The 111,415-nt window shown below is 66.8% G+C and carries 114 protein-coding genes and 3 pseudogenes (1 of these 117 running past the window's edge); 40 read left to right on the forward strand and 77 right to left on the reverse strand.

Annotated elements, in window-relative coordinates:
• Both ACZYW1_RS09980 and ACZYW1_RS09985 read right to left on the reverse strand, forming a co-directional pair.
• Positions 1–116 (reverse strand): annotated as a pseudogene (locus ACZYW1_RS09980) (hypothetical protein); the annotation flags it as partial.
• A 59-nt stretch (positions 117–175) separates the two neighbouring features.
• On the reverse strand, positions 176–1,015 hold the full coding sequence (locus ACZYW1_RS09985) for an alpha/beta hydrolase (protein ID WP_463785379.1): 840 nt from the start codon (positions 1,013–1,015) through the stop codon (positions 176–178).
• A 59-nt stretch (positions 1,016–1,074) separates the two neighbouring features.
• On the opposite strand from ACZYW1_RS09985, the gene ACZYW1_RS09990 reads away from it, so the two are divergent.
• From ACZYW1_RS09990 to ACZYW1_RS10010, 5 genes are all read left to right on the forward strand, one after another.
• Entirely contained in the window at positions 1,075–2,052 is a 978-nt protein-coding gene (locus tag ACZYW1_RS09990) for a sigma-70 family RNA polymerase sigma factor (protein ID WP_463785382.1), read from the forward strand.
• A 73-nt stretch (positions 2,053–2,125) separates the two neighbouring features.
• Positions 2,126–2,707: a dihydrofolate reductase family protein gene (locus ACZYW1_RS09995; protein ID WP_463785383.1), complete on the forward strand. Its 582-nt coding sequence runs from the start codon at positions 2,126–2,128 to the stop codon at positions 2,705–2,707.
• 55 nt (positions 2,708–2,762) lie between these two features.
• Positions 2,763–3,485, forward strand: a complete 723-nt coding sequence (locus tag ACZYW1_RS10000) for a pirin family protein (protein ID WP_463785385.1) — start codon at positions 2,763–2,765, stop codon at positions 3,483–3,485.
• 140 nt (positions 3,486–3,625) lie between these two features.
• Complete coding sequence (locus ACZYW1_RS10005) at positions 3,626–4,837, forward strand: YhgE/Pip domain-containing protein (RefSeq protein WP_463785387.1); 1,212 nt, start codon at positions 3,626–3,628, stop codon at positions 4,835–4,837.
• Between the two features lie 74 nt (positions 4,838–4,911).
• On the forward strand, positions 4,912–6,033 hold the full coding sequence (locus tag ACZYW1_RS10010) for a phosphodiester glycosidase family protein (protein ID WP_463787775.1): 1,122 nt from the start codon (positions 4,912–4,914) through the stop codon (positions 6,031–6,033).
• On the opposite strand, the gene ACZYW1_RS10015 is transcribed toward ACZYW1_RS10010, so the two are convergent.
• The 13 genes and pseudogenes from ACZYW1_RS10015 to fadD5 all read right to left on the reverse strand — a co-directional run bounded on the left by ACZYW1_RS10015 (position 6,030) and on the right by fadD5 (position 21,066).
• Complete coding sequence (locus ACZYW1_RS10015) at positions 6,030–6,863, reverse strand: mammalian cell entry protein (protein WP_463785389.1); 834 nt, start codon at positions 6,861–6,863, stop codon at positions 6,030–6,032. The genes ACZYW1_RS10010 and ACZYW1_RS10015 overlap by 4 nt on opposite strands.
• Complete coding sequence (locus ACZYW1_RS10020) at positions 6,830–7,435, reverse strand: mammalian cell entry protein (RefSeq protein WP_463785391.1); 606 nt, start codon at positions 7,433–7,435, stop codon at positions 6,830–6,832. The genes ACZYW1_RS10015 and ACZYW1_RS10020 overlap by 34 nt, the downstream gene beginning before the upstream one ends.
• Positions 7,432–8,496, reverse strand: coding sequence for an RDD family protein (locus tag ACZYW1_RS10025; protein WP_463785393.1), 1,065 nt, complete (start codon positions 8,494–8,496; stop codon positions 7,432–7,434). Before ACZYW1_RS10025 ends, ACZYW1_RS10020 begins: the two co-directional genes overlap by 4 nt.
• On the reverse strand, positions 8,493–9,203 hold the full coding sequence (locus tag ACZYW1_RS10030; protein ID WP_463785395.1) for a hypothetical protein: 711 nt from the start codon (positions 9,201–9,203) through the stop codon (positions 8,493–8,495). Before ACZYW1_RS10030 ends, ACZYW1_RS10025 begins: the two co-directional genes overlap by 4 nt.
• Positions 9,173–10,738, reverse strand: a complete 1,566-nt coding sequence (locus ACZYW1_RS10035; RefSeq protein ID WP_463785396.1) for an MCE family protein — start codon at positions 10,736–10,738, stop codon at positions 9,173–9,175. Before ACZYW1_RS10035 ends, ACZYW1_RS10030 begins: the two co-directional genes overlap by 31 nt.
• Positions 10,732–11,937: a virulence factor Mce family protein gene (locus ACZYW1_RS10040; protein ID WP_463785397.1), complete on the reverse strand. Its 1,206-nt coding sequence runs from the start codon at positions 11,935–11,937 to the stop codon at positions 10,732–10,734. Before ACZYW1_RS10040 ends, ACZYW1_RS10035 begins: the two co-directional genes overlap by 7 nt.
• Positions 11,938–11,939: 2 nt before the next feature.
• Positions 11,940–13,589: a virulence factor Mce family protein gene (locus ACZYW1_RS10045; RefSeq protein ID WP_463785398.1), complete on the reverse strand. Its 1,650-nt coding sequence runs from the start codon at positions 13,587–13,589 to the stop codon at positions 11,940–11,942.
• Positions 13,586–15,169 (reverse strand): virulence factor Mce family protein, encoded by a 1,584-nt coding sequence (locus ACZYW1_RS10050; RefSeq protein ID WP_463785399.1) that lies wholly within the window; start codon positions 15,167–15,169, stop codon positions 13,586–13,588. Before ACZYW1_RS10050 ends, ACZYW1_RS10045 begins: the two co-directional genes overlap by 4 nt.
• Positions 15,166–16,206, reverse strand: a complete 1,041-nt coding sequence (locus ACZYW1_RS10055; protein ID WP_463785401.1) for a virulence factor Mce family protein — start codon at positions 16,204–16,206, stop codon at positions 15,166–15,168. The genes ACZYW1_RS10050 and ACZYW1_RS10055 overlap by 4 nt, the downstream gene beginning before the upstream one ends.
• Complete coding sequence (locus ACZYW1_RS10060; protein ID WP_463785404.1) at positions 16,203–17,504, reverse strand: MCE family protein; 1,302 nt, start codon at positions 17,502–17,504, stop codon at positions 16,203–16,205. Before ACZYW1_RS10060 ends, ACZYW1_RS10055 begins: the two co-directional genes overlap by 4 nt.
• 7 nt (positions 17,505–17,511) lie before the next feature.
• Positions 17,512–18,381, reverse strand: coding sequence for an ABC transporter permease (locus ACZYW1_RS10065; RefSeq protein ID WP_463785405.1), 870 nt, complete (start codon positions 18,379–18,381; stop codon positions 17,512–17,514).
• A 1-nt stretch (position 18,382) separates the two neighbouring features.
• Entirely contained in the window at positions 18,383–19,099 is a 717-nt protein-coding gene (locus ACZYW1_RS10070) for an MlaE family ABC transporter permease (protein ID WP_463787776.1), read from the reverse strand.
• A 294-nt stretch (positions 19,100–19,393) separates the two neighbouring features.
• A pseudogene (gene fadD5, locus ACZYW1_RS10075) lies at positions 19,394–21,066 on the reverse strand (fatty-acid--CoA ligase FadD5).
• Between the two features lie 106 nt (positions 21,067–21,172).
• On the opposite strand from fadD5, the gene ACZYW1_RS10080 reads away from it, so the two are divergent.
• Positions 21,173–21,865, forward strand: a complete 693-nt coding sequence (locus ACZYW1_RS10080) for a GntR family transcriptional regulator (RefSeq protein WP_463787777.1) — start codon at positions 21,173–21,175, stop codon at positions 21,863–21,865.
• Positions 21,866–21,916: 51 nt separating this feature from the next.
• On the opposite strand, the gene ACZYW1_RS10085 is transcribed toward ACZYW1_RS10080, so the two are convergent.
• Both ACZYW1_RS10085 and ACZYW1_RS10090 read right to left on the reverse strand, forming a co-directional pair.
• Positions 21,917–22,357, reverse strand: a complete 441-nt coding sequence (locus ACZYW1_RS10085) for an SRPBCC family protein (RefSeq protein WP_463785407.1) — start codon at positions 22,355–22,357, stop codon at positions 21,917–21,919.
• A gap of 42 nt (positions 22,358–22,399) precedes the next feature.
• Complete coding sequence (locus ACZYW1_RS10090; RefSeq protein WP_463785408.1) at positions 22,400–22,876, reverse strand: acyl-CoA thioesterase; 477 nt, start codon at positions 22,874–22,876, stop codon at positions 22,400–22,402.
• 14 nt (positions 22,877–22,890) lie between these two features.
• Here ACZYW1_RS10090 and ACZYW1_RS10095 point away from each other — a divergent pair, with 14 nt between their 5' ends.
• The gene (locus ACZYW1_RS10095) at positions 22,891–24,000 is read left to right on the forward strand and encodes an alcohol dehydrogenase catalytic domain-containing protein (protein WP_463785410.1); all 1,110 of its coding nucleotides are present in this window, start codon (positions 22,891–22,893) and stop codon (positions 23,998–24,000) included.
• 23 nt (positions 24,001–24,023) lie between these two features.
• Here ACZYW1_RS10095 and ACZYW1_RS10100 read toward each other — a convergent pair whose 3' ends face one another.
• From ACZYW1_RS10100 to ACZYW1_RS10140, 9 genes are all read right to left on the reverse strand, one after another.
• Complete coding sequence (locus tag ACZYW1_RS10100; RefSeq protein ID WP_463785411.1) at positions 24,024–24,917, reverse strand: alpha/beta hydrolase; 894 nt, start codon at positions 24,915–24,917, stop codon at positions 24,024–24,026.
• Complete coding sequence (locus tag ACZYW1_RS10105) at positions 24,914–26,362, reverse strand: flavin-containing monooxygenase (RefSeq protein WP_463787778.1); 1,449 nt, start codon at positions 26,360–26,362, stop codon at positions 24,914–24,916. Before ACZYW1_RS10105 ends, ACZYW1_RS10100 begins: the two co-directional genes overlap by 4 nt.
• Positions 26,359–27,087, reverse strand: a complete 729-nt coding sequence (locus ACZYW1_RS10110) for an SDR family NAD(P)-dependent oxidoreductase (RefSeq protein ID WP_463785413.1) — start codon at positions 27,085–27,087, stop codon at positions 26,359–26,361. Before ACZYW1_RS10110 ends, ACZYW1_RS10105 begins: the two co-directional genes overlap by 4 nt.
• A complete protein-coding gene (locus tag ACZYW1_RS10115) occupies positions 27,084–27,833 on the reverse strand; it encodes an HpcH/HpaI aldolase family protein (RefSeq protein WP_463785415.1) in 750 nt (249 codons plus the stop codon). Before ACZYW1_RS10115 ends, ACZYW1_RS10110 begins: the two co-directional genes overlap by 4 nt.
• Positions 27,830–28,801, reverse strand: coding sequence for a zinc-binding dehydrogenase (locus ACZYW1_RS10120; RefSeq protein WP_463785417.1), 972 nt, complete (start codon positions 28,799–28,801; stop codon positions 27,830–27,832). The genes ACZYW1_RS10115 and ACZYW1_RS10120 overlap by 4 nt, the downstream gene beginning before the upstream one ends.
• A gap of 1 nt (position 28,802) precedes the next feature.
• Positions 28,803–30,017 carry a cytochrome P450 gene (locus ACZYW1_RS10125; RefSeq protein WP_463785419.1) on the reverse strand — a complete coding sequence of 405 codons (1,215 nt, stop codon included), beginning with the start codon at positions 30,015–30,017 and terminating at the stop codon, positions 28,803–28,805.
• Positions 30,014–30,718 (reverse strand): NIPSNAP family protein, encoded by a 705-nt coding sequence (locus ACZYW1_RS10130; protein ID WP_463785421.1) that lies wholly within the window; start codon positions 30,716–30,718, stop codon positions 30,014–30,016. The genes ACZYW1_RS10125 and ACZYW1_RS10130 overlap by 4 nt, the downstream gene beginning before the upstream one ends.
• A complete protein-coding gene (locus ACZYW1_RS10135; protein ID WP_463785423.1) occupies positions 30,718–31,275 on the reverse strand; it encodes a hypothetical protein in 558 nt (185 codons plus the stop codon). Before ACZYW1_RS10135 ends, ACZYW1_RS10130 begins: the two co-directional genes overlap by 1 nt.
• Positions 31,276–31,374: 99 nt before the next feature.
• On the reverse strand, positions 31,375–32,556 hold the full coding sequence (locus ACZYW1_RS10140) for a CaiB/BaiF CoA transferase family protein (protein WP_463787779.1): 1,182 nt from the start codon (positions 32,554–32,556) through the stop codon (positions 31,375–31,377).
• Positions 32,557–32,602: 46 nt separating this feature from the next.
• Between ACZYW1_RS10140 and ACZYW1_RS10145 the strand changes: the two genes are divergently transcribed.
• Positions 32,603–33,289: a DUF427 domain-containing protein gene (locus ACZYW1_RS10145; protein ID WP_463785425.1), complete on the forward strand. Its 687-nt coding sequence runs from the start codon at positions 32,603–32,605 to the stop codon at positions 33,287–33,289.
• Here the strand turns inward: ACZYW1_RS10145 and ACZYW1_RS10150 are convergent.
• The 3 genes from ACZYW1_RS10150 to ACZYW1_RS10160 are packed head-to-tail and all read right to left on the reverse strand — an operon-like array spanning position 33,268 to position 36,313.
• Positions 33,268–34,458 (reverse strand): acyl-CoA dehydrogenase family protein, encoded by a 1,191-nt coding sequence (locus tag ACZYW1_RS10150; protein ID WP_463785428.1) that lies wholly within the window; start codon positions 34,456–34,458, stop codon positions 33,268–33,270. The two genes, ACZYW1_RS10145 and ACZYW1_RS10150, sit on opposite strands and share 22 nt — an antisense overlap.
• A 5-nt stretch (positions 34,459–34,463) precedes the next feature.
• On the reverse strand, positions 34,464–35,345 hold the full coding sequence (locus ACZYW1_RS10155) for an acyl-CoA thioesterase (protein ID WP_463785429.1): 882 nt from the start codon (positions 35,343–35,345) through the stop codon (positions 34,464–34,466).
• A 47-nt stretch (positions 35,346–35,392) separates the two neighbouring features.
• On the reverse strand, positions 35,393–36,313 hold the full coding sequence (locus ACZYW1_RS10160) for an LLM class F420-dependent oxidoreductase (protein ID WP_463785431.1): 921 nt from the start codon (positions 36,311–36,313) through the stop codon (positions 35,393–35,395).
• A gap of 125 nt (positions 36,314–36,438) precedes the next feature.
• Between ACZYW1_RS10160 and ACZYW1_RS10165 the strand changes: the two genes are divergently transcribed.
• Genes ACZYW1_RS10165 through ACZYW1_RS10175 form a run of 3 tightly spaced genes read left to right on the forward strand, consistent with a single transcriptional unit; the run spans position 36,439 to position 38,562 of the window.
• Positions 36,439–36,927: an SRPBCC family protein gene (locus tag ACZYW1_RS10165; protein ID WP_463785433.1), complete on the forward strand. Its 489-nt coding sequence runs from the start codon at positions 36,439–36,441 to the stop codon at positions 36,925–36,927.
• Positions 36,911–37,750, forward strand: a complete 840-nt coding sequence (locus ACZYW1_RS10170) for an SMP-30/gluconolactonase/LRE family protein (RefSeq protein ID WP_463785435.1) — start codon at positions 36,911–36,913, stop codon at positions 37,748–37,750. The genes ACZYW1_RS10165 and ACZYW1_RS10170 overlap by 17 nt, the downstream gene beginning before the upstream one ends.
• Positions 37,747–38,562, forward strand: a complete 816-nt coding sequence (locus ACZYW1_RS10175; RefSeq protein WP_463785437.1) for a thioesterase family protein — start codon at positions 37,747–37,749, stop codon at positions 38,560–38,562. The genes ACZYW1_RS10170 and ACZYW1_RS10175 overlap by 4 nt, the downstream gene beginning before the upstream one ends.
• Before the next feature lie 14 nt (positions 38,563–38,576).
• On the opposite strand, the gene ACZYW1_RS10180 is transcribed toward ACZYW1_RS10175, so the two are convergent.
• Entirely contained in the window at positions 38,577–39,203 is a 627-nt protein-coding gene (locus tag ACZYW1_RS10180; RefSeq protein ID WP_463785439.1) for an SDR family NAD(P)-dependent oxidoreductase, read from the reverse strand.
• A gap of 145 nt (positions 39,204–39,348) precedes the next feature.
• Here ACZYW1_RS10180 and ACZYW1_RS10185 point away from each other — a divergent pair, with 145 nt between their 5' ends.
• Positions 39,349–39,885, forward strand: a complete 537-nt coding sequence (locus ACZYW1_RS10185) for a TetR/AcrR family transcriptional regulator (RefSeq protein ID WP_463785440.1) — start codon at positions 39,349–39,351, stop codon at positions 39,883–39,885.
• A gap of 10 nt (positions 39,886–39,895) precedes the next feature.
• Here ACZYW1_RS10185 and ACZYW1_RS10190 read toward each other — a convergent pair whose 3' ends face one another.
• Complete coding sequence (locus ACZYW1_RS10190) at positions 39,896–41,236, reverse strand: FAD-binding oxidoreductase (RefSeq protein ID WP_463787780.1); 1,341 nt, start codon at positions 41,234–41,236, stop codon at positions 39,896–39,898.
• Positions 41,237–41,348: 112 nt separating this feature from the next.
• On the opposite strand from ACZYW1_RS10190, the gene ACZYW1_RS10195 reads away from it, so the two are divergent.
• Positions 41,349–42,263 (forward strand): alpha/beta hydrolase, encoded by a 915-nt coding sequence (locus ACZYW1_RS10195; RefSeq protein WP_463785442.1) that lies wholly within the window; start codon positions 41,349–41,351, stop codon positions 42,261–42,263.
• A gap of 21 nt (positions 42,264–42,284) precedes the next feature.
• On the opposite strand, the gene ACZYW1_RS10200 is transcribed toward ACZYW1_RS10195, so the two are convergent.
• On the reverse strand, positions 42,285–43,058 hold the full coding sequence (locus tag ACZYW1_RS10200) for an SDR family oxidoreductase (RefSeq protein ID WP_463785444.1): 774 nt from the start codon (positions 43,056–43,058) through the stop codon (positions 42,285–42,287).
• Entirely contained in the window at positions 43,055–43,702 is a 648-nt protein-coding gene (locus ACZYW1_RS10205) for a TetR/AcrR family transcriptional regulator (RefSeq protein WP_463785445.1), read from the reverse strand. Before ACZYW1_RS10205 ends, ACZYW1_RS10200 begins: the two co-directional genes overlap by 4 nt.
• A gap of 140 nt (positions 43,703–43,842) precedes the next feature.
• On the opposite strand from ACZYW1_RS10205, the gene ACZYW1_RS10210 reads away from it, so the two are divergent.
• On the forward strand, positions 43,843–43,974 hold the full coding sequence (locus ACZYW1_RS10210; protein ID WP_156751530.1) for a hypothetical protein: 132 nt from the start codon (positions 43,843–43,845) through the stop codon (positions 43,972–43,974).
• A 79-nt stretch (positions 43,975–44,053) separates the two neighbouring features.
• Here the strand turns inward: ACZYW1_RS10210 and ACZYW1_RS10215 are convergent, their stop codons facing one another.
• The 4 genes from ACZYW1_RS10215 to ACZYW1_RS10230 form a co-directional block, all read right to left on the reverse strand.
• Positions 44,054–45,496, reverse strand: coding sequence for an NAD(P)(+) transhydrogenase (Re/Si-specific) subunit beta (locus ACZYW1_RS10215; RefSeq protein ID WP_463785447.1), 1,443 nt, complete (start codon positions 45,494–45,496; stop codon positions 44,054–44,056).
• Positions 45,493–45,828: an NAD(P) transhydrogenase subunit alpha part 2 gene (locus ACZYW1_RS10220; RefSeq protein WP_463785448.1), complete on the reverse strand. Its 336-nt coding sequence runs from the start codon at positions 45,826–45,828 to the stop codon at positions 45,493–45,495. The genes ACZYW1_RS10215 and ACZYW1_RS10220 overlap by 4 nt, the downstream gene beginning before the upstream one ends.
• The gene (locus ACZYW1_RS10225) at positions 45,829–46,953 is read right to left on the reverse strand and encodes a Re/Si-specific NAD(P)(+) transhydrogenase subunit alpha (protein WP_463785449.1); all 1,125 of its coding nucleotides are present in this window, start codon (positions 46,951–46,953) and stop codon (positions 45,829–45,831) included.
• 119 nt (positions 46,954–47,072) lie between these two features.
• A complete protein-coding gene (locus ACZYW1_RS10230; protein ID WP_463785451.1) occupies positions 47,073–47,534 on the reverse strand; it encodes a DUF1348 family protein in 462 nt (153 codons plus the stop codon).
• A 67-nt stretch (positions 47,535–47,601) separates the two neighbouring features.
• On the opposite strand from ACZYW1_RS10230, the gene ACZYW1_RS10235 reads away from it, so the two are divergent.
• From ACZYW1_RS10235 to ACZYW1_RS10245, 3 genes are all read left to right on the forward strand, one after another.
• Positions 47,602–48,813, forward strand: a complete 1,212-nt coding sequence (locus tag ACZYW1_RS10235) for an acyl-CoA dehydrogenase family protein (RefSeq protein WP_463787781.1) — start codon at positions 47,602–47,604, stop codon at positions 48,811–48,813.
• A gap of 1 nt (position 48,814) precedes the next feature.
• Complete coding sequence (locus tag ACZYW1_RS10240; RefSeq protein WP_463785453.1) at positions 48,815–49,636, forward strand: tyrosine-protein phosphatase; 822 nt, start codon at positions 48,815–48,817, stop codon at positions 49,634–49,636.
• A 228-nt stretch (positions 49,637–49,864) separates the two neighbouring features.
• Positions 49,865–51,412 (forward strand): PE-PPE domain-containing protein, encoded by a 1,548-nt coding sequence (locus tag ACZYW1_RS10245; RefSeq protein ID WP_463785455.1) that lies wholly within the window; start codon positions 49,865–49,867, stop codon positions 51,410–51,412.
• Between the two features lie 66 nt (positions 51,413–51,478).
• On the opposite strand, the gene ACZYW1_RS10250 is transcribed toward ACZYW1_RS10245, so the two are convergent.
• The 8 genes from ACZYW1_RS10250 to ACZYW1_RS10285 all read right to left on the reverse strand — a co-directional run bounded on the left by ACZYW1_RS10250 (position 51,479) and on the right by ACZYW1_RS10285 (position 59,133).
• Complete coding sequence (locus ACZYW1_RS10250) at positions 51,479–52,342, reverse strand: SDR family oxidoreductase (protein ID WP_292989017.1); 864 nt, start codon at positions 52,340–52,342, stop codon at positions 51,479–51,481.
• A gap of 37 nt (positions 52,343–52,379) precedes the next feature.
• Positions 52,380–53,798, reverse strand: coding sequence for an aldehyde dehydrogenase family protein (locus tag ACZYW1_RS10255; RefSeq protein ID WP_463785457.1), 1,419 nt, complete (start codon positions 53,796–53,798; stop codon positions 52,380–52,382).
• Between the two features lie 100 nt (positions 53,799–53,898).
• Positions 53,899–54,837 (reverse strand): class I SAM-dependent methyltransferase, encoded by a 939-nt coding sequence (locus ACZYW1_RS10260; RefSeq protein ID WP_463785459.1) that lies wholly within the window; start codon positions 54,835–54,837, stop codon positions 53,899–53,901.
• 34 nt (positions 54,838–54,871) lie between these two features.
• On the reverse strand, positions 54,872–55,819 hold the full coding sequence (locus ACZYW1_RS10265) for a class I SAM-dependent methyltransferase (RefSeq protein WP_463785460.1): 948 nt from the start codon (positions 55,817–55,819) through the stop codon (positions 54,872–54,874).
• 55 nt (positions 55,820–55,874) lie between these two features.
• The gene (locus tag ACZYW1_RS10270) at positions 55,875–56,519 is read right to left on the reverse strand and encodes a TetR/AcrR family transcriptional regulator (protein ID WP_463785462.1); all 645 of its coding nucleotides are present in this window, start codon (positions 56,517–56,519) and stop codon (positions 55,875–55,877) included.
• A gap of 66 nt (positions 56,520–56,585) precedes the next feature.
• Positions 56,586–57,557, reverse strand: a complete 972-nt coding sequence (locus ACZYW1_RS10275; RefSeq protein WP_463785463.1) for a pirin family protein — start codon at positions 57,555–57,557, stop codon at positions 56,586–56,588.
• Between the two features lie 78 nt (positions 57,558–57,635).
• A complete protein-coding gene (locus ACZYW1_RS10280) occupies positions 57,636–58,175 on the reverse strand; it encodes a Dps family protein (RefSeq protein ID WP_463785464.1) in 540 nt (179 codons plus the stop codon).
• A gap of 43 nt (positions 58,176–58,218) precedes the next feature.
• The gene (locus tag ACZYW1_RS10285; protein WP_463785467.1) at positions 58,219–59,133 is read right to left on the reverse strand and encodes a DNA-3-methyladenine glycosylase family protein; all 915 of its coding nucleotides are present in this window, start codon (positions 59,131–59,133) and stop codon (positions 58,219–58,221) included.
• A gap of 160 nt (positions 59,134–59,293) precedes the next feature.
• On the opposite strand from ACZYW1_RS10285, the gene ACZYW1_RS10290 reads away from it, so the two are divergent.
• Positions 59,294–59,650 (forward strand): nuclear transport factor 2 family protein, encoded by a 357-nt coding sequence (locus tag ACZYW1_RS10290; protein ID WP_463787782.1) that lies wholly within the window; start codon positions 59,294–59,296, stop codon positions 59,648–59,650.
• Here the strand turns inward: ACZYW1_RS10290 and ACZYW1_RS10295 are convergent.
• The 11 genes from ACZYW1_RS10295 to ACZYW1_RS10345 form a co-directional block, all read right to left on the reverse strand.
• Positions 59,647–60,021, reverse strand: coding sequence for a DUF427 domain-containing protein (locus tag ACZYW1_RS10295; protein WP_463785469.1), 375 nt, complete (start codon positions 60,019–60,021; stop codon positions 59,647–59,649). The genes ACZYW1_RS10290 and ACZYW1_RS10295 overlap by 4 nt on opposite strands.
• 67 nt (positions 60,022–60,088) lie before the next feature.
• Positions 60,089–61,636, reverse strand: a complete 1,548-nt coding sequence (locus ACZYW1_RS10300) for an MCE family protein (protein WP_463785470.1) — start codon at positions 61,634–61,636, stop codon at positions 60,089–60,091.
• A 4-nt stretch (positions 61,637–61,640) separates the two neighbouring features.
• Complete coding sequence (locus ACZYW1_RS10305) at positions 61,641–62,804, reverse strand: virulence factor Mce family protein (protein ID WP_463785471.1); 1,164 nt, start codon at positions 62,802–62,804, stop codon at positions 61,641–61,643.
• A gap of 50 nt (positions 62,805–62,854) precedes the next feature.
• On the reverse strand, positions 62,855–64,399 hold the full coding sequence (locus tag ACZYW1_RS10310; RefSeq protein ID WP_463785473.1) for a virulence factor Mce family protein: 1,545 nt from the start codon (positions 64,397–64,399) through the stop codon (positions 62,855–62,857).
• A 6-nt stretch (positions 64,400–64,405) separates the two neighbouring features.
• Positions 64,406–65,950, reverse strand: a complete 1,545-nt coding sequence (locus ACZYW1_RS10315; RefSeq protein WP_463785474.1) for an MCE family protein — start codon at positions 65,948–65,950, stop codon at positions 64,406–64,408.
• Positions 65,947–66,987, reverse strand: a complete 1,041-nt coding sequence (locus ACZYW1_RS10320) for a virulence factor Mce family protein (protein WP_463785476.1) — start codon at positions 66,985–66,987, stop codon at positions 65,947–65,949. The genes ACZYW1_RS10315 and ACZYW1_RS10320 overlap by 4 nt, the downstream gene beginning before the upstream one ends.
• The gene (locus tag ACZYW1_RS10325; RefSeq protein WP_463785477.1) at positions 66,984–68,213 is read right to left on the reverse strand and encodes an MCE family protein; all 1,230 of its coding nucleotides are present in this window, start codon (positions 68,211–68,213) and stop codon (positions 66,984–66,986) included. The genes ACZYW1_RS10320 and ACZYW1_RS10325 overlap by 4 nt, the downstream gene beginning before the upstream one ends.
• A gap of 3 nt (positions 68,214–68,216) precedes the next feature.
• Positions 68,217–69,086, reverse strand: a complete 870-nt coding sequence (locus ACZYW1_RS10330) for an ABC transporter permease (protein WP_463785478.1) — start codon at positions 69,084–69,086, stop codon at positions 68,217–68,219.
• Between the two features lies 1 nt (position 69,087).
• Positions 69,088–69,891, reverse strand: a complete 804-nt coding sequence (locus ACZYW1_RS10335) for an MlaE family ABC transporter permease (RefSeq protein WP_463787784.1) — start codon at positions 69,889–69,891, stop codon at positions 69,088–69,090.
• 248 nt (positions 69,892–70,139) lie between these two features.
• The gene (locus ACZYW1_RS10340; protein WP_463785479.1) at positions 70,140–71,171 is read right to left on the reverse strand and encodes an NAD-dependent epimerase/dehydratase family protein; all 1,032 of its coding nucleotides are present in this window, start codon (positions 71,169–71,171) and stop codon (positions 70,140–70,142) included.
• Complete coding sequence (locus ACZYW1_RS10345; RefSeq protein ID WP_463785480.1) at positions 71,168–71,683, reverse strand: nuclear transport factor 2 family protein; 516 nt, start codon at positions 71,681–71,683, stop codon at positions 71,168–71,170. The genes ACZYW1_RS10340 and ACZYW1_RS10345 overlap by 4 nt, the downstream gene beginning before the upstream one ends.
• Before the next feature lie 108 nt (positions 71,684–71,791).
• Between ACZYW1_RS10345 and msrA the strand changes: the two genes are divergently transcribed.
• Positions 71,792–72,310 (forward strand): peptide-methionine (S)-S-oxide reductase MsrA, encoded by a 519-nt coding sequence (gene msrA, locus ACZYW1_RS10350; RefSeq protein WP_463785482.1) that lies wholly within the window; start codon positions 71,792–71,794, stop codon positions 72,308–72,310.
• On the opposite strand, the gene ACZYW1_RS10355 is transcribed toward msrA, so the two are convergent.
• Both ACZYW1_RS10355 and ACZYW1_RS10360 read right to left on the reverse strand, forming a co-directional pair.
• Complete coding sequence (locus ACZYW1_RS10355; protein WP_463785484.1) at positions 72,307–72,759, reverse strand: PaaI family thioesterase; 453 nt, start codon at positions 72,757–72,759, stop codon at positions 72,307–72,309. The genes msrA and ACZYW1_RS10355 overlap by 4 nt on opposite strands.
• A gap of 11 nt (positions 72,760–72,770) precedes the next feature.
• Entirely contained in the window at positions 72,771–74,099 is a 1,329-nt protein-coding gene (locus ACZYW1_RS10360; protein WP_463785486.1) for a cytochrome P450, read from the reverse strand.
• 112 nt (positions 74,100–74,211) lie between these two features.
• Between ACZYW1_RS10360 and ACZYW1_RS10365 the strand changes: the two genes are divergently transcribed.
• Positions 74,212–74,829, forward strand: coding sequence for a TetR/AcrR family transcriptional regulator (locus ACZYW1_RS10365; RefSeq protein ID WP_463785487.1), 618 nt, complete (start codon positions 74,212–74,214; stop codon positions 74,827–74,829).
• Position 74,830: 1 nt separating this feature from the next.
• Here the strand turns inward: ACZYW1_RS10365 and ACZYW1_RS10370 are convergent, their stop codons facing one another.
• The 3 genes from ACZYW1_RS10370 to ACZYW1_RS10380 form a co-directional block, all read right to left on the reverse strand.
• Positions 74,831–75,715, reverse strand: coding sequence for an alpha/beta fold hydrolase (locus ACZYW1_RS10370; RefSeq protein WP_463785488.1), 885 nt, complete (start codon positions 75,713–75,715; stop codon positions 74,831–74,833).
• A gap of 78 nt (positions 75,716–75,793) precedes the next feature.
• Entirely contained in the window at positions 75,794–76,900 is a 1,107-nt protein-coding gene (locus ACZYW1_RS10375; RefSeq protein WP_463785489.1) for a fatty acid desaturase family protein, read from the reverse strand.
• Positions 76,901–76,927: 27 nt separating this feature from the next.
• Positions 76,928–77,983: a ferredoxin reductase gene (locus ACZYW1_RS10380; RefSeq protein WP_463785490.1), complete on the reverse strand. Its 1,056-nt coding sequence runs from the start codon at positions 77,981–77,983 to the stop codon at positions 76,928–76,930.
• Between the two features lie 69 nt (positions 77,984–78,052).
• Here ACZYW1_RS10380 and ACZYW1_RS10385 point away from each other — a divergent pair, with 69 nt between their 5' ends.
• Positions 78,053–78,727 (forward strand): TetR family transcriptional regulator, encoded by a 675-nt coding sequence (locus ACZYW1_RS10385; RefSeq protein WP_463785491.1) that lies wholly within the window; start codon positions 78,053–78,055, stop codon positions 78,725–78,727.
• Here ACZYW1_RS10385 and ACZYW1_RS10390 read toward each other — a convergent pair.
• Positions 78,724–79,158, reverse strand: a complete 435-nt coding sequence (locus ACZYW1_RS10390) for a MarR family winged helix-turn-helix transcriptional regulator (RefSeq protein WP_463785492.1) — start codon at positions 79,156–79,158, stop codon at positions 78,724–78,726. The two genes, ACZYW1_RS10385 and ACZYW1_RS10390, sit on opposite strands and share 4 nt — an antisense overlap.
• Before the next feature lie 54 nt (positions 79,159–79,212).
• On the opposite strand from ACZYW1_RS10390, the gene ACZYW1_RS10395 reads away from it, so the two are divergent.
• Genes ACZYW1_RS10395 through ACZYW1_RS10405 form a run of 3 tightly spaced genes read left to right on the forward strand, consistent with a single transcriptional unit; the run spans position 79,213 to position 81,443 of the window.
• Complete coding sequence (locus tag ACZYW1_RS10395; RefSeq protein ID WP_463785493.1) at positions 79,213–79,536, forward strand: antibiotic biosynthesis monooxygenase family protein; 324 nt, start codon at positions 79,213–79,215, stop codon at positions 79,534–79,536.
• 21 nt (positions 79,537–79,557) lie between these two features.
• Positions 79,558–80,352, forward strand: coding sequence for a DUF427 domain-containing protein (locus tag ACZYW1_RS10400; RefSeq protein WP_463785494.1), 795 nt, complete (start codon positions 79,558–79,560; stop codon positions 80,350–80,352).
• A gap of 5 nt (positions 80,353–80,357) precedes the next feature.
• A complete protein-coding gene (locus ACZYW1_RS10405; protein ID WP_463785497.1) occupies positions 80,358–81,443 on the forward strand; it encodes a DUF4185 domain-containing protein in 1,086 nt (361 codons plus the stop codon).
• Here the strand turns inward: ACZYW1_RS10405 and ACZYW1_RS10410 are convergent.
• Positions 81,398–81,679 carry a hypothetical protein gene (locus ACZYW1_RS10410; RefSeq protein ID WP_463785499.1) on the reverse strand — a complete coding sequence of 94 codons (282 nt, stop codon included), beginning with the start codon at positions 81,677–81,679 and terminating at the stop codon, positions 81,398–81,400. The genes ACZYW1_RS10405 and ACZYW1_RS10410 overlap by 46 nt on opposite strands.
• A 127-nt stretch (positions 81,680–81,806) precedes the next feature.
• Positions 81,807–82,421, reverse strand: a complete 615-nt coding sequence (locus ACZYW1_RS10415) for a GNAT family N-acetyltransferase (protein WP_463785501.1) — start codon at positions 82,419–82,421, stop codon at positions 81,807–81,809.
• Between the two features lie 29 nt (positions 82,422–82,450).
• Here ACZYW1_RS10415 and ACZYW1_RS10420 point away from each other — a divergent pair, with 29 nt between their 5' ends.
• Positions 82,451–83,740, forward strand: coding sequence for an acyl-CoA dehydrogenase family protein (locus ACZYW1_RS10420; RefSeq protein ID WP_463785502.1), 1,290 nt, complete (start codon positions 82,451–82,453; stop codon positions 83,738–83,740).
• Between the two features lie 78 nt (positions 83,741–83,818).
• Here the strand turns inward: ACZYW1_RS10420 and ACZYW1_RS10425 are convergent, their stop codons facing one another.
• A complete protein-coding gene (locus ACZYW1_RS10425) occupies positions 83,819–84,718 on the reverse strand; it encodes an alpha/beta fold hydrolase (protein ID WP_463785504.1) in 900 nt (299 codons plus the stop codon).
• 12 nt (positions 84,719–84,730) lie between these two features.
• On the reverse strand, positions 84,731–85,186 hold the full coding sequence (locus tag ACZYW1_RS10430; RefSeq protein WP_463785507.1) for a MaoC family dehydratase: 456 nt from the start codon (positions 85,184–85,186) through the stop codon (positions 84,731–84,733).
• 117 nt (positions 85,187–85,303) lie between these two features.
• On the opposite strand from ACZYW1_RS10430, the gene ACZYW1_RS10435 reads away from it, so the two are divergent.
• The 8 genes and pseudogenes from ACZYW1_RS10435 (at position 85,304) to ACZYW1_RS10470 (ending at position 90,460) form a co-directional block, all read left to right on the forward strand.
• Positions 85,304–85,483, forward strand: a complete 180-nt coding sequence (locus ACZYW1_RS10435) for a hypothetical protein (RefSeq protein ID WP_463785508.1) — start codon at positions 85,304–85,306, stop codon at positions 85,481–85,483.
• Positions 85,484–85,509: 26 nt separating this feature from the next.
• Positions 85,510–86,007, forward strand: a complete 498-nt coding sequence (locus ACZYW1_RS10440; RefSeq protein WP_463785509.1) for a metallophosphoesterase family protein — start codon at positions 85,510–85,512, stop codon at positions 86,005–86,007.
• 56 nt (positions 86,008–86,063) lie between these two features.
• On the forward strand, positions 86,064–86,510 hold the full coding sequence (locus tag ACZYW1_RS10445; protein ID WP_463785511.1) for a MarR family winged helix-turn-helix transcriptional regulator: 447 nt from the start codon (positions 86,064–86,066) through the stop codon (positions 86,508–86,510).
• A 2-nt stretch (positions 86,511–86,512) separates the two neighbouring features.
• Entirely contained in the window at positions 86,513–87,334 is an 822-nt protein-coding gene (locus ACZYW1_RS10450; RefSeq protein ID WP_463785514.1) for an ATP-binding cassette domain-containing protein, read from the forward strand.
• Positions 87,324–88,151 carry an ABC transporter permease gene (locus ACZYW1_RS10455; protein WP_463785515.1) on the forward strand — a complete coding sequence of 276 codons (828 nt, stop codon included), beginning with the start codon at positions 87,324–87,326 and terminating at the stop codon, positions 88,149–88,151. Before ACZYW1_RS10450 ends, ACZYW1_RS10455 begins: the two co-directional genes overlap by 11 nt.
• A 94-nt stretch (positions 88,152–88,245) precedes the next feature.
• Positions 88,246–88,470: pseudogene (locus ACZYW1_RS10460) on the forward strand (MerR family transcriptional regulator); the annotation flags it as partial.
• A 174-nt stretch (positions 88,471–88,644) separates the two neighbouring features.
• A complete protein-coding gene (locus tag ACZYW1_RS10465) occupies positions 88,645–89,181 on the forward strand; it encodes a cob(I)yrinic acid a,c-diamide adenosyltransferase (RefSeq protein WP_463787785.1) in 537 nt (178 codons plus the stop codon).
• 286 nt (positions 89,182–89,467) lie between these two features.
• A complete protein-coding gene (locus tag ACZYW1_RS10470; protein ID WP_463785516.1) occupies positions 89,468–90,460 on the forward strand; it encodes an esterase family protein in 993 nt (330 codons plus the stop codon).
• Between the two features lie 68 nt (positions 90,461–90,528).
• Here the strand turns inward: ACZYW1_RS10470 and ACZYW1_RS10475 are convergent, their stop codons facing one another.
• The 4 genes from ACZYW1_RS10475 to ACZYW1_RS10490 form a co-directional block, all read right to left on the reverse strand.
• A complete protein-coding gene (locus ACZYW1_RS10475) occupies positions 90,529–91,227 on the reverse strand; it encodes a YoaK family protein (RefSeq protein WP_463785517.1) in 699 nt (232 codons plus the stop codon).
• A gap of 67 nt (positions 91,228–91,294) precedes the next feature.
• Positions 91,295–92,608, reverse strand: a complete 1,314-nt coding sequence (locus ACZYW1_RS10480; RefSeq protein ID WP_463785519.1) for a maltokinase N-terminal cap-like domain-containing protein — start codon at positions 92,606–92,608, stop codon at positions 91,295–91,297.
• Positions 92,605–94,380, reverse strand: coding sequence for a maltose alpha-D-glucosyltransferase (gene treS, locus ACZYW1_RS10485; protein ID WP_463785520.1), 1,776 nt, complete (start codon positions 94,378–94,380; stop codon positions 92,605–92,607). The genes ACZYW1_RS10480 and treS overlap by 4 nt, the downstream gene beginning before the upstream one ends.
• Positions 94,381–94,469: 89 nt before the next feature.
• On the reverse strand, positions 94,470–95,498 hold the full coding sequence (locus ACZYW1_RS10490) for a S1C family serine protease (protein ID WP_463785521.1): 1,029 nt from the start codon (positions 95,496–95,498) through the stop codon (positions 94,470–94,472).
• A gap of 232 nt (positions 95,499–95,730) precedes the next feature.
• On the opposite strand from ACZYW1_RS10490, the gene ACZYW1_RS10495 reads away from it, so the two are divergent.
• The 5 genes from ACZYW1_RS10495 to ACZYW1_RS10515 all read left to right on the forward strand — a co-directional run bounded on the left by ACZYW1_RS10495 (position 95,731) and on the right by ACZYW1_RS10515 (position 99,570).
• A complete protein-coding gene (locus ACZYW1_RS10495) occupies positions 95,731–96,492 on the forward strand; it encodes an SDR family NAD(P)-dependent oxidoreductase (protein WP_463785523.1) in 762 nt (253 codons plus the stop codon).
• Positions 96,493–96,494: 2 nt separating this feature from the next.
• Entirely contained in the window at positions 96,495–96,902 is a 408-nt protein-coding gene (locus ACZYW1_RS10500) for a TIGR03668 family PPOX class F420-dependent oxidoreductase (RefSeq protein WP_463785524.1), read from the forward strand.
• A 232-nt stretch (positions 96,903–97,134) separates the two neighbouring features.
• Positions 97,135–97,872: a L,D-transpeptidase gene (locus tag ACZYW1_RS10505; RefSeq protein ID WP_463787787.1), complete on the forward strand. Its 738-nt coding sequence runs from the start codon at positions 97,135–97,137 to the stop codon at positions 97,870–97,872.
• Between the two features lie 51 nt (positions 97,873–97,923).
• On the forward strand, positions 97,924–98,868 hold the full coding sequence (locus ACZYW1_RS10510) for an NADP-dependent oxidoreductase (RefSeq protein WP_463785526.1): 945 nt from the start codon (positions 97,924–97,926) through the stop codon (positions 98,866–98,868).
• Between the two features lie 42 nt (positions 98,869–98,910).
• Positions 98,911–99,570: an O-methyltransferase gene (locus ACZYW1_RS10515; RefSeq protein ID WP_463785528.1), complete on the forward strand. Its 660-nt coding sequence runs from the start codon at positions 98,911–98,913 to the stop codon at positions 99,568–99,570.
• 10 nt (positions 99,571–99,580) lie between these two features.
• Here the strand turns inward: ACZYW1_RS10515 and ACZYW1_RS10520 are convergent, their stop codons facing one another.
• The 7 genes from ACZYW1_RS10520 to ACZYW1_RS10550 all read right to left on the reverse strand — a co-directional run bounded on the left by ACZYW1_RS10520 (position 99,581) and on the right by ACZYW1_RS10550 (position 109,234).
• Positions 99,581–101,653, reverse strand: coding sequence for an acyltransferase family protein (locus tag ACZYW1_RS10520; RefSeq protein WP_463785530.1), 2,073 nt, complete (start codon positions 101,651–101,653; stop codon positions 99,581–99,583).
• 197 nt (positions 101,654–101,850) lie between these two features.
• On the reverse strand, positions 101,851–103,044 hold the full coding sequence (locus ACZYW1_RS10525) for a CaiB/BaiF CoA transferase family protein (protein ID WP_463785531.1): 1,194 nt from the start codon (positions 103,042–103,044) through the stop codon (positions 101,851–101,853).
• Complete coding sequence (locus tag ACZYW1_RS10530; protein WP_463785533.1) at positions 103,028–103,963, reverse strand: SDR family NAD(P)-dependent oxidoreductase; 936 nt, start codon at positions 103,961–103,963, stop codon at positions 103,028–103,030. Before ACZYW1_RS10530 ends, ACZYW1_RS10525 begins: the two co-directional genes overlap by 17 nt.
• Positions 103,960–105,801, reverse strand: coding sequence for a flavin-containing monooxygenase (locus ACZYW1_RS10535; protein ID WP_463785535.1), 1,842 nt, complete (start codon positions 105,799–105,801; stop codon positions 103,960–103,962). Before ACZYW1_RS10535 ends, ACZYW1_RS10530 begins: the two co-directional genes overlap by 4 nt.
• Before the next feature lie 27 nt (positions 105,802–105,828).
• On the reverse strand, positions 105,829–107,019 hold the full coding sequence (locus tag ACZYW1_RS10540) for an LLM class flavin-dependent oxidoreductase (RefSeq protein WP_463785537.1): 1,191 nt from the start codon (positions 107,017–107,019) through the stop codon (positions 105,829–105,831).
• Positions 107,019–108,386, reverse strand: coding sequence for an aromatic ring-hydroxylating oxygenase subunit alpha (locus tag ACZYW1_RS10545; protein WP_463785538.1), 1,368 nt, complete (start codon positions 108,384–108,386; stop codon positions 107,019–107,021). Before ACZYW1_RS10545 ends, ACZYW1_RS10540 begins: the two co-directional genes overlap by 1 nt.
• On the reverse strand, positions 108,383–109,234 hold the full coding sequence (locus ACZYW1_RS10550; protein ID WP_463785540.1) for an SDR family NAD(P)-dependent oxidoreductase: 852 nt from the start codon (positions 109,232–109,234) through the stop codon (positions 108,383–108,385). Before ACZYW1_RS10550 ends, ACZYW1_RS10545 begins: the two co-directional genes overlap by 4 nt.
• Positions 109,235–109,416: 182 nt before the next feature.
• Between ACZYW1_RS10550 and ACZYW1_RS10555 the strand changes: the two genes are divergently transcribed.
• Positions 109,417–111,024: an SMP-30/gluconolactonase/LRE family protein gene (locus ACZYW1_RS10555; RefSeq protein ID WP_463785541.1), complete on the forward strand. Its 1,608-nt coding sequence runs from the start codon at positions 109,417–109,419 to the stop codon at positions 111,022–111,024.
• Positions 111,017–111,415 carry the 5' portion of a GntR family transcriptional regulator gene (locus tag ACZYW1_RS10560; RefSeq protein WP_463785543.1) on the forward strand. Its footprint extends 336 nt past the window's final position, so the window shows 399 of its 735 coding nt (coding positions 1–399); the start codon lies at positions 111,017–111,019; its stop codon lies beyond the right edge, outside the window. Before ACZYW1_RS10555 ends, ACZYW1_RS10560 begins: the two co-directional genes overlap by 8 nt.

Raw genomic sequence — 111,415 nt, forward strand, 5'->3', positions numbered from 1 at the left:
TACGCTCTGCATCGTCGCCGGCGGTCATACCTGCGCCGCTCCTCCCCATCGCTGCGCTCTGCATCGTCGCCGGCGGTCATACCTGCGCCGCTCCTCCCCATCGCTGCGCTCTGCATCGTCGCCGGCGGTCATAACACCAAAATAGACAACCCGAAAGACTCTCCGGCACCGCCATTCACAGGCGCGCGTCGAGCCAAGCCACCACGTCGTCGAGCACCTGCTCCTGCTCCGGCTCGTTGAACACCTCGTGGTAGAGGCCCGGATAGATCTTCAGTTCGACGTCGTTGCTGCCGACGGCCGCGACGAGCTGCCGGCTGCCCTCCGCGGGGATCAGCCGGTCGTCGGATCCGTGCACGACCAGCAGCGGCGCGGTGAGCGAAGGGGCCCGCTGCGGCATCGTCTCGCCGACCAGAAACAGCGCGCGGGCCACGCCGCCGGGAACCTTGCCGTGGTAGACCAGCGGGTCGTTGTTGTAGGCGTCCACCACGGCCGGGTCGCGCGAGACCGCGGTGGCGTCGAGCGCCTGCAGCGGAAACCCCGGCGCGACGGCCCCGACGGTCTTGGCGATCCACGCCAGCGGAGCCGACACGGCGAGTTGCGCGGCCACCGCCGGTCCGGACAGCACCATCAGGTCGTAGTCGTCCGGGTGCTCGACGCCGTAGCTGAACACGATGCCGCCGCCCATGCTGTGGCCCAGCACGATCCGCTTCAGCCCGGGGTGTTCCCGGGCGGCGATCCCGACCAGGGTGTCGAAGTCGCGGGTGTATTCGGCGATGTCGCGCAGCAGCACGCGCTTGCCCCCGGAGCGTCCGTGCCCGCGATGGTCGAGCGCATAGGTGATCAGGCCCGCACGACCGAACCGCGCGGCGACGTGGTCGTAGCGGCGGGCGTGTTCGCCGAGCCCGTGGGCGAGGATCAGCACGGCCCGTGGCGGGGTGTCGGGGGTCCACACGTCGTAGACGATGCGCACATCGTCGACACCGTCGAAGGATCGTTCGGCGCGCGTGATTGTCATCGAAGGCAGCGTAAACCCGCTGTCGAAATCCGTCGGACTCAGTCCGTAAGCTCTCTCCGGTGAGTGTGCTCGCCCCCGAACTGGCCGACGACGGCCAGACGGACTTCTCCGCGACCGCAGAACCGTACCGGCGTGAGCTGCTCGCCCACTGCTATCGCATGACCGGGTCGCTGCACGATGCCGAAGACCTGGTCCAGGAGACGCTGCTGCGCGCCTGGAAGGCCTACGACCGCTTCGAGGGCAAATCCTCGGTGCGCACCTGGCTGCATCGCATCGCGACCAACACCTGCCTGACGGCGCTGGAAGGCCGCAAGCGGCGCCCACTGCCGACGGGGCTGGGAGCGCCGAGTTCGGACCCCACCGCCGACCTGGTCGAAGGCGCCGAGGTGCCGTGGCTCGAACCGTTGCCCGACGCGGCCGGTGATCCCTCGACCATCGTGGGCACTCGCGAGTCGGTGCGGTTGGCTTTCGTGGCCGCCTTGCAGCACCTGTCGCCGCGTCAGCGTGCCGTGCTGGTGCTGCGCGAGGTGCTGCAGTGGAAGGCCGCCGAGGTGGCTGACGCGATCGGTTCCACCACCGCGGCCGTCAACAGCCTGCTGCAGCGCGCCCGCGCACAACTCGAATCCGCCGGCCTGAGCGCCGACGACCAGTTGACCGCACCCGACTCAGCGGATGCCCAGGACCTGTTGACCCGCTACATCGCCGCGTTCGAGGCCTACGACATCGAGCGCCTGGTGGACATCTTCACCAGCGAGGCGATCTGGGAGATGCCGCCGTTCGTCGGCTGGTACCAGGGTCCGCAGGCGATCATCACGCTGATCCATCAACAGTGTCCCGCGGAGTTGTCCGGCGACATGCGGATGCTCCCGCTGACCGCCAACGGGCAGCCGGCCGCCGCGATGTACATGCGCGACGGCGACGGCCACGTGCCTTTCCAGCTTCACGTGCTGGACGTGCAGGCCGGCGGGGTCACCCGGGTGGTGGCCTTCCTCGATACCGCGCTGTTCGCCAAATTCGGCCTGCCCGAGCGTCTCTGACACCGGCGATGACTTTCGCCGCGGCCGGTGGTCTGTATTGACAACCAGTCACGACCGGCGCGAGGAGACCAGCATGACGGCCACTTACACCTTCGACGTCTTTTCCAGCCTCGACGGTTTCGGCAGCGTCAGCGGCGGCGATTGGGGCGGTTACTGGGGTAAGCAAGGCCCAGAGCTCCTCGGACGCCGCCTCGCCCTGTACGACGAGACCCAGCGAATGATGTTCGGCGCCAACACTTATCGGCTGTTCGCGCAGATGCTCGCCGAGAGCACCGAGGATTCCGAGGTCCGCGACCCGTGGGTCACCCGGATGCGAGAGCAGCCCGCGACCGTGGTGTCCTCGACACTGGCCGAACCTCTCGACTGGCCCGACGCGACCGTCGCGAAGGGCGACGCCGTCGACGTCGTCGCCCGCCTCAAAGCGGAGTCCGGCGTGCCGCTGCGCTCGCACGGCAGCCTGGCGATGAATCGGACGTTGGCGGCCGCCGGACTGGTCGACTTCGTCCAGGTGACGCTCTTCCCGGTGATCACCGGTCAGACCGGCGACGACCCGATCTTCAAGGGCGCCGCCGACTTCGACCTCGAACTGGTCGAGAGCCGGACGCTCGACCGCAACATCCAAGAACTGACGTACCGGCCCACTCTGCACGGCTGACACTGTCGGCAGCGCCGCGACAGGCGTGGGCCGCGTCCCGGAGTAGCGTGTCAACGTGCCCGCCACCGTCCAGATCCGGCGTGCCGCCGACCGGCCGGTCACCACGACGCCGTGGTTGACCTCGCGGCACTCGTTCTCGTTCGGCGATCATTACGATCCGGGCAACACCCACCACGGCGTGCTGCTGGTCAGCAACGACGACGTCGTCGCCCCGGGTGCCGGTTTCGACACCCACCCACATCGCGACATGGAGATCGTGACCTGGGTACTGCAGGGATCGCTGGCGCACCGCGACTCGACCGGTCACAGCGGTGTCATCTATCCCGGTCTGGCGCAACGGATGTCAGCGGGCAGCGGGATCTCTCACTCGGAGCACAACGCCTCAGGCTCCGAGCCGGTCCGGTTCGTGCAGATGTGGGTGCGGCCGGACGTGGCCGGGGTGGAGCCCGGCTACCAACAGCACGCGATCGACGACGACGCACTCACCGGACGCCTGGCGCTGATCGCCTCCGGAATGCCGGGCCATGACGCCGCGGTCGGCATCCACAACAGATCCGCCGCCCTGCACGGCGGACGGTTGCGCCCCGGCGACGAGGTGGCGCTGCCCGCCGCACCCTACGTCCACCTGTTCGTCGCCCGCGGGCGGATCGCGTTCCAGCAGACCGTGCTGGACGAGGGCGACGCGGTCCGCCTCACCGCATCCGAGGGCGTGCACATCGCCGCCCGGGGCCCCGCCGAAATACTCGTCTGGGAGATGCACCAAGGTCTCGGCGACTAAGGTGGTGCGGACGAACAGGAGCCGGCATGTCTGAACCGCACGAACCTCACGCGGCAGCTGAGACCACGTACGGTGACGACCCTTCGGCCTCCGCTCGTTTTCCGCGGCCGAAATCGCCTGCCACGGTTCGCTTTTGGGCCATGCCGATCCTGCTCACCCTCGCGGTCACGTCGGCGCTGGCCGCGTTCTATCTCAGCGCGATCCTGCAGCCGATGACCAACCTGCGGCACTTTCCGATCGCGGTGCTCAACGAGGACGCCGGGCCGACCGGCGCGCAGGTCCTCAAAGGCATGCTGGCCGGCTTCGACCACGACGCCTATGACGTTCGGGTGCTGACCCACGATCAGGCCAAGACCCAGATGGACACCGCTGAGGTCTACGGGGTCGCCGTCATTCCGCCGAACTTCTCCTCGAAACTTCAGGCCTACGCCAGGAGTGCGTTGACACCGGGACGGGTCGAGCGCGCCGTCATCATCGTCTCGACCAATCCACGAGCCGGCACGCTGGGCGCGAACATCGCCGGCCAGACGCTGCAGCGCGCGGTGGCGATGGTCGATCAGCGCGTCGGACAACGACTTTCGCAGGAGGTGGCGGAGCAGACCGGCAAGGCACCCGAACCCGGTGCCGTCGCGTTGATGCTGGCCAATCCCGTCGAGGTCAAGTCGACTGTGCACAACGCCCTGCCGAACGGCACCGGAAACGGGTTGTCCGCCTTCTACTATTCACTGCTACTCGTGCTGGCCGGCGTCATCGGCAGCATCGTGGTGAACCGGTCGGTGGATGCGATGCATCCGGAACGGTCGGCGATCTCGCCTCTGCGCATCCTGTTCATCAAGTGGTCGATGGTGGCCGCGCTGGCACTACTCACCTCGGCGGCCTATCTGCTGATCGCCCTCCAATTCGGCATGCCTGTTCAAAACAGCGTGACGCTATGGCTTTTCGGGGTGCTGGCGATCACCGCGGTCGGTGTCGGATCGACGTCCCTGATCGTGGCGTTCGGTTCGGTCGGCACGTTGATCAGTCTGTTCGTCTTCGTGATCCTCGGGCTGCCGTCGGCGGGTGCGACCGTGCCGTTGCAGGCCACTCCAGCGCTGTTCGAGTGGCAGGCGAAATTCGAACCGATGCACCAAGTGTTCCTGGGCACAAGGTCTTTGCTGTATCTGGGCGGCCAGGCCGGCTCGGGTCTGGTGCAGTCGCTGGAATGCGTGACGATCGATCTGGTGATCGGTCTGCTGGTCGGCGCTCTCGCCGTTCGCATCCACGACCGGCGCGGCCTGGGCCGCCGGCCCGCGGCGGACGCGGTGGTGGCGCCGGTCGACTCCTCCGGCGGGGTCCCCTACCCGGAGCGGTAAACGCCAAGCAGCCGAACGTCATTGGACTGCCGCCGAACCGTCATTCCGCTGTTATCGGCGTTGCTGTGTAATACCTGAGTCACGATACTCGGGCCGAAGGGGCAACCGTGCCACATCTCGCTGCCGCCTTCCGGCGCATCGCGGCCTGCTGTGCGAGCGGCGCGCTGTGTCTGACGCTGGCGACCAGCACGGGCCAGCCGGTCGCCCGGGCCGAGGCCCGTGAGTTGCTCGCCAGCGCCATCGCGAGCACCCAAGGCTCGTATCTGGTGTACAACTTCGGCGGCGGGCACCCGGCGCCGATGCTCAACGCCGCCGGCAACTGGTACGACGGCGGCAGCGGTGGTCACCTGATGATCATCAAAGCCGCGTCGCAGCGCCTCGAACCGCATCTGCTGGTGGACAGCCACACCGGCTCGCAGTCGCGCTGCGAACGTAATCCGCACGCGCGCACCGGCGACGGACTGATGCAGGCCTCGGAGACGTACACGGCGGTACAGGCCTGGCAGGCGTTGGGCCGACCGACCATCGCGATCAACGCGAACTTCTTCGACATTCGCGGCCAGAAGGGCGGCTCGTGGCGCTCGACGGGCTGCAGTTCGCCGCTGGGCACCTACGTCGACAACACCCACGGGCAGGGCCGGGCCAACCAGGCGGTGACCGGCACCGTCCCCTACGCCGGCAAGCAGGGCCTGTCCGGCGGGAACGAGAACTGGAGCGCGCTGGCGACCATGATCCTGCCCAACCGCGGCGCGCCGTCGATGCTGTGGCCCCGCGGTGGTCGCGACGGCCACGACTACGACGCCGCCACGTCCGTGGTCACCGGGTTGGTCGACCGCGGCGAGCGGTTCGTCGGGGTGAGCGGACTCGGACTGCTGGCACCCGGAAACACCGGTCAGCTCAACGACGGTGGGCCCAGCGCCGCCCGGACCGCGCTGGCCTACTCCAAGCCGCGCGATGAGATGTATGTGTTCCAGGGTGGGAGCTATACGCCGGACAACATCCAGGACCTGTTCCGCGGATTGGGCAGCGACAGCGCGGTGTTACTCGACGGCGGCACCTCGTCGGCGATCGTGTTGCGCCGCGACACCGGTGGCATGTGGGCCGGAGCCGGTGTGCCCAAAGGCAACTGCGACAACTACGACGTGCTGTGCGACGCCCACGAGCGCTCCCTGCCGGGCTGGCTCGCGTTCAACTAGAACTTCGGCGTCAGGTCCAGTGAGGTGATCGTGGTCATCTTGGTGACCAGCCATTGCGCGTGATCCCGTTGCAGCACAAGCCGATACGACAGGTACTTCAACGACGGGACGTCCTTGGTGGCCGGGCTGGTGGACGCCGTGTTGGTGTAGACGATCGCGGTCGCGTCCGACCCGCTCAGTGATTCCACGGCAGCCCCGACCACCTGGGTGGTGTTGGTGATCTTGGCCTGCTTGTTGGGCGCCAGGAGCGCGTCGAGGTACTTGCGGTAGGCGGCCTTGAAGTCGCCGCTGAGGTACTGCGATGCCCGGTCGGCGAGTTTGTCGATGTTGTCCGGGCTGTAGGTCCACAGGGTGGTGATCGCGTTGGCAGCGGTGCGGGCGACGGTCACCTTGGTGGCCACGGTGGCGCGGTCGGCGAGATACGGCTGCATCATCGCACCGGCGAATGCGCCGGCGCCGACGAACAACGCGGCGGCCACCGCCGCCACGATCACCGACAACCTGGTTGCGGGCCGGCGCTCGCGGAACCGGACGGTGGTCAGGCCGGGGTCGTCTTCGGTTGTGCCGTCGACGTTTTCGTCGTCGCTCTGGGACTCGTCGTTCAGGGACTCGTCGTTTTGGGACTCGTCGTAGCCCTGGGACTCGTCGCTCTCAGAGCCGTCGCTCACGGACTCGTCGACGCTGGTCTCGTCGACACTCGGCCGGTCGACCGCCGACTCGTCGACCGCCGACACGCCCTCCGCCGATCCGTCGACGGCCGCGGTCTCAGCGGCGGTGTCGACGGCCGACTCCTCGGTCAGATCACCTGTTGCAGGCTGCTGATCTTCCACTGATTACCTTCCCGCTGGGCGGTGACCACCCAGCGATTTGTTGTCTCGATCTTCTGCTTGCCATCAGGTGTCTTCGACGAAACGTCGGTCGCCACCATCACATTGGCGCTACCGTCGTCGTTCCAGCGCTCCACACCCGCGGCGAGTGTGGTCCCCTTGGTCGGCTCGGCCCGGGCGATCTGCACCAGGATGTCGTTCTGCTTGTCGCGATACTGTTTGGCGAAATCGCCGGTCGCATTGGCCATCACCCGGTCGAAATAGGCGTTGGCGTGAAACGGGTCCAGCGTGGTGAACCCGGTCATGAACGCCTTGACGTAGCCCAAGACGTCGACTTCCTCCATGGCCTGGCGGTGGTGCGAGCGCTGATCCACCAGAGCGAGGGACGACGCCGTGACAGCGCCCGCGGTGAGCACGGCGGCACCGGCCACCGCCGCAGGCAGCGCCCAGGTCCGCGAGGGTTTCCACCACTGCGCCGACAACGTCGGTCGCCATGGCAATCGCGACCACAACGTCGGCGTGAGCGACTTGAGCAGCGGTTCCTCACCGGGCTTAATTCGCCTGCGGGGGCTCACTTCGGCCCCTTCGGAGGCGCCGGCGGCGCGGACTCCTTGGGCGCCGGCGGCGCGTTAGGCGGAGCTTGGGGCGGAGCGGCCTTGGGCTGGGCGGGCTTGGGCTTGGTCACCACGTCCAGGTTGTCGACCAGCCACTGGCCGCTCGCGCCTTTGTCGAACGACACCCGGACCGTGGCGGTGATGAACCGCTGATCGTCGCCACCTCCGCGGTGGCCCTGCATGAACAGCAGCATCGTGGCGGTGTCCCGGGTTGCCGACAGCACGGTGCTGTCGGTCACCCAGTACTCGTTGACCGCCGGATGCCCCTTCATCACCGACTCCTGCTGCTTGACCAACTCGGGTCGATATTTGTCGGTGGTCAGCGAACGGGCGTGCTCGAAGTCCTGCTGCAGCGATTTCGGGTCGTAGGTGAGCATCTGCGCGACGATCTTGGGGCCTTCGGCATTGACCGCGTCCCGGGTCTGTTCGGCGGCCCGACCGGGCAGGTATATCGCGAAAACGCTGATCGCGGCGCCGGCGAGGCACAGCAACACCGCAACCCCGGCGGTGATCGCGGCGTACCGGCGAATGTCGTGTGGGCGTCGATCGGCTGCCACACACCGCACTTCGGTGCGCAGCAGCAGGTCCGCGAAAGTGCGCCGGCGCGAATCCCACAGCGGCCACAGCCATCCCACGAAGACCGAGAGGGTGTCCAGCAGGTGCGCGAGTTCGCGCAACGTCAACCGTCCGACTCCGACAGCGGCTCCGTCTCGCTGCACGACCTCGATGCCGAGCAACGCTCGACCCAGGCTCCACCCCAGGGTCGCCGGCAGCACCGCCCGGTTGACCATGGTCGCCAGCGCCGTGAAGACGAGGACCGCCATCGACGCCCACCACCAGAAGCTGCGTGGTGTCGCCGCCAGCCAGACCAGCGCCATCGTCACGACGACAGCGACACCGGGCAGCACGTCCACCGCCAGGGCGGCAGCGCGAATCTTCCAGCGCGCCAACGTGTTCGACGCGGCCTCGTCAGCTGGCGGTGCGGCTTGGGTCTCGGTGGCCTCGTCGACCAGCACCGTCACCTCGCCACCTGGTCGAGCTTGGAAATCCGATACTTACCCTCGTCGAGCACCATCGTGACCCGCAGGCGGTAGCCGGCTTCCTGGTTCTGCGTCTCGGAGTTGGAGACCTTCACCCGCAGCGGCACCAGAATCTCGACCGACCCGTCGGGGTTGTCGCGTTCGACGGCAGCGCGCAGGTCGGACACCTGGACATGGGCGTTCGCGGCCTGGTAAGCCTCGACCAGCAGCCCGCTGTACAGGATCGCTTGCGACCGGAATGCTCCGGCACCGCACTCGACGATCTTCTGCGCGCTGGAGGCCATCGCCCCGATGTCGGGCGCCTGGGTCGCGCCCACGCAGTCCTTCGCGGCTTCCACCGCGGCGATCTCCCGGCGGGCGGTCGCCTTGCTGTCGTGGTGCGCGCGCAGCGCCAGATAGCCACCGGCCCCGAGTCCGCCGGCGAGCACGACAAGCGCGGCCGCGATGCCGATGAACCAGCCGCGGCCCAGACGCGAAGAACCGCGCGGGTCTTTCTCGGGTTCACCGACCTCGGCGAGGTCGTCGGCGTCTGACTCGGAGATCTCGTGGTCGGCCGCGTCGTCGGATTCCGGTGAATCCTCGGCGGTTTCCTCAGTGGTGAGATCGTCGGCGACTGTGTCGGTTTCCGACGAGGGATCTTGATCCGGGTCGTTCGGGGTCAGCCGGCTGGCGCCAGCATCTCCTTCCATCCGTCATCTCCTGTGTTGCGTGAGTTGTTGACGGAGTACTTAGAACCGTCGGGGCCCGCTACCTCGCCACTCATCGGACTATAGACGGCCGCCGGTGGACCGCCCGGAGTGTAGATGCAGGGGTTGGGCTGTTGGCCGTTGCACTGGACCCCACCGGAGCCCGGCCGCTGCAACGGATCACTCTTCGGCGGCGGCGTCATTCCGCCGGGTGGTAGGCGGTTGGCGGGCAACGGGTTGAGGCCGTTGTTCACCGATGGCGCCGGGATCACGAAGCCCGGCTTCACCGCCTGGTCGCAGCGCCCACCGGGGGCGGGGCAGTTGAGGATCTGGTTGGGGTCGCCGTACCACGGGTTGGTGCCCAGCGGCTCGTACGGCTTGTTGCTGCGGCAATCCTGCGGTGTCGGCGCCCGTTTGCCGGGGACATCCATACACGGCAGGTTGCGCGTCCCGCGGACTGCGTTGGCCTGGAAATCCTGCGGGATCCGGCAGTAGTTGTTGTCCCGCAGCGGGGCGATGCTGGTGTCCGCCGGCGCGCGCCATTCCGGCGCCGGCCGGAATCCGGTCAGACACGGTGCCGGATAGTTGATCGCCAGCGTGAGGTCGAGGGCGGCCATCCGGTCCTTCTCGTACGGCGCGGAGATCGCCTGCACGATCGACCCGAGCTGCGGCAGCATCACCAGAGTCTGCTCGAGGCCGGGGTGGTAGCGCTTGAGCATGTCGGCGATGATCTCGACGTTGGCCAGGGTCTGGGGCAGCGATTCACGAACGTCGCTGAACACCGAGTTCACCTGATCAGCCGTCGGGGCAGCTTGGGTCAGAATGCTTTTCAGGTGCGAATCCTGCGACGCGGCTTCCCCACCCAGGATGTTGAGGTTGTGCGCCCAGCGTTCGATCGCATTGCCCGACACGACCTGGCTGTCCAGGATCGGAGCCGCGTTCTGGATGATGTCGTCGACCTGGTTGATGTTGGTCTTGAAGTCGCCGACGATCGCCTGGGTGGAGTCGACCAGACGCTGCAGCGCCGGACCGAGGCCGCCGACCGCGTCGGCCGTCTCGTCCAGCAGCTTGCCGATCTTCTCCTTCGGCAGCACCACCAGACCACGGTTGGCGGTGTCCAGCGCCGGGCCGATCTCACTGGGCACAGTTCCCTTGGTCATCTTCTGACCGGGCGAGAAAAAGCCCTTCGCTTTGCCGTCCGACACCAGGTCCAGGTACTGCTCACCGACCGCCGACACCGAGTGCACGTTGGCCACCGCATCGAGCGGAATCTTGAAATTGCTATCGATGCTCATCGTGGCCTCGGCGCCCTTTTCCGTCGGCTCGACGGCGGTGACCTTGCCGATGGTGATGCCGCGGTACGTCACGTTGGACGTCGGGTACAGGCCGCCCGAGGCAGGCAGATCGGCCTTCAGCTGGTACTGACCGACACCCATCAACGTCGGAAGCCGCAGGTAGTAGACCCCCAGCACCAGCAGGGCGACGGCAGTCAAAACGCCGAACACGATCAGCTGGCGCTTGATGACACGTGTCAGCATTGCCGGTCCGCCCTCTCCACAAGTGGTCCGCCCGGCGCGTCGTTCGGGTTCGGCGTGAATCGCACATCCGGAATCATCGTCGCCGGATCACGACCGTAGGACTGCTCCAGTGCGCGCAACGCGCCCGAGAACCCGGTGCCGGTGAGGAACGCGTTGTCGACCGCCGACAGCGTCGTGTCCACCTCGAGCGAGGAGTTCATGAAGTCACCGCGGATCAGCTTCGGTGCAGTGTCCAAGTCGAACGGCGCGGTGAAGACCAGCTTCAACGCACCGAGCAGGTACGGCGAAGCCTTGCCGAGTTCCTTCAGCGGGCACTGCAGCGACTGCAGGTTCTGGTGCAATGGCGCCCGGGCCTCGCCCAGGTACTGGGCCGCGGCCTGGCTGAGTGCGCCCACCGACTGGACCGCGTCCACCAGATGCTTCTGGTACTCGGGAGCCGCCAGGTACTTGATCAGCGGCGGGAACTCGGTCAACACCCGATCCAGCACGTCCGACCGGTTGCCGACGTAGGCCAACAGCCGGTTCGTCGAGTCGATGGCGTGCGTGATGTCGTCGCTCTGCTCGTTGAGCTGACGGGTGAAGGTGTCGAGTTTGCCGAGGAAGGCGCGAATTTGCGGGCCTCGACCGGTCAGGATCTTGGTCACCTCGTTCTGCAGCACCTCGAGGTTCTGCAATCCGCCGCCGCGCACGACCATGGCCAGGCTCGCCAGGGTCTGCTCGGTGCTCGGGAAGGCCGACGAGTTCTTCAGCGGGATGGTGTCGCCGTTCTTGAGCATCTGCGACGACGGGTCGGCCGGCGGTGCCAACTCGATGTGTTGAGAGCCCAGCAGGCTGGTCTGCCCGATCTTCGCGGTGGCGTTCTTCGGGAGCTTGACGTTCTTCTGCAGCCCCAGCGTCAGGGTGGCGACCCAGTTCTTGGCACGGTGGCCGTTGATCTCGAACTCCGGGGTCCGCAGTTCGATCTTGCGGATCGAGCCGACGAAGACGTCGGCCACCATGACCTTGCTGTTTCCGTCGATGGCCAGGGTGTCCGGCATCTGCACATAGACGGTGTAGGAGCCGGACGAGTCACCCGGGCCGCCGGGCAGCGAGACGTTCGAGACGCCGTGCCACCCGCACGAGCTCAACACCATGGCCGCGACCAGCAACACCAGAGACTGCCAGACCCGGTGGCGGGCTTTACTGAGCATTACGCGCATGATCAGTTGCCTCCTGGTGCGGCTGCTGCCTCAGCGGGCAGCGGTGGTCCGGGCGGCGCCTGTCCTGCCAGCGGCGACGGTCCGTAGTTCGGCGGTGCGACCGGACCGGGGATCACGTTGGGTCCCGGCGGCGGCGGCTGGATCGGCGCCGGGTTCCCCGGCAATCCGATGTAAGGAGCCGGCCCGAGAGGCTGCTCGTCGTAAGCGTTCTGGTAGCCCGGCGGCGTCTGGTACTGCGCCTGCGCCGCCGGGTTGATGTCCGGGCCACCCATCAGCTCGGCCAGCGAGTCGGGAGTCAGCAGGCCGGCCGTGATCGGACCGACCTTGGTGCCCTGCATGCCGGGCGCGGTGATCCAGCCATGCTGGGTGTTGCGGTGCGAGGTCGGGGTGTCGGGCACCCAGATGCCGGGCACGGTGGTGTCCTTGTAACCGTTCGGCGGATGCAGCCGGTTCTCGGAGTAGGCGACTTCCTTGGGCAAGGTGGCGGCGAGGCTGAACGGGTTCAGGCCGAACGGCAGATAGTTGAACTTGATCGAGTCGAGGATCGGCGCCAGGTACTGCGCGCAGAGCTCGGCCGATTCCTGATAACCCAACCGGCTGCCGGCCTGGATGGCGCTGCAGAGGAATTCCATCGGGTTCGCGAAGCCCATCGTGCCGACCGTTCCGGCCGGTTGCCCGACGATGGCGCTGTGCGCCGGGTGGTAGATCAGGTTCGCGTTCGACAACGCCGTCGGCAGAATGTGCAGGCTGGTCTCCAACCCGGACAGCGCCTCCGGCTGGACCAGCGTGTTGGTCGTGTCGGCGAGGTTGTTGATGTCGTGCGTCAGCACCTCACTGTTCTTGTCCAGGAACGGCCGCACGGTGCTCAGCAGTCCGTCGAACTGCTGCAGCGCGTTGGACAGGTCCTGGTCGGAGCCGGTCAGGCTGGTGGTGAACTGGGCCAGGTTCTTGTTCAGGGCCACGAACTTCTGGTCGTCGGCGTGCAGCGCGTTGACGAACAGCGCGAGGCTGCGGACCACCGCGAAGAAGTCACCGCGACCCTGGTTGAGCGCGGTCAGCGCTCGCGACAGGTCGTTGAAGGTGGTGTTGATCTGCTTACCCTTGCCGGCCAGGCCGTCGGCAAAGGATTCGATGACCTCACCGAACGGCCCCTTGGGCTGCTCCTTGGTGGGCCCCAACTTGGAGATGACGTTGGTGACGGTGTTGCGGAGATCGTCCCATTCAGTGGGCACCTGGGTGCGCTCCACCGGGATCACCGCGTTGTCGGCCAGCACCGGTCCACCCTTGTAGGGCGGTTCGAGCTGGATCAGTCGAGACGCCACCAGCGTCGGGTTCAAGATCACGGCCTGCGCGTCGGCAGGCACCTTGTACTTGTTCTCGTAGTGGAAGGTGACGCGCATCTTGTCGCCGGCCGGCTCGATCTTGTCGACCGCGCCGACCTTCACGCCCATGATCTCGACCCGGTCGCCGTGGTAGAGGGCGTTGGCCACCGGGAAGTAGGCCACCACGGTGTTGTTGGTCAGCTTCTTGTACAGCTCGAGACCGAAGTATCCCAGCGCCAGCGCTGCCACCACCGCGAGCGAGCCGAAGATGATGGCCGCACGTGACAGCTTCGGCAATCGGATGTTGCGGACGTTAAAGATGGTGCTCAATTCTGGCTACCTCCCTGGGCGCCGCTGCCACCGGCGCCACCTGTGTTGCCGATGTAGGGCGCTGGTACCTGGGGCCCCGGCCCGGCCGGTGCCTGCGGTCCGGCCGGCAACGCTCCCGGCGGCGGAGCCGCGGCGGGATTGCCCGGAGCCGGTCCGGGTAGCGGTCCCAGCGGCTCGGTGCGTCCGCCGACCGGTCCCGGCGCGATCGGCACCGGCGTGCCCGGCACGTTGGGTTGGACCTCACCGGGCCGCCCGGCGATCGGAATTCCGGGGGTCGGAGGCAGGCCGCCGGGGTTCGGCGGCGACGTGGCGACGTTCGGCAACGCCGGGTACGGCCCGTTGGGCCCGAACGGACCAAGGTTCTGGTCGAGACCCGCACACGGCAGCGGGTTTCCGGGCCGCGGGAACATGTCCGGCGTCGGCGTGTACGAGCACGGCGATCCAGGCGCCACCGCCGGGTACGGATGATCCGGGGTGCCTTCCAGTGTCGTCGGCGACGGCGGCGGCGCACCGTTGGGGAATCGCGTGCCGTTCGGGTCGGGGAACCGGAAGGCCGGCAACCCGGCACTGCGCCAGAACTCTTCGGGATCGATGCTGCGCTTCTTGAAGGCCGCATCCACCCACGGCTGCAGGATCCAGTACGGCAGCAGGTTGACCAACTGCACCTTGAAGTACGGCCCCGACGACACGGTTTCGTTCAGGCCGGCGGCGGTCTTGCCGAGCGTCTTCACGATGCCGGCGAGGTCGTCCTTACGGGCGTCGAGCAGGTCGCTGACGGTGCGCAGTTGCTCCAGCACATGGTTGAGGTTCGGGTTGTCGTTGATCAGGTTCTGCACCTGGGCCGAGAACGTGGCCACGTTGCTCAGCAGCGCGCTGATCGCCCGGCCGCGCTCGTTGAAGGCGGCCAGCAAGCTGTTGGCGTTGACGAACAGCTTGTCGACCTGCTGGCTGCGGTCGCCCAGGATGCTGGCGATCTGGTTGGCTTGCGCGAGCAGGTGGGTGATCTGCTCGTCGCGCTTGCCGATCGTGTCGGAGAATTTGGCCACCCCGTCGAGCGCCTCACTCAGATGCGGGGCTGTCTGTTCGATGGTCTCGGACAACACGTGCAGCGACTGCTTGACGGTGTCGATGTTCCAGCCCGCGGCGGCCTTCGTGACGTCGAAGAACGCGTCGTAAATCTGATACGGGGTGGTGCTCTGCCCGATCGGCAACGTGCCGTTCGGGCGCAGAGTCGTGGCGCCCCGCGGCTCGATCTCGAGCACCTTCTTACCCAGAATGGTGTCGGTCTTGATCGCCAGCCGGCTCTCGGTGCCGATGGTGTTGCTGCCGGTGGAGAACTTCATCTGGATGTGGTCGCCGTCGATCTTGATGGCCTCGACGTCGCCGACGTCCACTCCGGCAATGCGCACCTTGTCGCCCTTGCCGAGCTGACCCGAGTCGGTGAACAGGCCGTAGTAGCTGGGCTGCGCGAACAACTGCGGGGTGCTGGTCAGGGTCTGGCCGACTCCGACGACCATCACCGTCACGATCAGCCCCATCAGGCCGATCCGCTTCCGGTTGGCGGGTTCTAGCGTCCTCATTGCGGCGTGCACCTACCCGTCGGTTGCGACCAGATCTTGACCGTCCGGACCGGCCCGCCGGCCTGGAGTCCGTTGGTCTTGAGAGTGAGGTCGCACAAGTAGAAGTTGACCCAGTCGCCGTAGTTGCCGACGGCGTTGCCCACGATGTTCATCCCGATCGGCGTCCGCTTGATCTGGTCGTCGTACAGGTCGCGCTGGTCGATGATCGGCTGCTGGATGGGCTCGAGGTAGTTCAACGTCTTGTGCAGCAGGGTTCGGTTGTCGGCAAGCAGGTCGCCGACCGTACCGGCACCGTTGCTGAGGTTGGCGATGCCGGCCGCGAACGGCTCGGCGTGCTCGTTGAGGCCGCTGATCAGCTTCTCGAAGTTGTCGACGGTCTCGTCGAAGTCCTTGCGGTGCTTGACGGTGGTGTCCAGCACGGTGTTGAGGTTCTTGACCACCTCGCCGATCGCCTGGTCACGCTCGGCGATGCGGGACGTCAGTTGCGCCGTCTGGTCGAGGATGTCGTTGATGGTTCCGCCCTGACCCTGGAAGACGGTGATGATGGACGTCGCGATGTTGTTCACCTTTTCGGGGTCGAGCGCGCGGAACAGTGGCTTGAATCCGCCGATCAGCGCGTCGAGGTCCAGAGCGGGCGACGTGTGAGACAGCGGAATGAACCCGTGGGCCGGCAGAGCCAGATCGCCGCCCTCGCCGTCGCCGCGCTTGAGCTCGAGGTACCGGTCGCCGATCAGGTTGAGGTAACGCACCTGGGCGGTGGTGGACTGATACAGCGGCACCGAGCGGTCGACGTTGAACTCGACCCGCACCCGATGTCCACCGTCGATCAGTGTGACGTCTTTGACCTTGCCGATCTCCACTCCCGAGGCCCGAACGAACTGGCCGGAGCGGAGTCCGCTGACGTTGTTGAACTCCGCGGAGTAGGAGATGGTCCGGTCGAAACGCATCTGACCGAACACAACGGTGATCAGCGCGGTGAAGAAGATCAACACCAGCGAGACGATGCCGAGCTTGACGAGGGTTCCGGTCATTTTCATGGGTTGATCGTGTGGTCCCCCACTTGGCGGCCCCAGACGTACTCGATTGCGTACGGGGAGCCGGTGTCGACATGGTTGTACGGAGCGAGGCTGTTACCGGTGTCCATGATCAGCGTTGGCGCGGGCCACAACTCGCGGGTGATGGTCTGCCAGCAGCCCGGCGCGCCACCCGGACCGCCGTGCCCGTTCACCCGGGGCAGGTTCTCCGGGTAGATGTACGGGTTCGGTGCACCACCGATCAGGCCGGTCAGCGCGGAGAGTCCCAGCGTGGCGGCGGTGATGCCCAATCCGGGGAGGCTCAGCGCCAGTCCCAGCCCGGAGAAGATCTCGGTCTCCGACCGCAGCGAGTACGGGCTGGTGAACGCGGCGACCTTCGGTTCTCCGTCGTGCAGATTGCGGATGGCACAGAAGATTTCGGGGCTGTAGTTGTCGAGCAGTTGGGCCGTCGGCACCAAGTCCTTACTCGCCCGCGCGAAATATGGCCCGCCCTTGTTGAAGATCTCCGCTCCGGTCGCGCCGAAGCCGGCTGCCGCCAGCAGCGCCCGGTCCAGATCTTTTTCCTGGGCGTGCACGGTGTGCGCCGTCTTCGCCGCGTTGTTCAGGAAATCGAACAGGTCGGGAGACGCGTTGGCGAAGGTGTCGCCGAGATTCGCCAGCTGTTGAATGTCGTGGCGGATGATGGGCATCCGCGGATTGACCTCGTCGAGTGCCGCGCTGCCGTTGATGATCGACTGCCCGAACTTGTCGCCGAGTCCGCTCAGCGCTTGCGCCGCGGCGCTCAGGGTCAGGTTGACCTTGACCGGGTCGATCTTCTCGGCGATCGAGGTGATCGTCTGGAACAGCGTGTTGACTTCGGTGGTCACCGATCGGGCGTCGATCACGTTCTTCGGTGTGATGCGTTGTGGCAGCGGGTTTTCCGGAGCCTTCATCGACACGTACTTCTCACCGAACACGGTGGTGGCGACGATGCGGGCGTCCACGTTCGCCGGGATCAGGTGCAGGTACTTGGGATACACGTCCAGGGTGAACTTGGCCGCGGGCTTGCCGTCACGCTCGACCTCGTCGATGACGGCCACCCGGCCGATCTGCACGCCGTTGTAGGTGACCTTCGAACCGGGGTCCATCACCAGGCCGGCCCGGTCGGACAGCATCGTCAGCTTGGTCTTGTCGACGAAGTCGCCGCTGTATTGCAGGTAGACCAGCCACAGCACCAGCGCCGCAATGAGAAAGACGATGACGCCGGCGATCCGGAAGGGCTGGAACGGCGCCTTGTTTATTTTCCCGCGTGGATGTGTCATGGCCCGCCTACACCGTGAAGTTGAAGTTGGGATTGACGCCGTAGAGCGCCATTTCGGCCAGCAGGATCACGACGGGTGTGGCCACCAGCGAGAAGCGCATCGACCGGCCGACCGCCTCGCCGACTCCGACCGGACCTCCGCTGGCGTTGTAGCCGTAATAGCAGTGCGAGAGCATCACGACCGCGGCGATGATGATGATGTCGACGAACGACCAGAACACGTCGTCGGGGCGGAGGAATGTGCGGAAGTAGTGGTCGTAGGTGCCCGACGTCTGTCCGTACAGAAACGTCGTAACAACCTGTGGCGACAGGAAAGACAGGATCAGACCGACGGAGTAGAGCGGGATGATCACGACGAGTCCGGCCAGCATCCGGGTCGACACCAGATACGCGTTGGACTTCACGCCCATCACCTCGAGCGCGTCGATCTCCTCGCTGATCCGCATGGCGCCCAACTCCGCGGTGGCGCCGGCGCCGACGGTCGCGGCCAGCGCGATACCGGTGACGATCGGGGCGACCAGGCGGACGTTGATGAACGCCGAGACGAACCCCAGGAGGGTCTCGAGGCCGACGTGGCCCAGCGACGCGAGCCCCTGGATGGCCACCAGCGAACCCGCGGACAGTGTCACGAAACCGATGATCACCGCGGTGCCGCCGACCACGGCCATGGCGCCGGTGCCCATGCCGACCTCGGCGATCAGCCGCAGGATCTCTTTGCGGTAGCGGGTCAGGGCCCAGGCCATGTCACGGACGCCGAGAACCGTGAACCAGCCCAGCTTTCCGGCTTCGTCGAGCGGTTTGGTCGCAGTCTCGCCGATGCGACGAAGGTCGTCGGACAGCCGCGGGAAGCGGGAGCGTATTACCTGGGCAGTCGACATTTCAGTGCCCCGTTCCGAATCGCACACCAATGGTGGTCAGCACCACGTTGACCGCGAAAAGCGCCACCACGCAGAGCACGACGGTCTCGTTGACGGCGGTCCCCAGACCCTTGGACCCACCACTGACGGTTAATCCGCGGTAGCAGCCGACCAACCCGGCGATCATCCCGAACGACAACGCCTTGATGGTCGCGATCACCACTTCGGGCAGCCCGGTGAGCTGGGTCAGCGTCGCCAGATAGGCGCCGGCCGATACGTGCTGGAGATAGACGCCGAAGACGAACCCACCGACCAGCCCGACCATGCTGACCAACGCATTCAGCAGCATTCCGACCAGTGAGCAGGCCAGCACGCGAGGTACCACGAGTCGGTGGATCGGGTCGATACCAAGCACTTCCATCGCGTCGATCTCTTCACGGATGGTGCGGGCGCCGAGATCCGCGCAGATGGCGGTCGAGGCTGCGCCGGCAATGACCAGCACCGTGTTCAGCGGGCCGATCTGGGTGATGACCGCGATGCCCGCGCCGGCTCCGGAGAGGTCCGCGGCGCCGACCTGGATCAGCAGGATGTTGAAGGTGAAGATGAACAACGCCGTGATGGGCACCGAGATCGCCATCGTCGGCAGGATGGCCACCCGCAGGATGAACCAGCACTGGAGGATGAATTCTTTCCACTGAAAAGGAGGGCGGAACAACGCCTTTCCGGTGAGGACGCACATCCGGAAGAAACCACCGACGAGGACCAGCGGTGGGCCCAATTGATCACGGATGTAATCAGTCACACGCGGCTGCGTCGTGCTCACTGCCACCCCCTCCCGTTGCGACCCTGCGCCTTGCGGGGGAGCGGCGAACAGTCTCGCACAGCTCCTCCTTGCCCCGTCTCAAGATGTGTGACCTCCGTCTCACTACTGGCAGGTAGTAAGGCGGACCACAGGACTGTACCCGATCGGCTCACGGGCGTGCATGGCATCGGCGTTATTAGCCTTTCGTCAATTTGACCTGCGGATTTCGCGTTATGTCAGGTTGGTCCTTCGTGCCCCGAATCCGTTGATATGGAGCCGCTTTGAGTCACGGCCGAGGCACCATAACGCGTCCGCAATTCGGTCTTCAATACTTTGCCGGCGGGGTTACGCGGCAGCGCGTCGACGATCTCCAGGCCCTTGGGGTGCTTGTACCGCGCGAGCCGCTCACCGAGGAATTCGTCGAGGTCCTCGATGCTCAAGTCGTGCGTCCGACCGGCCGCGAGCGCCGCGACCGCGACGGGAACCTCTCCCCATTTCTCGTGCGGCCGACCGATCACGGCGACCTCGACGATCGCCGGATGACTCGCCAACACGTTCTCGACTTCGGCGCAGTAGATGTTCTCGCCACCCGAGATGATCATGTCCTTCTTACGGTCGACCACCCAGACGTAGCCCTCGCCGTCCATCCGGACCAGATCGCCGGAGTGAAACCAGCCGCCGTGGAACGCCTCGGCGGTGGCCTCCGGGTTGTTCCAGTAGCCGCTCATCAATGTGGGTGCGCGATAGACGATTTCACCGACCTCGCCTTCTGCCACGTCGTTCATCTGCTCGTCGACCACGCGGGCGGCCACGGTCGGGATCACCTTGCCCACCGAGCCGAGCTTCCTGATCGCGTCTTCGCCGAGCAGCATGCACGTGACCGGCGACATTTCGGTCTGGCCGAACGCGGCCAGGATCTGGGCCCCGGGGAACGTCTCCGACATCTGCCGCAGCAGGGTATCGGACGCCGGCGCGGCGCCCCAGGAGATCACCCGCAGCGCGACGTCGCGTGGATTCGCCTGCTGCGCAGCACAAACCGCCTGCCACTGGGCCGGGACCAAGAAAATCCCGGTGACCTTCTCCTCGGCGAGGACGTCGAGTAGATGCCCGGGGTCGAAGGCGCCTAAGGGATGGATCACGGTGGGCAGGCCCATCAGCATCCCGGTCAGCAGGTTGCCGATTCCGGCAATGTGGAAGAACGGGACGCCGATGAAGCCGACGTCGCTCGCCGCGAACCCGTGCGTGTAGAGGTTGGCCGTGGTCTGGCAGTTCAGGTTGGTATGGGTCAGGACCGCGCCCTTGGGCCGGCCGGTGGTGCCCGAGGTGTACATGATCAGCGCCGGCGAGTCGTTCGGGACATCGGCCGGGGTAGCCGGTTCACCCGGCTCGTTCACCAGATCCTCGTAGGCCAGCAGACCCTCGTCGGCCGAGTCGCCGGCGACCACGATGGTGCCCAGTATCGACGTGACGCCGCGGACGCCGGCCGCCACCGGGGCCAGCACCGGCTCGGTGATCATCACCCGCGCCTCGCAGTCCTCGACCAGGAAAGCGATCTCCGGCGGGGTGAGCCGGAAGTTGACCGGGACAGCGATCGCCCCGATCAGGTTGGCCGCCAGCACCGACTCGACGAACTCGGTGCGGTTCAGCATCAAGACCATCACCCGGTCGCCGCGCCCGACGCCGCGGCGACTCAGGGCGCCGGCCAGCTTTGCCACCCGGTCACGCAGGTCGGCCCAGGTGACGGTGTTGCCCAGGAACCGCAGCGCGGTCGCGCCCGGCTGCATGTAGGCGTGTCGTTCGAGCTGGTTGACCCAGTTCTGTCGTCGGGCCAGGTATGGCTGCTCCGAATACGCCGCGTCGGCGTCGGTGTCCTGGGCGCCGTGGCCGGTCAGCTGCGCGGTCACTGGTCGCTTCCCCTCTCGCTGTAAGCACTCTGGTTAAGTTGATATTTGATAAAACTTGGTGTTGTCTGGGTCACACTATGGTCTGGTCGTCCCGAAGACAACCCCGGTGGTGAGCGCGGTCAGCGCCCTTGCCGCGGCGCGCCGCCCGCTGCGGCGGGCGCAGTTGTCCGACGAAGTCGCGGGCCATCTGCGGGCGGCGATCATGTCCGGCGCGTTGCAGCCCGGGACGTTCATCCGGCTCGACGAGACCGCGGCCAAACTCGGGGTCAGCGCAACCCCGGTCCGCGAGGCGCTGCTCAAGCTGCGTGGCGAGGGCATGGTCCAACTCGAACCGCATCGCGGCCATGTGGTGCTGCCGCTGAGCCGCCAGGACGTCGACGACATCTTCTGGGTGCAGGCGACCATCGCCCAGGAGCTTGCCACCTCTGCGGCCGCGCGCATCACCGACACCGAGATCGACGACCTCGCCCACCTCACCGACGCGCTGGCCGCCGCGGTGGGCGCCTCCGACATCGAGGCGATCGCGGGATGCGAGTTCGCGTTTCACCGGGTCTTCAACCACGCCACCGGGCGGATCAAGCTGGCCTGGTTTCTGTTGCACGTGGCGCGCTACATGCCGTTGATGGTCTACGCCGCGGACCCGGAATGGGGTGCCGCCGCGGTGCACAACCATCGCGAGGTGGTCGCGGCGCTGCGCCGCAGGGACACCGCCGCGGTGGTCGAGCACACCGCCCGGCAGTTCGCCGACGGCGCCCGGCGGCTCACCGAACGCCTGGAGAGCAGCGGGATCTGGGACTAGCCGCCGCCGGTGACGACTCGGGCCGTTTCGGCCCGAGAAGGAGCCGGATGACTAAGAAGAAGCCAGCTCCTCGGCACGCTTCTTGAGGTTCTCGGCGAGGTAGTCGATGACGTTGCCGGCCAGCTGCTTGACCATCGGCGCCGGAATCGGCAGCGACGGCTCGACGTCGAGGTCCACCGTCAACAGCGACGATCCGCCGGTGTCCACCACGCTGAACAACTGCTCCTGCTTCTTGAACAGGTTGCCCTGTTGCAGCACGGTCTGGATCTGCGTCGGGCTCGGGTAGTAGACCGCCTGGATCAAGCTGTCCTCGAGGGCCTCGTACTTGGCGTCGAGGCGGAGCTGGCTGGGGCGACCGTCGTCGTAGCGGGCCAGCACCCACAAGCCCTGGACTCCGTCGTTCCATTCCGGGTAGCGCTCGAAGTCTGCGACGATGGCCAGAATCGAGTCGGCGTTGGCGGCTACCTCAACGGTCTTGCTGACAAAAGGCATTCGCCGAGCTTACCGAGAACGTTCGAGCGCCAGATTCCCCAGTTAGACACAGGCTGTCGAGAGCAGCGCCCGGATCTCGTCGGGAATGGGGGTGGGCCGGCGGGTGACCTTGTCGACGTAGACGTGCACCCAGTGCCCGACCGCGGCGACGGCCTGCGGCTCGGCTTGCTCGTCGGCGGACGGGCGCTCGCCTTCTTTGAAGACGCTGAGCCGGTAGGTGACACTGCTGTTACCCAGCCGGGTCACCGCCACCCCGACGAAAAGGCGTTCAGGGAAGTGCAATTCGGAGAAGTAGCGGCAACCCGATTCGGCGACGATGCCCTGGGCCGAGGTCGTCACCGGATCGAGCGCCACGCCTGCGCCGATCCAGCCGTTGATCGCGGTGTCGAACAGTTGGTAGTACACCGCGTTGTTCAAGTGGCCGAACATGTCGTTGTCGGCCCACCGCGTCGTTACCGGCCAGTGCACCGGGAAGTCGCGACTGGTGAGACCGTCGGGTGCGGGCGGAATGGCGCTCATGGTTGTATTCGACCATGCTGGAAATCCGGGGTGCCGTACTGGAGCAGATCGGATCGCCCCGGCCGTACTCCCAATCTCGGCCCATCACCATCGCCGACGTCACCCTGGGTCCGCCCGGTGCGGACGAACTGCTGGTCCGTATCGAAGCCGCCGGGGTGTGCCACTCCGATCTGTCGGTGGTGGACGGCAATCGAGTCCGGCCGACGCCGATGCTGCTCGGTCACGAGGCGGCCGGAATCATCGAGCGAGTCGGCGACGGGGTCAACGACGTGGCTGCCGGGCAACGCGTGGTGATGACGTTCCTGCCGCGTTGCGGCCATTGCGCAGCCTGTGTGACCGACGGACTCACTCCGTGCCGGCCGGGCAGCGCGGCCAACAACGCCGGTTCGTTGCTGGGTGGCGGCATGCGACTGACGCGCAACGGCGACAACGTCTTTCACCACCTGGGCGTATCGGGATTCGCGACACACGCGGTCGTCAACCGGGCCAGTGTGGTCCCGGTGCCCGACGACGTCGCCGCGCCGGTCGCCGCACTGCTCGGATGCGCGATGCTGACCGGTGGCGGCGCGGTGCTCAACGTCGGCAAACCACAGCCGGGGCAGACGGTTGCCGTCGTGGGCCTCGGCGGGGTCGGCATGGCCGCCGTGATGACCGCGCTGTCGTATGCCGGAGTACATGTGATCGGCGTCGACCAGTTGCCCGAAAAGCTCACCGGCGCCCGCACTCTCGGTGCCCAGCAGGCCTACACCCCGCAGCAGGCCATCGATGCCGGGGTGAAGGCGGACGTCGTGGTCGAGGCCGCCGGCCACCCGGCCGCCCTGGAGACCGCGATCGCACTCACCGGGCCGGGCGGCCGGACCGTCACTGTCGGCCTGCCGCGACCGGACGCCCGGATCAGCCTGTCCCCGTTGGGATTCGTCGCCGAAGGACGTTCGCTGATCGGCAGCTACCTCGGATCGGCGGTGCCAGACCGCGACATCCCGCAGTTCGTCGAGCTGTGGCGCTCGGGGCGGCTGCCGGTGGAGTCGCTGGTGTCCTCGCGCATCGCCCTCGACGACATCAACTCCGCGATGGATAACCTGGCCGACGGGACCGCCGTCCGCCAGCTGATCGAATTCAACTGAGCCCTAGAACCATTGGGCGGCACTCACGCCCCGTAGAAGGCCCGGCGCAGCGCGCGGCCCTGCAGGGTGAACAGCTGCTCGGCCACCTCCCAGTCGGGCAGCAACGAGTCGAACCCGTGGCAGGTGCCGGCAAAGACGTGCAGTTCGGTGGCGACCCCGTCCCGCAACAGCCGCACGGCGTAGTCCAGAGCTTCGTCGCGCAGCGGGTCGATGTCCGAACAGCTGACGAATGTCGCCGGTGTGCCCCGCAACCGGCTATACCGGGCGGGCACTGAATCCGGCGATGGCTCGGCAGCACCGAGGTAGTACCGCCACATCATCTCGGTGGCCGGTCCGTCGAACGCCGGCGTCGCGGCGAACTCGCCTTTCGACGCGGTCGCGCGGTCGTCGAGCACCGGCTGGTGCAACAGCTGGAACACCACCGTCTCGGGGCGGCGCTGGGTGAGGCCGGCCGCCAACGCGCCGCCCGCGCTGCTGCCTGCCACTGCGACCCGCGACGGGTCGACACCCAGTTCGCCGGCAGCGGCGATCACCCAATCCAGCACTGTCACAACGTCGTCGAGCGCGGCCGGATAAGAATGCTCCGGCGCCAGCCGGTAGTCCACCGACACCACCGAACATCGGCCGCGGCGGGCCAGCTCCACACACTGCCGGTGGTCGGTGTCCAGATTGCCGAGCACGAATGCGCCTGCGTGGCAATAGATCACGGTGGGGGCCGGCGACGGCGCGCCACGATAGACGCGCACCGGCACTCCGGAGGCATTCGCGTCGGTGATCGAGACGCCGGTCGCGTCGACACCCGCGACGGCGGCGCGGCGGCGTTCATCGAGCCCCGCGCGTATCGGGCCGAGGTGCGACAGGTCGGTGCGGGTCGTCGCGACAGCAGCCAGCACCGGGTCGAGCCGATCGTCGATCACGAAGGCTCGAACAGGTAGTCGGCCGGCTTGAACCGGCGGGTCATCCCCCAGAACGCGCGCGCGCTGCGCGGCCACTGCGTCACCACCCGCCCATTGGCCGCCCGAAAGTAGTTGCTGCACCGGGTCGTCCACACCGTGCCCTGCATCCACCGGTCGATCTTGGCCAGAAAATCCGCCATCGCCGCCGGCCGGACCGCCACATACGACCGGCGAGTCCGCCGCAGGTACCGCAGCGCCCGCACGACGTAGCGAGCTTGGGCCTCGAGGACGAAGATCACGCTGTTGGAGCCGACGTTGGTGTTGGGCCCGTAGAGCATGAAGAAGTTGGGGAACCCGGGCACGGCCATGCCCAGGTAGGCGTGGGCACCGTCGCGCCAGACGTCGCGCAAGGCCAGCCCACCTTCGCCGGTGACGTCGATCTCGCCGAGGTAGTCGGCGGCCGCGTAGCCGGTGGCACACACCACCACATCGACGTCACGTTCGGTACCATCTTGCAGCACAATGGAATTCGACCGCAACGAGTGCGCAGGACTGCTCAGCACCTCGACATTCGGCTGGGTCAGCGCGGCCAGGTACTCCGAGGAGAACACCAGCCGCTTGCAGCCCATCGGGTGGTCTGGCGTCAATGCGCGTCGCAGCCGCTCGTCGGCAATCGAGTCGTGCAGCAATCGCTCGGCGATCGCGGTGAAGTCCCGGGTCTTGTCGCTGCCGTGCTCGATCACCGAGATGTTGGCTTCGCTGCGCAGCCAGAGCCTGGTGCGGTAGATCTTCTTCGCGAACGGGATGTGCTCGAAAACCCAACGCTCCCTGGCACTGTAGGGACGGTCGGGTTTGGGCAGGATCCAGGTGGGCGAGCGCTGCACCGAATACACCCGTTCGGCGACCTTCACCAACTCCGGCACCACCTGGGACGCCGTCGATCCGGTACCCAGAACCGCGACCCGCTTGCCGGCCAGCTCGACCGAATGGTCCCACCGTGCCGAATGCATCACGGTTCCGCGGAACGGTTCTCGGTCGGCCAGTTTCGGCAGCACCGGCTGGGTGAACAGCCCGACCGCCGACACCACCACGTCGAAGACGTGCCGCTCCCCCGCCGCCGTCTCGAGCTGCCAGCAGCCAGAGCCGTCGTCCCAGTACGCCGAACTGATGTCGGTGCCGAGCCGCAGATGCGGCTGCAATCCCTGCTCGGTGACGCAGCGCTCGAAATAGCCGAGGATCTCCCGCTGGCCCGACCACAGCCGCGACCAGTGCGGGTTCAGGTCGAACGAGTAGGAATACAGGTGCGACTTGACGTCGCAGGCCAGCCCCGGATAGGTGTTGATCCGCCAGGTTCCGCCGACCCCGTCCTCGCGGTCGAAGATGGTGAAGTCGTGAAAACCGGCGCGCTTCAGCAGGATTCCCAGCGCGATACCGCCTGGTCCGGCACCGATGACGCCGATCTTCATTGAATTCTCAAGCACTGGCCACCGTCGATGACCAGCTCCGAGCCGGTGATGAACGAGGCCTGACCCGAGACCAGGAAGGCGATCGCATCGGCGACCTCGGACGGTGTGCCGATGCGGCCCGACGCCGAGGTCGCCGCCAATCGCGCCTGGGTGTCGGCGTCCAGCATCGGGGTGGCGATGGGGCCGGGAAACACCGCGTTGACCCGGATTCCGGCCGCGGCCAGTTCGGCCGCGGCAGCCTGGGTGAGCCCCCGCAGCGCCCACTTCGCCGACCCGTACGCGGTGTGGTTCGGAAAGGGCCGGATCGCGCCGGTACTGCAGGTGTTGACGATCGCCGCCCCCTCGGCCGCCCGAAGCTGCCCGAGCGCGGCCTGGATACCCAGGAACGCGCCCAGACAATTGACCCGCCAGGACTTTTCGAAAGCCTCGGCGGTCTCGTCGGCGATCGACGCCCGGTGCAGGACGCCGGCGTTGTTGACCAGCGCGGTCAACGCCCCGAACCGGTCGACGGTGGTTGCCACGGCCTCGCGCCAGCCGGTTTCCGAGGTGACGTCGAGCGGTATCCCGATCATCGCGTCATCATCGCGGCCGTTGACGGCGGCATCGAGGCCGGCCGTGTCGACATCGCAGGCCGCGACCGAGAAACCGTCGGCGCGTAGCCGTTCGGCGATCGCCCAGCCCTGTCCGCGCGCGGCCCCGGTGACAAGCGCAACACGCCCCGTCATTGGGCCCCCTTGGCTTCTTCGAGACCCGCGGCGGCGCCCCGGCGCAGCGCCTGGGATTCGGCAGACAGGGTGATCATGCGAAAACCCAACTGCGCCATGGCATGTCCGACTTGTCCGTTACCGGCGTGGATCGCGGGGACCAGCCCGGCGGCCGATGCGGCGTCGCGTATTCCGGTGATGGCCTGCCGCACCTCACGATCGGTGGTCGCCTTGGTGACGTCGACGCCCATCGAGATGGCCAGGTCCGCCGGTCCGACGTAGATGCCGGCCAGCCCGGGCACGGCGCAGATGGCGTCGACATCGGCCAGCGCCGCGGCGGTTTCGATCATCGCGAATACGCTGACCCGGCTCTCGAGGGCCGCGGTGTCGGCGCCGAGGCCGGCGCGCAACGGACCGAAGCTGCGCCGGCCACGCGGCGGGTAACGGGTGGCGGTCACTGCGGCCGCCGCCTGCTCGGCGGACTCGATCATCGCGACGATGACGGCGTCGGCCCCGGCGTCCAGCACCCGGCCGATCGGTGCCGCATCGGCGTTGGGGAGTCGCACCGCCGTCGCGATCGGCACGTGCTCGAGGCGGCGCAACATGGTCGCGATGTCCGCGTCGTCGATGTATCCGTGTTGGGCGTCGAATCCGACGTAGTCGTATCCGGCACGCGCGAATTCCTCGGGACCGATCGCGGTGGGCCCGGTGATCCAACCGCCCCACAGCGGCGCACCCGATGCGAGCGCCTGCTGAAAGGCCGTCATGATGCCACGATCGCGATCTTGCCGCGGTCTCGATCGGGTCGGGCCGCCAATTCGAAGGCCGCCTGGACGTCGTCGATGCCGAACGTGTGGGTCGAGTAGTCGGCCAGCAGCCCGGGATGCTCGGCGGCGAACTTGTTGGCGAGCTCGAGCATCCGTGGCCGATCCAGTGCCACACCGGATTTCAGCGTCAAGTTACGGCGCAACATGGTGCGCATGCTGATCGGGTAGCTGTCGTCGTCGGGCACCCCGAAGTAGAACACCGTCCCGCCGGGCGCGGTGGCTTCGATGGCGTGGTTCAGCGTGGCCACCTGATGGCCGACGGTTTCGATCACGACGTCGGGCCGGTCGGCCGCGTCGAGATGACTGACCCACCGGTCGCTGGTGGCCCGCACATAGTTGTCGGCGCCGAACCGCGTGGCGATCGCGGCCCGGTCGACCGGGTCGACGCCGGTGACCTGGCCCGCCCCCGCCGCCTTGGCCGCAGCCGAGAACAGCAACCCGATCGAGCCCTGCCCGATCACGCCGACGTGGCGACCGGTGAGGTCGGGCAGCTGCTCGATCGCGAAGAGCACGCAGGCCAACGGCTGCAACCCGACGGCCTGCGCCGGGCTCAGCGTGGGGTCGTAGGACGCCACCTGATTGCCGTCGGTGACGACCCGCTCCATCAGGCCGTCGAAGCCGGATGCCCAGCCCACCACGCGATCTCCGGTCCGATGCCTGTCGTTGCGGCTGGCGATCACCTCACCGACGACTTCGTGGACGGGGAAGCCGTCCTTCTCGGCGCCGCTGCGCCCGTGATCACCGGGCAACAGGCCGCGCACACCGCGGAACGCCGGCATGTCGCTGCCGCAGACACCGGCGGCCAGGAATCGCAGCAGCACGTGGCCATCGGTCAGCGCCTCCGGCGTCGTGTCCGCGATCGAGGTCCGCTCGAATTGATAGGGCGCGACGATCCGATAGGACCACACCTCACACCTCCACCGGCAGCCTGCTCCAGCCCCATTGGAAGCTGGACGGCGGGCGGAACGCCGCCTCGTCGATGATGCGATAGTCCGGCACCCGCCGCAGCCATTCGGTCACCAGGACGTTGACCTCCAGGCGAGCCAGGTGATAGCCGAGGCAGAAATGCTGTCCGCGGCCGAACGCCAGCGACCGTGCGATCGGACGGTCCCAGATGAACTCGTCCGGGTCCGGGTACTCGCGCTCGTCCCGGTTGGCCGACGCCAGCAGGGTGATGATGCGCTGTCCCGGCTCGACGGTGGTGTCGTGGATCTCAAACGGTTTGCGCGCGGTTCGGGCGAACCACTGCGCGGGAGCGCAGTAGCGGATCATCTCCTCACGCGCGACGGGCACGGCCGCCTCCGGATCGGCCCGCACCGCCGCGAGTTGGTCGGGATGACGTAGTAGTTCCCACAATCCGTGCGCGACGACCTTGGGCACGGTCTCGGTTCCGCCGATGAACACGCACAGCATCTGGGTGGCCACTTCGACATCGTCGAGGGCCCGGTCGTCGGGCAGTCGGTACCCGAGCAGGCCGTCGACCACCGGCAACTCACCGTCGGTCGGGTCGGCCCGGCGCCGCCGGACGGCCGGGATCAGGTGCTCCAGGAAGTTCGGCCTGGCCGCCGCGGTGTCGACGCCGCTGCCGGGTTCGGCGAGACTGCCGGCGTTCACCGCTGCCAGCACGTCTGAGGCGAATTCGACCGGGACACCCAGCAATTCGCACACCACCGACGCCACGACGATCCCGCCGTAGTCCTGGGTCAGGTCAAAGCTCCCGCGGGGCAGCAGCTCGTCGAGCCGCTCGTTGGCCAGCTGCCGGATGCGGGCTTCCCATCCCGCTGCCGCCCGGGGCCGGAACGGCTGGCTGTGCGCCTTGCGCACACCGTCGTAGATCGGCGCGTCGAAGACGGCGTGAAACGGCAACGGCTGCAACGGCGGGTCGGCGACCGGCCCCCGGTTGTGCTGCGCCAGCACCGTCGCGGGTGGCAGCGTTCCTTCCGAGGCGACGAAAGTTCCGTCGTTGAGCGCCAGCACATCCCAGATATCGCTGAACCGCGACAGCGCGTAGGTGTCCCACTGTGGCAGGTAATAGACGGGATGGCGGTCCCGCAGAACGCGGTAGTACGGCAGCGGATCGGCCATCACCGCCGGGTCGAACGGGTCGTAGCTGAAGTCGGTCATTGCAGCGGCGAGGGCGGAAGTGCTTGCAGGATCGAGTCTTCCCAGCCGTCGCGCAGCGCCGGGGCGACACTCATCCAGGTGACGATCTCGGCCGGCGGGCTCTCCTTCCACGACGGGTAGTGCTCGGCGAAACAATCCCAGCCACCCTCGAGCGCCCAGTAGTGGATGACCTCGTTGAAGCGGAAGGTGGTGGTGAACGACCCGAGCCAGTGCTTGCCGGTGCGCTCCGACCACGGCACGTAGAGACGCTCGAGTTCGCGGATGTAGTCGTCCTGACGACCCGGCTTGGTCTGCATGATCTCTTGAATCACCACCGCTGCACTGAAATTCGTCTCGGTCAGCTGGCTCAAGGTTTTGTTGCTCGGCCCCGGGTACATGATTCGCCCCTCGCCGGAGGCGCCGCTGCCGGCCAGGAACGCCGCCCACCGCTCGGCTGCCGCGCGGTGGCTGCCACCGCGAGCCTGCGCCGCGCCGATCCGGGCGTAGTCGGCGAACGCGTCGATCTCCCAGATGATCGTGACCTGCGGCCAGTGTCCGTTATAGGGCGTGCTCTCCCACAGCGCGAACAGCCGTGCGCCCAGCTCCTGCATGATCGGCGCGTAGATGTCGGTGAAGGCCTCGGTGAACTCGGCGCTCGATCCGGTTCCCAACGCGATCGTCTCGTGCAGGTAGAGCAGCGTGTGGCCGTGGTATTTGCGCATCAGCCAACCGGAATCAGCTCGGAGACCACCGGCAGCGAGGCTTTCATGTCGCTACGCAGCATCTCGGTCGGGCTGACCGCTCCCGGCAGACCCGCCGCGGCGAGCGCGTGACGTTTGAACGCCCGGGCGGCGCCGGAGAGCACGTGCTGCACCGTGGTGGTCCGGTGCCCGACGGAAAGCGGCCAATCGTTCTGCCAGAGAGTCACTTCCGTCATCCAGCGATCCAGGGCCGCGAGTACTTCCCGCTGGATCCGGGTGTCTGAGGCGAACACGTCGGCGCTGACCGCCAGGCCGCGGGCCGTGCACTCGGTGCTCGCGGACAGCATCTGCGGGTCGAGTTCGACGGCGTGCATGCCGAGAATTTCCAGCGGCCGGTGATCACATCCCCGCGCCAGTAGGACGTGCACATCCCAACCGGCCCGTACCCGGTCGCAGAGCCAACCCCCGATCGATCCCACCACGTCGGCGGTGTCGGATGCGACGACGTCGAGTCGATACGTGACCGAACCCTTGTCGTCGCGCTGCGGACCTGGTGGGCGCCGATGCCCGAAATCCACCATCGCATCCCTTCAGCAGATCGAACGCCTCGTCGCGTTCGATGAACCGGCGGGACCCAGCGTGACACTTCTCGTCGAATCTGTAAAGTTCCGATTCGGTCAACGCCGGCGGCGCGCCGCAAGCTCGGCGACCACTTCGGCGGTGTGCTGTCCCAGTTCGGGCGCAACCGAACGCGGCGCCCACGGGGTGCCGTGAAAGTCGGCCGGGGTGGCCACCATGGCGACGCTGCCGGCGGCGGCGGTCTCACCCAGCGGCACGTCGATCATGCCGCCGGCGGCCTGGAACTGCTCGTCGGCGATCACATCCTCGATCGTGTTGACCGGCGACCAGAAGAAGTCCGGTTCGCCGGCGAAGACCTCGGCCCATTCATCGAGCGTCCTGGTGGCGAAGATCCGGTCCAGCTCGCCGATCAGCTCGACGGCGTTGACGGCTCGCGACCGGGCGTCGGCGTATCGCGGATCGTCCAGCCACTCGGCTCTGTCGACGGCGCGGCACAGCGGGGGCCAGTGCCGGTCGACCTCCAGTCCGACGATCCAGAATCGCCGACCGTCGGCGGTCGCGTAGTTGTTCATGCACGGGTTGAACATCTTCTCGCGCTGCCCGATCGCGATCGGTTGCCCCGACATCAGGTAGGTGTTCAAGTCGAAGCTGACGGTGTAGGCGCCCTGCCGATACAGCGACGTGCTGACCAGCTGGCCGGTCCCGGTGCGGGCGCGGGCGACCAGTGCGGCGCAGACCGCCGCGGCCAGCGTCATGCCGGCCGAGTGATCGCCCATTCCGCCACGCTGGAACGGTGGCGTCTCCCCCGGCCGGGTCAGCAGATGCGCCAGCCCGCCCCGTGCCCAGAACGCGGCAACGTCGTAGGCGGCCCGATCGGCGTCCGGCCCGGTCTGCCCATAGCCGGTGATCAAGCCGTACACCAGCCGAGGGTGGTCGTCGGCCAGCGACTCGTAGTCGAGACCGAGGCGCCGCAACGCCGCCGGCCGGACATTGGTGATGAAAACGTCGGCGCCGCTGATCAATTCGAGTGCGGTGTCCCGGCCGTCAGCGGTGGTCAGGTCGATCACGACGCTGCGTTTGGACCGGTTGTCCATCTCGAACGGCGGGCTGACGTCGACGTCGAGCCCCAGCATCCGGCCGAACATCCGGGCCGGGTCGCCGGTCGGCGGCTCGATCTTGATCACGTCGGCGCCCCAATCGGCGAGGATGCCTCCGGTCGCGGGTCCGGCCACCCACACGCCGAGCTCCACGACGTTGACGCCTTCCATCGGTCCGGCCATGCCAGACACCATGCCACGGCGGGCGGCCGGCGTACCCTCGGGATCCATGAGCATGGTCACCGGACACGGACCGCTGAGCAGCGCTCCGGCCGGCTGGTTCGCGCCGACACTCCCCGCCGACGTCGTGTACGTCGAGCCGCATCCACGCCGGGTGCAGGCGGTCAAAGACGGCCGCATGGTCATCGACACCGAGCAGGTGTTGCTGGTCCACCGGCCAGATCGGCCGCTCAGCTACGCTTTTCGGCCTGAGGAGGTCGCCGGTCTGCCCAGCGAGCCGGTGTCCGAGGCGCCCGGGTTCGTCCAGGTCCCCTGGGACGCCGTCGACTCCTGGACCGAAGAGGGCCGCACGCTGGTGCACTATCCGCCCAACCCGTACCACCGCGTCGACTGCCGGCCGACCCGTCGGCGGCTGCGCGTCGACGTGGACGCCACGACGCTGGTCGACACCGACGAGACGGTGATCCTGTTCGAGACCTCATTGGAGCCGCGGCTCTACGTTCACCCCGCGCATGTGCGCACAGAGCTTCTGCGGCAATCGAATACGACGACGTACTGCAATTACAAGGGCTGGGCCACCTATTGGTCGACGGCCGCCATCGAGGACGTGGCCTGGAGCTACCGCGACCCGCTGCCGGAGAGCCGGCCGATCACCGGGCTGATCAGTTTCGACGAGCGCCGCGTCGACGTCTTCCGTGCCGAACTCCCGGCGTCTCAGGTCCTGGGCGGCGAATAGTTCGGCCGCCCCAACCCGAGCGCGTGCTGGGCGATCATGTTGCGGAACACCTCGAGGGTGCCGCCGTAGATACCCACCGGTGAGGCCAGCCGGAACGCGTATTCGGCGCCGCCGTCATCCGCGGCTCCCTCGGTCTCGACGGGCAGCGACGACGCCGTGCCCAGAATGTCCATCAGGTCGGGCGCGACATCGCGCATGGTCTGCGCGTTGGCCACCCGGCCGAACATCCCCGGGGTCCCCAGCGCGGCCTCGGTGCGAGCGACGCTGCGGCCCAACCGATATGCGACCGACGAGTCGTCGATCAGGCGACGGCCGTCGGGCCGCTCCCGGGTGACCAGCGCCGCGATCTCGTCCATCGCCTCGGCCATCAGGACCAGATGCTCGTGCATCACCGCGATGCGCTGCAGACCGTCGTCGTCTTTCTCGGCGGTGCCGTGCTCCTCGTCGAGCGCACCCCGCAGCACGCCCCAGCCGCCGTTCACCGGCCCGATCCGGTGCCGGTCATCGACCCGGACGTCGCTGTAGAACACGATGTTGGTCCGGTCGCCGTCGACCGTGCGGATCGGCCGGATCTCGACGCCCGGCGTGTCCAGCGGGACCAGAAACATGGTGAGATTCTTGTGCTTCGGCCCGTCCGGGTCGGTGTTGGTGAGCAGGAAGACGTACTTGGCGTTGTGCGCGTTGGACGTGAACATCTTGGAGCCGTTGATGATCCAGCTGGATCCGTCGGCTTCCCGGACCGCACGGGTTTTGCAGGTCGCGATGTCCGAGCCACCCTCGGGTTCGGTGTAGCCCAGGCACAGCCGGATCTCTCCGGACAGCACGCCGGGCAGCACCGCGTTGGTGAGTTCGGGCGGTCCGAAGTCGCGCATCATTCTCGCGACCACGGCGGTGGTGCCCCAGTGGAACCACGGCGTATGGGCCCGTCCGATCTCCAGGTCCCAGATCCGGCGGCGCAGCGCGCCGAAGCCGCCGGCGGTCTCGTCGTGGAAGTCGGCGGCCAGATATCCCGCGGCGCCCAGCGCCACGTGCACGCCCTCGTCGAAGTTCTCGCCCGTCTCCCGGTCCCGCCGGATCACCTCGTCGGTGACGATCTCGCGCAGGAACGCCCGCAGTCGATCGCGGAACTCACGATCCTCGGCGGACAGTTCGACGCAGGCGAAATCCATGGGTGTTACAGCCGCGCTTCGGTTTTGATCGCGGAGTCGGTGGTGCGCAGCGGGCGGATGAGGGCGTCCTGGGCGAAGGAGGCGATCAGCTCGCCCTCCTCGGTGTGAACGGCGCCGCGGATGTAGGACATGCCCGCCCCGGCCTGAGTGCTCTCGTGGCTGTAGAGCAACCAGCCCGTCCACGACACCGGCTCGTGGAAGCTGACCGACACCGTCATCGGGGCGGTCGACACGGTCAGGTGCGACTGCGCGGTACCGATGCCCTCGTGGGCCCGCATCGCCGTCGAAATGCCAAGGTGGCCGCTGAAATACGCGATCAACGCTTTCGCCAGATCGTCGCGGGCCGGGATCGGGTCGTAGTGCAGCCAAGCATACAACTCCGGCGGTCCGACCTCGTCCGGGCTGTTGACGTCGACGACGTCGACCAGACGCAGCTCCCGGCCGCCCATCGGCATCCGGCCGTCGTTCGCGTCGGCGGGCGGGGTCACCTCGGGCCGGGGCAGGTGGTGGCGGATGACATCGTGGGTCGGCACATCCAGCAGCGCGGTCACCGAGATGGCGCGGCGTCCGTTCTGCGACACCCCGACCACCGCGGTCGCGGTCGAACGGCCCTCGGCGACGACGTCGATGTCGATCTCGACCGGTGGGCCGACCAGCACCGCGCGGGCGAACACGGCATGCACCGAACGCACCGACTTCTCCGGAAACCGTTTGGCGACAGCGACAATCACCTGCGCGAGCACCTGCGTGCCCTCCACCACCTGTCGCTCGTCCTCGGCCGCGATGCCGGTGTCGGCAGTGAATCGGCCGTCGCCGGCTTCGCGCGCGTCGAACAATTCCAGGAGGCCGGCGACCGACCAGGACGTCTGCTCAGAGTCTGTTGTCACTTAGCGAGAATGACATTCTCGTCAAAACTTGTAAAGGCATCCGACCGTCAGGAAACGTCGATCACCTGGGCCTTGAACCGATCGATCACCTCGAGCGCGTGCGCCAGGCTGTCGCCGGGCAGCCCGACCTGCGTCCAGGTGACGCCGAGATCGGCCAGTCGATTCAAACCCGTCAGGTACGCGTCGGCGTTGAAGTCGTCGTCGGCCGGGCTGCCGCCCTCGAAGTTGCCGAACACGATGTCGACCGTCGCGGGGTCCCGGTCCGCCTTGTCGAGGCGGCGGCGCAGATCGTCGATGCCGTCGGCAAGGGCCTCGATCGAATCCATCGCCGCTGTCCGCGCGGTCTGGGCCAGTGCGGGGGGCGCGGCGAACGGGCACCAGCCGTCTCCCTTCTCGGCGACCCGGCGCCGAGCGGCCCCGGTGTTGCCGCCGATCCAGATCGGTGGATGCGGATCGCTGACCGGACGCGGGTGGGCGGTGATCCCCTTCGCGCTGAAGTGCCGGCCCTCGACGGTGATGTCGTCAGCGGTCCAGATGGCCCGGATGACGTCGAGCGCCTCGTCGAACAACGCCGCGCGCTCCTCGAAGTCGACACCCAGCGCGGCGAACTCCCGTTTGAGATAACCGACCCCGACCGCGAGGGTGAACCTGCCGTCGGACAGCAGATCCAGCGTCGCACCGGATTTGGCCACCACGAACGGGTTTCGGTACGGCAACACCACGATGTTGGGGATCAGCCGCAGGGTCGAGGTGTGCGCCGCGGCAAAACCCATCGCGACGAACGGGTCCACCGCGTCGTGGCCGCCGGCTTCCAGCCAGCGCTGGCTCGGTGCGGGGTGATCGGTGAACCCGAAGCCGTGGATACCGGCGGCTTCGGCGGCGGCGGCCACCGCGGCGATGCCGTCGCCCCTGACCAGCTCGGGGTTGTAGGGGTGGCTGTGCATCGGGTGGGTGATGGTGAATTTCATCTGCCGCTTTCCTCTGCTGAGCGCCGACGATCTCCCTGCAAGTTACCGCGTGACATTTGTACGATAATCTGTAAACCCGCCCGGCGTGCCGGCCGGGCTGTTTTCTGCCGCGAAGGAGCGACGAGTTGGGCATCGTGACGACGAGCTCGGAGACCGCCTTCGCTCGCGCGCCCGAGACCGTCTACGACTTCGTCACCAATCCGGCCAACTGGCCGAAGACCTATCCCGGCAGCGCGCACATCGCGAACCTGCCCGACGAGCTGCCACTGAAGGTGGGCGACACCTGGCAGGAAACCGGCCCCGACGGCGGCCGGATTTTCACCTGGCACCTGGCGATCGCGATGCGGCCGAAACTGTGGATCTTCAATTCTGTTGGCCCGCTGGGTCACAACCAAGACGGCAGTGGCGGCATGGAGGGACGGATCACCGTCCAGTACCAGTTCACCCGTCCGGGCGAAGACGTCACCCTGTTCACCAGGACCATGACGATCGAGGCCTACAAGCACGCGCCGCTGCCCGATGCCCTGTTCCAGCAGGCCAACCCCGCCAAGATCGACGCCTACCACCAGGCCGTCGCCCGAGAATTGGATGCGCTCGATGACGTCGTTGGTTGACGGGCTGACCTCGCTGGCGAGCGGGTTCTGCTTCGGCGAGGGCCCGCGCTGGTTCGAGGGCCTGTTGTGGTTCTCCGACATGCTCGGCGAGGCCGTGCACACCGTCACCGTCTGCGGTTCGATGACCACGCTGCCGCTGCCCGGGCACGCACCCTCCGGCCTGGGATTCCGGCCGGACGGGACGCTGCTGATCGTGTCGGCCGAAGCCCGCACGCTGCTGGCGTATGACGGCGAAACCGTCAGTGTGGCAGCCGATGTGAGCGAGCTGGCACCGGCGGACCTCGGCGACATGGTGGTCGACCGGCACGGCCGGGCCTACATCGGCTCGCAGGCTTTCGAGGGCGGGGTGATCCTGCGGGTCGACCCCGACGGCGCCGTCGAGGTGGCGGCGACCGACCTGGACTTCCCCAACGGCATGGTCATCACCCCCGACCACCGGACCCTGATCGTCGCCGAGTCGATCGGTCGCCGGCTGACCGCGTACAGCATCGGCGAAGGCGGCAACCTGACCGATCGACGCGTCTTCGCCGACGGGCTCGACGGCCCGCCGGACGGCATCTGCCTGGACGCCGAGGGCGGGGTGTGGACGGCGATGACGCTGGCCCACCAATTCGAACGCATCGTCGACGGCGGGCGTGTGACGCATCGGATCGACATCGGCGATCGGGCCGCGATCGCCTGCATGCTCGGCGGCGTCGCCGGCCGCACGTTGTTCATGTTGTCGAGCAGCGAGGCGTATCCCAAACGGCTGGTCGGCACGAGGCTCGGCCGGCTCGACACGGTGATCGTCGACACCCCCGGCACCGCGGTGGAGGACGAATGACCAGCGGCTCCTACTATCAGCTGCTCGACGCCGACGACCCAGTCGGCGAAAAGTTCACTCCGACAGACCTGGTCCGCAGCACCTGGACCGCGGCCATTCAGCATGCCGCGCCGGTGTCGGCGCTGCTGGTGCGTGCACTGGAACGCTGCGCGCCGCGCGAGGACAGCCGATTGAGCCGCGTCGCGATCGACCTGCTGGGCCCGGTCCCCGCCGACGGCGACATGTGGGTCCGCGCGAAAGTCGAGCGTCCGGGCCGGCAGATCGAGTTGCTCAGCGCCGAGACCCTGGCCCTGGGGCCCGACGGCCGGCCGCGGCCGACGGCGCGGGCCACCGGCTGGCGGCTCCAGCAGCTGGACACCGCCGAACTGACCCATGCCCCGGAGCCCCTGCCGGCCCCGCTCAGCGAGGGGCGCAGCCGCGACCTCGCCAAGAACTTCGACCGCAACTACGTGCACAGCCTGGATTGGCGCTGGCTGACCAAGCCACTCGACGAAGGCCCCGGTGAGTCCTGGATCAAGCCGATGGCCGCCCTGGTCGACGGCGAGACGATGACGCCGTTGCAACGCTTGTTTTCAGTTGCCGACTGCGCCAACGGTATTGGCTCGAAGATCGACATCAGCAAATGGACGTTCCTGAACAACGACCTCGTCGTGCACCTGCACCGGGTGCCCGAGGGCGAATGGGTCGGTGTCCGGGCGGAGACCAGCTACGGCCCCGACGGCATCGGGACGACGGTGGGCACCCTGTTCGACGAGAGCTCGGCGGTCGGCAGCATTCAGCAATCGGTATTGGTACGCAAACGGCCTCACTAGCCGCGAAAGTACGGTCAGCGACGCGTTTCTCGAGTCACACCGTCGACGGTCGCATTCTCGCGGTGTGGCGGGATGGCGTCGACGAGACGCAGCTGCATGCCGGGTGCGTCGACAGCCGCGGCGATCAGGCGGGCTGCGTCATCCGGTGGCACCGGGCCGGTCGAGCGCACCAGTGAAGCCCGCACGCCGGTACCGACGAACTCGGCGTCGAGACCGTGCACCCACGCCCGCAGCATCCGGTCGGTGCCGGCCGTAGAAACGCCGTCCAGTGCCGGGCTGACCAGCACGACATCACCGCGACCACCCTCGATCATCGGCGGAACCAGTTGCGCCACAAGGTGTTGCGCTCCCGCCCAGGACCTGTCGGCGACCCCGGCGGTACTGATCAGCACGTCGGCCTCACCGACCAGGTAGTCGGCGGACCGCAGAAAGCGATCGATGGAGAACGGGTCGGCCAGGTCGAGGTGGGTGGCGAACACCGACATGCCCCGTGACCGCAGCCGGCCCGCGACCTGCTCGCAGACCTGCGGCTTACGGCTGCCCATCAAGACCAGGTGGCCGGCCACCGCCAGCCGCGCCGCGGTGGCCCGCGCAACCGGTGACGACGCTTCGGTGATCACCACCGTTCTGGCGTGGCTCACCGCAGACGCCCGTCATCCTGGACTTGCCCGGCTAAGCTCGTGTAGTCAGCTACCTCGGGTGGGGCACTTGGAACCCCGGCCAGGGAACATGGCAGTGGCACCAAAACAGCGTGACACTTCGCCCTAGTTTTGTAAAGTTGCGGGTATGGACCAGACGTCGACGATCGAGGGCGACACCTCGACGCAGCAGCGGATCCTCGCGGCCACCGCTGAGATCCTCGGCCGCAACGGCAAGCGCAAGCTCAGCCTGTCCGACGTCGCGGTTCAGGCGGGGGTGTCGAGACCCACGCTCTATCGCTGGTTCGCCTCCAAGGAAGACCTGCTCTCGGCGTTCTCCAAGTACGAGCGGCACACCTTCGAAAGCGGTATGAGCGAGGCGACGGCGGGCCTCAGGGGCGTCGACAAGCTCGATGCGGCGCTGCGTTTCATCGTCGACTACCAACACTCCTACACCGGTGTGCGGATGGTCGACATCGAACCCGAGCACGTGATCACCCAGTTCGCCAGCGTCATCCCGCAGATGCGCGACGGTCTGCAGCGGCTGATCTCAGGCCCCAACGCCGCGGTAAAGGCGGCGACGGCGATCCGGGTTGCGTTCTCGCACTACATGATTCGCAGCGACGACGCCGACGAGTTTCTGGCCCAGCTGCGGCACGCGGTCGGGATCAAAGCCGCCGGCTGATGCACGCCGGCTAGTCGAACAGCACCGCGGCGTTCAGGTATCCGCTCGGGTCGAACGCCTTCTTCAGGGTCCGCATCGCGGCGATGTCTCCCGCGTCGCGGGACATGCCGAGATAGCGCCGTTTGCGGCTGCCCACCCCGTGCTCGGAGCTGACGTTGCCGCCGCTACCGGCGATCAGGTCCATCATCGCCGCGTAGAGCTCATGCTCCTGGGCTGCGCTGCAGCGCAAGACGTTCAAGTGCAGATTGCCCTCACCGATGTGCCCGAACAGCACGCCGACCGCATCGGCGGCACGCTGCTGCACCAGCGTCTCGGCGTGGCGGGCGAACCCGGGCACCGCGGACAGCGGCAGCGAGACGTCGAACTTCAGCGGCGGGCCGTACACCCCGACCAATTCGGCCAGCGACTCGCGGACCCGCCAAAGTCGTTGCTGCGCAGCCATATCGACACCCACTGCGGGCTCGCCGGACGCGCGGACGCCGTCCAACGCGTCGGCGAGCCGCTCGGTCGGGTCGAGGTCGGACGCCAGCTCCACCAGCAGCAGCCAGCGGCCGGGCACCGGCGGCGGCAGGCCGAGATGTTCGCCGGCCAGCGCACCGGCCCGGCCGTCGACCAGCTCGAGCGCCGCGATGCCGTCCAGGTCGCGAAACAGCCGCCCCGCGTCGACCAGGTCATCCAGGTCGTCGAAGCCGCAGACCGCGGTCACCCGGTGCGCCGGCTCCGGGTGCAGACGCAGGTCGAGCGCGGTGATGACGCCGAGCGTTCCCTCGGCGCCGACGAACAGCGACGGAAGGTCGTAACCGGTGTTGTCGGCGCGCACCCGCGAATGGCGTCGCACCACCGACCCGTCCGGTAGCGCCAGGTCCATGCCGATCACCTGGCTGCCCATGTTGCCGTACCGCACGGTGCGTAGTCCGCCGGCGTTGGTCGAGGCCATCCCCCCGACCGTCGCGGTGTCACGCGCGGCCAGGTCGACACCGAACACCAGCCCGGCTGCCCCGGCCGCGCGTTGCACCGCGCTCAGCGTCGCTCCGGCGCCGGCTTCGACGCGCCGCTCGGTCACGTCGACATCGCCGATCGCACAAAGCCTTTCGGTGGACAACAGCACGTCGTCGTTCTCGGGCACGGTCCCGGCGACCAACGACGTGCGCCCGCCCTGAATGGTCACGTGGGTGCCGGCCTCGCGGCACACCCGCAGAATCCCGGCGACTTCACCGGCTGAGCCAGGACGCACCAGGGCACAGGCCCGGCCGCGGTAGCGCCCGGTGTAATCGACGCTGCGGCCGGCCAGCACGTCGGGATCGGTGCTGAGATAGTTCACCCCTACCAGGGACGACAGCTGCTGCAGCACGTCCAAGGCCATGCCGTGGGTCTATCACACGCCCGACGACGATGCGGGCCAGACCAGCCCGAGACGGTGCCGGGGCTTCCACATCCGGCGAAAGACCGTGCAGGATGTGGTCATGCAGCGTGAAGATGTCTGGTTCAACTCCGGCGGCGACCGGATCAGCGCGTGGCTGTACCGGCCCGACGGCGACGGCGACACGCCCCTGCTGGTGATGGCGCACGGCCTGGGCGGGGTGCGCACGATGCGCCTGGACGCCTTCGCCGAACGCTTCGCGACCGCCGGTTACGCCTGCCTGGTGTTCGACTATCGCAACTTCGGCGACAGCGAGGGAGCACCCCGTCAACTGCTCGACGTCAAGATGCAGTTGCAGGACTGGACGGTGGCCACGGCGTTCGCCCGCACCCTGCCCGGCATCGACCCGCGTCGAATCGGGTTGTGGGGCACGTCTTTCAGTGGTGGCCACGTGATCGCCACCGCCGCACGGGTTCCGGGCATCGCGGCGGTGGTGTCGCAGTGCCCGTTCACCGACAGCGTCGCGTCACTGGGCGCGATCAACCCGCTGGTCAGTGCGCGCCTGACCGCGCTGGCGACCCGCGACATCGTCGCCTCCCGCTTCGGCGGCAGCCCGGTGATGGTGAAGACGGCCGGACATCCGGGCGAGGTCGCGTTGATGACCGCGCCGGACGCCTACCCGGGGTTTCTCAAGTTGGTGCCCGACGGTGTGGAGCTGCGCAACGAGGTCGCCGCGCGCATCGGGGTGAAGTTGCTGGCTTACCGCCCGGGCCGACTCGCGGCCAAGGTGCCGTGCCCGATCCTGTTCTGCATCTGCGAGTCCGACACCGTCGCGCCGTCCGGACCGACCCGCCGCTACGCCGCGACGGCGCCGCAGGGCGAGATAAAGCTCTATCCGGACGGACATTTCGACCTCTACGTGGGCGACGCGTTCGAGCGCGTGGTCGCCGACCAGCTCGAATTCCTGGCGCGCGTGCTGCCTACGTCCGGCGACGATGCAGAGCACGCAGTGCGATGAGGAGAAGCCGGACAATCAGACTCAGCGGATGACGCTGACACCACCGTCGACCGGAATCACCGCGCCGGTGATGTAGCTGCTGGCCCGGCTGGCCAGAAAGACCGCGATGCCCGCCATGTCGTCGGGTTGGCCGATCCGCTTCAGCGGAAACCCGGCGCCCACCGCGTCCGAACCGGCCGCGAGCAGCTCCTTGGTCATCCGGGATTCGAACAGGCCCGGCGCGATCGCGTTGACCAGGATTCGCGGCGCCAGTTCGCCGGCCAGATGCTGGGTGAGCATGTGCACGGCCGCCTTGCTGGCGCTGTAGGAGAAGTTGTCGCGCCCCCGTTCCGGCGGCACGATCCCGTCGATGCTGCCGGTGTTGATCACGCGTGCCGGATCGCCGTCGCTCGCGGCGGCGGTGAGCAACGGCACCAGCGCGCGGGTCAGCAGGAAGACACCCTTGACGTTGACGTTCATCACCTTGTCGAAGCCCGACTCGGGGAACTGGTCCAGCGGCGCTCCCCAGGCCGCACCGGCGTTGTTGAACAGCGCGTGGATCTTGTCTTCCCGCTCCGAGAGGTGAGCGAGGACGGCGTCGACCCCGTCGGCGGTGCCCAGGTCGGCCGGGATCGCCTGCACCGATCCCAGCGGCGACAGCTCGGCGACGGCCGCGTCCAACTCCGCCTCCTTGCGGCTGGACAGGTATACCGATGCCCCTGCCTGCAGGAGTCCGCGCGCGATCATCACGCCGATACCGCGGCCACCGCCGGTGACGACGGCGACCTTGCCATCGAGGCGGAACAGGTCGGTCATGGCGCGACGGCCTCCGCGCGGACAGTGCCCAGCGGCGACTCCACCCGGATCGCCTCGTCCCGGATCAGGCCACGCAGCAGCGCGGTGCTGAACTCGGCGGCGATCTCCTTGGCGCTGCGGCGTCCGCTCGGGCGCAGCCAGCGGTAGGCGCCCAGCGTCATTCCGATGTAGCCGAGGGCCAGCACGTGCGAGTCGCACTCGTAGAACTCGCCGCTGCTGATGCCGCGGTCGATGAGCCCGTGCACGTGCTCGTACACCTGGGTTTCCTTCTCGCGGACCGCGGCGACCTGCTCGTCGGTGAACCACTCGGTGATGTAGGGCTGCTCCTGGAAATACACCGCAGCGCCCTCGGGGTTGGCCGCGATCTGGTTCAGCAGCCGGACGGTGTACTGGTAGAGCGCCTCACGGGCCGACATGGTCGGGTCGTCGTGCACGGCGGCCAGGGTGCGCTCGGCGGCCTGCTGGTAGATGTCGTAGAGGATCAGCGACTTGCTGGCGTAATAGTGGTAGACGGTGGCCTTGTTCAGGCCGACCACGTCGGCGACGTCGTCCATCCGGGTGCCGTGATAGCCGCGGGCGGCGAATAGTTTGGTAGCCACTATCAGTAGCTCCTCGCGGCGGGTGAGCCCGTTCTCGGATGGCATGTCTTCTCGCTTCGGCAGTCCGGGGGCCGCCCGGAGTCAATCAACTGGTGGGTAGTCTAGGCAACACGACCGTTCGCTGTTGCGCGATGTCCGGTGGGACTAGACTTCAGACGAACCACGTGCCGAGTCGAGAGGTAGTCATGCAACCGGATCCCGATCCCAGCTACGACTTTTCCGACGAGCTCGAGTTCTACTTCAAATACCTGCCGTGGGGCTTGCGCGGTGTCACCGACGGCCAGGGTTATCCGCCGCCGGCCTACCCGCCCGTTTAAGCCTTCCAGCTAGCTCCGAGATCGACGCCCGCGCGACTGTGCGCGAGTACGTGTCACGCCAGCGTCGGTCTCGATGCCTTTACAGCGCCTTCAACTCCTCGGCCACTTCGGTCACCGACTTCTTCGCATCGCCGAACAGCATCGACGTCTGCGGCAGGAAGAACAGTGGGTTCTCGATCCCGGCATAGCCCGATGACATCGAACGCTTGAGCACGATCACCGCGCGCGACTCGTCGACGTTCAGGATCGGCATGCCGTAGATGGGTGAGCTCGAGTCGTTGCGAGCGGCGGGGTTGGTGACGTCGTTGGCCCCGATGACGACGGTCACGTCGGTGCGGCTGAACTCGCCGTTGACGTCGTCCATCTCCTTCATGGCGTCGTAGTCGACGTCGGCCTCCGCCAGCAGCACGTTCATGTGACCGGGCATGCGGCCGGCCACCGGGTGGATGGCGTACTTGACCTCGACGCCCTTCTCCTCCAGCAGCTTGGCCATCTCCTTGACGGCGTGCTGAGCCTGCGCGACCGCCAGCCCGTAGCCGGGCACCACGATCACCTGGTTGGCGTAGGCCATCTGGATCGCCACGTCGGCGGCCGAGGTCGACTTCACGGTGCCCTGCTCCGCTCCCGCGGGCCCGGCGGCGTCACCGGTACCGCCGAACGAGCCGAACACGATCGCCGGGATCGACCTGTTCATCGCGACGGCCATTAGGTTGGTCAAAATCGAACCCGAGGCGCCGACGATCATGCCGGCCACGATCATCGCGGTGTTGTTCAACGCCAAACCGGCTGCGGCGGCCGACAATCCGGTCATCGCGTTCAGCAGCGAGATCACCACCGGCATGTCGGCGCCACCGATCGGGAACACCACGAACAGACCCATCAGGCCCGCGAAGGCCAGCACCAGCACGATCCACCACATCGGCTGGCCCGGGTTCAGTCCGAGGTAGACAGCGACACCGATGGCGCCGATCAGCAGCGCGATGTTGGAGAGCTGGAACAGCTTCGCCGAGGCCACCAACCGCTTTTCCACATTCTTGGGGATCGACTCCTGCAGCTTCAGGAAAGCCACCAGTGAGCCCCAGAACGACACCGAGCCGATGATCGCCGCGAACAGCGAGCCGACAACCAGCGCGACGGTGGGTGACTGATCGGGCCGGAACACCGAAAAGCCCTTGGTCTCAATGAATTCCGACCACGCGATCAGCGCGACGGTACCGCCGCCGACGCCGTTGAACAGCGCCACCAGCTGGGGCATGGCGGTCATCTTGGTCTTCTTGGCCGGCGGCACGCCGAGCACCACACCGATCAACAGACCCGCGGCGATCAAGATCCAGTTGATCGACGCGGTGTCGCGCACCTTGATCAGCGTCGCGACCACCGCGATGCCCATACCGACCGCGGCGATCCAGTTGCCGCGCACCGCGGTCTTCGGCCCGGTCAGGCCCGACAGACCGTAGATGAACAGCGCGAACGCCGCGATGTACAGAACGTCCACCGCGTAGTCGACGTTTTCAGTGCTCACTTGGCAGCCTCCTTCGCGGTGACCGCAGTGTCGGCAGGGGCCTTGCGCGACTTGAACATGCCCAGCATCCGGTCGGTCACCAGGAAGCCACCGATCACGTTCAAGGTGCCGAAGATCAGCGCGATGAAGGTGATGGCCCGCACACCCCAGTTGGCGTCGGCAGGCAGCTCACCCAGTACCAGCAGCGCACCCAGGACCACGATGCCGTGAATGGCGTTGGTGCCCGACATCAACGGGGTGTGCAAGGTGTTGGGCACCTTGGAGATGACCGCGAAGCCGACGAACCCGGCGAGCACCAGGATTGCCAGGTTGGCCAACAGTTGGTCGTACATCTACGAGTCCTTCCCCGCCTGATGGTCCTGCTCCGCGGCGTCGCCGGCGCGCGTCACGCACGAACCGGCCACCACCTCGTCCTCGAAGTCCGGCGACAGCTTGCCGTCGGTGATCAGCAGGTCGAGCAGCGCGGTGATGTTCTTGCTGTAGAGCTCACTGGCGTGCTCGGGCATGGTGGCCGGCAGGTTCAGCGGCGAGACGATCGTGACGTCGTGCTTCACCACGGTCTGACCGGGTTCGGTGAGTTCGCAGTTACCGCCGGTCTCACCGGCCAGGTCGACGACGACACTGCCGGGCTTCATCGCCTCGACCGCGGCGGCCGTCACCAGTCGGGGTGCCGGCCGGCCGGGCACCAGCGCGGTGGTGATCACGACGTCGAACTTGGCGATGGCCTCTTCGAGGGCCTTCTGCTGCTGCGCACGCTCCTCGTCGGTGAGTTCACGGGCATACCCGCCCTCACCCGCGGCGTCGATTCCGAGGTTCAACCATTGCGCGCCCACCGAGCGCACCTGGTCGGCCACCTCAGGACGGACGTCGTAGCCGGTGGTTTTACCGCCCAGGCGCCTGGCCGTGGCCAGCGCCTGCAAGCCGGCGACACCGACCCCGAGCACCAGCACGGTGGCCGGCTTCACGGTTCCGGCCGCAGTGGTCAGCATCGGGAAAAAGCGGGTCGACTCCGAGGCCGCGACCAGGACGGCCTTGTAGCCCGCGACGTTGCCTTGCGACGACAGCGCGTCCATCGCCTGGGCCCGGGAGATCCTGGGGATGGCTTCGAGCGCGAACGCCTGCACACCGGCCTGCGTGAGCGCGCCGATCGCGTTCTCGGCGTTGCGCGGCGCCAGGAAACCGATCAGGGTCTGCCCGCTGTGTAGCTTGGCGACTTCCTCGGTGGTCGGGGGCGCGACCTTGACCACGATGTCGGCCGCCCACGCGTCTCCGATGGTGGCGCCGGCCTCGGTGTACAGGGAGTCGGGCAGCAGCGCGCGCTCGCCGGCGCCGGCTTCCACGACGACCGCCACACCGCTTTTCACCAGCGGTGCGATCACCTTGGGCACCAGCGCGACCCGTCGCTCGTCAGCTCCCGATTCGGCGACTACGCCGACCGTCGTCTGCGTTTCTGTCATGGCGTCCGCATCTACTTCCTGTACTTCCTACTCGCCGGTAGATCGGCAACAACCCTAACCTGACGGCCCGCCTGCGCCGCCTGCCTCCCCGAGGCGGCCGGCGTCGCGGGCGGCCGAGCTCACCAAAGTGGAAAGTCGCGGCCGTGTTCCTCAGCGGACCGCGGCCCGAAATAGCGGCGCTGCGACTCCTCGATCGCGACGTCGTTGATGCTGGCTTCGCGACGGGCCATCAAGCCGTCCGCGTCGAATTCCCACAACTCGTTGCCGTAGCTGCGCCACCACTGGCCGTCGGCGTCCCGGCATTCGTACTGGAAGCGGACCGCGATGAAGTTCTGGTGGAAGCTCCACAGACTCTTACGCAAGGCGTAGTCGAGTTCGCGCTGCCATTTACGGGTCAGGAACTCGACGATCGCATCGCGACCGACGACGTGCTCGCCGCGGTTACGCCATTGCGAGTCAACGGTGTACGCGCGGCTGACCCGGTCCGGATCCCGGGTGTTCCAGGCGTCCTCGGCGGCCTGAACCTTCTCGGCGGCGGTCTCTGGTGTGAACGGCGGCAACGGCGGGCGGATGTCGGTCATGACGTTCATCCTGCCCCCGGTGTGGCACCGGGGCGGGTGGCTTATCGTGGCGGTTATGGACTTCGCAATGTCAGCCAAAGCCAGCGACTATCACAAACGGCTGAGCGAGTTCATCACCGATCACGTCTTCCCCGCCGAGGCCGAATACGACAAGTACCGCGAGGAAGCCGGGCCGAAGGACCACACCGTTCCCCCGGTGATCGAGGAGCTCAAAACCAAGGCCAAGGCCGCGGGACTGTGGAATCTGTTCCTGCCGTCGGAATCCGGCCTGAGCAACCTGGACTACGCGCCGCTGGCGGAGTTGACCGGGTGGAGCTTGGAGATCGCCCCCGAGGCGATCAACTGTGCCGCGCCGGACACCGGGAACATGGAGACCCTGCACCTGTTCGCCACCGAGGAGCAGCGCAAGAACTGGCTCGAGCCGTTGCTCGCCGGCGAGATCCGCAGCGGCTTCTCGATGACCGAGCCCGCCGTCGCCAGCAGCGACGCCCGCAACATCGAGACGTCGATCGTGCGTGACGGCGGCGACTACGTGATCAACGGCCGTAAGTGGTGGACCTCGGGCGCGGCCGATCCACGCTGCAAGATCCTGATCGTGATGGGCCGCACCAACCCGGAGGCGGCCAGCCACCAGCAGCAGTCGATGGTGTTGGTGCCGATCGACACGCCCGGCGTGACCGTGGTCCGCTCGACCACCGTGTTCGGTTACCAGGACCAGCCCGGCCACTGCGAGATCATCTACGACAACGTCCGGGTTCCGGTCACCAACCTGCTCGGCGAAGAAGGCGGCGGCTTCGCTATCGCGCAGGCTCGGCTGGGCCCCGGCCGCATCCACCACTGCATGCGCGCGCTGGGCGGCGCCGAGCGTGCGCTGGCGCTGATGGTGCACCGGGCCAATACCCGCATCGCATTCGGCCGTCCGCTGGCCGACCAGGGTCTGGTGCAGCAGGCAATCGCCCAGTCGCGCAACGAGATCGACCAGGCCCGGCTGCTGTGCGAGAAGGCGGCCTGGACGATCGACCAGCACGGCAACCGGGCCGCCCACCTACTGGTCTCGCAGATCAAGGCAGTCGCCCCGCAGATGGCCTGCAATGTCATCGACCGCGCCATCCAGGTACACGGCGGCGCCGGAGTCAGCGATGACACCGTGCTGGCCCGGATGTACGCGTGGCAACGCGCGATGCGCATCTTCGACGGACCCGACGAGGTGCACCTGCGGACCATCGCCCGGTCCGAAATCGGCCGGGAGAAAAGCGCTTTCGCGGCGGCGGTCACCTAACGTGGTGACCGGGCTGCGAGATCTACAGGGAGCCTGGAACTTTCGCGACGTCGCCGACACCACCGGTGTGCTGCGACCCGGTCGGCTCTTCCGCTCCGGCGAGTTGAGCGAGCTGGCTGACGAGGGCCGAGACGAGTTGCGCCGCTTGGGTGTCACCGACGTCGCCGATTTGCGCTCGCGCAGCGAGGTGCTGCGGCACGGCCCCGGCCTGGTACCCGACGGAGTGGACATCCACCTGCTGCCGATCCCGGACCTGGCACCCGACGAGGCGAACCCGGACGGCGCGGCGCCGCACGAGCACGCATTCAAGCGCCTCTTCGAGGAGAAGCCGGACGGTGAATCGGTCAGCGACGCCGCCAGCCGCTACATGGTCGACGAATACAGCCGCTTCCCCACCTATCCCGGAGCCCGCGAGGCCCTGCATCGCATGGTGACCCTGCTGGGCGACGGCCGGACAGTGCTGGCGCACTGTTTCGCCGGCAAGGATCGCACCGGGTTCACGGTCGCGCTGGTGCTGGAGGCAGCCGGGGTGGGACGCGACGCGATCGTCGCCGACTTTCTGACCAGCAACCAGGCCGTGCCGCTGTTGCGGGAACGCATCCTCGACACGATCCGGGAGCGGGCCGACGTCGACATGACGCCCGAGCTGATGTCGACCACCGAAGCCCGCCTGTCCGAAGAGGTGCTCGGCGTTCGCGAGGAGTACCTCGATGCCGCGCGACGGACCATCGACAGCGACTTCGGCTCGCTCGACGGCTACTTCCGCAGTGCCGGTATCACCGACGCCGACGTCGACCGGCTGCGCGACGCGCTGCTGGGCTGAGACCCCCGGGTAAAGCCGACACCACCCTCCCCTCCGAGTGGCTGGGCCGTGTCGATGGCCGCTTGGTGCCACTGGGGGCGATGGGGTGCGTGATACGCGTCCGACTAGTTGGACGCGAAACTTAATTTTCCCCAACGAAAAGCTGTGTGTTTCTCAGACATATGAGTTCCATAGGCGTAGACATATGCCTAATACCCGCGCCGTCAGCCTCGTTGGAAAGGTCGCACAATGTCTGCTCGGAAGCTTCGTCTCATGGGTCTGGGAATGGTCGTCACCGCCGGCGCAGGGTTCTTGAGCCTGGCCGGCATGCTGAACGCCGGGGTCGCGCACGCCGACGGCGAGGACATCGGCCTGGTCATGGGCGGCAGCGGGCTGCCGATCCCTGGTTCCGGTTACGTACAGGCGGCCACCGGGCTCTACCTGAACCACATCTACCCCGGTGACATCACGAACTACTACGGAGCGACTGCGAACAACCCCTTCGGCGAGGGGCTCTTCACGCCCGAAGGCCTCTACCCGCTGACCGGCGTCCACACCCTGCCGCTCAACTACCCCTCCGGCGGTGAGCTCGGTCTTCCCACCAATGCCACCTCGGTCGGTCAGGGAATCACGATCCTTGCCAACCAGATCGAGGCCAATGCCGCGAACGGCGACGTCTCAACGGTGTTCGGTTACTCGCAGAGCTCCACGCTCGCCGGTCTGACCATGGAACAGCTGAAGGCCGACGGGGTGAGCCCGGACATGGTCAAGTTTCTGTTGCTCGCCGACCCGAGTAACCCGAACGGCGGGCTGCTGTCGCGTTTCGACGGCTTCACCGACATGTCCGGCAACACGCACTCGCTCGAGCTGAACCTGCCCAGCCTCGGTGTCTCGTTCGACGGCGCCACCCCCTCCGACGACTACGTCACCTCGATCTACTCGATCCAGTACGACGGCTTCACCGACTTCCCGAAGTACCCGATCAACCTCCTGGCCGACCTCAACGCGTTCCTGGGCATCCAGCAGATTCACGGCCACTACCTCGACTTCCCGCTCGACGGCAGCGGCCCGAGCCCGACGGACATCGCCAACGCGATCCTGCTGCCGGGCTCGGCCAGCCTGGGAGACACGGACAGCCTGACCGACTACTACATGATCACCACGCTCGGCGGTGAAGACGTCACCCCGCCGCTGGTCGCGCTGTTGCCCGCGCCGCTGCAAGCACTGCTCGGGCCTGACCTGACGTACCTGATCAACCTCGGCTACGGCGACGGCTCGACCGGTTACTCGGTGGACGTGGATTCACCGGCCGACGTGAACACGCCGTTCGGACTGTTCCCCGACGTCAGCCTGTCCGACATCTTCAGCAACCTGGCCACCAAGACCCAGGAAGGCATCACCGCATTCGAGGCCTACCTGGCGGCGCCCCCCGACGTCACTCCGGTGGTCGACCCGAGCACGTCCGGACTGGACTTCTCCGCGTTCCTGACCAACCTGGCGACCGACCCGAGCGGAACGTTCACCGAGTTCATCAACGCACTGACCACCGCGTCCTCGGCGGCCTACTCCACACTGCTGCCCACTGCGGACATCATCAATGCGCTGCTGACCAGCGTGCCGGCCTACGACCTCTCGCTGTTCAGCGCGAACATCGCGACCGGTGATTTCGTCGACGCCATCGGCCTGCCGATCGCGGCGAACACCGCAGTGTTCACCCTGGCCGCGGGCTTCGAGCTGGAGGTCATCCAGAGCGCCGCAGCGCAGATCCAGGACGCCTTCTCGGGTCTGTTCTCCTAACCGCCGAACGAGAAAGGCGCCGCGACCCAGCGAGGGGGCGGCGCCTTTCTTTCGTTCAGGTGCGGATCAGCGGATCGAGAAGTTGGCCGCCTTCGCCGCGGACAGGTCGTCGATCTCGCCCCAGTGCGAGGCGATGTCGTCGACCGACGGCGGGGTCTTGAAGGTGACGCCCTCGTTCTGGAACAGCGCGGTGCGCTGCACCTTGCCGCCGCCGACGATGAAGATCGAGCCGCTGTCGGGCACTTCCTCGGTCACCAGGTAGGCCACCACCGGCGCGACGAACTCGGGCGTCAGGTTCTGCAGCACCTCGGGCGGCAGGATGTCCTCGGTCATCCGGGTGGCGGCGATCGGGGCCAGCGCGTTGGCCTTGATGTTGTACTTGGCGCCTTCCTGGGCGAGCGTGTTGATCAGGCCGACCAAGCCGAGCTTGGCCGCGCCGTAATTGGCCTGGCCGAAGTTGCCGAACAGCCCGCTGGTGGAGGTGGCGACCAGCACGCGGCCGTAGCTCTGCTCACGGAAGTGCGGCCAGGCGGCCCGGACCACGTTGTAACCGCCGTAGAGGTGCACCTTGAGCACCGAGTCCCAGTTCTCGAACGACATCTTGTGGAACGTGCCGTCGCGCAGGATGCCGGCGTTGCTCACGACGCCGTCGATTTTGCCGAACTCGTCGAGGGCGGTCTTGATGATGTTCTCGGCGCCCTCGGCCTCGGCCACGCTGTCGTAGTTGGCAACCGCACGTCCACCGGCGTCTTTGATCTCCTTGACGACGTCGTCAGCCATGTTGTGTCCAGCGCCGGTGCCGTCACGCGAGCCACCGAGGTCGTTGACGACGACGCTGGCGCCTTCCTTGGCGAGGGTCAGCGCGTATTCGCGACCCAGGCCGCCGCCGGCTCCGGTGACGACGACAACGCGATCCTGCACTCCGGGCATTACGTTCCTTTCGGTTTGGCTACTCGAATTCGGCCGGTCAGAACAGCCGGCGCGCCAACTTCCACGCCTTCTCTGTATACGGCGGGTAGATGAAGCTGGCGATGTCGGGTCGGGTCGGCTTGGTCAGCACCGACTTGCGGTGGCTGAACTCCTCGAAGCCGAACTTGCCGTGGTAGGCACCCAGGCCGGACGGGCCCACGCCGCCGAAAGGCAGCTTGTGGGTGGCGAAGTGGAACAGCAGGTGGTTGACCACCATGCCGCCCGCCGGCACCTCCTTGATCACCCGCTCGCGAACGGCCTTGGCCTTGGTGAACAGGTAGGCGGCCAGCGGCTTGGGCCGCGAGTTGACGAATGTGATTGCCTCGTCCAAGTTTTGGACGGTGACGATCGGGAGGATCGGCCCGAAGATCTCGTCGGTCATCAACGGCTCGTCGGCCGCGGGATCCACCACGACCGTCGGCTGGATGTTCAGCTTCGACGGGTCCGAACCGCCGCCGATGGCGACCTGACCCTGCGTGGCGGCGAGGGCGGCAGTGAGCCGATCGAAGTGCCGCTCGTTGACGATTCGCTTACCGCCAGAAGCGTTTTCGGCTTCGAAGCTGGTGACGGCCTTCTGGATCTCGGAGACGAGCTGGTCCCGGATCGGCGCCTCGACCAGCACATAGTCCGGCGCGATGCAGATCTGGCCCGAGTTGATCAACTTGGTCCACGCGATGCGCTTGGCGGCGACCTTGATGTCAGCGTCCTTGGACACGATCACCGGACTCTTGCCGCCGAGTTCGAGGGTCACCGGGGTGAGATGCTTGGCCGCTCCCTCGTACACCTTGCGCCCGATCTCGGTGCCACCGGTGAACAACAGATGGTCGAAACCCTGCGCGATGAGTTCCTGGCTGACCGACCCGTCACCCTCGATCACCGCGATCGCGTCGTTGTCGAGGTAGCGCGGCACCAACTCGGCCATCAGCGCCGACGACGCGGGTGCCACCTCAGAAGGCTTGAGCAGCACCGTGTTTCCCGCCGCGATGGCGCCGGCCGCGGGGCCCAGCGTCAACGCGAAGGGGAAGTTCCACGCGCCGATGATCAGCACAGTTCCGTAGGGCTCGTATTCGACGAAGCCGCGCCCGGGCAGCTGCGACATCTCCAGCAGCTTGTGGCGGCGCTTGGCCCACTTGCCCACGTTCTTCGCCGCGTAGGCGGCCTCACCGCTGGTGCTGGCGACGTCGGCGAGCCACGCCTCGAACGGCGAGCGGCCGAGATCTTTTTCCAGCGCCTCGGCGACCTTGGCCTCGTTCTCGATCATCAGTCGCTCGAGTGCGCGCAGTTGCTGCTTGCGCCACTCGATGTTTCGGGTGCGGCCGGTGGCGAACGTTTGACGCAACCGCGCCACGGTCTTTGCCACGTCAGAGCCGGATTCCGGCGTCGTGGGTGCAACCGGATCAGTGATTTCGGTGGTCATGGGGATCCCTTCCTCGACCGGCGAAATCCCAATCCTAATCAACCACCCGGTTGGGCAACAGGTCCCCTCGGCGCGCGCACTGTCGTGCGTTCGCGGCCCCTCAGACGCGTTCGGCGGTCACGAACTGCGAGAACGCATCCTTGTCGTCGCCCGACGGCACGCCCTCGACCCAACGATTCAATCGGCGCATCTCGTCGCCGGAGTTCTGCGCGGTGGCCCGCCAGCCGTGGTCGTTGAGCCAGGTCGCGACGTCAGCGCGAGCGTCGTCCTGGTAGATCAGGTCCTGGATGTCGATGTTGCGCTCGATGCCGAGTTCCGCGGCCACCCGGTCGAGCCGCTCCCGCATCTCCTGGCGCCGCTCGTCGGAGTGGTTGGCCGCGGTCTCGGCGGCGATCCGGCTGCCCGGCGCGCTCAACTCGCCGATCTGGGTGAACAACCGGTCCTGGGCGTCGGCGGGCAGATACATCAGCAGGCCCTCCGCCAGCCAGGCAGTGGGCACCTTCGGGTCGAAACCGGCCGCGACAAGCGCCGCCGGCCAGTCCTGGCGCAGGTCGATTGCCACCTCGCGGCGGTCGGCCGAGGGCGTCGCGCCGTGCGCGGCGAGTGTCGCCGCCTTGTACTCGAGCACCTTGGGCTGGTCGATCTCGTAGACGGTGGTGCCGGCCGGCCAGTCCAGCCGGTAGGCGCGCGAGTCCAGACCGGACGCCAGGATCACCACCTGGCGGATGCCCGCCTGCACCGCGCCGGCGAAGTGGGCGTCGAAGAAGTGGGTGCGCACCGCCTGGTATCCGCGCATGTGCTCGAAGATCGCGGCGGCTTCGGCGTCGATCTCGGCCACCTTGTCCAGCAGGTCGCTGTCGAGCATCTTCTCCCAGACCCCGGTGCCGGCCTCGTTGACAAGGATCTTGGCGAACGGGTCGTGGATCAGCGGGTCAGGCTTGTCGGTTTCGGCGGCACGAGCCGCGGCCACCATGACCGCCGTGGTGCCCACGCTTTCGGTGATGTCCCAGGTGTCGTCATGGCTGCGTAGGGCGCTCATCGCGGTTCTGCCTTCGGTAGGGGGTGGAAGAGAATCAACGTGCGCCGAGCTCGGCGCTCAACAGTGTGGTGGTGAAGGCCTCGTCGGCCAGATCGTCGGGAATCGCCCGACCGAGTCGGGCCATCTCGTCGGCATTGCGGACGGCGTCGACGCGCCAACCGTGCTCGCGCAGCCAGTCCGCGGCGTCCGCTCGATCGCCTTCCTGATAGGTCAGCGTCTCGACGTTGATGTCCAACCCGAGACGCTGCCGCATCCGGTCGAATCGGGCCCGCCGAGCCACCCGACGCGATTCGCTGTCCGCGGCGCCGAGACTGAACGCTTCGACGGCCACCCGGCTGCCGGGCGCGCTCAGGCTGGTGAGGATCTCGAACAACCGATCCTGGGCCTCGGCGGGCAGATACGGCAGCAGACCCTCCGCCAGCCACGCCGTCGGCACGCCCGGGTCGAAGCCGGCCGCCGTCAGCGCCGCCGCCCAGTCCTCCCGCAGGTCGACCTGCACGGTCCGACGCTCCGCCGTCGGCTCGGCACCGGCCGACTCCAGCGTGGCCGTCTTGTAGGCGACGACTTGCGGTTGGTCGATCTCGAAGACGGTGGTGCCGTCGGGCCACTCGAGCCGGAAGGCGCGTGAGTCCAGCCCGGCGGCCAAGATGACCACCTGCCGGATGCCGGCAGCGGCGGCGTCGGCGAAGTAGGAGTCGAAGTAGTGCGTGCGCACCGCCTGGTAGTCGATGGCGAGCCGGTGCGCGCGGCGCCCGTGGTCGTCGTCGCCGATCCAGTCCAGCGACGTCGCCAGGCGTTCCCACGGCTGCCCCGCGGTCGATACCAGCAGAAAGGCGTATTGGTCGCGGATCAGCGGGTCGGCGGATCCGGTCTCGACGGCACGGGCAGCGGCAACGCTCAGCGCGGTGGCGCCCACACTTTCGGTGATGTTCCAGCTGTCGCCTTCGGACCGAATGGAGTTCGCGTTGTGCAGACCAGTCATAGCGTCACCATGTTACCTAGTAAGTTAGGCAACCTATATGGTTGTGTGCGCTACGTCACGCAACCGGGTCGGGCGGCCGGGTCAGGCTGCGGGCCAGCAACGTTTTCAGCTGGTCGGTGATGGTGTCGAATTCGTGCCGGCTGGCGACGAACCCGGCGTAGAAGCCGACACCCAACAACACGGCAAGCAGCATCTCGGTCAGAGCCGAGGCATTGGTGTCGGCGTTCAGCTCGCCGCTGGAGATTCCGTCGTTGATGGCCCACAACAGAAATGTGCGAGTAGTGCTGACGGAGTCGGCGGTGGGCCGGCTCAGTTCGGGATGCCGCTGGGACTCCAGCGTCGCGGCGATCAGGAAGGCCGACGCCGCATGGTTTTCCAGTTCGGCCTCGAGGGCGCCCTCGATGAATGCCGACACCCGGCCGGTCAGGGTTGTCTCACTGCGCGCCCGTTGAGCACTTGCAGCTACGACGGCGTTATTGGTCTCTTCCAGCACCTGCCAGTACAGAACGCGCTTGTTCGCGAAGTAGTGGTTGATCGCGGGCCGGGTGAGGTCGGCCCGGACCGCGATCGCCTGAAATGTGGCTGCGTCGTAGCCCCGTTCGCTGAAAACCTCACGGGCCGCGCGCAGGATGCGCTTACGCGTCTCAGCCGCCTTTGCTGCTGGGGGGCGACCCGGCCCCCGGCTCGCGGGCTGTACCACCGTTTGATTGTGCCATATGTCACACCTACGCCCGTCACATAAATTCGCTCGCCTGTTAGCTGACGGCTACCTCGGCCGGTGCGGGGTCAGCCCGCCGACCGGCACAACTCCGAACGAACCGGCCTGGTAGTCCTCGAGCGCCTGGATCACCTCGGCCCTGGTGTTCATCACGAACGGGCCGTAGTGGAACACCGGCTCACGAATCGGCCGACCGCCCAGGATCAGCACCTCCAGCGCAGGGACCCGCGAGTCCTGGGCCGAGGCCGCGTCGATGGTGATTCGGTCGCCGGGCCCCAGCACCGCAAGCTGGCCCTGCTGGATCGGGTGCGACACCGGCCCCACCGACCCACGCCCGGACAGCACGTAGACCAGCGCGTTGTAGTCCCGATTCCACGGCAGGCTCAGTCGAGCCCCGGGTTGAATTGTCGTATGGGCCAAGGTGATTGGGGTGTGCGTAACACCCGGCCCGTGGTGACCGTCGACCTCGCCGGCAATGACGCGGATCAGCGCGCCACCATCCTCCGATGACAGCAGAGCGACATCGCCACCTTCGATGGCCTGGTACCGGGGCGTGGCGAACTTGTCTTTCTTCGGCAGGTTGACCCAGAGCTGGATCCCGTGGAACAGCCCACCGCTTTCCACCAATTCGGCCGGCGGCGTTTCGATGTGCAGAATTCCCGCCCCGGCGGTCATCCACTGGGTGGCACCGTCGGCGATCAACCCGCCGCCACCGTGCGAGTCCTGGTGAGCGAAGCGGCCGTCGATCATGTAGGTGACGGTCTCGAAACCGCGGTGCGGGTGCCAGTCGGTGCCCCGGGGCTCGCCGGGCTGGTACTCCACCTCGCCCATCTGGTCCATGTGGACGAACGGGTCCAGCGCGGCGCTGTCGACCCCGGCGAACGCGCGGACCACGGGAAAGCCTTCGCCTTCGTGGCCGCGCGGGCCGGTGGTGATCGAACGGACCGGGCGCTCGGTGTCGAGCGGACCGGCTGCGGACAGCCTGGTCAAGGTCAATGTGTCTGCGGTGACGGCGGGCATCTGGGGCCTCCTCTGAAGTGGATACCCGCTATAACCGGACCGCGGTCCGATTATTCCGCCCGTCGTTGGGCAGCGCGATTAACGCGAGCTGTCCGCCGCGTCCTTCTCGCTGGACGCGCCCTGATGGGTCAGCCCACCGCCGGCATTCTCCAAATGCGCACGCACGAACCACTGGAACTTCTCCAGTTCCGCGGCATGGTCGATGAGGATGTCCTGGGTGACCGGGTCCAGCTTCTCGGTCTCACTGATGCCCTTGCGGGTGTCTTCGATGACGCCGTTGTAGACCAGGTCGAGGGCGGCCAGATGCGCTTGCACGGTGTCACGACCCACCGAGTAGTCGTCCCACGTACGGTCTTTCAGGATCGCCCCCGGCGTGCCTTGCGGTGATCCACCGAGCGTGGCGATGCGTTCGGCCACCTCGTCGGCGTACCCGCGCACCAGATCGACCTGCGGGTCGATCATCTCGTGCACCCCAATGAAGTTGGGGCCCACCACATTCCAGTGCACATGCTTGAGGGTCAGGTGAAGGTCGTTGTAGGTGCTCAACTGCTTTTGCAGCAGATCGGCAAGCGCTTCACCTTGCTTGTCGGTCAGTCCGGGGACGGTGAATTGAGTCATGGGCGGCGGGTACCCGATGACCGCGGCGAATAACCACCGCGAATCAGATCGCGCGGATGTCCTGCACCGGCAGCCGTGCGCCACGGCGGGGCTCGTAGGCGAGTCCGCTGGCGTAGAGCAGTTGGACCACCCGGTGGCGGTGCGGGCGCATCGGCTCCAGGAGTTCGACCATCGCGGCGTCGTCGATCGGATGCCCGAGCAATGTCCAGCCGATCATCTTCGACACGTGGTAGTCGCCGACCGACAGCGCATCGGCATCGCCGAATGCTCGTTGCGCCGTCTCGGCCGCAGTCCAGATGCCGACGCCGGGCAACGACATCAATGCGTCGCGAGCCCGCTCGGCCGGCCAGGAGGTGAGCCGCTCCAGCGCGGATGCCCGCTGGGCGCATCCGACAACGGTGCGGGCCCGACCCGGATCGACGTTGGCGCGATGGAATTCCCAGGACGGGATCCGCCGCCACACCTCGGCCGGGGGCGGCACCCGCATCCGCTCCGGCGCGGGTCCGGGTGCCGGAGTCCCGAATTTGGTCACCAGCAGTCGCCACGCCCGGAAGGCGTCCTTGCCCTGCACCCGCTGCTCGATGACGGCCGGGATCAAGGCCTCCAGCACCCGGCCGGTGCGGCCCAGTCGCAGATGCGGCACGCGCCGGTGCGCTTCGGCGACAATCGGATCGGTCGGTGCGAAGCCGGACGGGTCGTCATCGGCGCCGAGCATCGCCGGGAGCGCATCGAGAAACTCGGCGGCGCCGATCCCCCAGGCCGTGCAGTCGACCGTGTCGGGCGCCGAGCGCCTGAGCCGCGCGGTCACAGCGCCGCTGTGCAGCAAACTCGTTCGCCAGATCGCGCCGTCCTCGGCGATCTGGAAACACGGGTCACCGGGACCCCTGCGCAGCGGGAAGAGGGTGTTCCTGGGACTGACGGGTCCGGGGAAGGTCACCGTGCGAGTGCTACTCACCATGGGCTCCCGCCGCGTACCGCAACTGCTCGATTCCGTCGATCATAGGTCCGGCCGGGAATGGGCGTCACTGTCCGCGACATCATTGACCGGCAACTGACTCCTCCGTCAGGATGACGATGTGACCACGCCCTTCGACGACCCGTCCGCCGAGTTGGCATGGATGTTCCTACAGTGCCTGTCCGACGACGGCGACATCGACGAGTGCTTCGACCTCCTCAGCGACGACTTCACCTACTGGAGCATCGTGACCAGGGATTCGCTCGACAAAACCGCGTTGCGTCACGAGGTCGAGCGGCGCAAGAACCTGGTCGAACTGGACCTGGATTTCATCCAGTGCTTCAACGACGGCGAGAGTGTCGTGATCGAGGCCGAAGCCGACGGCGAGACCGCCGACGGGGTGCACTACAACAGCCCGGCGGTCTTCATCTTCGAGACCCGCGACGGGCTGATCGCCTCGCTCCGCGAGTACAGCGACACCCAGTTGACGGCCCACGTCTTCGGGCCACGGACGGCCTAGTCGACCGTGATCTCGGCTTTGTCGGGATAGAACGCGACGTGGCCGGCGATCGGCGCCACCGCCGGGAACGGCTGCTCGTAAAACCAGATCGCGTCCTCGACGGTGTCACCGGCGGCGGTGGTCACGCTGTAGTACGCCGCTTCGCCCTTGAAGGGGCAGTAGGTATTGGTGTCGGTGCGCGTCAGCACGCCGTGCACGACGTCCTTGTACGGGATGTACTGCACCGCAGGATAGGTCGACTCCTGCAGCTGCAATGCGTCGTTGGTGTCGGCAACGACCTCGCCGCCGATGCGAACGACCACGTGCCGTCCGGTCGGGTTGATCGTGATCGGATGCTCGGCGGTCGGTTCCAGAACGGGTCGACTGGTCATGGCGACGTCTCCTCAGATGCGAATAGCTGATTCAACACCGCGGGGCGCACAAGATTCCCGATTCCACTCAGCCGGCCGGCGCGAGCATGTCCTTCCACCCGTTGTCGCCGGTGTGGCGGGAGTCTTCGAGTGAGTACTTGGCGCCGTCGGGTCCGAACACCTCGCCGCTGGACGGCAGGTAGATCGCGCTCGGGCTGGCCGGCGTGTACACGCACGGGTTGGGCTGCTGGCCGTTGCAGCGCACGGATCCCGAACCGGGCCGCTGCAGTGGGTCGTTGGTCAACTCGGGTGACTTCGGCAGCCGGTCGGCCGGGGCGGGGTTCATGCCGTTGTTGACCGACGGCGCCGGGATCACCCGCCCGGGGTCGACCGGTTGGTCGCAGCGGGCGCCCGGTGCCGGGCAGTTACGGATCTGGTCGGGAGATCCGTACCAGGGGTTGGTTCCCAGCGGAACATAGGGCTTGCCGTCGCGGCACTCCTTCGGCGTCGCCCTGCGCTTGCCGGGAAAGTCGGCGCACGGATAGTTGCGGGCGCCGCGCACGTCATTGGCTTGGGTGTCTTGCGGGATCTTGCAATAGGTTCCGGCCGGCAGCGGCGCCACGCTGGTATCAGCCGGTGAACGCCACTCCGAGGCCGGCAGGAATCCGGTCAGGCACGGCGGCGGGTTGTTCAGCGACAGGTTCAGGTTCAACAGCACCGATCCCGGCGCCGACGCGATCAGCGTCTGGGCCACCGAGCCGACCTCCGGCAGGAACACCAGCAACTGCTCGAGCCCTTTGTTGTAGCGCTTGAGCATGTCCGCCACGACTTCCAGATTGGCGATGGTCTGCGGCAACGACTCTCGGACGTCGCTGAACACGCTGTTGACCTGATCGGCGGTCGGTGCGCCCTTGGCCAGCACGTTCTGCAGGTGCGGGTCGTTGTCGGCGATCTGGGCGGTCAGCACTTTGAGGTTGCGTGACCACTGCGCGATCGAGTCACCGGAATCCACCTGGCTGTCGATGATCGGCGCCGCGTTGGCGATGATGTCGTCGACGTCGGACAGATTGGCCTCGAAGTCGCCGACGATGGATTGGGTCGAGTCCACGAGCCGTTGCAGTGCTGGCCCCAATCCGCCTACGGCAAGCGATGTTTCATCGAGTAGCGACGCGATCTTCTGCTTGGGCAGGACGGACAGGCTGCGGTTGGCAGCGTCGAGGGCGGGTCCGATCTCGCTGGGCACGGAGCCCTTGGTGATGGTCTGGCCCGGCGCGAAGAACTTTCCCGGGTCGCCGGTCGACACCAGGTCCACGTACTGCTCACCGATCGCCGATACCGAGTGCACATTGGCCGACGCGTCGACCGGAATCTTGTAGCGATCGTCGATGCTCAGGGTCGCCCGGACCCCGTGGGCGGTCGGCTCGACCTTGGTGACGCGCCCGATCTGGATTCCCCGGTACGTCACGTTGGACGTCCGGTACAGCCCGCCCGATGCCGGCAGCTCTGCGATCAAGCGATATTGGCCGACACCGAGCTGACTCGGGATGCGCAGGTAGAACCAGCCGAGTGCGATCATCGCGGCTAATGTCAAGGCGGCGAACACAATCAGCTGATTGCGGATGAATCGGGTCAGCATCGCATCACTCGCCTCGCTCCACCGGTGCATCGGCCGGGTTCGGCGTGAAACGGACGTCGGGCACCATCGTCGACGGATCGCGACCCCAGGACTGCTCGAGAGCGCGCAACGCTCCGGAGAACCCGGTGCCGGTGAAGATCGCGTTGTCGACGGTGCTCAGCGTCAGGTCGAGTGCACCGGAGACGTTGATGTAGTCGCCGCGAACGATTTTCGGCACACTGTCGATGTTGAACGGTGGCGACAGCAACAGCATCAGGGCGTCGACCAGATACGGCGCCGACCGGCCGAGTTGCTTGAGCGGGCGTTGCAACTCCTGAAGGTCCTGATGCAGGTCGCCTCGGGCGGCGCGGAATGTCTGATCGGTGACGTTGCTGACGCGGCCGACCGCCTCGACGGTCTCGGCGAACAGGTCGCGCTGCTTGTTGAAATGCTCGACCAACGGCGGGAATTCGGTGAGCGCACGATCCAGTGTGTCGGCACGTCGCGCGGCGAAGCCGAGCAGTCGGTCGGTGGAGTCGATCGCCTGCCGGATGTCGTCGCGCTGCTGATTCAGCTCTCGGGCGAAAACGTCCAGCTTGCCGAGGAAGTCGCGGATCTGTTGGGCCCGGCCGGCCAGAATCTTGTACACCTCGTTCTGGATGACCTCGAGATTGGGGATGCCACCGCCGCGCAGCACCATGGCGAGGCTGGCGAGTGTCTGCTCGGTCGAGGGATAGGTCGACGAGTTTCGCAGCGCGATGGTGTCGCCGGCTTTCAGCAGCTGCGGCGACGGGTCGGGCGGCGCCGCCAGTTCGATGTGCTGGGAACCCAGCAGGCTGGTCTGGCCGATCTTGGCGGTGGCGTTCTTCGGCAGCCGCACACCCTTGTCCAGGTCCACGGTCAACGTGGCGACCCAGTTCCTCAGGTCGATCGAGCGAACCGTGCCGACGAAGACGTCGGCCACCAGTACGCGACTGTTTCCGTTCAGCGCCATCGTGTTCGGCATCTGGACGAAGATCTGGTAGGAGCCCGGCCCGCTACCGGGGCCGCCGGGGAGCGGCACGTTGGCGATGCCGCGCCAATTGCCGCACGATGTCAGCACGACCGCGGCCGTCAGCACCGTCAGCGTCTGCCAGAGCCGGCGGCCGATCCGCCGCGTCGCGCGCAACGCGCTCGTCGCGCGCCTCATCGGTTGCTGGTTCGGCTTGCTCCTCGCGCGCAACGCGCTCGTCGCGCGCCTCATCGCCCCGGCCCCGGTGCGCCTGCTTCCGCCGCGCCGAGCGCAGGACCGGGCGCCGGTGACGGCAACGGCTGCGGATACCACGGCGGCGGCAGCGGGTTGTTCTCGTCGTAGGCGTTCGGCGGTCCGGTCATGGTGTGCCCGAGCGGAGGCGGGGGAATGTCGGGTCCACCCATCAGCTCGGCCAACGACGCGGCCGTCAGCAGATTCTTGGTGGCCGGCTGGACCTGCACGCCCTGCATACCGGGCGCCACGATCCAGCCCGGCTCCGAATTGCGGTGCGACCACTGGGTATCCGGCGAGAAGATGCCCGGCACGGTGGTGTCCTTGAAACCGGGCGGTGGCTGCAGACGGGGTTCTGAGTAGGCGATGTTCTTCGGCAGCGCGTCCGCGGTGCTGAACAAGTTGATGCCGTAGGGGAAGTAGTTGAACTTGATCGCGTCCAGCACCGGCGCCAGATATTGCGCGCACAGCTCCGCCGAGTCCTGGTAACCGAGTCGGCTGCCGGACTGGATCACGCTGCAGATGAACTCCATCGGGTTGGCGAAGTTGACGAATGCGGGCACCCCGGTCAATCCGCCGTGCGCCGGTTCGTAGATCCCCAGCACGTTCGCGGCCATGTTCGGCAGGATGTGCAGTGCGGTCTCCAGTCCGTCACGCGGCTCGGGTTGCATGATCGCGGTGGTCAGGTCGCCGAGATTGTTGATGTCGTGGGTCAAGGCATCACGGTTCTCGGCGAGGAATCCCTGCGCGGTCGACAGCAGGCTGTCGGTATCCCGAATTGCGTTGGCGGCAGACTGATCTGAGCTGACGAGATTGTCGGTCAGCTGGTCGAGATCCTTGTTCAGCGCGACGAACTGCTGATCGTCCTGGTGCAGCGCGTTGACGAACATCGCCAGGCTCTTCACGACCGCGAAGAAATCGCCGCGCCCCGCGTCCAACGTGCCCAGCGCATCGGACAGGCTGTTCAGCGTCGTGTTGATCTGCTGCCCTTTGCCGGCCAGCCCGTCGGCGAAGGCCTCGATCACGTCGCCGAACGGCCCCTTGGGCTGGTCCGGGGTCGGCCCCAGCTTGTCGATGATGTGGGTGACGCTGTTGCGCAACTCATCCCATTCCACCGGCACCTGAGTGCGCTCGATCGGGATGACCGCGCTGTCGGCCATCACCGGCCCACCCTTGTACGGAGGTTCCAGTTGAATGCTTCGCGATGCCACCAGGGTCGGGTTGAGCACCACTGCCGACGCATTGGCGGGCACCTTGTACTTGTTGCGGTAGTGGAACGTCACCTTCATCCGGTCGCCGGTGGGCTCGATCTTGTCGATCGCTCCGACCCGGATGCCCATGATCTGGACCTTGTCGCCGGTGTACAGGGCGTTGACGGCCGGAAAGTAAGCCACCACTGTGTTGTTGGTCAATTTTTCGTAGAGCTGCCAACCCGCTGCTGCGGCAACGAGTCCCACGATGATCGCCAGTGACCCAATGACGGCCGCGGTCTTCGAGACCTGCGGCAGGCGCAGTTTGCGAATGTCGAAGATGGTGCTCATGGTCCGCTATCCCCCGTTTCCGCCGGGTGTCAGGAAAGGGGCCGGGAGCTGCGGTCCGGGGCCGGGCGGTGCCGCTGGGCCCGGGGGGAGCGCCGGCGCGAACGTCGACTGAGCCGAAGGCGGCCCGGCAGGCTGCAGGCCCTCACGGCGTGCTCCAGGCGGTGCATCGGGCGGCAGCGGCACCGGAGTACCCGGCACGTTCGGCGCCGGCTGGCCGTGCACCCCGGCATCCGGCACACCCGGGGACGGCTGTGGGCCGTTCGGGTTGGGCCGCGACGAAAGCACATCGGGCAGTGCCGGATACGGCCCGTTGGGCCCGAACGGGCCCAGACCCTGGTCGACCCCAGCGCACGGCAGCGGGTTGCCCGGCCGCGGTGACATCTCCGCGGGGGGTGCATACGAGCACGGGCTGCCCGGTGCCACCGCCGGCCCGGGATGGTCCGGGGTCCCTTCGAGCACCGGGGGCGCGGGCGGGGGTGCACCGTTGGCGAACCGCTTGCCGTTCGGGTCGGGGTACCGGAAGGCCGGCAATCCTGCACTGCGCCAGAAGTTCTCCGGGTCGATACCGCGCTTCTTGAACGCCGCGTCAACCCACGGCTGCATGATCTGGTACGGCAGCAGGTTACCGATCATCACCTTGAAGAACGGCCCGGAGCCGACCGCCTCACTGAGAGCCGCGGTGTAGTTGCGCAGTGTATTGAGCACGGACACCAGGTCGTTCTTGTGTTGGGCCAGCACATCGGTCACGCCGTGCAACTGCTCGAGCAGATGGTGCAGATTCGGGTTGTCGTGGATCAACCCCTGCACCTGCGTCGAGAACGCCGACACGTTGGTCAGCAGTGCCGCGATGGCTTTGCCGCGCTCGTTGAACGCCGCCAGCAGCGTCTGGGTGTTGCGCAGCAGTGAGTTGATCTGCTTACTGCGGTCACCGAGGACGCCCGCCACCTTCCTGGCCTCGGCCAGGAGGTGTTTGAGCTCCTCGTCGCGTTTGCCGATGATGTCGGAGAACTTCGCCACCCCGTCCAGCGCCGAGCTCAGATGAGGGTAGGTCTGATTGATGGTGCGCGACAATACATTCAGTGATTCTTTGACGGTGTCGATGTTCCACCCGGCAGCGGCCTTGGTGACATCGAAGAACGCGTCGTACACCTGATACGGGGTCGTGCTCTGACCCAACGGCAGCACGTCGTTCGGCCTCATCCGCGTGGCGCCGCGCGGCTCGATCTCGAGAACCTTCTTGCCCAACAGCGTGTCGGTGCGGATCGACACCCGGCTCTCGGTGCCGATGGTGTGCGTGCCGGCGGTGAACTTCATCAGGATGTGATCGCCGTCGATCGACATGTCCTGCACGGTGCCGACATCGAGTCCGACGATGCGCACCTTGTCCCCTTTGCTGACGCCGCCGGAGTCGGTGAACTGCGCGTAGTAGTTCGGCGTGGCGAACAGCACCGGAAGACTGCTGAAGCTCTGTCCCACACCGACAACGAGAACCACGATGGCGATCGCGAGTACCCCGACCCGGACCCGGTTGGCGGGCTGCAGTGTTCTCATTTCAGCGTGCACCTGCCCGACGGCTGCTGGAGCAGCTTGACCGAGCGGACCGGTCCGCCGGGCTGCAGCCCGTTGACTTTCAGCGACAGGTCGCACAGGTAGAAGTTGAAGAAGTCACCGTAGATGCCGGCGGACCGGCCGATGATGTTGAACGCCGCGGGAACCTTGCCCACCAGGTCCCCGACCCGGTCACGCTGATCGTTCAGCGGGCTGGCGAGGGTGTCCAAGTGGGTGATCGCGTCGCGCAACAGCGTTCGGTTGTCGGCCAGCAGGTCGGCCACCGTTCCGGCCGCATTGCTGATATGCGCGGTCCCGTCGGCCAGCGGGGCGGCCCGGTCCTTCAGACCGGTGATCAGGCCCTCGAATTTGTCGATGGTGGTGTCGAGTTGGTCGTGATGGCGCTCGGTGGTCTGCAGCACGGTGTTCAGGTTGTGGATCACGTCGCCGATGGTCTGATCGCTTTCTGCAAGTCGCTCGGTCAGCTGCGCGGTCTGGTCGAGGATGTCGTCGATCGTGCCGCCTTCCCCCTGGAAGACGGTGATGATCGACGACGCGATCGTGTTGACCTTCTGCGGATCGAGCGAGCGGAACAGCGGTTTGAATCCGCCGATCAGCGCGTCCAGGTCCAACGCGGGCTGGGTGCGCGCCAGCGGAATGAATCCGCCTGGCGCCAAGGTCTTTTGCGAGTTCTCCCCGGAACCTCGGCCGATGTCGAGATACCGGTTGCCGATCAGATCCTGGTAGCGGATCTGCGCGGTCGTCGACTGGTAAAGCTGCACGGAGCGGTCGACCGAGAACTCCACCCGGATCCGCTTGTCACCCTCGACCAGGTCGACCTTCTTGACCTTGCCCACTTCTACCCCGGAGGCGCGGACGAACTGCCCCGGGCGCAGGCCGCTGGCGTTGCTGAACTCCGCGGAATAGGTGTTGGTGCGGTCGAACCGGATCTGCCCGAACACCACGATGATCACTGCGGTGAAGAACAATTGGACAGACACGACTGCGGCGAGCCGGGCGAGGGTGCCGTTGATTCTCATGGGTTGATCGTGTACTCCCCGTACTGGCGGCCCCACACGTATTCGTTGACCAGAGGCTGACCGAGTTCGAAGTGGTTGTACGGTGCGATGCTGTTACCGGAGTCCATCACCAGGTACGGGGCCGGCCACAGATCGCGTGAGATGGGCGCCCAGCATCCCGGCTTCCCGCCGGGGCCACCTCGGGCGTTGACCCTCGGCAGATTATCCGGATACACGTACGGGTTTTCCGTTCCGGTGATCGAGATACCGAATTGCGCCGAGTAGTGGTTGCCACTTTCGAGCTGACCGATCTTCGGCGCGATCTCAGCGAAATTGCGGATCGTGCAGAATGCCTGCGGGCTATAAGTATTCAGCAGTTGGGCGGTCGGCTTCAGGTCGGCAATGAGGCGTTCGAGGTAGGGCTTGGCGCGGGTGAAGATGTCGTTGCCGGTGTTGGCGAACCCGACGGCGGCCAGCAGCGCCGCATCGAGTTCGGCTTGGTGACGGTTGAGCGTGCGGGCGGTGGTCACGGCGTTGTCAACCGCATCGAACAGGTTCGGCGCCGCCTTGGCGTAGATGTCTGCCAGCGCTGCGAGCTGATGAATGTCGTGGCGCAGCACCGGCATCCGGGGGTTGACATGGTCGAGGATCTTGTTGCCGTTGACGATCGACTGTCCGAACTTGTCACCCAGCCCGCTCAGCGCCTGCGCCGCGGCGCTGAGCGTGAGGTTGACCTTCACCGGGTCGACGTTGTCGGCGATTTCGACGATCGTCTCGAAGACGGTGTTGAACTCCGTCGTGATCGACGTGGCGTCTATCACTGATTCCGGTGTAATTCGCTGTGCTGTCGGGTCTTTGGGTGATGTGAGTGCGACGTACTTGTTACCGAACACCGTGGTCGCCTGGATCTTGGCCACCACATTCCTCGGGATGAGGTCGACGTACTGCGGGTCGAGGTCGAGCGTGAAGCGTGCCGCCGGCTGCCCGTGATGCTCGATCTCGGAGATGCCGGCCACCCGGCCGATGCTGACGCCGTTGTAGGTGACCTTCGAGCCCCGGTCCATCACCAGACCGGCGCGCGCGGCGAGCATCGTCAACTCGGTCTTGGGGGTGAAGTCGCCGCGAAACTGCCCGTATATCAACGCGAGCAGCAACGCACAGGTCAAGAACAGACCGATGCCCGCGGCGGTATCCGGCCAGGTGCGGGTCTTTCGTTCCTTCTTCGTCGACGGGCGCGCGGTCACCATCGGCTACACCGTGAGGTTGAAGTTCGGGTCCACGCCGTACAGCGCGAGCGAGGTCAGCAGGACGACGATCACAGTGGACACCAACGAGAAACGCATCGATCGGCCGACCGCCTCGCCGACACCGACCGGCCCGCCGCTGGCGTTGTAGCCGTAGTAGCAGTGCGTGATCATCACGATCACCGCCATGACGATCACCTCACCGCCGGACCAGAAGACGTCCTCGGTGCGCAGGAACGTGCGGAAGTAATGCTCGTAGGTGCCCGCCGATTGGCCGTAGAACAGCGTCGTGACGACCTGCCCGGACAGAAACGACATCACCAGGGCCATCGCATAGAGCGGCACGACCACCACCAGCCCGGCCATCAGCCGGGTGGACACCAGGAAGGCCACCGATTTGATCCCCATCACCTCGAGGGCATCGATCTCCTCGCTGATTCGCATCGCGCCGAGCTCGGCGGTCGCCCCCGCGCCGACCGTCGCCGCCAGCGCGACTCCGGTCACCACCGCGGTGACGACCCGGACGTTCGCCAGCGCGGCGAAGAACCCGGTGAACGCCTCGACACCGATGTTGCCGAGCGAGGCGAATCCCTGGATGGCGATCAGCGAACCGCCGGACAACGTCACGAAACCAACGATCGCGGCGGTGCCGCCGACGACCGCCATCGCCCCGGTGCCCATGCCGATCTGCGCGATCAGCCGCAGCGTCTCCCGGCGGTAGCGGCGCAGTGCCCAGCCGGTGGACCACGCACTGTTGATCGAGAACCGGGTCAGATGCCCGGCTTTATTGACACCCCGGATAGCGCCGCCTCCATAGTGATTGACGTTCGCGACGGTGCGGGGAAAGCGTGCCCGAACAACGGCGGCGGTCGACATGTCAGCGGCCCGTCCCGAATCGCACACCGATGGTGGTCAGCACCACGTTGACCGCGAACAGCGCAAGCACGCACAGCACCAGCGTCTCGTTGACGGCGACACCGACGCCCTTGGGCCCCCCTTTGGTGGTCAGTCCCCGGTAGCAGCCGACCAGACCCGCGATCGTCCCGAAGATGGCGGCCTTGACCATTGCGATCAGCACTTCGGGCAACCCGGTGACCAGGGTGAGTGTGGCGAGATACGCACCGCCCGAGACGTTTTGGAGTTTGACACCGAACAGGAATCCGCCCACCAGGCCGATGGTGATGACGGTGCCGTTGAGCAGGGTCGCGACGACGGTGGCGGCAGCCACCCGAGGTACCACCAGTCGGTGGATGGGGTCGATACCGAGAACCTCGAGGGCGTCGATCTCTTCGCGGATCGTGCGGGCACCCAGGTCGGCGCAGATCGCCGTCGACCCGGCCCCGGCCACCACCAACACGGTGGTCAGCGGCCCGAGTTGAGTCACCGCGCCGAGTGCGGCACCGGCACCTGAAATGTCCGCTGCGCCAAAGGAGGCCAGCAGCGTGTTGAGGGTGAACACGATCAGCACAGTCAACGGAATCGAGACCGCAATGGTGGGCAGTAAGGCGACCCGGGTGATGAACCACGTCTGGACGATGAACTCGTCCCAGTGAAAAGGCGGGCGCAGCAACGCTTTTCCGGTGAGGGTGCACATCCGGGCGAATCCACCGACGGTGGTCAACGGCGGCGTGAGTTGCTCACGCAGGTAACTGGCGAGGCCGGCCGGCGCCGTCGCCGTCATCCTCGCCCCACCCGGACCGCGAGTGGGTTCACCCATGGCTGCGGCATCATCCGCGGGACGCTACCATACCTTTTGGTATGGTAGCGAGAATCTGGGCACACGGCAGGCGTCAGCGCAACGGCCACTTCTTCACCATGCGTCACACTATGTAACACAAATCACTACAGCTTCATCAGACACGCGGGGGTCGCGGCACCCAAATCGCAGTGGCCAAAACTGATCGCGCGCCGCAACGTTCGGCGTGACCGCTATTCGGCAGGTGTAGCTTTACTACTTCGTTTCGCGTTCTTCAGCCTGGCCCAGAATCGCGCGGCCTCGCGTATTGATTCCTCGACAGGCCTTGGCTCCCAACCTAATTCGCGTTTGGCCTTGCTGTGGTCGACCGGCGCCTCGGCGCGCATCATCCGTACCGATTGCATACTGAGTTCGGCGTCTTTACCCGTCAGCTTTGCGCGCAGACTGCCCAGCAGCCCCATCGCATAGAGCACCGGCACCGAGATGGACCGCCGCGGTGCCGGCACTCCGGCCTCGTCGGCGGCGATCTTGACCACGTCTTTGAGTGCGATCATCCGCTCGGAGATGATGTACCGCTCGCCGTTGCGGCCGCGCTCTGCGGCGATCAGCATTGCCTGCGCGGCATCGTCGACGCCGACCACTTCCAGCTCGATGCCGTTCATCAGGAACGGCAGCTTGCCGAATACCGCCCCCGCGATGAACGCGCCGTGTGGAGTCCGGCCCCAGTCGCCGTCGCCATAGGTCGTCGACACACACATGGCCACCGCGGGCAGCCCCTTCTCCGATGCGTACCGCAGCACCAAATCCTCGGCCTGGACCCGCGATTGCACGTATGGGGTCAGCCCGCGGCGGTCGATCTGCTCGCTCTCGTCCGCCACGTGGCCGCGCCGGCGCGCCATCGTGGCGTAGGTGCTGGTGAACACGAAACGCTGTAACGAGGCAGCGACCGATTCTTCGACGGCGACCTCGAGGACGTTGCGCAGACCGTCGACGTTGGTGCGGAACAACGGCGCTGGGTCCTGCAACCAGGCCCGGGTGTCGACCACGCAGTAGTACACCTGATCGCAGCCGGCCATCGCCTCGCGCACGACGGCGGTGTCGAAGACGTCGCCGTGGAAACGGGTGACGTCGAGATCGTCGATGCTGCGGGTGTTCGCGCCCGCGCGAACCATCACGCGGACGTCGGCACCGGTGCCGACCAGTTGGCGGGTGACGTGCGAGCCCAGGAATCCGTTGGCGCCGATCACCAGCTTGGGGGCGGTCACTGTTGTCCTCCGAGCAGTGTGCCGTATTGGCTCAGCCATTGGGCGGCGTCATCGTCAAGCGTGCCAAGCTGTTCGGCTTTCTTGCACCACTTGATGCCAGCCTGCATGAAGCGCAGTGGGTTGTAGATGTCCTCTTGCCGCGACCACTTGCCGTCGCCGGCGTAGGTGACGATCGAGATGTTGGTGGCGCTGATGATCGTTCCGTCGCCCGGATCGCGCATCGGGTTGTCCAATTCGCAGATGATTCGCCCGGTGGTCTCGTCGATCACCGACCACAGTGCGGGGAATTCGGTCATGTGGCTTCCGGGAAATGTCGTCATCGTCCTGCGAATCCAGGCGCGCACTTCGTCGGGGCCCTTCATGGTGCCGGCCGCATGCTCGATGTAGTCGACGTCCGGGGTGTAGTGCTGCACCCACTGGTCCCAGTCCTTGGTCTCGGCGGCACGGGCGACGGTCTGCTCGAAGGTGGCGAACGCGGCGGCGAGTTCGTCCCGGGAAAAAACCTGGTTCACGCAGAAACTAGAACACGTTCTATCGCGGTTTGTCGAGCAATAGCCGGAACGCAAAACGTCCGACCGGCACTTCTGGCAGTGCGCGGCGTGACACGGAATAATCGAGAGATGACGGACTTCAGCAAGGCAATTCTGGCCGGCGGCTGCTTTTGGGGAATGCAGGATCTGATCCGCAAGCAGCCGGGTGTGGTGGCGACCCGAGTCGGCTACACCGGCGACCCACGCGTACCGAATGCCACGTACCGCAATCACGGCACCCACGCCGAGGCCATCGAGATCATCTTCGACCCGGCGCACACCGACTTCCGGGCCATTCTCGAGTTCTTCTTCCAGATCCACGACCCGACCACCAAGAACCGCCAGGGCAACGACGTCGGGGCGAGCTACCGCTCGGCGATCTTCTACCTCGACGAGGATCAACACAGGGTCGCGCTCGACACCATTGCCGACGTCGAGGCTTCCGGCCTGTGGCCGGGCAAGGTGGTCACCGAGGTCAGCCCCGCCGGCGACTTCTGGCAGGCCGAGCCGGAACATCAGGACTACCTGCAGCACTACCCCAACGGCTACACCTGTCACTTCATCCGCCCGGGCTGGAAACTGCCGCGGCGGGCGGGCGTCGAGAGCTAGTTGCCGATCGCGCGGAGCTGATACAGCCCGCGACTGGTCGCTACCGTCTTGCCGTCGGCGTCGATCACCGTGGCGTCGAGGGTGAAATCCGCCTTGCCCCGCTCGGCGGCCTCGGCTTCGATCCGCGCGATGGTCTCTTCGTCGAGGCTGGCCTCGGCTCGCAACTGCGATTTGGCCATCGCGACGAACGAGATGTCGATGTTTTTGACCAGCGGAAAGTACTTGGCGCTGTCGAACGTGCTCAAACTGACGATGCCGCCCAGGATTTCGGCCACGGTGAACTGCACACCGGCGTAGATCACGCCGAAGTGGTTCCCGTTGCCCTCGACCGGGACGGTCGTCGCAGCAAAGCCCCGTCGAGCCTCGACGACCTGCACGCCCATGTTGTGCGCGGTGGGAATCGTCGATCCCAGCGCGCTGTTCATCATCTCGACTAGCTGGTCGCTCACGATCGCAAATCCTAGCGCCGCCGGACCACGATCTTTCCGCCGTCCTTCGGGGTGTAGGCCACACCGCGGCAGTGCAACTTCTCCGCCGGAGCGTTCGTGGCTTCGATCGTGAAGTGGCGCAACACCGTTCGGAGCACCACGTCCATCTCCACGTTGGCGAACACCGCGCCGACACAGCGACGGGTGCCGCCGCCGTAGGGAATCCAGGCGAAGCTGGGCGGCTTGGCCCCGACGAAGCGCTGTGGGTCGAACCGTTCGGGCTGCGGGAACAGATCGGGGTCGCCGTGTAGCCGCGAGATGCTGACGATGATGGTGTGCCCGCGCGGGATCGACCAGTCGCCGAGTTCGTACGTCGGCGCATGGACGTGGCGTCCGACGGCGTCGATGACGGTCCTGCTGCGCTGCGTCTCCAGGATGGTGGCCTGACGCAATTCGTTGTCCTCGGTGTCGGCCTCGGCGGACAGCGCCGTCAGCACGCCGGGATGCCGACTCACCCGCTCGAACACCCAGGCCAGCGCGGAGGCAGTGGTTTCGTGCCCGGCCGCCAACAGAGTCAACAGTTCGTCGCCGATGTCCTCGCGCGACATCGCCAGCCCGTCTTCGTAGGTGCTGCGCAGCATCAGCGCCAGCACGTCGGTGCGGTCCTCCAAATACGGGTCGGCACGTTCGTCGTCGATCAGCTTGTCGACGATCGCGTCATAGCGTGCCCGCCACTCCGCCAGCCGGCCCCATGGCGTGTAACGGCCATACGTGCGAGGTGGTTTGGGCAGGGTCGCCAGCCGCGAGCCGAGCGTGACCCACGGTGGGATGATGCGGCGTAGCTCGTCGAGATCGGCGCCCTCGGCGCCGAAGACCGCGCGCAGAATCGCGTTGAGCGTGATCCGCATGGTCGACGGGAGCGTGGCGAACGGTGTCCCCTGCGGCCAGGTGGCGATCTCGCGTCGCGTCTCCTCTTCGATGATCGTCTCGTAGTTCTTGATGCTCTTGCCGTGGAAGGGCGGGGCCAGCAGCCGACGGCGCTGCCGATGATCCTCGCGGTCCAGCGCGAATACCGATCCCGAGCCCAGCAGCCGGCTCAGGTTGGGCTGGATGTTGCCGAGCACCTCCGGGCTGGTGGTGAAGATCTGCTTGGCCAGTTGCGAGTCGGCCACCAGCACGATCGGGCCGTAGATCGGTACGTGCAACGAGAAGACGTCGCCGTAGCGCTGGGCGATCCGGTTGACGAGCGGTCGCCGGAAGAATCCGAATGCCGCGCCCTGCAGCACCTTTGGTATCCGCGGGCCCGGGGGCAGCGCAATGGCGGACGCGGCCGGAGCCACATGCGTTTCGACGGTGCTCATGGTGGTGCACTCCCAACGTCGCAGCGTGGTACTGCGCCGTACCACGATTCTGTCCGGTACGGTACCGTCTGGTACCAAGAGCTGGCAAGGGGCTGACGTCGAAAGGGGCGCCGTGGCAACGACCGTCGCCGACGACGCGCCTTCGACCGAATCGACCGACATCGATCCGTTCCGGCAACGGCTGCTCGACGGCTTGGCGGCCGCGATCGACGAGCGCGGATACCGGGCCAGCACGGTCGCCGACATCGTCCGGCACGCCCGCACCTCCAAGCGGACCTTCTACGACCAGTTCGACAGCAAGGAGCAGTGCTTCCACGAATTGCTTCACGCCAGTGTCGAACTGCTCGGTGAACAGATCAGCGCGGCGGTCAACACCGGGGCGGACTGGCAGACCCAGATCCGTCAGGCGGTCGAGGCCTATGTCGCCCACATCGAATCCACCCCTGCCCTCACGTTGGCGTGGATCCGTGAGATGCCGTCGCTGGACGCCACGGCCCGGCCGTCTCAGCGACGCAATACCCAACTGCTGACCAACCTGCTGGTGGCACTCAGCGACACCCCCGCCGTGCAGAACGCCGACCTGTCGCCGTTGACGCCGGCCAAGGCCGTGATCCTGGTCGGCGGTTTGCGAGAGCTGACGGCGCAGGCGGTCGAGGACGGCTACAGCGTGCGCGACATCGTCGAGCCGGCGGTGCAGGCCGCAGTCGCGATGCTCGGCTATCGCGGCTGAGCTACGACGCCAGGAAGCGCCGCAGCCGGTCCAGCACCAGATCGGGCCGCTGCTCGACGATCCAGTGGCCGACGCCGTCGACCAGCTCGACCTCGAAGTCGTCGATGTGCGCGGCGTATGCGTCCAGCAGATCCGGGGTCAGTACCGGGTCCTCGGTGCCGCTCACCCAGTGAACCGGCACCCCGACCCGCACGTCGTCGAATTCGCCTCGCAGCCAACGCAACAGCTCTGTGCTCTGGAACGTCCGGTACCACCGTGAGCCGGCGACGGCGTGGCCCGGCTGATTCATGCATTCCACATACAGGGCGACGTCGTCAACGGGAACCTGGAACCCGGCGCCGACCCACGACGCCAGCATCCTCAAATACCGTGCCTTGCGGTCGGCGATCAGCCGCGGTCCGATGACCGGCAACATCATCGGGACCTGGTACCAGAACCGCCAGATGTTGCGGACCGACGACAGGTCGCGTTTGACGAACGGGGCAGCGGTGTTGAAGCCCAGGAACCCGGTCACTTTCGCCGGGTGGCGCAGCATCATGATGAACGCGACCGGGCCGCCCCAATCATGGGCGACCAATGTCACCGGCCCGACGCCCAGCCGGTCCAGCACCGCAGCCAGGTCGTCGGCCATGTCGTTCTTCAGATAGCGCGACCGGGGCGCCGAACTCCAACCGGCGCCGCGCAAGTCGGGGCACAGCACGCGGTACCCGTCGGCGGCCAGTGGCCCGATCAATTCGTGCCACTCCCACCAGTTCTCCGGGAAGCCGTGCACCAGCATCACCGGCGGCCCGTCGGCGGGACCGGCCTCGGCAACGTGGATCGTCACGCCCGCGCCCAGTTCGATGTAGGTGTGATCGACACCGTCGAGCGCGGGCATCTGCACCATGGATTGCAACGTAGCCGATCAACACAACGGACCGGAACCACAGTGCAGTGGTCCCGGTCCGATGTACGACCAAGGCGCTCAGGCGGCGACGCGCTCGCGTTCTGCCGGCTGGGCCTCGCTGCGCTTCTTCGGCGGCATGGCCAGTTTGACGATCTTGCGGACGACGGTGCCGAACTGCTTGGGCAGCGAGCCCGCGTTGTAAGGGATGCCGTAACGCTTGCAGATCTCCTGCACCTCGCCCGCGATCTCGGAGTACCGGTGCGCCGGCATGTCCGGGAACAGGTGGTGCTCGATCTGGTGCGACAGGTGGCCGGACAGGATGTGGAAGAGCTTGCCGCCGGTCAGGTTCGCCGAACCCAGCACCTGGCGGAAGTACCACTGTCCGCGTGACTCGCCCGCCGTCTCTTCGATGCTGAATTCCTGTGTGCCGTCCGGGAAGTGGCCGCAGAAGATGATCATGTACGACCACACGTTGCGCATCAGGTTGGCGGTCAGGTTGCCGGTGAACACGAACGGGGCGAACGGCCCGGCCAGCAGCGGGAAGGCCACGTAGTCCTTCAGCACCTGCTTGCGGGTCTTGCGCCAGATCTCCTGCAGGACTTCACGCTTGTCAGCCAGCCGGATCTCGCCGGAGGTGATGCGCTCACTTTCCATTTCATGCAGCGCGACCCCGTATTGGAACAGCACCATCAGCAGGAACGCGTACACCGGGTTGCCCAGGTAGTAGGGCCGCCACTTCTGGTCTTCGCTCATCCGCAGGATGCCGTAGCCGATGTCGCGGTCCATGCCGACGATGTTGGTGTGGGTGTGATGCATGTAGTTGTGCGAGTGCCGCCACTGGTCGGCCGGGCAGGCGGTGTCCCATTCGAACTCCTGGCCGCGGATCGACGGGTCGCGCATCCAGTCGTACTGCCCGTGCATGATGTTGTGGCCGATCTCCATGTTGTCGAGGATCTTCGAGATCCCGAGCATGGCGGTGCCGGCCAGCCAGGCGGGCGGGAAGATCCCGGCCATCAGCAGGGCACGGCCGCCCACTTCGAGGCCGCGTTGCGTCTTGATGACCTTGCGGATGTAGTCGGCGTCGCGCTGGCCGAGGTCGGCCATCACGCGGTCTTTGATTGCGTCGAGTTCGGCGCCGAACGCGTCGGCCTGCTCGGCGGTCAGGGCGATCTTGGGCTGCGACATGGTGGAGCCTCCTAGTCCCTTGTGGGTTTACAGTGCGATGTCGACGTCGCCGACGGGAACGGACACGCAGATCTGCACGTCCTCGCCGGGCGCGGTCGACACCGCACCGCTGGTCAGATTGCGAACCACGCCGCTGGTCTTGCGGCGGGTGCAGGTGTGGCAGATGCCCATCCGGCATCCGCTTGCGGGATTCAGTCCGGCCGACTCGGCCTGCTCGAGCAATGAGCGGCCATCGTCGGTGACCTCGACTGCGCTGTCCGCGAACGTGACTCGGCCGCCGGACGGCTTGGCCGGCATGTCGAGCTTGGGCGGGACGAAGCTCTCCGACTGCGCGTCCGGGTAGTGCTCGCGGACGGCATCGACCAAAGCTTCTGGGCCGCAGACGAATACGGCATCGGGCTCGGGCATGGCCGCGGCCAGGTGCTCAGCGCCGAATCGGCCTTCCAGGTCACCGCCGGGTGCGCGGGTGTAGCCGTGCAGCACCCGGACGCCGGGCATGGCGGCGAGCTCGTCGTGGTAATTGGCCGCAGCGCGGTTGCGCGCGTAGTGCACGAACGCGATCTCGCCCGGGTGGCCCTCGCCGACCAGCGTGCGCAGCATCGCCATGACCGGGGTGATGCCGCTGCCGCCCGAGACGAACAGGATGCGCCGGGGCCGCTGCGCGGGGAGGACGAAGTCGCCACCCACCCCGGTCAGGCCGACCACCATGCCGCGTCGCGCGTGCTCGTACAGGTAGGTCGAGACCAGGCCGCCGTGATGCTTGCCGACCGTCACCTCGAGCTGCGAGGCGCCCTCGGCGTTGGCCGGCGAGTAACACCGGGTGTGCCGGCGACCGTCGATCTCGACCGCGAGGTTGACGTATTGCCCGGCGGCGACCGTGTCAGTGAACGCTTGATTCGGCACCAGCACCAGGGTGACGCTGCGCGGGGTGTCCCGTCGGATGTCGACGACCGTGGCGCGACCCTCGGCCCGCGTCCATGCGGGGTCTACCACCTCGGTGTACCGGTCGACGCCATGCGGACCGGTGAGCAGGTTGATGAGGTCGGACCCCAACACCCGCCGCTTCAAAGTTTCGGTGAACATGTGTATACCGTGCGCCCACATAGCCCTGTTCGTCAAGGGTTTACCCTGGTCTGTGTTAGGCTTCACATAGTGAACAGTCGTGCGCCTAGCTCACGGCCGCACCGATCGAGTCGCGGCCGTAGCCGCGAAGGACCCTCCCGCGAGGAACGCAAAGAAGCGACCCGGCGGGCCATTGTCGCTGCGGCGCTCAAACTGCTGGACGAGCGCAGTTTCAGCGGACTGAGCCTGCGCGAGGTGACGCGTGAGGCCGGCATCGTGCCCGGCGCGTTCTACCGTCACTTCGAGTCGATGGAATCCCTCGGACTGGTCCTGATCGACGAGTCGTTCCGAACCCTGCGAGACATGCTGCGCGGCGCTCGAGCCGGCAAACTCGACCCCAACCGGGTGATCGAGTCGTCGGTCGAGATCGTGGTTGCCAGCGTCACCGAGCGCCGCGAGCACTGGCGTTTCATCGGGCGCGAGCGCTCCAGCGGCGTGGCCGTGCTGCGGTATGCCATTCGCACGGAGTTCCGGCTGGTCACCTCCGAGCTGGCCACCGACCTGGCGCGTTTCCCCGGGTTGAACACCTGGAGCACCGACGACCTCAATGTGCTGGCACAGCTGTTCGTCAACTCGATGATCGTCATCGCCGAAGCACTCGAAGACGCCCAGAGCCCCGAGGCGATCGACGAGATCCGGCGGACCGCGGTCAAGCAGCTGCGGATGATCGTGATCGGCATCACCGGCTGGAGCAGCAAACCCTAAGCGCCCTCGACGTTTTCGGCACAGCGCGCCAGGGCCTCGGCCACGACACGTCGATCCTTTACTGAAATGCCTTGTAGCATAACGTCTTCGACGCCGAATACAGCGGCGTGCGCGGCGTTCAGTCGCCGCGACCCCTGGCGGGTCACAGCGAGGGACTGCGCGCGGCCGCGAGGCACGGCGTCGGCATTTTCGACCAGTCCCGCCGCGCGTAGTCCGACGAGCACGTCCTGCAGCGACTGGCGGGTGACGAAGCACAGTCGCGCGAGTTCGGCGGCCGAGGCCTCCGGGTGCTCGTGCAGTGCCCGCAGCGTCGAGTACTGGGCCATGGAGATCCCGGTCGATTTCAGGGCGGCGTCACATTCTCGCCGCAGTCCCTGCTGGACCCGCTTCACCAGATACCCGATCGAGCGTTCGGTGTCGGAGTGTTGCATGACAGGAACCTTACACCTATGCTTGTGTCAAGAACCTGACATAGAGGGGTCCAGATGTCCACCATCACCGCACACGCCGACCACGCAACGCTGATCAATGTCTTCACCGTCCGACCCGAGCGGGCCCGTGAACTCGCCGACCTGCTGACCGCGGCCACCGACGACGTCATCCAACACATCGAGGGGTTCGTCTCGGCGAACATCCACATCAGCACCGACGGCACCCGGGTGGTCAACTACGCGCAGTGGCGCAGCGTCGAGGCCATGGATGCCATGCGGCGCAATCCCACCGCCCGGGAACACATGGTGCGGTGCGCCGAGGTGGCCGAAAGCTTCGAACCACACCTCTACACCGTGGAGTCGGTGCACGACGCGTAGCCGCCGCGCCATGATGGAGCGATGGGCATCCGAATGCGAGACCTGTTCGACGAGGCGCTGCCCTCGCTGCGCTACGAAACCTGCGAAAAGCGTCTCCGACCGTTTCTGGCCGGCGAACCGGTGGCCGACACCGTCCGCGGGTTGCTGGTGTGGGAACCGCGCCGGCTGGTACCGACCTACGCGGTCCCGCGGGCGGACTTCCTGGCGGTGCTGGAGCCGGCCGGCCGGGTCGACGACGTGTCCGACCTACCGGTGTTGGTGCCCACCAATCCCTTTGCCGCGCATAGCTGCACCGGCGAGATGTTCGACGTCGTGATCGGCGACCGGCGATCCCCGGCGGCAGCCTTCCAGCCCGACGACCCGGATCTGGCCGGCCAACTCACCGTCGACTTCAGCGCGTTCGAATGGCGCGAGGAAGACGAGCCGATCGTCTCGCACCCACACGATCCCTTCAAGCGCATCGACATCCTGGCCGCCAGCCGCCACGTCCGGATCGAAGCCGACGGCCGGCTCCTCGCCGAGTCGTCGCGACCGCTGCTGCTGTTCGAAACCGGGCTGCCGACCCGTTTCTACCTGCCGCCCGCCGACGTGGTCGTGGCGATGGAACCGACCGATACCGTCACCGACTGCGCCTACAAGGGCCGGGCGTCCTATCTCTCGATTCCATCCGGCCCCAACGACATTGCCTGGACGTATCACGATCCGCTCCGCGAAGCGGCACCCATCCGTGATCACGTCGCATTCTTCAACGAGCAGGTCGACGTCATTGTCGACGGCGAGCGCCGACAGCGGCCGATCACGCCGTTTTCGCGCTGACCGCCGTGGCCGCCGCAGATCGCCGTGAGGGCAAGCTGGCCGACATCACCGGGCCCGGCCGCACCGACCGATGGGGGGTGACAGGCACCGACCTGGGCGCGTCGGTGATCGCACCCGACGGGCACCTGGTCTCGGTGTTCGGCGACACCTTCTCGGGTGAGCTTGTCGGACAAGGGCATTGGCGTTCACCGGTGATTCTGATCGGCAGCGGCGATGCCCACCGTCCGATCACCTACCACCGGGCCGGGGGTCCCGACTCCGACTTCGCCGAGCAACTGTGGCATTACCAGCATCGGACCGGGCCGAACGGCCGACCTCGCCGCGGCATCAGCACAGTGATTCCGTCCGACCTGTTGCGGGTGGGCGCTGCGCTCTACCTGCACGCGATCGTCAACCGCGGCTTCGGCAACGTGGTGTGGACCGAGATCTGGCGATCCGACGATAGCGGCGTCTCCTGGCGCCGCTTGAAGGCGAAGTTTCCCGCCGGGTTGCACGGCGGGCATGCGCAATGCTGGTCGTGGGATCACGATCCGGTCGACGGCTGGATCTATGTGGCGTCCACCGGCTTTCAGCGTGACAAGGGAATCATCCTGCAGCGGGTCCGGCCTGAACACATCGGCGATCGGCGCAGATACGTCGGCTGGGGCCGGACCGGAGGGCTGTGGTCGTGGGGCGTGCGGCCGACACCGCTGACCCCGGCGGGCGAGACCTGGGGCGAACTGTCGCTACGGCGACTGGACAGCGGCCGCTGGGTTCTGGGCGGATTCCTCTCTTCACACTATGCGCTGGCCTACCGGGTGGCGACGGCGCCGACCGCGATGCGCAACGCCCCGCTGCAGCGGCCGGTGGTCGGGTCCGACTGGGACGGCGAAGACCACGCCGGCGGCCGCGTGGCGCAACTCTACGGCGGCTACGTACTGCCGGGATCGACGTTGGACGTGGTCGGCGGCGTCGGCCTGGTGGTGTCGCAGTGGAACACCGCACGCGGGTGGCCCTACCGGGCAATGCAATTCCGCGCGACGCTGCGGGACACCACCCGGGCCGATCATCCGAAGAGGGAGTCGCCGTCCTCGGGGGTCCCGCTGATCTGACCGTGGTGTTGCCGGGCCGGACGTTCCTCGGGGGCCGCATCCTCGAGCACGTCGGGCTCTTCCTTGGCGAGACGGGCGTCGAGCGACTCGCCCTCACGCTCCTCGCGTGGCGTCATCCCGAACTTGTCGGCCTCGCTCCAACCATCGGGCGGATCGACGACGGTGTCGCCATCGTCGTTGCGAACCTCGTCGGAATCGGTGGACTCGCTCGGGCTCAGGGTCTCGTCGTCAGGCATGGTCGGTCGGTTGCCCTAGACCTCTGAGGGCTAAACACCGCGCACCCTTCGTCCGAGCGTGCACTGAGGGTGGTTCGAGTCGGCGTGTCGCCGCCCTGAGCGCAACGCTCGACGCGTTCTGAGTCGGCTAGCGCGGGGCTCGCCACATGGGCCACAGCGTCGGGCCGCCACCGGGGAGGACGAGTTCGCCCGTCACCTCGAAGCCGAACCGTTGGTAGTACGGAACGTTCTCGCCCTTGCTGGATTCCAGATAGGCCGGGGCGTGCTCGGCGTCGATGCGGTCGAGCCGGGACTGCATCAGCGCCTGACCGTAGCCCTTGCCCCGGACCGAGGTGTCGCTGCCGATCACCGCGAGATACCAGTGCGGCTCCTCGGGGTGCTGCGACTTCATCGTCGTCATCAGCTCGCCGAGTCGGCGGCCCATCGCCACCCGCGGCCCGAACCCCAGGGCGAACGACGGCAGCATTCTCAGCTGTTCGAGCGTCGACTGCTTCCAGCGGCCCGGCGGGTCCCAGAGCGCCGCCGCCCCGATCGCCGACCCGTCGGTGGCCACCTCGACACCACCGCCGGCCAGATGGTGGTGGCGGGTGACGGTCCCGAAGAACTTCCGCAGGTGCTTGGCCCGCGCTTGCTCGTCGGGCATGATCCAGACCGACACCGGGTCGTCGAAGAACGCGCGGCCGAGCGTGTACGAAAGCTCGGAGACGTCGGCCTTGCGTCCCGGGCGCGTGTGGATTGTCATCGTCAGACAGAGTAGTAGCGTCAGACGGCGTGTGGGACTTCGAGACCGACCCGGAATACCAGCAGAAACTCGACTGGGTCGAAGACTTCATGGTCAACGAACTCGAACCGCTCGACCTGCTCTCGTTGGATCCGTACGACAAGCAGGACGCCGAGACCATGGCGATCCTGCGTCCCCTGCAACAGCAGGTCCGCGAGCACGGACTGTGGGCCGCGCACCTCAAACCCGAACTGGGCGGTCAGGGTTACGGCCAGGTGAAGCTCGCCCTGCTCAGCGAGATCCTGGGCCGGTCCCGCTGGGCCCCGTCGGTGTTCGGATCGCAGGCCCCCGACTCCGGCAACGCCGAGATCCTGGCCCTGTTCGGCACCCCCGAGCAGAAGACCCGCTACCTACAACCGCTGCTCGACGGCGAGATCACCTCGTGTTACTCGATGACCGAGCCGCAGGGCGGTTCCGACCCCGGGCTGTTCGTGACGAGCGCGCAGCGCGACGGAGACGACTGGGTGCTTAACGGCGAGAAGTGGTTCTCCACCAACGCCAGGCACGCCTCGTTCTTCATCGTCATGGCCGTCACCAACCCGGAGGCACGGACCCGGGACAAGATGTCGCTGTTCATCGTTCCGGCCGGCACGCCCGGTGTGGAGATCATCCGCAACGTCGGGGTCGGGACCGAGTCGCATGCCACCCATGGCTACGTCCGCTACGCCGATGTCCGGGTGCCGGCCGATCACATCCTCGGCGGTGAGGGCCAGGCCTTCGCGATCGCACAGACCCGACTGGGCGGTGGCCGCATCCATCACGCCATGCGGACGATCGCACTGGCCCGCCGCGCGTTCGACATGATGTGTGAGCGGGCGGTGTCGCGCCAGACCCGGATGGGCCCGCTGTCGAATTTCCAGATGACACAGGAGAAGATCGCCGACAGCTGGATCCAGATCGAGCAGTTCCGGTTGCTGGTGCTGCGGACCGCATGGCTGATCGACAAGCATCACGACTACCAGAAGGTGCGCCGTGACATCGCCGCGGTCAAGGTCGCGATGCCCACGGTGTTGCACGACGTGGTGCAGCGGGCGCTGCACCTGCACGGCGCACTCGGCGTCTCCAACGAGATGCCGTTCATCAAGATGATGATCGCCGCGGAGTCGCTGGGCATCGCCGACGGCGCCACCGAACTGCACAAGATGACCGTCGCCCGTCGTACTCTGCGCGAATACGAGCCCGTCTCAACGCCTTTCCCGTCCCAGCACCTGCCTACCCGGCGCGCCGAGGCGCAGGCCCGGTTGGCCGAGCGCCTGGAGCACGCGGTCGCGGAGTTCTAGGCCACTTCTGCCGCCGAGACCGACGCCGCCGTTCGCGCCACTCGAACATCTTCGCGCCAACGTAGATTTCGGCGAGTTCTAGGGACCGACGCGGTCGATGTGGGCCAGGAAGTGCTCCAGCACCGCCTCCGGCGCTTCGAGTTGCGGCCAGTGCCCGATGTCGTCGGCGAGCATCACCACGTCCGCGTTGGGAATCACCTCGGCGTAGCGGCGCGCCATGTGCGCACCCGAATTGGGATCGATCGGTCCGTCGATCAACCGCATCGACACCGTCGTCTCCCGCATCGCCCGGACCCACCGATTCCGGTGCGTGTGGCGGTCTTTGATGAAGCGGCCTACTTTGTGCAGCACGCGCCGGCCGTCGTTGTAATTCAGAATTTGGCTGAAGACGTCCATCATGTGCGGGGTCGGCTTGGTGTTCGGGCCGAACATCTCACGCAGGGTCGGCTCGAGCAGCCGACGCGACAACGAACTGTTCTGCAGCGGACTCAGTATGTCGCCCAACGGAGTTCCCGACAGCAGCTTCTGCGCTGCCCGGGGGGTGTAGGTTTCGACGAACATGCCGCCGTTGAGCCAGGTGATCGAGTCGATGCCGAGTGCGCCGTAGACATGCTGACCGAACTCGCTGCGGGCCAACAGTTCCTGGCCCACCGAGTCGCCGAGGTCATGAGCCAGGATGTGCGCGTTGCCGATTCCGAGGTGGGCGAGCAACGCTTCGTGCATGTCGGCATGATCGTGCACCGAGTACTCGTAGGCCGTCGGTTTGGCCGAGAATCCCATGCCCATCATGTCCGGCGCGATCACCGTGAACCGTTGCGTCAGTGTGGGCCAGATCGGTTGCCAGTCAAACGAATTGAACGGGTAGCCGTGGATCAGCAGCAACGGCGGACCGCTGCCCTCCACCCGGTAGAAGATGTCGAAACCGAGGTAGTCGAAATAGATCCCGCCGTCCAGCCAGGAAGCCAACTCCGCGTCCATGATCGCCGTGGCCTAGGAGATGTAGCGGACGACACTCTCGGCGACGCACGCCGGTTTGTCGCCTCCCTCGACTTCCACGGTGGTCGACACGGTGGCCTGCACGGCGCCGTTACCGACGTCCTCGACGTTGACCAGCGAGCTCTTCGCACGTACCCGCGACCCGACCGGCACCGGCGCGGGAAAGCGAACCTTGTTGAGGCCGTAGTTGATTGCGAGTTTGATGCCGTTGACGGTGTACATCTGGTGCTGTAGCCGCGGCAGCAGCGCCAGCGTCATGAAGCCGTGCGCGATGGTCTTGCCGAACGGTCCCTTGGCCGCGCGCTCCGGGTCGACGTGGATCCACTGGTGATCGCCGGTTGCGTCGGCGAACAAGTTGACGTCGTCCTGAGTGATCGTCACCCAGTCACTCTCGCCGATGCTTTCACCTTTGATCGAGGCGAGGTCGGCGACTGAATCGAAGGTGCGCATGGCGTGTCTCTCCTTTGAGCCTGAAGCGTGCGGCGCTGTAAGCATCGTGCCACTCCACCTGCGCGGCTGATCCACCGGGATGTTTCGCCGGGAACACCGGCCGGGTAACCACCGCCCATGCGATTTTGGCGGCACAAAGGTCACCGCGCCGAGTCCGACGTCGAGCCCGAGACGCACGAGGCGCGCTCCCGCAAGGGTGTCGACGGGGACGGTAGCTACGTCGGCCGGACCATCGGTGTCGACGACGCGCTCGATGTCGGCGAGACCGGCGCGGAAGCCCGCAGCAAGGACACCTAGCCACCGGTGCGTAGCAGGATGAACCGGTGAAGCTGCTGTTGCTCGCCGACACCCATGTCCCGCGGCGGGCCCGCGACCTGCCCGCGCGGGTCTGGGACGAGGTCGCTGCGGCCGACGTCGTCTTTCACGCCGGCGATTGGATGGATCCCGACCTACTCGACCGGCTGGCGGACAGGTCCAAGCGCCTGATCGCGTGCTGGGGCAACAACGACGGGCCGCAGTTGCGGGCGCGGCTGCCGGAGCGAGCCGATGCGGTACTGGATGGACTGCGGTTCAGCGTGGTTCACGAGACCGGTCCCAGCTCCGGGCGCGACGCCCGAATGGCGCGTCTCTATCCCGATACCGACGTACTGGTGTTCGGCCACAGCCATATCCCGTGGGACACCACAGCCGACACCGGCCTGCGGCTGCTCAACCCCGGTTCGCCGACCGATCGGCGCAGGCAGCCGTTCTGTACCTACATGACGGCCGGCATCGCGGACGGGTCGCTCGTCGATGTCGTCCTGCATCGGCTGGAGAAGTAGCTCGCTGCTAGCTCGGACACAGTGTCTACACATACTTAGCTCGTAAACAGATACAAGTGAGCACACTCATCGATCCGGTCAACGAGGTATCGCGCGTCGTCGGCAGATTCCGGCGCCAACTCCGCCGATCGGCCGAGCGGCAATTCGACTCCGCACACCTGACGGAATCGCAGTCGGAGTTGCTCTGGTTGGTCGCCCGGCAACCGGGCATCTCCGTCAGTGCCGCGGCCGCGGAGCTGGGTCTGGTCGCCAACACCGCGTCGACGCTGGTGTCGAAGCTGGTCGATCGGGGCCTGTTGATCAGGACCGCCGACCGGACCGACCGGCGGATCGGTCAGCTGCGACTCGCGGGAGCAGCCCGGCAGATCGTCGACTCCTCCCGCGCCGCCCGCCGCGCCATGCTCGCCGACGTGCTGGCGGAGCTCGGCGACGACCAGGTCGAGGCGCTGACCAAGGGCCTGGCAGTGCTCGACACGATGACCCGACGACTCCAGGAGCGATGACGATGACCAACGCACTGCCGATGGCGGTCGACGCCCGGAACCTGACCTACCGCTACGGCCAGTTCACCGCGGTCGACGACGTCACCCTGCAAGTCCGGCCGGGTGAGACGCTGGGCCTGCTCGGACCCAACGGCGCCGGCAAGACCACCGTGGTGCGGATGCTCACCACCCTGACCCCGGTACAGCGCGGTGAGCTACGGATCTTCGGTCTCGACGCCCGCGACCAGACGACCGACATCCGGAGCAATATCGGCTATGTGCCGCAACAGCTTTCGATCGAGCCCGCATTGACCGGCCGCCAGAACGTGGCCTGGTTCGCGCGCTTGTACGGCGTGCCCCGCCCGCAACGGTCCGCGCGAGTGGACGAGGCCCTGGACGCCATGGAGTTGCTTGACGTCGCCGACCGGCCGGCCGGAACTTTCTCCGGCGGCATGGTGCGCCGCCTCGAGGTGGCCCAGGCCCTGGTCAACCGGCCGTCGCTGCTGGTCCTCGACGAACCGACAGTGGGCCTGGATCCGATTGCGCGCGACCGGGTGTGGGCTCATGTGCTGAACATGCAGAACCAGTTCGGCATGACGGTCCTGCTCACCACGCACTACATGGAGGAAGCCGACGCCCTGTGCGATCGGGTCGCGTTGATGCATCAGGGCACACTGCGCGCCGTCGGCACCCCGACGAAACTGAAGGGGACGGTGTCCGTGGGCGCGACATTGGAGGACGTGTTCCGGCACTACACCGCCTCGGACTTGTCGAAGCAGTCAGCCGATGCCGGCTCGTTCCGCGAAATCCGTTCCAGCCGAAAGGTAGCCAGCCGTGCCGGTTGATTCCGCAGTCAAGCCCACACCCGTCGCCCTGACCCGGGCGCCGCGGGGACGCCAACGCATCTCGGCGACCTTCGGCCGGGTCGGCGCTTTCGCGATCGTGGAGATGCAGAAGCTTCGCCACGATCGCACCGAACTCGTGACGCGGATGGTGCAGCCGGCGCTGTGGTTGCTGATCTTCGGCACCACGTTCAGCAAGCTGCGCGTGATCGACACCGGTCCGGTGTCGTATCTGGCTTTCCTGGCACCGGGGATCATCGCCCAGTCGGCGCTGTTCATCTCGATCTTCTATGGCATCCAGATCATCTGGGACCGGGACGCCGGAATCCTGGCCAAGCTGATGGTCACGCCGGCACCGGCGTCCGCTCTGATCACCGGTAAGGCGTTTGCCGCCGGCGTGCGATCGGTGGCTCAGGTTGTCGGCGTGCTGGCACTGGCCTACGCGATGAGCATTCCCATGACGATCAATCCGCTGCGGATCGTCGCGGCCATGGCCGTCGTGATGCTGGGGTCTGCCTTCTTCGCCTGCCTGTCGATGACACTGGCCGGTCTGGTGCGCAACCGCGACCGACTGATGGGGATCGGCCAGGCCATCACGATGCCGCTGTTCTTCGCGTCGAACGCGTTGTATCCGGTCGACGTGATGCCGGGCTGGCTGCACGCGCTCAGCACCGTCAACCCGCTCAGCTACGAGGTCCATGCGTTGCGGGCGCTGCTGATCGGTACTGCGTTCAACCCGCTGGACGTCGTGGTTCTGGTGATCGCGGCGATCGTCGGAATCGCTACCGCGTCAACCTTTCTGCGCCGTCTGGTCACCTAGCGCACGCGCCGTCCGGTTCCGTTTCACCCGTGTCGTGCGATCGGTATGTTCCAGGCTTGCACCTCACGTAGCGTCAGGTCGTAGGTTCATGGCGATGACGGAAATCGTGGACGGCAACCAGGAATGGAGCGTGGGCGAACTCGCCGACGCGGCCGGTATCACCGTGCGGACCCTGCATCACTACGAGCAGGTGGGCCTGCTTGCGCCGGCGTCGCGGACGGAGGCCGGTCACCGGCGATACCGGATCGCGCAGGCCGAAAGGCTTTACCAGATCACCGCGATGCGCAGCCTCGGCTTTCACCTCGATGAGATCCGCCGGGCACTGGACGGCGAGGACCTCCGCTCAGTGGTCCGGCTACATCAACAGCAGGTGCGAGACCGGCTGCGGGAGACCTCGGAGCTGAGTCACCGGCTCGAACGCCTGCTGTCCGCACTCGACTCGTCCGATCATCCGACCGACGAGATCATCCGAGCAACGGAGGCGACCGCGACCGTGAACCTGACGACCATTTACACCCGTACCGGCGACGGCGGCGACACCTCGACCGCCGGGCGGGTACGCCTGCCCAAGGACGACCCGCGAATCGAAGCCGGCGGCGATGTCGACGAACTCAACGCACAGCTCGGGGTGGTCCTCACGCATCTGGACGCGGCACCGTTCGCCGGCTGGATCGCAGAGATCCAGAACGAGCTCTTCGATCTCGGCGCCGACCTCTCCGGCCCAGCGGACGGTGCCGGGATTCGGATCGACGACGGGTACGTCGAGCGGTTGGAGCGCCGCTGCGACGAAGCCAACGCCCAACTCACGGCGCTGAAATCGTTCGTGCTGCCCGGGGGCGGTTCCGCGGCGGCGGAACTCCACGTGGCCCGCACCGTGTGTCGCCGGGCGGAGCGCCGCGCCGTAGCGGTCGACGATCTCAACCCCGCAATCGTTCGGTACCTCAACCGCCTGTCCGATCTGCTGTTCATCGTCGCCCGAGCAGTCTCCGTCGATCAGCGGACCTGGGTGCCCGGGGCCACAACGGGCTGAGATCCCCAAAACATCACCTGCGCAACGGTATTCGCGACCATGTGGAGCCGCCTGACGCTGCGCGACGCGACTCCTCACTGAAATCCGGTCAGCAGAGTCGATTTTCGATGTCAAGGAACACCGAGTCGCGATCGTTATACGACGGTGATACTCGCGACTCCAATCGTTAGCGAACCGCGATCCCCCACCCCGCGTCGAGTGACACGCTTGTAGTTACTTGCGTGTTTGACTGCAACAGACCGCTATTCGACCGCTTATGCGGCAGATGGAAGTTGGGATAGGAGCTATGAAGTTCGCAGAGAAGTTCCGTGGTGCGGCAGGACGTCTGCCGCGCAGATTGGCAATCGCGACCGTCGGCGCAGCACTGCTGGCCGGCCTGGTGGGTGCTATCGGAGGCTCGGCGACCGTGGGGGCGTTCTCCAAAAAGGGTCTGCCGGTCGAGTATTTGAGCGTCCCATCCCCGTCGATGGGCCACGACATCAGGGTGCAATTCCAGGGCGGCGGACCGCACGCGGTCTACCTGCTCGACGGCTTGCGCGCACAGGACGACTTCAACGGTTGGGACATCAACACTCCGGCGTTCGAGGAGTACTACCAGTCCGGCCTGTCGGTGATCATGCCAATCGGTGGACAGTCCAGCTTCTACAGCGACTGGTACCAACCGGCGTGCGGCAAGAGCGGTTGCCAGACCTACAAGATGGAAACCTTCATCACCAGGGAGCTTCCCGCATATCTGCAGGCCAACCGCGGCATCTCGCCGAACGGCAATGCTGCGGTGGGTCTTTCGATGTCAGGTGGATCAGCGATGATCCTGGCCGCGTACTACCCGCAGCAGTTCTCCTACGCCGCATCACTGTCCGGCTTCCTGAACCCCTCCGAGGGTTGGTGGCCGACGCTGATCGGCCTGGCAATGGGCGATGCCGGCGGCTACAACGCCACCAACATGTGGGGTCCGACCACCGACCCGGCCTGGAAGCGCAACGACGCGATGGTGCAGATTCCACGCCTGGTGCAGAACAACACGCGCATCTGGGTCTACTGCGGCAACGGCACTCCGAACGACCTGGGCGGCAACAGCATGCCGGCCAAGTTCCTCGAGCAGTTCACCCTGCGCACCAACGAGCAGTTCCGGGACAACTACACCGCAGCGGGTGGCCGCAACGGCACGTTCAACTTCCCGCCCAACGGCACGCACGACTGGGGTTACTGGAACCAGCAACTGGTCGCCATGAAGCCCGACATTCAGCGCACCCTCAGCGGTGGCCCCAACGCCACCTGATCGACCCACCACACGCATCGGCCGCAGCGCTCCCCCCGCGCTGCGGCCGATGTTCTTTGTGCGAGAGTCTATTTCAGCAGGGCGCGGCGATCCTGGTGAAAGTACGTGTAGCCGGTTGCCAGGGTGCACATCGCCGAGGCGAACACCAGCATTCCGGTGCCGTTGACGAACAAGCTCATCACCCCGCCGAACGTCGCGCCGAAAATGAAGCCGCCCCACAGCAGGAAATATCCGAACCAGTCGGCCAGGCTTCCCCCGGCGATGTGTCGCTCGATGCCCTGGCCCAGCTTGACCAGCGTGCCGGTGACATAACTCAGCGGTACCGACACCTCGCCGTCCTTGACGAATGACGTATTCAGCGCCCCGATTCCGAAAGTCAGCAGCATGATCGGCGGAAAGTCGAGCTGACTCTCGGTCCACCCCTCGTCGAACACGTCGACGACGGTGGCAGCCAGCAGGCTGAAGGTGGTCAGCATCGTCGGCCCATGCGGATGCGCCACCCAGAAATGCCGCCGGCAGACCGACGCGACCACCACCCCGGCGACGAAGGTCAGCAGTAGCAGGCCCGCCGTGATCGACAGCACGACGTCGTCGCGAAAATAACCCAGAACGGCGCGCTGGGCATTTCCGGTCATGAACGTGACGAAGTATCCAGCCGAGTGGGTGAACGCCGTCGCGCCCAGTACACCGGCCAGCACTGCCAACAGGTAGGCGAGGCGAGCTTCGCTGTCGAACGTCTCACGGATGTCGAGGGTCGCACGGGGCATGACGCCATGCTTGCATCGCAATGACGGCCTGCGCAGCGCCGAAAGCGCCTTTCAGGCGACAATCACATCAATCTGCTACGAATTTGCCGATCGACCGCAGCGGGATCGGCAACCAGCCCGGCCGGTGCCGAGCCTCGTAGCCCGCCTCGTACACCGCCTTGTCCAATTCGTAGGCCGCCAAGACCGGCTCGGAGTCGCGCGGGTCCGCACCGGATGCCGCCGCGTAGCCGTCGCAGAACGCGTTGCGGTTGCGCTGCACCCACTCCCGGGCGCGGGCGGCCAACTGCTTGTCGGCCGACTGTTCCACGAGTGGCCCGTAGGCCGCGTACTCGAATGACCGCAACACTCCGGCCACATCCCGCAGCGCGGAGTCCGGCGCGCGCCGCTCTTCCAGCGGTTGGCCGGGTTCGCCTTCGAAATCGATCAGCAGCCAGGATTCCGGGGTGCGCAGCACCTGCCCCAGATGCAGGTCGCCGTGCACCCGCTGCACGGTGATGGTCTGGCCCGCCAGCTTCTGGAAGCGTTGTTCGATCGCTGCCACGTACTGCCCGAGTTCGGGCACCGCCGCCGTCGCCGACGACAACCGGGCGGTCATGGTGTCGACCGGGAACGGGGCCTGCGACGTGCCGAGCGCCTCGGCCAGGCCCGAGTGCACCGACGCGACGGCTTCGCCCAGACGATACGACTCGCCGGCGAAGTCGCCGCCGACCTCGTAGGCGTACAGGTCGCCCTCGGCGAACAGGTCGCGGACGCTGGCGGTGGCCATCGCCCACCCCTCGGCGGCGTTGCCCTCGTACTCGGTCACCATGCCCAGCGGGACCTCGCCGTCCGACGCGGTCAGCTCGTAGGTGCCCAGCAGCCGCGCGACGTGCGGGTTACCGGCTCTGCCCAGCACCCGGTTGAGCTCGATGTCGGGGTTGATGCCCGGACTGACCCGGCGAAACACCTTCAAGATCGCGTCGCGATCGAAGATCACGCTGGTGTTGCTCTGCTCGGCGTCCGACACCCGCGGGTAGGCCTTCAGCGGCAGGGTGACGCCGGGCTCCTTACCGAACGACACGTCTGCCCGGGTGGCCGACGAATCGAGCAGCGACAGCAGGAACGCCGCCGCGCTCGGATCGAACAGCGCGTCGAATCCGACCCGGTCGCCGTCCGCGCCGATGGTGGCGACCTCGCTGAACTCGCTGGGCGGCTCGGAATCCCAGCCGACGATCACCTGGTAGCGCTCGGTCGATCCGTTGGTGTAAGTCGCGTCGACCAGAACGAGATCCAGACCCTCGCGCAACTCGACCACCAAAAACGGCTCGGCAGTGGCCAATTCGCGACTACGGCCGGCGTACCAGCGCTGTCGGGGAAGCCATTCTGACCACGGCAGGTTCATCGCGACTCCTCGGAACCGCACAACTGGAACCAGTAGAACCCGTGTCCCGGCAGTGTCAACAGATAGGGCAGGTGGCCGATCGGCGGAAACGCCACGTGACCGGTGAGCTCGATGGGTATGTGGCCGCTCCAGTGCTGGAGGTTCAATTCCAGGGGCTGCGGGAAGCGCGACAGGTTGTTGACGCACAGCACCGTGTCACCGTCGTCGGGTGACTCGCGCAGGAAGGCCAGCACCGACGGGTTGGAGCCGCCGAGTTCTTCGAACCGGCCGGTCGCGAAGGACTCGTGCCGGCGGCGCACGGCGAGCATCATCCGGGTGAAATTCAGCAGCGACGTCGAGGTGTCGCGCTGGGCTTCGACGTTGACGGCCTGGTAGCCGTAGACCGAGTCCTGGCTGGCCGGCAGGTAGAGCCGTCCGGGGTTGGCTTTGGAGAACCCGGCGTTGCGGTCCGGTGTCCACTGCATCGGCGTACGCACCCCGTCGCGGTCACCGAGCCAGATGACGTCGCCCATGCCGATCTCGTCGCCGTAGTACAGCACCGGCGATCCGGGCAGCGACAACAGCAGCGCGGTGAACAGTTCGATCTGGTTGCGGTCGTTGTCCAGCAACGGCGCCAACCGCCGGCGGATCCCGACGTTCGCCTTCATCCGCGGGTCTTTGGCGTATTCGGAGTACATGTAATCGCGCTCTTCGTCGGAGACCATCTCCAGCGTCAACTCGTCGTGGTTGCGCAGGAAGATCCCCCACTGGGCCATGTCCGGAATCTCCGGGGTCTGACCGAGGATCTCCGAGATCGGGAACCGCGATTCGCGTCGTACCGCCATGAAGATCCGCGGCATCAACGGGAAGTGGAACGCCATGTGGCATTCGTCGCCGCCGGTGCTGGGATCGCCGAAGTACTCGACGACGTCGGCGGGCCACTGATTGGCCTCGGCGAGCAGCACCCGGCCGGGGAATTCGTCGTCGACGACCTTGCGACAGCGCTTGAGGAAGGCGTGGGTCTCCGGCAGGTTCTCGCAGTTGGTGCCCTCACGCTCGAACAGGTACGGCACGGCGTCCAGCCGGAACCCGTCGATGCCGAGGTCGAGCCAGAAGCGCAGGACGTCGATCATCGCTTCCTGCACCGCGGGGTTGTCGTAGTTCAGATCGGGCTGATGCGAGAAGAACCGGTGCCAGTAGAACTGTTTGCGCACCGGGTCGAAGGTCCAGTTCGACTCCTCGGTATCGATGAAGATGATCCGCGCGTCGGTGTACTTCTCGCTGGTGTCGCTCCACACGTAGAAGTCGCCGTACGGGCCGTCGGGGTCGTGGCGGGATTCCTGGAACCACGGGTGCGAGTCCGACGTGTGGTTCATCACCAGGTCGGTGATGACCCGGATGCCACGTTCGTGGGCCGCGTTGAGCAGCGCGACGAAATCCTCGACGGTGCCGAACTCGGGCAGCACCTTGTAGAAGTCGCGAATGTCGTAACCGCCGTCGCGCAGCGGTGAGTCGTAAAACGGCGGCAGCCAGATGCAGTCGATGCCGAGCCACTGCAGGTAGTCCAGCCGCTGCAACAGCCCCTGCAGATCTCCCGAACCGTCCGCGTCGCCGTCGAGGAATGCCCGAACCAGCACCTCGTAGAAGACCGCGTGCTTGAACCAGGTTCGGTCGGCGGGAAGCGATTTCGCTTCGGTGAATTCATCCGCGTTGGGGTGCTCGACCACGCCGCCTTCGACGTGGCTGCCCTCTACGGGATCATGTTCGGACGAGTGCTCTCTGCCCTTGGTCAAGTCCACGACGTTACACGTACCCGGGGTGCTGCGGCGAAAACCTTATGCGCCAAACGAATTGAGCGTAGCCGCTGAGCAGGGGTGTCGGATCAGCCCGGCGGGCCGTCGCCCAGGGTCACGTCGACGGCACGGCCCTGCAGCCCGACGCTGACGTGATCGCCGGGGTGATGCTGGTCGAGAATGTTCGTCAGCGCCGTCGCCGAGTTGACCGGCTGGCCGTTGATCGAGTTGATCACGTCGCCAGGGTTGAGCCCGGCGCCCGCGGCGGGCCCGGTCGATATCACCTGACGGACGATCGCGCCGCCGCCGCCCTGGGCGTCGTTGACGCCGACGCCGAGGAACGCGGTCGGCCCGATGTGCACGGTCGGCGACGAGGCGCCGGACCGGATCTGACCGGCGATCGCCATCGCCTCGTTGATCGGGATCGCGAAACCCTGGCCGCGGCCGAGGTGGAAGTTCTGCGACGCGGCGGTGTTCATGCCGATCACCTGGTTCGCGCCGTTGACGGTCGGTCCGCCCGAGTCGCCGGGGCGGATGTTCGCGTCGATCTGGATCAGGCCGACCAGGGTCTCGGTACTGCCGGTCAGCGCGTCGTTGGCCGACACGGTCTGATTGAGGGCGCCGATGCGGCCCTCCTCGACGCTCGGCGCACCACCGACGCCGCCGGCGTTACCCAGCGAGACGACGGGGTCGCCGACGTTGATCGAGTTCGAGTTGCCGATGTTGGCCACCGGCAGGCCACCGCCCGCGAGTTGTAGCACCGCGATGTCGTGCTGGCGGTCGTAGCCGATGACGGTGGCGGGAAAGACCTGGCCGTTGGCGATCGACCGCGCAGTGAGGTCGGTCGCGCCGGCGACCACGTGGTTGTTGGTCAGGATGACGCTGGGATCGATCACGATGCCGGTGCCGGCGCCGATAGCGCTCTGGTAGCCGAGTTTGGCGTCGATGTCGACGATCTGCGGGCCCACCTGCGCTGCGGCGGCGGCCGCGTCACGCGGCAGCGGCGGCATCACCGGCGACGCCTGGGCCGGAACTGTCGCCAGCCCCAGGCCGGCCGCTGCCAACAGGCTGAACAAGCTCAGCGACCGCCGCGGTGTGCGGCGGAGCGATCCGCGCATCCCGTCACCTCCTGCGTGAGTTCTGTCCCGGGTGCAACCGGAAATGCCGTGAGGCCGGCACAACTTTGTCCATCTAACCGTAGCCTGCGTCGCACGATCGGGCATATCGACGTTCTTCGTCACCGCAGCCGCCGGCGCCGGTCGGCCATCTCCATCGCGGCCGGCGTGCCGCCTCGCGGTAGCTTCAGAGCTCTGGCAGGACAGCCAACCCGACGGCGAAGGTGTCTTCTCGATGAGCGTTCTCGATTCATTCCGGCTCGACGACAAAGTGGTGATCGTGACCGGCGCCTCGTCCGGGCTGGGGGTGTCGTTCGCCCAGGCGTTCGCCGAAGCCGGCGCCGACGTCGTGCTGGGCGCCCGCCGTGTCGACCGGCTGGCCGAGACCGCCGCGCTCGTCGAAGCCGGCGGCCGCAAGGCGTTGACGGTCGCCACCGACGTCGGCGTGCCCGAGCAGGGCCAGGCGCTGGTCGATGCCGCGGTGCAGACGTTCGGCCGGGTCGACGTGCTGATCAACAACGCCGGCGTCGGCACCGCCCACCCGGCGACCCGGGAGACGCCCGAACAGTTCCGGTCGGTGATCGACGTCAACCTCAACGGCGCGTACTGGGTCGCACAGGCCTGCGGGCGGGTCATGAAGCCGGGGAGCTCGATCATCAACATCGCCAGCATCCTCGGCATCACCACCGCCGGCCTGCCGCAAGCGGCCTACAGCGCCAGCAAGGCGGCGGTCATCGGGCTGACCCGGGATCTCGCCCAGCAATGGGGCTCGCGCAAGGGGATTCGGGTCAACGCGCTGGCCCCGGGATTCTTCAAGACCGAGATGACCGACGAATATCCGCCCGAGTATCTGGACAGCCAGGCCCATCGGCTGATCCTGGGCCGCCTCGGCGACGCCCGCGAGCTGGCGGCGTCCGCGGTCTGGCTGGCCTCGGCGGCCGGCGGTTACGTCACCGGGCAGACGATCGTCGTCGACGGCGGTCTGACCATCAACTAGACATGGCCGACTTCGACGCGCAGGCTCACTTCGCGCACGCGCCGGTCGCCCGGCTGGCCACCGCGGCCGCCGACGGGCGTCCGCATCTGGTGCCGGTGGTGTTCGCACTGCGCGACGGGGTCGTCTACACCGCGGTCGACGCCAAACCCAAGACCACGCAACGGCTCAAGCGGCTGGCCAACATCGAGCAGAATCCACAGGTGAGCATTCTGGTCGACCACTACGCCGACGACTGGGCGCAGCTGTGGTGGGTCCGGGCCGACGGTCTCGCCACCATTCACCACGACGACGACACGGCCCGTGCGGCGCGCGACGTGCTGCGGGCCAAATATCCTCAGTATCAATCGGTTTCGCTGCCCGGCCCGGTCATCGCCGTCGCCGTGCGGCACTGGAGCAGCTGGCGCGCCTGAGAGCCGGCTATCCGCTTGCCAAGCCGGGTCCGGCTCGACCACCCGAGCCGGCGTCCCAGCCTTGGAATACGGCGCTCAACTGGGCAAATGGCCTGTACTATGAAGCTTCGATCGAGACGGGCGCGGCAAAGCTGTCCTTTGCTGAGCGCCACGTAGGGCATATTGGAGATACGACACGCGAGCGGGGGCTCGCATCGCCTCGGAGGGTGGACACGTGGGTAGAGCGATTCGGATGGGTTGGTGCGCGGCAACGGTCGCCGCACTGACCCTGGTGGGCTCGGCCGCCCCGGGCATGGCCGCGATCGCGCCCCCGGACCCTGCCGAGGCCGTCGCCTCGATCCAGCCGGCCGCCGGTGCGGTGGTCGGCGTCGCGCACCCGGTGATCGTCACGTTCAGCGGCCCGGTCGCCGACCGCGCGGCGGCCGAGCGGGCGGTCAAAGTATCTGCGCCACAGCACATGACCGGCCACTTCGAGTGGCCCGAATCGAACGTCGTCGTGTGGAAGCCGGCCGGCTACTGGCCGGCGCACAGCCACGTCGGCGTTCGGGTGCACGCCCTGTCGACAGGTTTCGAGACGGGTGACGAGGTGGTCGGCACGGCCAGCATTTCCGCGCACACCTTCACGATCACCCAGAACGGCGAGGTGTTGCGAACCATGCCGGCATCGATGGGCAAGCCCGCCCGCCCGACGCCGATCGGCGATTTCTCCGCGCTGTCGAAAGAGCGCTCGGTCGTGATGGATTCACGCACCATCGGCATCCCGCTCGAATCGTCGGACGGCTACAAGATCACCGCGCAATACGCCGTCCGAGTCACCTGGGGCGGTGTCTACGTGCACTCGGCTCCGTGGTCGGTGGACTCGCAGGGCTACGCGAATGTCAGCCACGGCTGCATCAACCTCAGCCCCGACAACGCCGCGTGGTACTTCGACATGGTTCATCTCGGCGACCCGATCAACGTGGTGGCCTGACCCGGTCTGACCGCACGGAATACATCCAGGTGGGGCCGAGTTGGCGCCTGCATGACATCTTCACCAGCGCGCGCGGTCCGGTTCGACAGCTACGGCGGCACCGACGTCCTGTACGTCACCGACATCGACCGACCTGTCCCCGGCGCCGGTGAGGTGCTCGTCGAAGTTCGGGCGGCGGGCATCAATCCCGGCGAGGCCGGCATTCGCACCGGCGCGCTGCACGAACAATTCCCGACGACCTTTCCCTCTGGCGAAGGCAGCGACCTGGCCGGTGTCGTCATCGAAACCGGCGACGGGGTAAGCGATTTCGCCGTCGGCGACGAGGTGCTCGGGTTCAGCTTCCAGCGGTCGAGCCACGCCACCCACACCAGCGTGCCGACCGGCCAGCTCATCCACAAGCCGGCGGAGCTGAGTTGGGAGGTGGCCGGCTCGCTGTACGTCGTCGGCGCGACGGCGTACGCGGCGGTTCGCGCGGTGGCGCCGCAGCGCGGTGAGACGGTGGCGGTCTCCGCAGCCGCCGGCGGCGTCGGAAGCATCGCCGTGCAACTCCTCACGCGGCGCGGCGTGCGGGTGCTGGGCATCGCGTCGTCAGGCAACGCGGAGTGGCTGCGGGCGCACGGCGTAGAACCGGTCGAATACGGCGACGGGTTGGCCGACCGGTTGCGGCAGGCCGCCCCGGACGGGGTTGATGCCTTCATCGATCTGTTCGGTCCGCACTATGTCGAGCTGGCCGTCGAGCTCGGTGTGCCGCGCGAGCGGATCAACTCGATCATCGCCTTTGCCAAGGCCGCCGAAGTCGGCGCCAAGACCGAAGGCAGCGCGGAGGCGTCCACCCCGGCCGTACTGCAGGAGATAGCCGATCTGGTTGTCGCCGGCGACGTGGAGTTCGACGTTGCTGCGACCTATCCGCTCGACCGGGTTGTCGACGCCTTCACCGAACTCGAGCGGCGGCACACCCACGGCAAGATCGTGCTGTTGCCGCAGTCAACCGAATGAGGGAAGTGTCCGCCAACGTTCTTTAAAGCCTAGGCTGGGCGCATGGCTACTACATTGCAACAACCCCGAGTCGCCGACACCCTGCACCGGATGTACGCCGAGGCGCAGGAACAGATGTCGACGCTTCGCGAGCGCGGCCCCAACCTGTCCGCTTCCGCGACGGTCAAGGAACGCGCGGACGCGATGAGCGAGTTCTACATCCCCGTCACGCCGGAATCCGGCCGTCTGCTGTACTCGCTGGTTCGGGCGACCAAACCGGCTACCGTCGTGGAATTCGGTACGTCGTTTGGCATTTCGGCAATGCATCTGGCTGCGGCGGTGCGCGACAACGGCTCCGGCCGGGTGGTGACCACCGAGATCAGCGAAACCAAGATCGCCGCCGCCAAGCAGACATTCGCCGACACCGGCCTGGACGATCTGATCACCGTGCTGGAGGGCGATGCCCTGTCCACCCTGGCCGAACTGGACGGCCCGGTCGACTTCGTCCTGCTCGACGGGTGGAAAGAGCTGTACCTGCCGGTGATCGAGCTGCTGGAGCCGAAGTTGTCATCCGGTGCGCTGGTCATCGCCGACAACACCGAAAGCCCCGACACCCGGACCTACCTCGACTACGTGCATGGCAGCGAAAGTGGTTACGTGAGTTTCAATTTCGCCGTCCGCGACAACGACAGCATGGAGCTCAGCTGCTACGCCGCCGGTTAGATCGTGGTCCTCAGCGCGGCTTGAGCGACTGTTCGACCCAGGGTGTCAGCCACTGCACCCCCTCCTCGGTGAGGTGCACACCGTCGCTGCGGACGTGAATGCCGTCGACGTCAGCCGTGTACGCCCCGTCCGGACACAGCTTCTTCTTCAGATCGAGGATGCGTACGTCGGGGCGATTGCCGACGGTCTTGCCCAGCATGGTGTTCCACTCGTCCACCCGCTGCGGCTGATCCTCGGGATAGAGGCTGCCGTCCGGGCGTTCACCGCGCCTGCTGTACGGCAGGTTCGCGACGGTCAGAGGCGCCCCGCTGAAGCTGAGAATGTCGATCGCACGCCGCAATTCGGTGCTGATGTAGGAGTCGAAGGCCGGATCGCCGATGTGGGTCCAGCGCCCCTCGTTGACCCGGTCCACGGTCTCCCAGCGGCCGATGACCAGCAGCACGGCGTCGGGCTGGTCGACGGCGATCTGCGACGTCCAACGGCCGGGCCACGATTCGCATTCACCCTTCTGGTCCAGGGTCTGGCCCAGGTAGCTGTACGGGCCGCCGCGCACCAGGCTGCAGCCGATCACGGTGTGGTCGACGAACTGAAAGCCCGGCGTCGGCGGCAGGAAGTGCATCATCGTCCAGCCGATCGAGTCGCCGAACACCGAGACGGTGAACGGACGTCGCGGGTCTCGCTTGGTGATCGCCCGGGCGGGCCGTACGCCTTCCGGAGTCGACGGCGACACGACGGCAACCGGTGACACACCGGGCGGAAGGCTGGCGTCGAGGGCGCTGACCCCGGGTTTGTGAACCACCGGGACCACGAGCAACGTCACCGCCGCTGCGGTCGCGGCGGTGGCGCCGGCCAGCGGCAGCAGCGGCACCCGGGCCGGCCGCCAGGCGCGGACGGGCTGCTCGATCACCCACCACGACACCACCGACACCGCCAGCGTGGCAGCACAGCGGAGCGCGAACAGCGACAACCCGTGCCACCCGGTCCGCTGCCCGTTGAGCACCAGGAAAACCGGCCAGTGCCACAGGTAGATGCCGTAGGAGATGCTGCCCAGCCAGGCCAGCGGACCCCACGCCAGCGCGGTCGCGACCGGTCCGCGCTGATCCAGCGCCACCGGCGCGATCACCAGCACTGCCGCGACGGCGACCGCGATCAGCAGCCCGTAGCGGAACTCCTGCGCGTTGCCGGTGGCGTAGTGCACGGCGAACCCGAGCAGACCCAGGCCGATCACCGGAAGCGTCCTGGCGATCCACTTCCCGGTGCGGGAGCGAATCAGCGACCACCCGCGGTTCAGTGCCGGCCAGTCCCCGACCAGCAGTGCCGAAGCCGCCGCGCCGACCAGCAGCGCCTGGGCTCGGGTGTCGGTGCCGAAGTACACCCGGTCGCGGGTCGAGTCGGAGGCAAGCAGGATGGCGGTCGCCGCCGACCCCAGCGCCCCGATGGTGGCCAGTACGAACACTGTCAGGCGGACCGCTCCGACGGTGGCGCGCGTCGTGCGGCGCCGGGCGCGGACCGACAGCCCCACGGCCACCGCGACCAGGATCAGCGGCCAGACGATGTAGTACTGCTCTTCGACACCGAGCGACCAGGCGTGTTGCAGCGGCGACGGCGGAGATCCCTGCGCGAAGTAACCGGTCTTGTCCGCGACGAACATCCAGTTCGCCACCCAGAAGAAGGCGGCGACGGCGTCGTTGCGCAGGCTGGCGATCGCTTCGGGCGCGAACAGTTGGCGCCCGACGGCCACCGTCAGCACCATCAGGACCAGCGCGGGCAGCAGCCGGCGGGCGCGGCGAATCCAGAAATTGACCAGGTCGATGCGTCCCGTCCGGCCCAGTTCGTCCAGCAGCAGCGATGTGATCAGAAAACCGCTGAGCACGAAGAACACGTCGACGCCCAGGAATCCGCCGGCCATTCCGGGGATGCCGCCGTGGTCGGCGAGCACCAGTCCGACGGCCACCGCGCGCAGCCCATCCAGCGCGCGGATACCCGGGCGGCGTTCGGGCGCACCGCCGCTCGCCTTCCGCGAGGGGCGGCTGACCGGCGGCGGGGCGACCCAGCGGGGCCGCCGAGCAGAATGAACCGGCACGGGGTACGCCCCGGCCGGTTCTGTGTTCACCTCTCCAGCGCGTCGACCGGTGTCCTGGTCGGCGGCTTTTTTGGCGCCGATATTCGGGTGCCCCTCCCTGCTCGATGCAGGCGCCAGTTTAGGTGTGAGAAGAGCGCATCAGCGGCAGACACGGCGCGGCGAGCGTTCGAAATATGCTGCCGCGCGCCAACTCCGCGTTACGCCGAGTCCTGCGCTGCCCCGGTGCTGAGCCCGAGTTCGTCGAGCACCGCATCGGTGTCGGCGCCCAGTTGCGGGGCCGGGCCGGCCACCCGCCCAGCCGTCCGGGAGAACCAGGTGGGCACGCCGGGAAAGCGCACCTTCCCGTGCTCGGTGTCGACCGTCTCGAAGAAGCCGACCGCGTTGAGGTGCGGGTCGTCGAACAACTGAGCGGGAGTCTGCAGCGGGGCGGCGGGGATCTGCAGCTCGCGGAACAGTTCGAGCCACTCGTCGGTGGTCCGCTCCAAGAGCGTCTCGGCGATCAGCGCGTAGACGGCGTCGATCTGCTTCGCCCGCTGCTCGAGGGTGGCGTAGAGGTCGCCGGCCCATGGCGGGTTCACGGCCTCGACGAAGGCCGACCAGTGCCGGTCGTTGTAGATCAGGGCGGCGATGAAGCCGTCCTTGGTGGGGTACGGCTTGCGGTTCGGTGCGACGGTCCGCGGATAGATCGCGGGACCCAACGGGGGGTCGAACATGGCACCGTTGGCATGCTCGACCAACATGAACGATGCCATGGTTTCGAACATGGCGACTTCAACTTCTTGACCTTCGCCGGTTCGTTCGCGGTGGAACAGCGCCATCGTGGTGGCATACAGCGCGGTCAGGCCCGCAACTTTGTCCGCGATGATGGTGCCGACATAGTTGGCTTCGCCGGTCAGTAGTTCCTGCACGGCCGGTAGTCCGGACTCGGCCTGGATGGTGTCGTCGTAGGCGGGCCGATCGCGGCTCGGTCCACGCCGGCCGTAGCCGTAGCAGTTGGTGTAGACGATCGACGGGTTGATCGCGGCCACCTCGTCGTAACCGAACCCCAGTCGCGCAATCGCTTTGGCGCGCATCGAGTGGATGAACACGTCGGCGGTTTCGATCAGTGCACGCAGCGATGCCTTGCCGGCCTCCGAGCGCAGGTCCAGCACGACGCTGCGCTTGCCGCGGTTGACGTTGGCGAACACGGCACTCATGCCGGTGGCCGGGCCGACCGAGACGTAGCGGGTGTCGTCACCGGCCGGCGACTCGACCTTGATCACGTCGGCGCCCATGTCCGCCATGATCTGGGTGCAGTACGGACCCATCACCATCGCGGTCAGGTCGACCACCCGGACCCCGGCCAGCGGGCCGGAATGTCCGGTACGACCGGATTCAACGCCGTTGCGCATCACCGACTCCTTCCCGCTCGACCCGAGCGAAGCTGTAGCGCAGATGTTCGGCATGACCATTCGGGACGACCGGAAAGATCAAGGGTGCGTTGAGGTCTCGGATGGCGTCCAGGTTCTCGCCGACGTCTTCGATGGACCAGGACGAGCGATACACCCCTACCGATTCGGCGACCGCGGCCCGCGCAACCCGGCCCGCGACCGCGACCAGCATCTCGCCGGTGACCGAACAGGACTCATGGGCCAGCCAGCCGACCACCGGCGCCACCTGCTCCGGGCACATCGGCGGATAGGCCGAGGTGTCGAGCCCTTCAGCCATCCTGGTGACCGCCGACGGGACGATGACATTGCATGTCACATTGTCGGCAGCGCCTTCGAGCGCCGCGACATTGGCCAACCCGATCACACCGGCCTTGGCCACCGCGTAGTTGGCGACGTCGTGGTTGCCGTAGAGCCCGCCGATCGACGACGTCAGCACGATGCGTCCGTAGCCGGCATTGCGCATCACCGGAAAAGCCGGGCGCACAACGTGAAACGCGCCGCGGAGGTGGACGTCGAGGACGGCGTCGAAATCGTCGTCACTCATGTCGGCGAGCGCCGCCCGCCGGACGGTCCCGGCATTGTGGATCAGTACATCGATGCGACCGTAGTGGTCCAGCGCCCGCTGGATGATCGCCCGGCCGCCGTCCGCGGTCGCGACGGACTCGGTGCAGGCGACGGCCTGCCCTCCGGCGGCGGCGATTTCGCGTACCACGTCGTCGGCCGGGCCGGTGTCCGCGCCGTCTCCGGTCAGGCTCGCACCGGTGTCATTGACGACCACCTTGGCTCCCCGCGAGGCCAGCAGCAACGCGTACGAACGGCCGAGTCCCCGGCCGGCGCCGGTGATGACGGCGACCCGATCGTCGAACCTCAGCTCGCTCATTCGTGCCCTAGGACGAGCCCGTCCAGATCGCCCTTCGCCCGCCACTGCGCCAGCAGGTCGCCGAACGCGTAGAAGCCCGGCCCGTATGGCTGGCCGAGGTGAGACCGGATACCTTCGCCCCCACCGCCGCCTTCGTTGTTGTAATAGCCTGGCGTGCACTGGGAGTCGAATGCGGAGTTGTCGATCGCATTCTCGTCGATGGTCGTGCACCAGTCATCCTGGGCGCGCTGGGTGGGCTCGACGGTACTGGCGCCCCGCTTGATCGCCTCGGCGACGATATAGGCGATGTGCTCGCCCTGCAGTTCGTAGTTGGCCGCGATGTTCGCCGAGATCCCCACCTGGGTGAACCCGGTGAAGAACTGGTTGGGAAAGCCACGGCTGGTCATGCCGTGCAGGGTCTGGTAACCGTCGGCCCAGTAGTCGAACAGGGTCAGCTCGTCGCGGCCCTCGATGGCGTCGATCGAATACCGGCGGCTCATCTCGGTGGTGATCTCGAACCCGCTGGCGTAGATGATGCAGTCGACGTCGTATTCGATGTCGTTGGCCACGAGTCCCGTTGCGGTGGCCCGTTGTACGCCCTTGGTCGCCGAGACGTCGACCAGCGTGACGTTGGGCCGGTTGAAGGTCTGCAGGTAGTCGTCGTTGGAGCATGGCCGCTTGCACAGGAATCGGTAATACGGTTTGAGGCCCTCCGCGATGTCGTCGTCGGCGATGATGCTGTCGACGCGGCGTCGCAGCCGCTCCATGATTTTGTAGTCCTCTTCCTCGCGGATCGCCATGAACTGGTCGGGGCTCAGCGAAGCCGGGTCGTCGAGCGCGAGAACCCGTGCCGCGGTGTTGCGGCCGAGCTCGGTCCAGAAGTCGCAGACCAGGTCCGGCTGTCCCGGTGCCATACCCTCGAACGTCCACGAGTGGAAGTTGCGTTGCCGTTCCTTCTGCCAGCCGGGTTGCAGCGTCTTCACCCACTCCGGATCGGTCGGGGTGTTGTTGCGGACGTCGACGGTCGATGGGGTGCGCTGAAAGACATAGAGGTGCTTGGCATGTCGCGCGATGAACGGCGTCACCTGGATGCCGGTGGCGCCGGTGCCCACCAGGGCGACGGTCTTGTCCGCGAGCTTGTCCAGCCCGCCCGTGCTGTCGCCGCCGGTGTAGGCGTAGTCCCAGCGGGACGTGTGGAAGCTGTGCCCGGTGAAGTCCTTGATGCCGGGGATACCGGGCAGCTTCGGCCGGTGGAACGGCCCGGATGCCATCACCACGAAGCGGGCCCGGATGTCGTCGTCGCGATCGGTGCTGATCCGCCACCGCTTGATCGTGCCGTCCCACCGCAAGTCGCGGACCTGGGTGGAGAAGATCGCGCCGTCGTAGAGTCCGAAGTGTTTGCCGATGTTCCGGCAATGCTGGAAGATCTCCGCGCCGTCGGCGAACTTCTTGCTCGGCATGAAGTCGAGCTCTTCGAGTAACGGTATATAGCAATAGGATTCGTTGTCGCATTGAATACCGGGGTAGCGATTCCAGTACCAGACCCCGCCGAAGTCGCCGGCGAGTTCGATGATCCGGACGTCGTCGACACCGGCCTTCTTCAGGTGCGCCCCAGCGAGCAGTCCGGCGAAGCCGCCGCCGATCACCGCGACATCGATGTCCTCGTCGATCGGGTCGCGTACCAGAGGAGGTGAGTGCGGGTCGGTCTCGTAGTATCCGGCGAAGTCGTCTTCGAGCTCCACGTATTGCTTGGAACCCTCGGAGCGAAGCCGCTTTTCGCGCTCGAACGCATACTTCTCGCGCAGCGCTGCGATGTCGACGTCGTCGGGTGTGTCAGTCGGCTGTGGGCAGTCCGTCATATGTTGCCGCTCTTCCTCGTCGCCGGGCTAGGCCAGCGCGTTCTCCGGCAGCGCCGCGGGGTGCAGGGGGGCGGCCATCTTCTGCACGTGCGGCAGCACCTCCCTGGCGAACAGCTTGGTGCTTGCGATCGCCTCCTCGTTGGGCATGGTGCCGAATTGCGGGACGATGGTGAGCTCCTGGAACGAGCAGGCTTCCTGCGCGGCCTGGATCCGGCTGAAGATCTCCTCCGGTGTTCCGATCAGCAGGTTGGAGGCATGGTAGCCCGGCGTCTTCGGCTTGCCCTTGGCTTGAGCTTCAGCCGCGGTCACCTCGGAGGCCAGCACCGCCGTCGCGGTGGCTTCACGCGAGGCGTAGGCCTCGTATCCCTTGACGCCCTTGAAGTTCGACGCGTCGGCGAATCCGTAGTGCACGGTGACATCGCGGTTGGCCGTCCAGATCCACTCCTCGGTCTTGGCGGCGTCGGCGGCGTCGGGTGTGCAGTACATGAACATGACGTTCTTCGGTTGGCAGGGCGCGAACCCTTCCTCCTGGCGGAAGGTGTTGACCTTCTGGACTTCCCGGCCGGCGTCTTCGATCGGCTTGTTGCCGACGAACAGCGGGATCATGCCGCGCCGGGCCAGGATCTCCATCGACTCCGCCGTCGAGGACGAGCTGTAGATCCGGGAGAACAGGTCGCTGCTCAGCGGCTCCGGGCGCAGCGACATCTCCGGGACCTTGAAGATCTCGCCGTCGTAGGAGAAGCGCTTGCCGGAAAAAGCCAGCTCCAGGATGTCAAGGGTTTCGTTGAACCGCTGCCGGCTCTCCTCGCGCGGCACGCCAACGGCGTCGAATTCACTTTTCGACACCCCGCGGCCGATGCCGATGGTGGTGTATCGGCCCTTGGAAATGATGTCGAGGTAGGCGATTTGGTGTGCCAGCCGAATCGGGTGCCACCACGGCGCCACCGCCACGAAAGTACCCAGACTGACCCGCTCGGTGCGTCCGGCGAAATAGCTCAACGTCTGAATGGGGTTGGGCGTCATGCCGTACGGGGTGCCGCAGTGCTCCGGCATCCAGATGCCGTCGAACCCGAGCGGCTCTGCCAGGTCGGCGATTTCGAGCGTGCCCTGCACACACTCCCAGTCCGGGACGGCGGGCGGCCGGCTGAAATCGCCGGCCAGCACGCGGTCGTCCCAGTCCTGCGAGTTGTGGGTTCCGAATCCGAGGTTGACTTTCATCACTGCTCCTTTGTGACGTCCCGCGGCGCACCGGTGCCCATGTATTCGGCAAGGTTGCGGTGCAGGTTTGCGGTGCTGCGTTCCATGTAGGGGTTGGGCTTGGTTCCGGTGAAGCCGAGCGATTTCATGCCTTGCTGTACAGCGGCCATGTTCGAGAAGTCCTGCGGGAAGACGGTGCGCCAGCCGGGATCGTCGGCCTCCAGGTGCTCCCACTCCGTCTGCGGCTCTTGACCTTCCGGGAAGAGCTCGTAGCACGCCGCCTCGAAGATGCAGCTGTTCGGGTCGTAGCCGTTGGGGCGCGCGCTGTAGCACAGGGCGGTCGTCAGACCCTGGCCGATCTGGAAGTTCGGGAAGATCTGCCAGGCGGTGCCGCTCTTGGCCAGGTGTTCGGGATCGATGGTCGGCCAGATCACCCCGCGGGCGGCGTCGTCGCCGCGCGCCGCGGCCAGCCAGTGCCCGAGCACTTTGTCGGGCGGGGTGCCCTCGGGCAATTCGTTGGCCAGCCGCTTCGCAGCCTCGACCAGCGTCCGGGTGGTGGTCGCGTTGGTCTCTTCCAGGGTGTAAATCTGCATCTCCGCCGTCGAGATCCGCGGATCCCCGGTCCCGAGACGGATTTTCGACTTGGTCTCGGAGAGATCTTTGGGCGCGTCGTAACCGATGTTGCTGTGCTTGCCCTGCGCCTTCGCCCACCCGCGGAACGTGCCGAATTTGTTGAACTGCGGATGGGTGGTGGCTACGTGGTAGGTCTCGTTGAACGCCTCGATCGCGACCTTCCAATTGCACTGGAAGGTCAGCCATTTCCGCCATTTCACCCGCATGTTCTGCAAGCCGAACGGGTCGAGCATGGTGGCGGCCGGTTCGAGATAGTCGCGCAGCGGCTCACAGTTCGGATCGAGGTTGACGAAGATCCAGCCGCCCCAGGTGTCGACGCGCACCGGGGCCAGGTGGGTGTTCTGCGGGGTCAGCGATTCCTGCCAGTCCTGCTGCTCCGGAATGTGAGTGCAGGCACCGTCCAAGCCGTAGGTCCAGCCGTGAAATCCGCACACGAACGACTTCTTGTGTCCGCAGGCGCTTTTCGCATCCGCGGCGACGTCGATGAGTTTGCGACCGCGATGGACGCACACATTGTGGTGCGCCGTCAGAGTGTCCGGACCGGTGCGGACCACGATCACGGAGTCGTCGAGGATGTCGTAGGTCAGGAAGCTGCCGGTCTTCGGCAGGTCCTCGACCCGGCCGACCTGTTGCCATACCCTGCGCCAGAGCTTGTCCCGCTCGGCCCGGGCGTAGTTCTCGGACAGGTACGCCTCGACCCCGATCGTCACCGGCTCCGAAAGCAACTCCGGCGCTTCGACTTTCATGTCGGTCATTCCATGCTCCTGATCGCCGCTCGGAAGGAGTCGTCCTTGAGGAAGAGCGAGGTGTTGTCGGCGTCGAGGTGCGTCCATTTCAGATCCAGCCCGCCGTCCACCAACAGAGTCTGGCCGGTGATGTAGCTGGACAGATCCGACAACAGGAACAGGATCGCGCCGGCGATCTCCTCGGGGCGGCCGCGTCGGCCCATTGCGATGGCCCGGTGATCACGATCGGCGTCGTCGTCGACGTAGGTGAGCGAGGCCGGGGTCGCGGTGACGCCGGGGGCTACCGCGTTCACCCGGATCTCGTCGACCGCGAGCTCGACGGCCATGGTGCGGGTCATCGCGGCAATCGCCGCCTTGGCGGTGCCGTAGGCGATGTGGAACGGCGCGGTGTTCATGCCGCTGATCGAGGAGATCGACACGATCGACCCACGGCGGTCGGCGGCCTTCAGCGCGGCGGCAACCGCCTGGCTCATGAAGAACGCCGTCTCGAGGTTCTGCGCGAACAAGTCGCGCCAGTCGGTGCGGGACACCCGGGTCGACGGCATCCAGGTCTGCGGCCCGGCCCCGCCCGCGACGTTGACCAGCCCGTGCAATTCACCGTCGGCGTCCGCGGCCTTCTCCATGGCCTCGGCCACCCCGTCCTCGGTGGACACGTCGGCAGCCACCGGAATGATCGGCAGGCCGCGCTCGACCAGCGGAGAGACATGGGTGTCGAGGTTGTCCTTGCCCCGGCTGACCGCGATCACGGTCGCGCCCGCTTCGGCCACCATGCGAGCCACGGTAGTCCCGATGCCGCCACCGGCCGCGCCGGCGACAACGACCACGCGACCACCAAGCCCAAGCAGGTTATCGCCCACTTTTGTCCGGACAAAACATTGAGATGTGCATAATTGAGAATATGATTCTCTGCAAATGGCTGACCGTCAAGTGACCTGGTTCAAGGGTTGCCTCACTATTGTCTGGACCAGACCCGGTTGCTAACGTCACCGGCTGAAACCGCCACCCGCCCCGCGAACCGGCCCATGAGGAGTGATCAGCGATGTTGCCGCACGAAGGCCGCTCCGGCGCCGGGACGTCGCCGACCCTCGCCGAGGGGTGGCGCATGCAGCGACTCACCCCGCCGAGTCGGCTGTTCGGCGCCAACGGCCTGCGGACCGGCCCCGACGGCCGGATCTACATCGCCCAGGTGACCGGCAGTCAGATCAGCGCGCTCGACGTCGACACCGGCCGGCTGGAGATCGTCAGCGCCAAGGGCGGCGACATCGTCGCGCCCGACGACGTGGCGTTCGGCCGCGACGGCGATCTCTATGCCACCGAGGTGATGGACGGCCGGGTCAGCGTGCGCGGTGCCGACGGCCACACCCGGGTGCTGCGCGCCGACGTCCCGTCGGCCAACGGCGTCACCGTGCACCAGGACCGGTTGTTCATCGGCGAATGCCGGGAGGGCGGCCGGCTCTTCGAATTCGACCTGGCCGGCGGACCGCCGCGGGTTCTGTTGGACAACGTTCCGTCGCCCAACGCGATGGAGGTCGGTCCGGACGGCAAGCTGTATTTCCCCGTGATGGGTGCCAACGAAATCTGGCGCATCGGTCTCGAGGGTGGCGAGCCCGAAACCGTCGCGACCGGTCTCGGTGTGCCCGACTCGGTGAAATTCGATTCGGCCGGCCAGATCGTCTCCACCCAGGTCCACAGCGGCCAGGTGTTGCGCATCGATCCGCGGACCGGCCGGCAGACCGTGCTCGCCGACCTCAGCCCGGGCCTGGACAACTGCACGTTCGTCGGCGATCGGCTGTTCGTCTCGAATTTCTCCGGCGAGATCACCGAGATCCTCGCCGATGGCACCACCGCGGCCCTGCTGCCCGGTGGCTTGAACTGGCCGCTGGATCTGGCGGTCGGCGCCGACGGCTACCTGTACGTCGCTGACGGCACCTACTTCTACAAGCTGGGCCCGGATCGGACCCTGCAGACGGTGGGCATGCTGTTCAGCCCGGGCTACCCCGGCTTTCTGCGGGGGCTGGCACCGGCGGGGCCCGGCGAGTTCGTCGTCACCACGTCGGGCGGCCAGGTGTCCCGCTACCGCCCCGCCGACGGGGAGAGTGACGTGCTGGCCGATGGATTCGATCAGCTCTACGGGGTGGCGATCGCCGCCGACGGGACGATCGCCGCGGCCGAGCTCGGCACCGGGCGAGTCGTGTCGATCCGGGACGGACGGGTCGAGGTGATCGCGTCCGGGTTGGCCGACCCGATCGGCGTCGCGGTCGGGCCCGACGGCGACTGGCTGGTGTCAGAGGCCGGCGCCGGCCGGGTGATCACGCTCGCCGGTTCCCGACCGCAGACCGTGGCCGCCGAATTCGGTTGTCCACAGGGCATTCTGGTCACCGGACGCCGGTTGTATGTGGTCGACGCCGGCTCCAGGACGTTGGTCGCGGTGAACCTCGACGACGGATCCCGGCAGACCATCGCCGCCGGGCTGCCGCTCGGCGCCGCCCCCGGGGTGACACCCAAGCCGCTGCAAGGCATGCCGCCGTTCTCCGGGCCGCAGGGGCCGTTCGCCGGCATCGCGACGGGACCCGACGGCACGCTGTATGTGTCTGCCGACGCCGACGGCAGCCTGCTGGCCTTCACACCGGACCGGCGCGATGGCTGACCCGGCCGACCACCGCTACCTGCAGGTGGCCCGCGCACTGCGGAAGGAAATCGTCGACGGGGTGTATCCGGTCGGATCCCAACTGCCCACCGAACATCAACTGTGCGAGCGCTTTTCGGTGAGCCGTTACACCGTTCGCGAGGCGCTGCGCCGGCTGCGTGACGACAACCTCGTCGCCTCGCGACCGCGAGCCGGCACCCTCGTGGTGCCACGTCCGTCGTCGGACTCCTACGTCCAAGACGTCGTCTCGATCAACGACCTGCTGGCTTTCGCCACCGGCGCGCAGTTCGCCATCGAATCGACCGGCATGACGATCGTCGACGACGAGCTGGCCAAGCGGACCGGCCTCAACAGCGGCGAAGAGTGGTTGACCGTCAGGGGATTTCGGCGC

Source organism: Mycobacterium sp. IDUB_36, from assembly GCF_055419225.1.

Coding starts and splice junctions, on each gene's coding strand:
- ACZYW1_RS10285 (WP_463785467.1), bottom strand. CDS start 59,133: ATGGTGAGTAGCACTCGCACGGTGACCTTCCCCGGACCCGTCAGTCCC.
- ACZYW1_RS10530 (WP_463785533.1), bottom strand. CDS start 103,963: ATGAGCGAGCTGAGGTTCGACGATCGGGTCGCCGTCATCACCGGCGCC.
- ACZYW1_RS10160 (WP_463785431.1), bottom strand. CDS start 36,313: ATGAAATTCACCATCACCCACCCGATGCACAGCCACCCCTACAACCCC.
- ACZYW1_RS10065 (WP_463785405.1), bottom strand. CDS start 18,381: ATGTCGACTGCCCAGGTAATACGCTCCCGCTTCCCGCGGCTGTCCGAC.
- ACZYW1_RS10050 (WP_463785399.1), bottom strand. CDS start 15,169: ATGAGGACGCTAGAACCCGCCAACCGGAAGCGGATCGGCCTGATGGGG.
- ACZYW1_RS10275 (WP_463785463.1), bottom strand. CDS start 57,557: ATGCCCGCCGTCACCGCAGACACATTGACCTTGACCAGGCTGTCCGCA.
- msrA (WP_463785482.1), top strand. CDS start 71,792: ATGACGGACTTCAGCAAGGCAATTCTGGCCGGCGGCTGCTTTTGGGGA.
- ACZYW1_RS10430 (WP_463785507.1), bottom strand. CDS start 85,186: ATGCGCACCTTCGATTCAGTCGCCGACCTCGCCTCGATCAAAGGTGAA.
- ACZYW1_RS10250 (WP_292989017.1), bottom strand. CDS start 52,342: ATGCCCGGAGTGCAGGATCGCGTTGTCGTCGTCACCGGAGCCGGCGGC.
- ACZYW1_RS10130 (WP_463785421.1), bottom strand. CDS start 30,718: ATGCGCAAATACCACGGCCACACGCTGCTCTACCTGCACGAGACGATC.
- ACZYW1_RS10505 (WP_463787787.1), top strand. CDS start 97,135: ATGGGTTGGTGCGCGGCAACGGTCGCCGCACTGACCCTGGTGGGCTCG.
- ACZYW1_RS10310 (WP_463785473.1), bottom strand. CDS start 64,399: ATGAGCACCATCTTCGACATTCGCAAACTGCGCCTGCCGCAGGTCTCG.
- ACZYW1_RS10175 (WP_463785437.1), top strand. CDS start 37,747: ATGACCAGCGGCTCCTACTATCAGCTGCTCGACGCCGACGACCCAGTC.
- ACZYW1_RS10400 (WP_463785494.1), top strand. CDS start 79,558: ATGGGCATCCGAATGCGAGACCTGTTCGACGAGGCGCTGCCCTCGCTG.
- ACZYW1_RS10425 (WP_463785504.1), bottom strand. CDS start 84,718: ATGGACGCGGAGTTGGCTTCCTGGCTGGACGGCGGGATCTATTTCGAC.
- ACZYW1_RS10300 (WP_463785470.1), bottom strand. CDS start 61,636: ATGCTGACCCGATTCATCCGCAATCAGCTGATTGTGTTCGCCGCCTTG.
- ACZYW1_RS10170 (WP_463785435.1), top strand. CDS start 36,911: ATGACGTCGTTGGTTGACGGGCTGACCTCGCTGGCGAGCGGGTTCTGC.
- ACZYW1_RS10245 (WP_463785455.1), top strand. CDS start 49,865: ATGTCTGCTCGGAAGCTTCGTCTCATGGGTCTGGGAATGGTCGTCACC.
- ACZYW1_RS10110 (WP_463785413.1), bottom strand. CDS start 27,087: ATGACGGGGCGTGTTGCGCTTGTCACCGGGGCCGCGCGCGGACAGGGC.
- ACZYW1_RS10090 (WP_463785408.1), bottom strand. CDS start 22,876: ATGAGCGCCATTCCGCCCGCACCCGACGGTCTCACCAGTCGCGACTTC.
- ACZYW1_RS10470 (WP_463785516.1), top strand. CDS start 89,468: ATGAAGTTCGCAGAGAAGTTCCGTGGTGCGGCAGGACGTCTGCCGCGC.
- ACZYW1_RS10085 (WP_463785407.1), bottom strand. CDS start 22,357: ATGCCTTTTGTCAGCAAGACCGTTGAGGTAGCCGCCAACGCCGACTCG.
- ACZYW1_RS10410 (WP_463785499.1), bottom strand. CDS start 81,679: ATGCCTGACGACGAGACCCTGAGCCCGAGCGAGTCCACCGATTCCGAC.
- ACZYW1_RS10450 (WP_463785514.1), top strand. CDS start 86,513: ATGACCAACGCACTGCCGATGGCGGTCGACGCCCGGAACCTGACCTAC.
- ACZYW1_RS10535 (WP_463785535.1), bottom strand. CDS start 105,801: ATGACGGACTGCCCACAGCCGACTGACACACCCGACGACGTCGACATC.
- ACZYW1_RS10195 (WP_463785442.1), top strand. CDS start 41,349: ATGCAGCGTGAAGATGTCTGGTTCAACTCCGGCGGCGACCGGATCAGC.
- ACZYW1_RS10380 (WP_463785490.1), bottom strand. CDS start 77,983: ATGTTCACCGAAACTTTGAAGCGGCGGGTGTTGGGGTCCGACCTCATC.
- ACZYW1_RS10490 (WP_463785521.1), bottom strand. CDS start 95,498: ATGCGCGGATCGCTCCGCCGCACACCGCGGCGGTCGCTGAGCTTGTTC.
- ACZYW1_RS10200 (WP_463785444.1), bottom strand. CDS start 43,058: ATGACCGACCTGTTCCGCCTCGATGGCAAGGTCGCCGTCGTCACCGGC.
- ACZYW1_RS10435 (WP_463785508.1), top strand. CDS start 85,304: ATGCGATTTTGGCGGCACAAAGGTCACCGCGCCGAGTCCGACGTCGAG.
- ACZYW1_RS10375 (WP_463785489.1), bottom strand. CDS start 76,900: ATGTCGCAGCCCAAGATCGCCCTGACCGCCGAGCAGGCCGACGCGTTC.
- ACZYW1_RS10515 (WP_463785528.1), top strand. CDS start 98,911: ATGGCTACTACATTGCAACAACCCCGAGTCGCCGACACCCTGCACCGG.
- ACZYW1_RS10480 (WP_463785519.1), bottom strand. CDS start 92,608: ATGAACCTGCCGTGGTCAGAATGGCTTCCCCGACAGCGCTGGTACGCC.
- ACZYW1_RS10005 (WP_463785387.1), top strand. CDS start 3,626: ATGCCGATCCTGCTCACCCTCGCGGTCACGTCGGCGCTGGCCGCGTTC.
- ACZYW1_RS10035 (WP_463785396.1), bottom strand. CDS start 10,738: ATGCTGACACGTGTCATCAAGCGCCAGCTGATCGTGTTCGGCGTTTTG.
- ACZYW1_RS10315 (WP_463785474.1), bottom strand. CDS start 65,950: ATGAGAACACTGCAGCCCGCCAACCGGGTCCGGGTCGGGGTACTCGCG.
- ACZYW1_RS09995 (WP_463785383.1), top strand. CDS start 2,126: ATGACGGCCACTTACACCTTCGACGTCTTTTCCAGCCTCGACGGTTTC.
- ACZYW1_RS10555 (WP_463785541.1), top strand. CDS start 109,417: ATGTTGCCGCACGAAGGCCGCTCCGGCGCCGGGACGTCGCCGACCCTC.
- ACZYW1_RS10260 (WP_463785459.1), bottom strand. CDS start 54,837: ATGAGCGCCCTACGCAGCCATGACGACACCTGGGACATCACCGAAAGC.
- ACZYW1_RS10205 (WP_463785445.1), bottom strand. CDS start 43,702: ATGCCATCCGAGAACGGGCTCACCCGCCGCGAGGAGCTACTGATAGTG.
- ACZYW1_RS10500 (WP_463785524.1), top strand. CDS start 96,495: ATGGCCGACTTCGACGCGCAGGCTCACTTCGCGCACGCGCCGGTCGCC.
- ACZYW1_RS10060 (WP_463785404.1), bottom strand. CDS start 17,504: ATGACACATCCACGCGGGAAAATAAACAAGGCGCCGTTCCAGCCCTTC.
- ACZYW1_RS10225 (WP_463785449.1), bottom strand. CDS start 46,953: ATGACAGAAACGCAGACGACGGTCGGCGTAGTCGCCGAATCGGGAGCT.
- ACZYW1_RS10095 (WP_463785410.1), top strand. CDS start 22,891: ATGCTGGAAATCCGGGGTGCCGTACTGGAGCAGATCGGATCGCCCCGG.
- ACZYW1_RS10290 (WP_463787782.1), top strand. CDS start 59,294: ATGTTCCTACAGTGCCTGTCCGACGACGGCGACATCGACGAGTGCTTC.
- ACZYW1_RS10370 (WP_463785488.1), bottom strand. CDS start 75,715: ATGGTGCAGATGCCCGCGCTCGACGGTGTCGATCACACCTACATCGAA.
- ACZYW1_RS10545 (WP_463785538.1), bottom strand. CDS start 108,386: ATGACCGACATGAAAGTCGAAGCGCCGGAGTTGCTTTCGGAGCCGGTG.
- ACZYW1_RS10280 (WP_463785464.1), bottom strand. CDS start 58,175: ATGACTCAATTCACCGTCCCCGGACTGACCGACAAGCAAGGTGAAGCG.
- ACZYW1_RS10325 (WP_463785477.1), bottom strand. CDS start 68,213: ATGGTGACCGCGCGCCCGTCGACGAAGAAGGAACGAAAGACCCGCACC.
- ACZYW1_RS10295 (WP_463785469.1), bottom strand. CDS start 60,021: ATGACCAGTCGACCCGTTCTGGAACCGACCGCCGAGCATCCGATCACG.
- ACZYW1_RS10305 (WP_463785471.1), bottom strand. CDS start 62,804: ATGAGGCGCGCGACGAGCGCGTTGCGCGCGACGCGGCGGATCGGCCGC.
- ACZYW1_RS10115 (WP_463785415.1), bottom strand. CDS start 27,833: ATGACGGCCTTTCAGCAGGCGCTCGCATCGGGTGCGCCGCTGTGGGGC.
- ACZYW1_RS10055 (WP_463785401.1), bottom strand. CDS start 16,206: ATGAAAATGACCGGAACCCTCGTCAAGCTCGGCATCGTCTCGCTGGTG.
- ACZYW1_RS10390 (WP_463785492.1), bottom strand. CDS start 79,158: ATGCAACACTCCGACACCGAACGCTCGATCGGGTATCTGGTGAAGCGG.
- ACZYW1_RS10040 (WP_463785397.1), bottom strand. CDS start 11,937: ATGCGCGTAATGCTCAGTAAAGCCCGCCACCGGGTCTGGCAGTCTCTG.
- ACZYW1_RS10330 (WP_463785478.1), bottom strand. CDS start 69,086: ATGTCGACCGCCGCCGTTGTTCGGGCACGCTTTCCCCGCACCGTCGCG.
- ACZYW1_RS10210 (WP_156751530.1), top strand. CDS start 43,843: ATGCAACCGGATCCCGATCCCAGCTACGACTTTTCCGACGAGCTCGAG.
- ACZYW1_RS09985 (WP_463785379.1), bottom strand. CDS start 1,015: ATGACAATCACGCGCGCCGAACGATCCTTCGACGGTGTCGACGATGTG.
- ACZYW1_RS10265 (WP_463785460.1), bottom strand. CDS start 55,819: ATGACTGGTCTGCACAACGCGAACTCCATTCGGTCCGAAGGCGACAGC.
- ACZYW1_RS10525 (WP_463785531.1), bottom strand. CDS start 103,044: ATGCGCAACGGCGTTGAATCCGGTCGTACCGGACATTCCGGCCCGCTG.
- ACZYW1_RS10495 (WP_463785523.1), top strand. CDS start 95,731: ATGAGCGTTCTCGATTCATTCCGGCTCGACGACAAAGTGGTGATCGTG.
- ACZYW1_RS10105 (WP_463787778.1), bottom strand. CDS start 26,362: ATGAAGATCGGCGTCATCGGTGCCGGACCAGGCGGTATCGCGCTGGGA.
- ACZYW1_RS10475 (WP_463785517.1), bottom strand. CDS start 91,227: ATGCCCCGTGCGACCCTCGACATCCGTGAGACGTTCGACAGCGAAGCT.
- ACZYW1_RS10030 (WP_463785395.1), bottom strand. CDS start 9,203: ATGGAAGGAGATGCTGGCGCCAGCCGGCTGACCCCGAACGACCCGGAT.
- ACZYW1_RS10415 (WP_463785501.1), bottom strand. CDS start 82,421: ATGACAATCCACACGCGCCCGGGACGCAAGGCCGACGTCTCCGAGCTT.
- ACZYW1_RS10540 (WP_463785537.1), bottom strand. CDS start 107,019: ATGAAAGTCAACCTCGGATTCGGAACCCACAACTCGCAGGACTGGGAC.
- ACZYW1_RS10255 (WP_463785457.1), bottom strand. CDS start 53,798: ATGACCACCGAAATCACTGATCCGGTTGCACCCACGACGCCGGAATCC.
- ACZYW1_RS10150 (WP_463785428.1), bottom strand. CDS start 34,458: ATGGATTTCGCCTGCGTCGAACTGTCCGCCGAGGATCGTGAGTTCCGC.
- ACZYW1_RS10510 (WP_463785526.1), top strand. CDS start 97,924: ATGACATCTTCACCAGCGCGCGCGGTCCGGTTCGACAGCTACGGCGGC.
- ACZYW1_RS10230 (WP_463785451.1), bottom strand. CDS start 47,534: ATGACCGACATCCGCCCGCCGTTGCCGCCGTTCACACCAGAGACCGCC.
- ACZYW1_RS10335 (WP_463787784.1), bottom strand. CDS start 69,891: ATGACGGCGACGGCGCCGGCCGGCCTCGCCAGTTACCTGCGTGAGCAA.
- ACZYW1_RS10145 (WP_463785425.1), top strand. CDS start 32,603: ATGAGCATGGTCACCGGACACGGACCGCTGAGCAGCGCTCCGGCCGGC.
- ACZYW1_RS10320 (WP_463785476.1), bottom strand. CDS start 66,987: ATGAGAATCAACGGCACCCTCGCCCGGCTCGCCGCAGTCGTGTCTGTC.
- ACZYW1_RS10235 (WP_463787781.1), top strand. CDS start 47,602: ATGTCAGCCAAAGCCAGCGACTATCACAAACGGCTGAGCGAGTTCATC.
- ACZYW1_RS10070 (WP_463787776.1), bottom strand. CDS start 19,099: ATGTGCGTCCTCACCGGAAAGGCGTTGTTCCGCCCTCCTTTTCAGTGG.
- ACZYW1_RS10395 (WP_463785493.1), top strand. CDS start 79,213: ATGTCCACCATCACCGCACACGCCGACCACGCAACGCTGATCAATGTC.
- ACZYW1_RS10360 (WP_463785486.1), bottom strand. CDS start 74,099: ATGAGCACCGTCGAAACGCATGTGGCTCCGGCCGCGTCCGCCATTGCG.
- ACZYW1_RS10125 (WP_463785419.1), bottom strand. CDS start 30,017: ATGACCGACTTCAGCTACGACCCGTTCGACCCGGCGGTGATGGCCGAT.
- ACZYW1_RS10140 (WP_463787779.1), bottom strand. CDS start 32,556: ATGGCCGGACCGATGGAAGGCGTCAACGTCGTGGAGCTCGGCGTGTGG.
- ACZYW1_RS10220 (WP_463785448.1), bottom strand. CDS start 45,828: ATGTACGACCAACTGTTGGCCAACCTGGCAATCCTGGTGCTCGCCGGG.
- ACZYW1_RS10185 (WP_463785440.1), top strand. CDS start 39,349: ATGGACCAGACGTCGACGATCGAGGGCGACACCTCGACGCAGCAGCGG.